Raw genomic sequence first — 82475 nt, 5'->3', positions numbered from 1 at the left:
CATCCCGAACTCAGAAGTGAAACGATGCATCGCCGATGGTAGTGTGGGGTTTCCCCATGTGAGAGTAGGTCATCGTCAAGATTAAATTCCGAAACCCCAATTGCGAAAGCAGTTGGGGTTTTGTTTTTGCGCCTCCATACACCTCAAACGCTGTTCCCTGTAGGAGCGAGCCTGCTCCGGGCGGCGTTCCGACGAAGAACTTCAGGGCGCCGCGTTACCCCAGACAACCCCCATCATCGTTGATGACCTTCGCGAGCGAGCTCGCTCCTACAAATGCTAAAGTCGTCCCTCGAATTTGTGTTTTCCAAGGAAGCCTTATGCCGGACGCAACGTCCCTCAGTGCTGGATTCATGGTGGTTCACGGCAACCGCCTGGACGAGTTGCGCAGCCTGGTGGTCAGCTGGATGCGGCGCTACCCGCTGGCTCCCCTGGAGAATGAAATCGCGCTGGTGCAAAGCAATGGCATTGCCCAATGGCTGAAGCTGGCACTGGCGGAAGATTCCGAAGAAGACGACATGGGCGGCTGCGGCATCGCCGCCGCCATCGACGTGCAGTTGCCCGGCAGTTTCATGTGGCAGCTCTATCGCATGGTCCTTGGGCGCGATGAAATTCCGGCCAAGTCCCTGCTCGATAAAGCCCCGCTGACCTGGCGACTGATGCGCCTGCTGCCGCAATTGATCAACCAGCCACACTTCGAGCCGCTGCAGCGCTTCCTGACCCATGACACCGATCTGCGCAAACGCTATCAATTGGCTGAGCGTCTGGCGGACCTGTTCGACCAGTACCAGGTCTATCGAGCTGACTGGCTTGAAGACTGGGCTGAAGGTCGACATCAGACAAGAAGCGCCAGGGGCGAGGCCAAGGCCCTGACGCCGGCCAATTGCTGGCAGGCAGAGTTATGGCGCGCACTCTTGCTGGATGTCGGAGAGCAAGGCATGGCGCAAAGCCGTGCCGGGGTCCATCAGCGATTCGTCGAGTGCATCAACAACCTCGAAACAGCTCCCAAGGGATTGCCCTCGCGAGTGATCGTTTTCGGGATTTCTTCGTTGCCTGCCCAAGCCCTGGAAGCACTGGCGGGGCTGGCACGATTCAGCCAGGTCCTGCTGTGCGTACACAACCCGTGTCGTCACCATTGGGCAGACATCGTCGCCGATAAAGATCTGTTGCGTCATCAATACAAGCGTCAGGCCCGCAAGAGCGGCATGCCGGTAGTGATCGACCCACAAACCCTGCACCAGCATGCTCACCCGCTGCTGGCTGCCTGGGGTAAACAGGGGCGGGACTACATCAACCTGCTCGACAGTTACGACGATCCCAACAGCTATCGCTCGGCATTCCGCGACGGGCGCATCGACCTGTTCAGTGACGGTCAGCCGCTGAATGTGCTCAACCAGTTGCAGGATGACATCCTCGAGTTGCGTCCCCTCAACGAGACTCGGGAGCGCTGGCCGGCCATCGATCTGCACACGGACGAATCGATCCGTTTTCACATTGCCCACAGCGCCCAGCGAGAAGTCGAGATTCTCCACGACCAACTGCTTGCGCGCTTCAGTGCCGATCCGGCATTGCGCCCCCGGGACATCATCGTCATGGTCCCGGACATCGACAGCTACGCCCCGCATATTCGTGCCGTGTTTGGCCAGCTCGACCGTCAGGACCCGCGCTTCATTCCGTTTACGCTGGCGGACCAGGGCCAGCGTGGTCGCGATCCACTGCTGATTGCGGTCGAGCACCTGCTCAAGCTGCCTGACAGCCGATTCCCCGTCAGTGAGATTCTCGACCTGCTGGACGTCCCGGCACTGCGCGCCCGCTTTGGTGTCGAGGAGCGTGACCTGCCGACCCTGCACCGCTGGATCGAAGGTGCCGGCATTCGCTGGGGCATGAATGCCGAGCAACGCGCCGGACTCGGGCTGCCCAATGAACTGGAGCAAAACAGCTGGCGTTTCGGCTTGCGACGGATGTTGCTCGGTTATGCCGTTGGGAGCGCCGATGCCTATGAGGGCATCGAGCCCTACGACGAGATCGGTGGTCTGGACGCTGCGCTCATTGGTCCGCTGGTTGCTCTGCTGGACGCGCTGGAAGTGGCTCACCATGAACTCTCTCAGCCTGCACCGCCGCGGCAATGGGGCTTGCGCTTGCAGGCGTTGGTGCAGTTGTTCTTCCTCGCCAGCAACGAACACGATGACTACTTGCTGGCCCAGCTCGAAGAACTGCGTGAGACCTGGCTCGAGACCTGCGAGTCCGTCGGCTTGCAGGACGAATTGCCGCTGACGGTCGTTCGTGAAGCCTGGCTTGCAGGCCTGGATCAGGGGCGTTTGTCCCAACGCTTCCTGGCCGGTGCGGTGAACTTCTGCACCTTGATGCCCATGCGCGCTATCCCGTTCAAACTGGTCTGCCTGCTGGGCATGAATGACGGCGATTATCCGCGTGCGCAACCGCCGCTGGATTTCGATCTGATGGGCAGTGATTACCGGCCAGGCGATCGCTCCCGACGCGAAGATGACCGCTACCTGCTACTGGAAGCCTTGCTGTCGGCGCGTGATCAGCTGTACATCAGTTGGGTGGGCCGCAGTATCCGCGACAACAGCGAGAGGCCGGCGTCGGTATTGATCGGCCAGTTGCGTGACCACTTGGCCAGCGGTTGGCGATTGGCACAAAGTGGCGAGGACCTGCTTGAAGCCATGACCCGGGAACACCCCTTGCAGCCTTTCAGCGCCCGCTACTTTCACGAAGGGGACGAGTCGTTCAGCTACGCCACCGAATGGCAGGTCCTTCATCAAGCGGCAGAGCAACAGGCGAGCGCCGAAGTGCTCGGGCCTCACGTTCAGGACGAACCCCTCAGCCTCGGTCAGCTGCAGGATTTCCTGCGCAATCCGGTACGGCACTTTTTCAGCCAGCGACTGAAAGTCTTCTTCGAGGCGGCTGAAGTGCCGTTGGCCGATGAAGAGCCTTTTGTCCTGGATGCGTTGCAGCGTTACAGCCTCAGCGATCGTTTGCTCGAAGCGGCGTTGGCAGATCCGGGAAATACCGCGCAGGCACTGGAAGATCAGGCCAAACGCCTGCAAAACAGCGGGCTGCTGCCCATGGCCGGTTTCGGTGAGTGCCTGCAACGTGAATTGATCGAACCACTGCCAGACTTGTTGCAACGCCACCAACAGCTCCTGGCTTTGTGGCCGACACCCCTCAGCAGTGCGTTGCCGGTCAATCTTGAACTGCAAGGCCTGCACATCGAGGGTTGGCTCAGCGGTCTGCATCAGCACGCTGATGGTGGTTTGCTGTCTGTCACCACGATCCCCAACAGTATCGGCTCGATCAAATCGCGCAAATGGCATCGACTGACGCGCCCGTGGCTCACACATCTGGTGGCCTGTGCCAGTGGCATGGCGTTGACCACCGCACTGGTGGCCAGCGACGACAGCCTGTTGCTCGCACCGATGGACCAGTCCACGGCACGGAAAATTCTCGGTGACCTGTTGATGGCCTGGCAGTCGGGTATGCGCCAGCCACTGCCGATCGCGGTCAAGACCGCCTTCGCGTGGCTGGGGCAAACCGACCCGGTCAAAGCCGCGGCTGCTGCGCGCAAGGCCTATGAAGGCGACGGGCAGACGACGGACGGAGAGCGACGCGAAAGTCCGGCACTCGCACGCCAATTCGCCGATTACGATGCCCTGAGCGCCGATGAAACCTTCCCCGACTGGTGTGATGCGCTCTATCGCCCGCTGCTTGAAGCACCCTGGCGTTCACTGTCCAGCGAGGAGTCGCGTTGATGAGTACAAAGACACCGCTGGCCCTGGCCTTCCCGCTGCGTGGCAGTCAACTGATCGAAGCCAGCGCCGGGACCGGCAAGACCTTCACCATTTCCGCGTTGTACCTGCGCCTGGTGCTGGGCAATGGCGGCGAGCATGGTGGTGGAGAGCGCAGCGGCTTCGGACGTGAGCTGTTGCCGCCGCAAATCCTCGTCGTGACTTTCACCGACGCTGCCACTAAAGAGTTGCGCGAACGCATTCGCACGCGACTCGCCGAGGCCGCACGCTTTTTCCGCGATGAAACGCCGGCCCCCGACAGCCTGATTGCCGAGCTGCGTGACCAGTACTTGCCCGAGCAATGGCCCGGGTGCGCAAACCGCCTGGATATCGCTGCCCAATGGATGGACGAGGCAGCGGTGTCGACTATCCACAGTTGGTGCCAGCGCATGTTGCGCGAACACGCCTTCGACAGCGGCAGCCTGTTTACCCAGACCCTGGAAACCGACCACAGCGACTTGCTGGGGGAAGTCCTGCGCGATTACTGGCGGCTGTTCTGCTACCCGATGCAAGGCGATGCGCTGAATTGGGTGCGCAGCAATTGGGGCGGTCCGGCGGCGCTGTTGCCGCGGATTCGTGCGCTGTTCGCCAGCGAGCGCGATACGCTGGAGGGGAAAGAGCCTGCCGAGGTGATTTCGCAATGCTTGCAAGAGCGACGGGCTGCCCTGATCGAACTCAAGAAGCCCTGGCCGCAGTGGGCGGACGAGTTGCTTGCCATTTGCCACGAAGGCGTTGCCAGCAAGGCTGTCGACGGTCGCAAGATGCAGGCACGCTATTTCGAGCCCTGGTTCGAAAAAATCAAAGCCTGGGCCGAGGACGAATCCCTCGAGCAACTGGATATCGGCACCGGCTTCACGCGCCTGACCCCTGATGGCATGGCCGAAGCCTGGAAGGGCGAAGCGCCTCGACATCCGGGGCTCGATGCGATGGCCGGCCTCAAGGCCTGTCTCGACGGGTTGCCAACGCCCGATGCCGCCGTGCTGCAACATGCCGCCCGCTGGGTCGGGGCGCGATTCGAGGAAGAGAAACGCCGTCGTGCGGAAATGGGTTTCGACGACATGTTGCTGCGCCTTGATGCGGCCTTGCAGTCCGATGGCGGCGAGCGCCTGGCCACCCTGATTCGTGAACAGTTTCCGGTCGCCCTGATCGATGAGTTCCAGGACACCGACCCGGTGCAATACCGGATCTTCGAGAGCATCTACCGGATTGAAGAGAACAGCCCCGAGTGCGGCCTGTTCCTGATCGGCGACCCGAAACAGGCGATCTATGCTTTTCGCGGTGCCGACATCCATACCTACCTGCGCGCCCGTCAGGCCACCACCGGCCGCCTGCACACCCTGGGCACCAACTTCCGCTCAAGCCATGGCATGGTCAACGCGGTGAACCATGTGTTCGAGCGTGCCGAAGCCCGGGCGTCGGGACGGGGCGCATTCCTCTTTCGGGAGCCGAATGGCAATAACCCGGTTCCGTTCATGCCGGTGGCCTCCCAGGGCCGCAAAGAAGTCCTGCATATCAATGATCAGCCTGTTCCGGCCTTGAACATCTGGCACTTGTCGGCCGAACAACCGTTGTCCGGCGCCGTGTACCGGCAACATCTGGCGGCGGCCTGCGCCAGTGAAATCACGGCATTGCTCAATGGCGGGCAGCAGGGGCAAGCGGGGTTCACCCAGGACGGTAAAGCCTTCAGGGGCCTGCTACCGGCGGACATCGCCATCCTGGTACGCGATGGCAAGGAAGCGCAGGCGGTGCGTGGCGAATTGGCTGCGCGAGGCGTGCGCAGTGTCTACCTGTCGGACAAGGACTCGGTGTTCGCCGCCCAGGAGGCGCACGACGTGCTGACCTGGCTCAAGGCCTGCGCCGAGCCGGATGTCGAGCGCCCGCTACGGGCCGCGTTGGCCAGTATCACCTTGAACCTTTCGTTGACCGAGTTGGAGCGGCTGAATCAGGACGAGTTGGCCTGGGAATCCCGTGTTATGCAGTTCCGTGGCTATCGCGAAGTCTGGCGCAAGCAGGGTGTGCTGCCGATGCTGCGCCGTTTGCTGCACGACTTCCGTCTGCCCCAGGCGCTGATCGCCCGCAGTGACGGCGAGCGGGTCTTGACGAACCTCCTGCACCTGTCCGAATTGCTGCAACAGGCCGCCGCCGAACTCGATGGCGAACAAGCGCTGATCCGGCATTTGTCCGAGCATCTGGCGTTGTCCGGGCAGGCGGGCGAGGAGCAGATCCTGCGTCTGGAAAGTGATGAGCAATTGGTCAAGGTCGTGACCATCCACAAGTCCAAAGGCCTCGAATACCCCTTGGTGTTCCTGCCGTTCATCTGCTCGGCGAAGCCGGTGGATGGCAGCCGCCTGCCGTTGCACTACCACGATGAATCAGGCCATGCCCAGGTCACGTTGAAGCCAACGGCAGAATTGATTGCCTTGGCCGACGATGAGCGTCTGGCCGAGGATCTGCGCTTGCTCTATGTCGCCCTGACCCGGGCGCAACACGCCTGCTGGCTGGGGGTGGCTGACCTCAAGCGCGGCAACAACAATGGTTCGGTGCTGCATCTGTCGGCGCTGGGTTATCTGCTGGGGGGCGGTGCGCCATTGGCCGACTCCCCGGCGTTGCAGCAGTGGTTGCGCGACCTGCAACAGGACTGCCCGGCGCTGGCGTATGCCCAGATGCCTGATGCGACAACAGAGCATTACCAGCCTCCGCAAAACGACGCGGCGCTGCTGGCTCCGCTGATCCCGAAACGCAAGGCCAGTGAAAACTGGTGGATCGCCTCTTACAGCGCATTGCGCATTGGCGACACCCTGAGTGTCGGTACGGACGAGGCGCCGGAGAGTCCGCAGGCGCAAAAACTGTTCGATGACGAACGTCTCGACCCGCAGGCTCCCAGGGAAGTGGCAGCCAGTGGCGGCGATATCCATCGCTTCCCGCGCGGCCCGAACCCCGGCACCTTCCTCCATGGTCTGCTCGAATGGGCGGGGGGCGAGGGGTTTGCCGCGGCACCCCAAGAGGTGATCGACGCCATTGCCCGTCGCTGCAATCGCCGAGGCTGGGAGGGCTGGATCACCACGCTGAGTGACTGGCTGCAGCATCTGCTCAAGTCGCCGTTGCAACTGGGGGCCGATCAGGCGCCGGTGATATTCGCGCAGTTGACGCAATACCAGGTCGAGATGGAATTCTGGTTCGCCAGCCACAAGGTCGATGTGCTCAAGCTCGATGCGCTGGTGTGCCAGTACACCCATGGCGGCGTGGCCCGGGTGGCCGCCGAGCCGGTGCTGCTCAACGGCATGTTCAAGGGCTTCATCGACCTGACGTTCGAGCACGACGGCCGCTATTACGTTGCCGACTACAAATCCAACTGGCTTGGCGCCGATGATGCGGCCTACACCGTGCAGGCCATGGAACAGTCGATTCTCGACAACCGCTATGACCTGCAATACGTGTTGTACCTGTTGGCCCTGCATCGCCAGCTCAAGGCGCGGCTCGCCGATTACGACTACGACCGGCATGTCGGCGGTGCGTTGTACCTGTTTCTGCGGGGTACGCGTGCGGCCAGCCAGGGTGTGTTTTTCACCCGTCCGCCAAGAGAACTGATCGAGCGTCTGGACAGGCTGTTCCAGGGCAAGCCAGAACCCAAGGCCGAGCCCGCCTGGGAACAGGGAGTACTGTTATGAATCGCTCATTCGCCGATTTGCTGCCGACATCGCTGGCAGCCGAAAGCCTGGCCGATCTGGCGCCGCTGAGTCGTGCCGACGATTTGCTGTTGCTGCTCACGCGCTGGGTCGAACGTGGCTGGCTGCGCGCGCTGGACAAAGCCTTTGTGGCGTTTCTGCATGAGCTGGCGCCGGAGGATGATCCGTTGGTCTTGCTGGCAGCCGCGTTGACCAGCCACCAGTTGGGCCACGGGCATGTCTGCCTCGACCTGTTCGAGACGCTGAAAGAACCGGACTTCGCCCTGTCATTACCGCCCGAAGGTGACGTACAAGGCGGCGCCATGCTGTTGCCGTCGCAATTGCTCGGATCGCTGGACGGTGCTCATTGGTGCAAGGTGCTGGCCGCCAGCAACCTGGTCGCCCTGGCCGCTGACAGCCGTGACAACGTGCGTGACCGACCTTTGGTGTTATCGGGCAAACGCTTGTACTTGCGCCGCTATTGGGCCTACGAGCGGCGGATCGACCTTTCGTTGCGCGAGCGCCTGACGGAACACGAGTCCACGCCGAACGACCTGCTCCAGCGTCTCACCGGTTTGTTTGGGCCTGCCCGGCCGGGTGAAGTGATCGACTGGCAGAAGCTGGCCTGCGCCCTGGCAACGCGCAGCGCCTTCAGCATCGTGACGGGGGGGCCGGGAACCGGCAAGACCACCACCGTCGTGCGCTTGCTGGCGTTGCTCCAGGCGCCGGCGGTCGAGGCCGGCATGCCTTTGCGCATTCGCCTCGCCGCACCGACCGGCAAAGCCGCGGCGCGCCTGACAGAGTCCATCAGCCAGCAAGTCCGGACCTTGAAGGTCAGCGAAGAAATTCGCGAGAAAATCCCGTCCGACGTCACCACCGTTCACCGTCTGCTGGGCAGCCGGCCTGGGACACGTCATTTCCGGCACCACGCGGGCAATCGCCTGCCGCTGGATGTGCTGGTGGTGGACGAAGCCTCGATGATCGACCTGGAAATGATGGCCAATCTGCTCGACGCCTTGCCGGCCCATGCACGCCTCGTGCTGTTGGGGGACAAGGACCAGCTGGCTTCGGTCGAAGCCGGTGCGGTACTGGGGGATCTGTGTCGCGACGCGGAGGCTGGCTGGTACAGCCCGCAGACACGCCAGTGGCTGGAAGCCGTCAGCGGCGAAAGCCTGCAGGCCAGTGGTTTGCAGGAGGACACGCAGGGCGCTCATCCACTGGCCCAACAGGTGGTGATGTTGCGTCATTCCCGGCGATTCGGTGAAGGCAGCGGTATTGGCCAACTGGCTCGTTGGGTCAACCAGCAGCAACCGGAAGAAGCACGCAAGTTGTTGTCTGCGCGAAGCCATGACGATGTGTATGGCTTGTCCCTCAAAGGGGAGCAGGACCGGACCCTGGAGCGTTTGCTGCTCGAAGGTCACGGTGAGGGCCCGCAGGGTTATCGGCATTACCTGGCCTTGCTGCGCAAACAGCGACCGCCACTCGACAGCCCGCTGGAAGATTCACGCTGGACCGACTGGGCCCGGGAGGTGTTGCAAGCCTTCGACGCGTTCCAGCTGTTATGTGCCGTGCGCAAGGGGCCGTGGGGTGTGGAGGGCTTGAACCAGCGAGTGACGGACGCCTTGCTCAGGGCACGCCTGATCGACAGCGACCAGCAGTGGTATGAAGGTCGCCCCGTGCTGATGACCCGCAACGATTACGGGCTGGGTTTGATGAATGGCGATATCGGCATCGCTCTCAAGCTCCCGGAGCAGGAGGGCCACGGAAAACAGGTTTTGCGTGTGGCGTTCCCACGCAATGACGGCCAGGGCGGCGTGCGATTTGTCCTGCCAAGCCGCCTGAATGATGTCGAAACCGTGTACGCCATGACCGTGCATAAATCCCAGGGCTCGGAGTTCGCGCACACCGCGTTGATTCTTCCCGATGCCTTGAATCCGGTCCTCACCAAGGAATTGATCTACACCGGGATTACCCGGGCCAAAGACTGGTTCACCCTGATCGAATCGCGCGCAGGCGTGTTCGAGGAGGCGGTGAAACGCAGGGTCAAGCGCTTGAGCGGGTTGATGCTGGAGCTAAAGGACGGCAGCGAGCCGACAGACTGAAAGGTCCGTGAGCGATTGTAGGAAACTGTCCGAGGCAGCGTAGTACGTGGCCTCGCTGGCATTTCCTCGCTGTGCTATCGTTGCGGCATCATTTCGCTCCGGTCCAAGAGTATTCCTGCATGAAGGTGGCTGTCAGGACGACAGAGCGCGTCGTAGGCTGTAAGAAAGCGCTGCTTGCCATCCTTCTTTGTCTGCTGGCCAGCGTCGCTTTCGCTCAATCGCAGCCCCCGGTGGGCATGGCGGACCAACGCGCCAAAGCAGTTACCCAAGTGGTCCTCGGAATCCTCAGCTACGCCCGCTGGCCCGTTGAGCCTTTGCTGCTGCGCCTGTGCCTGGTCGGCCCTACCGAATACACCGACGACCTGGTCAAAGGCACGACCCAGGCGACCGGTCGACCTGTCGCGGTGCAACGCTTGTTGGCCGACAACCCTTCGATTGTCAGTGACTGCGATGCGGTTTACATCGGCAAGCTCACTGGCGAAGAACGCAGTCGATTGTTTGCCGCGTTGATCGGGCATCCGGTGTTGAGCATTAGCGAGAGTGACGAGCAGTGCGCGGTCGGCAGCCTGTTTTGCTTGCGGGTCAGCGACGAGCAGGTGTCGTTCGAGGTCAATCTCGACTCCGTCGCTCGCAGCGGTGTACGCATCCATCCGAGCGTGCTGCAACTCTCGCGCCGCAAGCCGGCGGCGCCATGAAGCTACTGACACCGGGCAGTCGCCCGACTTTGCATTCGGTCATCGGTCGCGGCAACTTGCTCGTCGCGCTGGTGGGCGTCGCCATGGCCAGTGTTTCGCTGACGTTGCTCGGCGTGCTGGCTTTGCGTGTGTACGCCGATCACAACCTGCACCTGATCGCACGCTCGATCACCTACACCGTGGAAGCCGCGGTGGTGTTCAACGACAAACCCGCTGCCACCGAGGCGCTGGCGTTGATTGCGTCCATCGAAGAAGTGGCTGATGCCCAAGTGTTCGACCGGCAGGGACAGTTGCTGGCCCGTTGGCAACGACCGGAAACCGGATGGGTCTCCGATCTCGAATTGCACCTCGCCAAAGCGTTTCTCGAAGAACCGATGAGCATGCCGATCCTCCATCAAGGGCGGGAAGTCGGCAGCATCCGGCTCACCGGTCATGGCGCCAGCCTGATGCGCTATTTGCTCAGCGGTCTGGTGGGCATCCTCTTGTGCACGGCCGTCAGTGCCTGGGTGGCGCTCTTTCTGGCACGCCGACAACTTCGCGGGATCACCAAGCCCCTGCGCAACCTCGCCACCGTCGCCCACGCCGCGCGTAGTGAGCGGGCCTTCGACAAGCGCGTGCCGCCCGCCGACATTGCCGAGCTCGATGATTTCGGCAACGACTTCAATGCCCTGCTCGATGAACTGGAAGCCTGGCAATCGCACCTGCAAAGCGAAAACGAATCCCTGGCGCACCAGGCCAGTCACGACAGCCTCACAGGGTTACCCAACCGGGCGTTTTTCGAAGGTCGCCTGATGCGCGCGCTACGCAACGCCAACAAGCTCGGCGAGCGAGTGGCGGTGTTGTTTCTCGACAGCGATCGCTTCAAGGAGATCAACGACAGTTTCGGCCATGCGGCGGGGGATGCGGTGTTGGTGGCCGTGGCCAACCGGGTTCGCGCGCAACTGCGGGAAGAGGACCTGGTGGCGCGCTTGGGTGGCGATGAGTTTGCCGTGCTGCTGACACCGCTGCACAAGACCGCAGACGCCGAACGAATTGCCGACAAGATTCTGGCCAGCATGGACATGCCGATTCCATTGCCGGGCAGTACCCAGGTGTTGACCTCACTCAGTATCGGTGTCGCGGTGTACCCGGATCATGGCGCAACGCCGGGTGCCCTGCTCAACGCCGCCGATAGTGCGATGTACCAGGCCAAGCGCCTGTCCCGAGGCGCACAGTACACGGCAGGGTCGGAGCATCCTGCCGCCGATGTTCAAAACAGGAGCTGATTTTCGTGTTCACTTTCAACCCGCGTTCCCTGCGTTTTTTCACCATGACCTTGCTCGTGGCCCTGCTGAGCCTGACAGGTTGCCAGACCACCCCGCCAAAAGGCCTGACCCCGGCGCAAATCGCCGTGCTGAAACAGCAGGGTTTCGAGCTGACCGACGATGGCTGGGCCTTCGGTTTGTCCGGCAAGGTGTTATTCGGCAGCGACGATGACAGCCTGAACAAGCAGAGCACCGAGATCGTCGAGCGCATCGGCAAGGCACTGCTCGGTGTGGGGATCGAACGAGTGCGGGTCGATGGTCACACAGACGCATCGGGCAAAGAGGCCTACAACGAGCAACTGTCCGTGCGCCGGGCGAAAAGCGTTGCCAGGGTGCTCAACACGGTCGGCATGAAGCCGGAAAATATCCAGTTGCGCGGCCTGGGCAGCAGCGTACCGGTGGCCACCAACAGCACCTCCAGTGGCCGCACGGAGAATCGCCGGGTCGCCATCGTCGTCAGCTCCGACTAATCGGCAAACAACATCTCCCGGCTTTCCCCCATCAGCAGGCCCTGATTCTGCTCAGTGACCTGGCGGATATAATCCCACAACAGGGTGATCCGCTTGAGCTTCCTGAGGTCCTCCCGGCAGTACATCCAGAACTGTCGGGTGATGTTGATTTCCTGCGGCAACACCGGCAGCAGGCGCGGGTCCTGTGTTGCGAGGAAGCACGGCAGGATCGCCAGTGAGCGCCCCTGCTGCGCCGCCACGAACTGCGCGATCACGCTGGTGCTGCGCAGGTTGGCGCTGGCGCCGGGCAGTACATTGGCCAGGTACAACAGCTCCGAGCTGAACGCCAGGTCGTCGACGTAACTGATAAACGAATGTTTCGCCAGGTCTGCCGGGCGGCGGATGGCCGGGTGGTTGTCGAGATAATCCTGGGTCGCGTACAGCTGCAACCGGTAGTCGCACAGTTTGCAGCAGACGTACGGGCCATGTTCCGGACGCTCCAGGGCGATGACGATGTCGGCCTCGCGCTTGGACAGGCTGATGAAGTGCGGCAGCGGCAGGATGTCCACCGAGATCGCCGGGTAGGTGTCGACGAAGTGGCTCAGCTGCGGCGTGATGAAAAAGCTGCCGAAACCTTCGGTGCAGCCCATGCGCACATGACCGGACAGCGCCACGCCGGACCCGGAAACCTGCTCGCACGCCATGTGCAAGGTGCTTTCGATCGATTCGGCATACCCCATCAACCGCTGGCCTTCGGCAGTCAGGACGAAGCCGTTGGTCCGGGACTTCTCGAACAGCAAGGTGCCCAGCGCTGTTTCCAGCGAACTGATGCGGCGCGACACCGTGGTGTAGTCCACCGCCAGGCGCTTGGCCGCAGTGCTGGCCTTGCGGGTGCGGGCGACTTCAAGGAAAAACTTGAGGTCATCCCAGTTCAGCGAACCGAGGGAGGTGATGTTTTTTTGCATGTTGGACCGGTTTTTATGTGCGTTCTTATCAGAAGTTTGCACATCTATACTCCAAAAACAGTCCGAGAACCAATTCGCGACAAACAGCTCATCTCAGGGCGACCCTTTCGCCCTGGCTCCCAAGATAACAACAAGGATCCGGAGACCCACATGAACGTATCGCTCACTCCCAATGACACCACCGTGCAAAAGGTCAAACTGTTGATCGACGGCGAGTGGGTCGAGTCCAAGTCCACCGAATGGCACGACATCGTCAACCCGGCGACCCAGCAAGTGCTGGCCAAAGTGCCGTTTGCCACCGCCGAAGAAGTCGATGCCGCCATCAGCGCCGCTCATCGCGCGTTCCAGACCTGGAAGCTGACACCCATCGGCGCGCGTATGCGCATCATGCTCAAGCTCCAGGCGCTGATTCGCGAGCACTCCAAGCGCATCGCCGCGGTCCTGAGCGCCGAGCAGGGCAAGACCATTGCCGACGCCGAAGGCGATATTTTCCGTGGCCTGGAAGTGGTCGAGCACGCCTGTTCCATCGGCAGCCTGCAAATGGGCGAATTCGCTGAGAACGTCGCCGGTGGCGTCGACACCTACACCCTGCGCCAGCCAATCGGCGTGTGCGCGGGCATTACCCCGTTCAACTTCCCGGCGATGATTCCGCTGTGGATGTTCCCGATGGCCATCGCCTGCGGTAACACCTTCGTACTCAAACCGTCGGAACAGGACCCGATGTCGACCATGCTCCTGGTGGAGCTGGCGATCGAGGCGGGTATCCCGGCCGGCGTGCTCAACGTCGTGCATGGCGGCAAGGATGTGGTGGACGGGCTCTGCACCCACAAGGACATCAAGGCGGTTTCCTTCGTCGGTTCGACCGCCGTCGGTACTCATGTCTATGACCTGGCCGGTAAACACGGTAAGCGCGTGCAATCGATGATGGGCGCCAAGAACCACGCCGTGGTGCTGCCGGACGCCAATCGCGAACAAGCGCTGAATGCGCTGGTGGGTGCCGGCTTCGGTGCTGCCGGTCAACGTTGCATGGCCACTTCCGTGGTGGTGCTGGTGGGTGCGGCCAAGCAATGGCTGCCGGACCTCAAGGCGCTGGCGCAAAAACTCAAGGTCAATGCTGGCAGTGAGCCGGGCACCGATGTCGGTCCGGTGATTTCGAAAAAAGCCAAGGCGCGAATTCTCGACCTGATCGAAAGCGGCATCAAGGAAGGCGCCAAACTGGAGCTGGACGGTCGCGAGATCTCGGTTCCAGGTTACGAGAAGGGCAACTTTGTCGGCCCGACCCTGTTTTCCGGCGTGACCCCCGACATGCAGATCTACACCCAGGAAATCTTCGGCCCGGTGCTGGTGGTGCTGGAAGTCGCCACCCTCGACGAGGCCATCGCCCTGGTCAACGCCAACCCGTTCGGCAACGGCACGGGCCTGTTCACCCAGAGCGGTGCGGCGGCACGTAAATTCCAGAGCGAGATCGATGTCGGCCAGGTCGGCATCAACATCCCGATCCCGGTGCCGGTCCCGTTCTTCAGCTTCACCGGTTCGCGCGGCTCCAAGCTCGGCGACCTCGGTCCGTACGGCAAGCAAGTGGTGCAGTTCTACACTCAGACCAAGACCGTCACCAGTCGCTGGTTCGATGACAACAGCGTCAACGACGGTGTGAACACCACGATCAACTTGCGATAAGGAGCCGGACATGAAAATCGCTTTTATCGGTCTGGGCAACATGGGCGCGCCGATGGCGCGCAACCTGATCAAGGCCGGCCATGCGCTGCGCCTGGTGGACTTGAACAAGGCTGTGCTGGCGGAGCTGGAACAGCTGGGCGGCAGTATCAGCGCATCGGCCCGTGAAGCGGCGGAGGGCGCCGAACTGGTGATCACCATGCTGCCTGCCGCCGTGCATGTGCGCAGCGTGTGGCTGGGTGAAGACGGCGTGCTCGCCGGTATCGGTCAAGGCGTGCCGGCCGTCGATTGCAGCACCATCGATCCGCAGACTGCGCGAGACGTGGCCGCCGCCGCTGCCAAACAGGGCGTGACCATGGCCGATGCGCCGGTCTCTGGCGGTACCGGTGGTGCAGCCGCCGGGACCCTGACCTTCATGGTCGGCGCCACGCCTGAACTGTTCGCCACCCTGCAACCAGTACTGGCGCAGATGGGCCGCAACATCGTCCATTGTGGTGAGGTCGGCACCGGGCAAATCGCTAAAATCTGCAACAACCTGCTGCTGGGGATTTCCATGGTCGGCGTCAGCGAAGCCATGGCGCTGGGTGATGCGCTGGGCATCGACACCAAGGTACTGGCAGGCATCATCAACAGCTCCACCGGGCGTTGCTGGAGTTCGGAGATGTACAACCCGTGGCCGGGCATCGTCGAAACAGCACCGGCGTCGCGCGGCTACACCGGCGGCTTCGGGGCCGAACTGATGCTCAAGGATCTGGGGCTGGCCACTGAAGCGGCGCGTCAGGCGCACCAGCCGGTGGTGCTTGGCGCGGTGGCACAGCAGTTGTATCAGGCGATGAGTTTGCGTGGGGAGGGTGGCAACGACTTCTCGGCGATCATCAATAGCTATCGCAAGCCGCAATAGCAAAAACTGTGGGAGCGAGCTTGCTCGCGATGAGGTCGTTACAGTCGACATTGATGGTGACTGACCCACCGCTATCGCGAGCAAGCTCGCTCCCACAGGGTACGGCGCTTACCTAAAGACTTTTGACCGGGAGATCACGTCGGGTGATCCCCCGGTTTTTTTGCATCAGGCAAACACGAAATACTTGCGCACGGTCTCCACCACTTCCCAGGTGCCTTTCATCCCGGGCTCGATGACAAAAATGTCCCCAGCGCGCAGGTGGATCGGCGCCATGCCTTCGGGGGTGATGATGCAGTAGCCTTCCTGGAAATGGCAGTACTCCCACTTCACATATTCCACATACCACTTGCCCGGCGTGCAGATCCAGGTGCCCATGATCTTGCTGCCGTCTTCACTGGTGTAGGCGTTGAGGTTGACGGTGTGCGGGTCGCCTTCGAGCTTTTCCCATTTGCAGGCGTCGAGCACGGGCAGCGGGTGGGTGTCGCGAAGAACGGTAATCGGTGCGGTCATGATGACTCCGGGCAGTGGGCTCAAGAACTGAAGTCGCACCCTATAGCGCCTGTCCGTGGGTCAGTTGTCTGTGCTCGACACTGAGCTGTCCAGAAACGCACAGCCCTCAGAGACGGGTCAACGGGCAGTCGAGCCTGGATTGTTCGAGACTGTTTTCGAGCTCGACCAATTGCGCGTGCTGTTGCGACAGCGCCGCTATCCGTTCGGCGATTTCCTGTTTTTTGCTGGCGATGACCTGATGAGCCCGTTCCCATGGCAATTGAGGGCCCTGATGTCCGGCGAAGGCTGACTGCAATTCCTTGAGTCTGAAACCCAGCTGCTGCGCACATTTGATGAACATCAGCAGATCGACGCTGTGCTGGTCATAGATGCGGTACTTGCCCTGACGTCGGGCAGCAGGCAGCAGGCCAATCGACTCGTAGTGACGGATGCTTTTGACAGTGGTTCCGGAACGTTGCGCGGCTTGGCCGATGTACATGGGAGGGTCCTTTTCTCCGAGGATAAAGCTCGGCGCATTATCGACCGACTCAAGCGCTGGCGATAGCTTCGGCCTGGCGTAACCAGGCCGCATGCCGGTCGGCGCTGGCGCCGAGAATGGGCCCGAAGGTGAGGGTGCGGGTTGGCTTGATGCCACAGAATTCCAGCGTGGTTTTACGGACCTGATGCAATCCGGGCATGCGGTAGATCCAGCGGTAGTACCAGGGCGGCGTGTCCATCGTCACCAGCAGGTGGGCGGTTCGGCCGCGCAGGAGTTTGTCGGGGAAGGCTTTGCCCTGGCGATACCTGAAGGCAAAACCCGGCAAGAACACCCGGTCGAAAAAGCCCTTGAGCAAGGCCGGTACGCCACCCCACCAGATCGGATAAACCAGCGTCAGCTGTTCGGCCCACAGAATGTCGGCCTGGGCGTTATGCAAGTCGGCCTCCAGCGGCTGGACCTGCTGGTAGCCTTCGCGCAGCACCGGGTCAAAATCCAGGGTGCCGAGAAACAACTGCCGCACCTCATGCCCGGCGCGCACGGCCGACTGCGAGTAACGCTCGGCAAGGGCGGCGCAGAAGCTGTTGCTGGACGGATGCCCGAGGATCACCAGTATTCGTTTACCCATCATCGCTGTCCTTGAAGATCAAACCTCAAGGATAAAGTCTGCCCCTCAGGGGAGAGTCAAGGCGTGCAGCAGGGCCTTGGCATAACCGGGCAATGCGGCGAAGTCCCGTGCACAGAGCAACAGTTTGCGTTGGCCCCAGGCTTCCTGCAGGCCGAGGCTCTTGAAGGGCAGTCCGCCTGACCCGCGATCGACCGCGGCCAGCGGCACAATCGCCAGGCCCGCCCCACGGGCGACCATGCGCATCACGCCATCGAAGCCATCGGCGCGGATGCGAATCTGCATGCGCAGGCCGGCGTGCAGCGCCTGTTCTTCGAGATACACCGCCAGCGCGCTGTTGGCATTCAGGCCGACGTAGTCGTGATGCAGCGTGTCGGTGAAGCTCACCGAGGTTGCCTGTGCCAGGGAGTGATCGCGAGGCATGATCAGCACCAGCGGATCATCGCGGAACGCTCGGGTCTGCAAGTCATCGGTGTCCACCGCGTCGGAAACGATGCCCAGGTCCGCCGCGCCCTGGCGCAAGGCGTGGGTGATGCGGGCGCTGGGCAGTTCCTGCAGGTCGATGTCGAGGTTGGGATGGTTGTGCAGGAAGTCCGCGAGCAACTCCGGCAGGTACTCGGTGATCGCCGTGGTATTGCACAGCAGCCGCACCTGGCCTTTGACGCCCTTGGCGTATTCGGCCAGTTCCTGTTGCAGGCGTTCGGCCTGTTGCAGCAGAACCCGGGCGTGCCGGGCGAGGGCATCGCCGGCCGGTGTCGGGCTGACCCCGCGACGGTTGCGCTCCAGAAACTCGACGCCCAAAGATGCCTCCATGGCGCGAATCCGTGCGCTGGCCGCTGCGAGTGACAGATGACTGCGTGCGGCGCCGGCGGTGATGTTGCCGGTGTCGAGGATGTTCAGGTACAGGCGCAGGTCGGTCAGGTCGAAGTGCATCGTTTATCCTGGATTTTCTATTTTCTGGACCGACGCCTTCGCGAGCAGGCTCGCTCCCACATTGGGTATGTGATCGGCGCATAACCCCTGTGGGAGCGAGCCTGCTCGCGAAGAGGCCCGTTGCCGCAGCGAAACAATCAGCCTCTGTCAAAACAAGAGGCAACCTCAGTATATGGCAGATTTTCAATCAACCCCCGCGGGCCCACCATAGCCCCATGAACACACTCTCGGCGTTTTACCAGAATCTCGGATTGGCCTTGTCACTGCTGGTGATCGGCACCTTTGTACTGGCCGGCATGATCAAGGGCGTGATCGGCCTCGGCTTGCCCACGGTTGCCATGGGACTGCTGGGTCTGGCTATGGCACCGTCGCAGGCAGCCGCGCTATTGATCATTCCGGCAACGCTCACCAACGTCTGGCAACTGGCATTCGGCGGGCATTTGTCCGGGCTGGTCAAGCGACTGTGGCCGATGTTGCTGGCGATCTTTATCGGCACCGGGGCAGGCACAGTGTGGATCGGCATGAGCGGTGGCCATTGGGTGGTGCGAGGGTTGGGCGCTGCGTTGTTGCTGTATGCGCTGAGCGGATTGTGCATGCCGACCTTGCGCGTAGGACCCCAGCGTGAACGCTGGCTCGGTCCGCTGTGTGGCCTGCTGACCGGCGTCATCACTTCGGCCACCGGCGTGTTCGTGATTCCGGCGGTGCCCTACCTGCAAGCGCTGGGTTTGAGCCGGGACGAACTGGTGCAGGCGCTGGGCCTGTCGTTCACCGTCTCGACCCTGGCCCTGGCCGGTGGCTTATTATGGCGCGGCGCGCTCGGCGGGGGCGAGTTGAGCGCGTCGCTGCTGGCGCTGATCCCGGCCATGCTCGGCATGTGGCTGGGGCAATTGCTGCGCCAGCGGATCAGCGCCCTGTGGTTCAAGCGCGTGTTTTTCGTTGGCCTGGGGGTGCTTGGCGGCCATTTGCTGATCAGCGGCTAGCGGACGACGGGCTGATCATGTCGATGGCGCGGATTTCGAAGTCCTGTTCCAGGTATTCATCGCGCTGCTCGAGGAACTGCTTCATGTGCGGCAGGTTCGAGTGCACGTCCAGATGGGCCTGGGACTGCCAGATCTCGTAGAAGATGAACAGGGTCGGGTCCTGTTTATCGCGCAGCATGTGGTATTCGATGCAACCGGGTTCGGCGCGGCTTGCTTGCACGTAGCCGCTGAAAAACGCTTCGAAGGCGTCGGATTTTTCCGGACGGGTCTTGGCGTGCAGGATGAAGCCCTGGATTTCACTCATCTACATCTCTCCTCAGGTCAGAATGGGCGCCAGTCTAAGGCAACAATCACCTGTGGATTCGTGCTTGTGGGTCAAATGAATTTTGCCAAATCGACGCTTATTCCGCGCGAGGCCGATCGGTACTCTGCCGCCATCGAATTCCCGACCCTTCCCGAGACCTTCCATGAAAAAAGTCCTGTTGCTCAACGGCGGCAAACAATTTGCGCACTCCGACGGCCGCTACAACACCACCCTGCATGAAGCCGCTTTGAGCGTGCTGGATCGCGGTGGTGTGGATATCAAAACCACCTTCATCGACGAGGGCTACGACGTCGCCGAAGAAGTGGCCAAGTTTCTCTGGGCCGACGTGATCATTTACCAGATGCCCGGCTGGTGGATGGGCGCGCCGTGGACCGTGAAGAAGTACATCGATGAAGTCTTCACCGAAGGTCATGGCAGCCTCTACGCCAGCGACGGCCGCACCCGTTCCGACGCCTCGCAGAAATACGGCAGCGGCGGCCTGATCCACGGCAAGCAGTACATGTTGTCACTGACCTGGAACGCCCCGCAGCAAGCCTTCGACGACCCGACCGATTTCTTCGAAGCCAAAGGTGTGGACGCGGTGTACTTTCCGTTCCACAAGGCCAACGAGTTCCTTGGCATGACCGGTCTGCCGACGTTCCTCTGTGTGGACGTGATGAAGCGCCCGAACATCGAAGGCGATGTGGCGCGTTATGAGCAGCATTTGACTGAGGTGTTTGGCCTGTCGGCGTAACCGTTTGGGGCTACTATCGATTGTTTGAGTCAGGCACAGTTTCTGTGGCGAAGGAGCTTTTGTGGCGAGGGGGCTTGCCCCCGTTCGGCGGCGAAGCCGTCGTAAAGTCGCTTAACGCGCGACTTCCTGAACCACCGCGTTAGTGGGTTTTGGGTCCGCTTCGCGGACCAACGGGGGCAAGCCCCCTCGCCACAATGGTTTCTCTGTGCCCAGAAGAACGGCGCACTATCGATAAGGGACACACGTGAAAGCCAGATCCGATGAATTGCAGATATTCGTCTGCGTGATTGAATGCGGGTCGATTTCCGCGGCGGCCGAGCAGGTCGGGCAAACGCCTTCGGCGGTCAGCCGTACGCTGTCGCGGTTGGAGGCCAAGCTCGACACCACCTTGATCAATCGCACCACGCGACGCATGGACCTGACCGAGGAGGGCAAGTATTTCTTCGAGCACGCCAAGCGCATTCTCGATCAGATGGACGAGCTCGAAGAGCGCCTGTCCTCACGCCAGCAAACGCCGTCCGGGCGGCTGCGGATCAACGCGGCATCACCCTTCATGCTGCACGCCATCGTGCCCTACATCGATGAATTCCGCAGGCTCTACCCGGACATCCAGCTCGAACTCAACAGCAATGACTTGATCATCGACCTGCTGGAGCAGAGCACCGACATCGCCATTCGCATCGGCACCCTGACCGACTCGACACTGCATGCCCGCTCCCTGGGTTGCAGCCCGCTGCACATCGTCGCCAGCCCGGCCTACCTGGAAAAGCACGGCACACCGCAAGCCGTGGCTGACCTGGCCAACCATACGCTGCTGGGGTTCACCCAGAACGAAGGCCTCAACCAATGGCCGCTGCGTTACGTGCATGGTGATCGCTGGCCGATCCAGGCGTCGATCAGCGCCTCCAGCGGCGAGACCATCCGCCATCTGGCACTGGACGGCCAGGGCATCGCCAGCCTGTCGCACTTCATGACCATCGAGGACATTCGTGCCGGACGCTTGAAAGTGTTGCTGGCCGAATTCAACAGCGGCTACCGCCAGCCGATCAATGCGGTGTACTACCGTAACTCGCAGCTGGCCTTGCGGATTCAATGCTTCCTGGATTTTATCCAGGGCAAATTGGCGGATTACGCGAGCGCGGATTTCAAAGGCTGATTCGTGACCCCTGCGCAAAAGTGAATTGGGTCAGAGGGCATTTTTCGGCGGTGATCGCTACCGGATACTCCTTGCATCACTTATCCACGCAGGGAGTTTCTCCATGAACGTATTCGTTACCGGCGCTGCCGGATTTATCGGCGGTTCCATCGCCACGGGCCTGGTCCAGGCCGGCCACGTTGTCACCGGTCTGGTGCGCAGCGCCGAACAGGCCGATGAGCTGCGTGCACTGGGCATTTCTGCGGTGGTGGGCAGTCTGGACGACCGCGACCTGTTGACCGATCAGGCGCTCGCTGCCGATGCAGTGATCAACGCGGCCAGCAGCGATCATCGTGGCGCAGTGGAAGCCTTGCTCGATGCCTTGCGCGGTTCTGGCAAGGTGTTCCTGCACACCAGCGGCTCGAGCATTGTCGGTGATGCCTCGGGCGGCCAATCCAGTGATGTCATCTACTTCGAAGACGACCTGCCGGAACCGACCGTCGACAAGGCGGCGCGCGTGGCCATCGATAACCTGATCCTGGCGGCAGCCATGGAAGGTGTGAACTCGGCAGTGATCTGCAACACCTTGATCTACGGCCACAGCCTGGGCGTCCATCGCCACAGCGTGCAGCTGCCGCGCCTGCTCAAACAGGCGCGCAAAAGCGGCGTGGTGCGCCATGTCGGCACGGGCCGCAACATCTGGTCCAACGTGCACATCGAGGACGTGGTTGCGCTGTACCTGCTGGCGCTGACCAAAAATGTACCGGGCACCTTCTACTTCGTTGAAAGCGGTGAAGCGTCGTTCATCGACATGACCACGGCGATGGCCCGGGCGCTCAACCTGGGCGAGCCGCAGGATTGGCCGCTCAAGGATGCCGAAGCCGAGTGGGGCTACGAAATGGCCAACTATGGTCTGGGTTCCAACAGTCGGGTGCGTGGCAAGCATGCGCGGGAACTGTTGGGCTGGGTGCCGAAGCGCACTTCGGTGATTGAGTGGATTCGCGACGAGATGGTTTGAGTTCGCGTTAGACCGCGTCATCGTTCATCGCGGGCAAGCCACGCTCCCACAGGTTTTGTGTTGTTCGCCCATTTTGTGAACGACACAAAACCTGTGGGAGCGGGCTTGCCCGCGATGGCATTTTCGATGACACAGATGATGGTCGGGCCGTCCTCGATTCCGTAACATCCGCACACTCTTTTTCGTCTCTCCCTGTGTGCGGTCTCCCCCCATGAAAGCAAAACGTCTACGCGCCGATGTCCTGGCCGGGCTTACCACGTCCTTCGCCCTGTTGCCCGAGTGCATCGCTTTCGCGCTGGTGGCGCACCTCAATCCGCTGATGGGCCTCTATGGCGCATTCATCATCTGCACCCTGACCGCGCTGTTCGGCGGGCGACCGGGCATGGTGTCCGGCGCGGCCGGCTCGATGGCCGTGGTGATCGTCGCGCTGGTGGTACAACACGGTGTGCAGTACTTGCTGGCCACGGTGTTGCTGGGCGGGCTGATCATGATGGCGTTCGGGCTGCTCAAGCTCGGCAAGCTGGTGCGCATGGTGCCGCACCCGGTGATGCTCGGCTTCGTCAACGGCCTGGCGATCATCATTGCCCTGGCGCAACTGGAGCATTTCAAGGACGGTGAGGCCTGGCTCAGCGGCACGCCGCTGTACATGATGCTCGGCCTGGTCGCGGTGACCATGGCCGTTGTCTACGTGCTGCCGCGCCTGACCCGCACCGTGCCGCCGGCGCTGGTAGCGATTCTCGGTGTGGGCCTGGCGGTGTATCTGCTTGGCTTGCCAACCCGCACCCTGGGCGACATGGCGCACATTGCCGGTGGCCTGCCGACGCTGGCGCTGCCGGACATTGCGTGGAACCTGGACACCCTGCGCATCATCGCGCCCTACGCGATCCTGATGGCGCTGGTCGGTTTGCTGGAAACCCTGTTGACCCTCAACCTCACCGACGAAATCACCGAGAGCCGTGGCTATCCGGACCGCGAGTGTGTGGCGCTGGGGGCGGCGAATGTGGTGTCCGGTGCGTTCGGCGGCATGGGCGGTTGCGCCATGATCGGCCAGACCGTGATCAACCTCAGTTCCGGCGGTCGCGGGCGCTTGTCCGGGGTGGTGGCCGGGGTGTCGATCCTGCTGTTCATCCTGTTTCTGTCGCCGCTGATCGAGCGCATTCCATTGGCCGCGCTGGTCGGGGTGATGTTCGTGGTGTCGCAACAGACCTTCGCCTGGGCCTCGTTGCGGGTGCTGAACAAGGTGCCGCTCAACGACGTGCTGGTAATCATCGCGGTGACAGTGATTACCGTGTTCACCGACCTGGCCACCGCGGTGCTCTGCGGCATCATCATCGCGGCGCTGAACTTTGCCTGGCAACAGGCCCGCCAGCTGTATGCCGACAGTCATCTGGAGAACGACGGCAGCAAGCTGTACCGGGTGCATGGCACGCTGTTCTTCGCCTCGACCACACCCTTTCTCAATCAGTTCGATCCGGCCAACGACCCGGCGCAAGTGACCCTGGATTGCCAGCACCTGAGCTTCGTCGACTACTCGGCCATCGCCGCGCTGGGCACCTTGCGCGAGCGCTACGCCAAGGCCGGCAAGCACTTGCGAGTGCTGCACTTGTCCGAACGCTGCAAGAAATTGCTCAAGCGTGCCCGGATGCAGCACGACTGAGGTCAGTCATGCGATCTTTCCCACGCTGAGCGGGGAAAGATCGGTCTGTCGGCGATGAAAATTCGTACAGGCGACTTTCATAATTCGCGACACGCCATGCCTTTGCGCGACACCCCTTACCTCTGCACGAAAATTACTTTCACCTCGTTTGAAAATCACCTGCCGAAATGTTTTAAGAGTTTCACAAATATTTCGACGTGACCCTCTCGAGGAGTACCGCATGACCCTGTCCTTCGGCTATTGGCTGCTGGTGTATGCCGCCGTTGCCATCATCGCGCTGATCGTTCTGATCGCCCGTTACCGGCTCAATCCGTTCATTGTCATCACCCTGATTTCCCTTGGCCTGGCGCTGGTCGCCGGGATGCCTCCGTCCGGCGTGGTGGGGGCGTACGAGGCCGGTGTCGGCAAAACCCTGGGGCACATCGCACTGGTGGTGGCGCTGGGGACCATGCTCGGCAAGATGATGGCCGAGTCCGGCGGCGCCGAGCAGGTGGCGCGGACCTTGATCGACCGCTTTGGCGAGAAGAACGCGCATTGGGCGATGGTGACCATCGCGTTTCTGGTCGGGCTGCCGCTGTTCTTCGAAGTCGGTTTCGTCTTGCTGGTGCCGATTGCCTTTACCGTGGCGCGGCGCGTGGGCGTGTCGATCCTGATGGTCGGCTTGCCGATGGTCGCCGGGCTCTCGGTGGTGCATGCGCTGGTGCCGCCACACCCGGCGGCGATGCTGGCGGTGCAGGTGTATCAGGCGTCGGTGGGGCAGACGTTGATGTACGCGATCCTGATCGGCATTCCGACCGCGATCATTGCCGGTCCCCTGTACGCCAGGTTCATCGTGCCGCGCATTCAGCTGCCGGCGGAAAACCCGCTGGAGCGCCAGTTCCTCGAGCGTGAACCGCGCGACAGCCTGCCGGGCTTCGGCATCACCATGGCGACCATCCTGCTGCCGGTGGTGCTGATGCTGATCGGCGGCTGGGCCAATCTGATTTCCACGCCGGGTAGTGGTTTCAACCAGTTCCTGCTGTTCATCGGTAACTCGGTGATCGCGTTGTTGCTGGCCACCTTGCTGAGCTTCTGGACCCTCGGCCTGGCCCAGGGCTTCAACCGCGAATCGATCCTCAAGTTCACCAACGAATGCCTGGCGCCGACCGCGAGCATCACCCTGCTGGTGGGCGCCGGTGGTGGCCTGAACCGGATTCTGGTGGACGCCGGCGTCACCGATCAAATTGTCGGCCTGGCCCACGAGTTTCACCTGTCGCCGCTGTTGATGGGCTGGCTGTTTGCTGCGCTGATGCGCATCGCCACCGGTTCTGCCACTGTGGCCATGACCACCGCTTCAGGCGTGGTCGCACCGGTGGCCATTGGTCTGGGTTATCCCCATCCGGAGCTGCTGGTGCTGGCGACGGGCGCCGGGTCGGTTATCTTTTCCCACGTTAACGACGGCGGTTTCTGGTTGATCAAGGAATACTTCAACATGACCGTTGCCCAAACCTTCAAGACCTGGACCGTGCTCGAGACGTTGATCTCGGTCATTGCCTTCGGACTGACCGTTGGCCTTTCCTACCTGATTTAGCCGGAGCCACTTGCATGGACATCCTCTACCAGATCCGCGCCCGCCAGGATTCCTTCAGCGCCGGTGAAGGACGCATCGCCCGCCTGATGCTCGACGACGTAGGCTTCGCCGCCTCCGCCAGCCTCGATGAGCTGGCGCTGCGGGCAGAGGTCAGCAGCGCCACGCTGTCGCGTTTCGCCCGTACGGTCGGTTGCAAGGATCTGCGTGATTTGCGCTTGCAACTGGCCCAGGCCAGCGGTGTCGGCAGCCGGTTTCTCGACCCGGCGGGCACCCCCGAGCAGTCGGCGTTCTACGGGCAGATTGTCGGTGACATCGAATCGACCTTGCGCCAGCACCTGGCGGCATTCGATGAGTCGCGTTTCGCCGATGCGGTCAAACTGCTGGGCAAGGCGCGGATGATCCACGCCTTCGGCATGGGCGGCTGCTCGACCCTGTGCAGCGATGAACTGCAAGTGCGCCTGGTGCGCCTGGGCTATCCGATCACGGCGTGCCACGATGCGGTGATGATGCGCGTCACCGCCGCCAGCCTCAGCGCCGAACAGGTGGTGATTGTCTGCTCGCTGACCGGGATCACCCCGGAACTGATTGAAACGGTGGAGCTGGCGCGCAACTACGGCGCGCGCATCCTGGCCATCACTCGCGGCGATTCGCCGCTGGCGCAACTGGCCGACATCGTCCTGCCGCTGCAAAGCGCCGAAACCTCGTTCATCTACAAACCCACGGCGGCGCGCTACGGCATGCTGCTGGCCATCGATGTGCTCGCCACCGAGCTGGCCCTGGCCAACCCTGAAGACAATCAAGAACGTCTGCGGCGGATCAAACTCGCCCTCGACGAATACCGCGGCGGCGACGATCACTTGCCGCTGGGAGACTGACATGCAGTACGACACGCTGATTCGCAACGCCCTGATCATCGACGGCAGCAACAGCCCCGGTTACCCCGCCGACGTGGCCATTCTCAACGGGCGCATCGAGCGTATCGGCGACTTGCGCGATGCCCGTGCCAACGAAGAAATCGACGCACAGGGCCATGTACTGGCGCCGGGTTTCATCGACGTGCACACCCATGACGACACTGTGGTCATTCGCCAACCGCAGATGCTGCCCAAGCTCAGCCAGGGCGTGACCACGGTGATCGTCGGCAACTGCGGGATCAGTGCTTCACCGGTGAGTTTGCGCGGTGATCCGCCGGATCCGATGAACCTGCTCGGCACGGCCGCTGCATTCGTTTATCCGACCTTCCGCGACTATCGGGCGGCGGTCGAAGCGGCGAACACCACGCTGAACGTCGCCGCTTTGGTGGGTCATACCGCGTTGCGCAGCAACCACCTCGACGATCTGTTGCGCACTGCCACAAGCGAAGAAATCGCCGCGATGCGTGAGCAGCTGCACGAGAGCCTTGAGGCTGGCGCCTTGGGCCTGTCCACCGGCCTTGCCTATGCCAGCGCTTTCTCGGCATCGACCGATGAAGTGATGCAACTGACCGAAGAGTTGACCGCGTTCGGCGCGGTCTACACCACCCATTTGCGCAGTGAATTCGAGCCGGTGCTGGAGGCCATGGACGAGGCGTTCCGGATCGGTCGCCATGCGCAAAGCCCGGTGATCATTTCCCACCTCAAATGCGCCGGAGCCGGTAACTGGGGGCGCAGTCCGCAGTTGCTGGCGTCCCTGGAAGAAGCAGCGAAATCGCACCCCGTGGGCTGCGATTGCTATCCCTATGCCGCGAGCTCATCGACCCTGGACCTCAAGCAGGTGACCGATGCCCACCGCATCACCATCACCTGGTCGACGCCGCACCCGGAGATGGGCGGCCGCGACCTGATGGACATCGCCGCCGAATGGAACCTGTCGTTGCTCGATGCCGCCCGCCAACTGCAACCGGCCGGTGCGGTGTACTACGGCATGGATGAGGCGGATGTGCGCCGGATCCTCGCGCATCCGCTGTCGATGGTCGGCTCCGACGGCTTGCCGGAAGACCCGTTCCCACACCCACGCCTGTGGGGCGCATTCCCTCGGGTACTCGGACATTTCAGCCGTGACGTAGGACTGTTCCCGCTGCACACCGCCGTGCACAAAATGACCGGGCTGTCGGCGGCGCGTTTCGGTTTGAAGGAACGCGGTGAAATCCGCGAAGGCCATTGGGCCGACCTGGTGTTGTTCGATCCGGCGACCATCCGGGATGTTGCCGACTTCAACGATCCGCAGCGGGCGGCACAAGGTATCGAGGGCGTATGGGTCAATGGCGTGTTGAGTTACCGCGATGGCCAGGCCAACGGGCGCAGGGAAGGGCGGTTTTTGGCGCGGCAAGGGGATTTGCGTGACGGGTTTTCAGTGAGTTTCGCGGATTGCGTCACAATGATGGCACTTTGAGATTAAAGATTGGCATTTCCGCGCCGAAGGACTGACATCAAACCCGACTACCATTGCGGGTCGGTACGTCTGTGTAGGCGCGAGCTTGCTCGCGATGGACAAAAGAGCGCCGCGTTTATCCAGTAGAGACGCGTCATCGTTAACGACCATCGCGAGCAAGCTCGCTCCTACAGGTCTTTCATTGTCTGGGAGCAATCCGATGAGCTTCGGCAAAACCACTCCGGTCCTGCGTATTTTCGACGAAGCCAAGGCAGTGGAGTTCTACGTCGACTTCCTCGGTTTCAAGATCGACTGGCAACATCGACTTGAAGCGGATTTCCCGCTGTACCTGCAAATCTCCCGTGGCGATTGTGTGCTGCATTTGTCCGAACACCATGGCGACAGCACGCCGGGTTCTGCGCTGCGGATCGAGACGGATGAGCTGGAGCAGTTTCAACAGCAACTGTTGGCCAGGGAATACAGGTTTTCCCATCCACAGATTCAGGCCATGCCCTGGGGCAGCCAGGACATGACCATCGCCGACCCGTTCGGCAATCGGCTGGTGTTCACCAACGCGATCAGTCTCTGAGCCTACAACCCCTGAGCCTTCAGCCTTCGTTCGGCACCCGGTGGGTTTGGCGGAACTCGCCGGGCGGCATCCCGCGCCGGCTTTTGAAGGTGCGGTGAAACGAGCGGGGTTCGGTGAAGCCCAGGTACTGGGCGATGTCCTGAATCGGCAGGGTGCTGTTGAGCAGGTAATGCTCGGCCAGTTCCTGGCGCAGGTCATCGAGGATCTGCTGGTACGACGTACCGGCCTGATGCAGCTGGCGTTGCAGCGTGCGCACGGACACGGCGAGATGCTCGGCCACCTGCTCCTTGCGTGGCAGGCCCTCCTTGAGCAGCTGGCGCAGGATGCTTTTGACCCGCTGTTCCAGCGAGGCGTCCTCCAGTGTGGCCATCAACCCTTGGGCATGTTCCTCCAGCGTGCGCAGCAATTGCGCATCGGCCTGGCGCAAGGGCAACTGCAAATATGGCAACGGCACAATCAGCGCCGAATAAGGCTGGTCGAACAGTACCGGACAGTCGAAGAACTGCTCGTACTCTGCCAGCGTCGTGTCGGCCGGGCAGGCATGTTCCAGCCAGACGGCGGCCGGCGACATTTGCGTGTCGGCGATCCAGCGCGCGTATTGCAGCCAGGAGCCGAGCACGTTTTCCACCAGGTGCCGGCGAATTCGCGGGCGTTGATGGCGGCAGGTCCAGATCAGGTGCACGTCGCTGCCTTGCACCTCGGCGCGGCTGACGCCCATGTCTCCCACCAGTTTCTCGAACGGCATGATGCGGCTCATCGCATCGCCCAGTGTCGCGCAGTTCATGGTGATGTAACCCAGCACGCTCCAGGAGTTGGGCAACACAAAACGCGCGGCGTTGAGACCGAACAACGGATCGCCCGAATGTTCGCAGAAATAATCGAGCAGCCGTTCATGGGCTTCACCGGGCAACCGCAGGCTGTTGTCGCTCAACTGCTGTGCCTGCAACCCGGCAGCCGCCAACGCAGGCTCGATGGCCATGCCCAGTTGTTCGGCATGACGCAGGTACTTGAGCAGCGGCGGAACGGAGGTGAAGCCCAGGGATTGCATGATCGTATTCCTTTGATCAAGGCCCGCGTGCGCGGATGAATGCCCTGAAAGGTAATTTGAAACCACGGCTAAAGTAAATGGCTGACGCCTGCGCGACGTTTGACTCAATTGGCTACTCGAACTGGCCCGATGCGACCGTGACACTTTTCGGCGGCTGACTAGTATGGGGGCCTGAAATATCACTGATAAGAACCGCAAAAGGACACACGCATGCGACGCTGGAACGGCTGGGGAGATGCAACCACGGTGGTCGAACTGCCGGCCCAGGGCGCGAGCTTTCTCGCCCGGCGGGTAGGTGACGGTCGAGCGCTGCCCGACGCGACGCTTGAGACGGCATTGGCCCGCGTGCCCCCGTCGCGGTTGCAGCAGCACTTCCTGTACAGCGTGGATGCCCATGATCGTTTGCTGCATGCTCGCGGCCAGAGCCTGCCGGACTGGCTGGCGTTGCGTGAGGGCGAGCTGGGCAATTATCCCGACGCCGTGGCCTATCCCACGAGCGCTGAACAGATTCGCCGTTTACTGCTGCTCGCCCATGAACAGGACCTGTGCCTGATTCCCTATGGCGGCGGCACCTCGGTGGCCGGTCACATCAACCCGCCGAGTTCCGTGCGGCCGGTGGTGACGGTTTCCCTGGCCCGCATGAGTCGCCTGCTGGACCTCGACGAACAGAGCCTGCTGGCCACCTTCGGCCCCGGCACCAGTGGACCGCAGGTGGAAAGTCAGTTGCGCGCCCGTGGTTACACCCTGGGGCACTTCCCTCAGTCGTGGGAGCTGTCGACCCTGGGCGGTTGGGTCGCCAGCCGCTCCAGTGGCCAGCAGTCATTGCGTTATGGGCGGATCGAGCAACTGTTCGCCGGCGGAACCCTGGAAACCTTTGCCGGACCTTTGGAAATACCCTCCTTTCCGGCGTCGGCGGCCGGCCCCGATCTGCGCGAAGTGGTGTTGGGCTGTGAGGGCCGTTTCGGGATCATTTCCGAGGTCAAGGTACGGGTCAGCGCACTGCCCGCCGATGAACGTTTCTACGGTGTGTTCCTGCCCGATTGGCCCAAAGCGCTGCAAGCCATCCGCCAGCTGGCCCAGGCGCGCGTGCCGCTGTCGATGCTGCGCCTGTCCAACGCGGTGGAAACCGAAACCCAGCTGGCGCTGGCCGGTCACCCGCAGCAGATCGCCTGGCTGGAAAAGTACCTGGCCCTGCGCGGCGCCGGTGAGGGCAAATGCCTGCTGACGTTCGGCGTGACCGGCAACCGTCGGCAAAATGCGCTGTCCCTGCGTCAGGCCCGGCAGCACCTCAAGGCGTTCGGCGGGGTGTTTACCGGCACCTTGCTCGGCAAGAAGTGGGCGCAGAACCGCTTCCGCTTTCCCTACCTGCGCGAGAACCTGTGGAACGCCGGTTACGTGGTCGACACCCTGGAAACGGCCACCGACTGGAGCAACGTCGATAACCTGCTCACGCTGATCGAAAGCAGCCTGCGTGACGCCTTGGCGGCGGAAGGCGAACGGGTCCACGTGTTCACCCACCTGTCCCACGTCTACGGCGAAGGGTCGAGCATCTACACCACCTACGTGTTTCGCCCGGCGGCGGATTACCCTGCCACCCTGGCGCGCTGGCAGGCACTCAAGCAGGCGGCCAGCCAGACCATCGTCGACAACCATGGCACCATCAGTCACCAGCATGGCGTGGGCAAGGACCATGCGCCGTACCTGCTGCGTGAGAAGGGCGCGCTGGCGATGGACACCCTGCAGGCACTGAGTCGGCACTTCGATCCGGCCGGGCGACTGAACCCTGGCACGCTGTTGCAGGAGTGACGGCCATGAGCCTGGACTGGAACGCGGCGTGGCGTCAGCAGGTGCTGCCGACGCTGGCGGCTGAAACCTGGGACCTGATCGTCATCGGCGGCGGCATCAGCGGCGCCGGCATCCTGCGCGAAGCCGCGCGCCGAGGGTGGCGTTGCCTGCTGCTGGAGCAGCGCGATTTCGCCTGGGGCACCTCCAGCCGCTCTTCGAAAATGGTCCATGGCGGCTTGCGTTACATCGCCAAGGGCCAGTGGCGCCTGACCCGCGATTCGGTGCGCGAACGCCAGCGCCTGCTCGACGAAGCGCCGGGGCTGGTCGAACCGATGAGTTTCATGATGCCGCATTACCGTGGCGGTTTTCCCGGACCGCGGGTGTTGGGTGGATTGCTGTCCATCTATGACGCGTTGGCCGGGAGGCGCAGCCATCGCTTTCATGACGCGCAACAACTGCGTTATCTGGCCCCCGGGGTGAAGGAAGGTGACCTGCTGGGCGGCACCTGTTTTGTCGATGCGCTGACCGATGATGCCCGCCTGGTGATGCGCGTCTTGGGCGAGGCCCGGGCCGACGGCGCCGTGGTGCTCAACGGCGTGCGCGTGCAGCAATTGCTGCGTGAGGAGGGGCGCGTTTGCGGGGTTCAGGTCGAAGACTGCGAGGGGGGCGGATCACTGACAGTACGTTGTGGGGTGTTGGCTGTGGCCACCGGCGCGTGGGCCGAGCGTTTGCGCCTGCCCGATGCGCCTCGTCAGTTGCGCCCGTTGCGTGGCAGTCATCTGTTGTTGCCGGGCTGGCGCCTGCCCGTGGCGCAAGCCTTCACCTTCCTGCATGAGCGTGACCGTCGACCGGTGTTCGTTTTCCCTTGGGAGGGTGCCACGGTGGTCGGCACCACGGACCTCGATCATCGCGAGGATCTGGATCAAAGCGCGAGTATCAGCGCTGAGGAACTCGACTATCTGCTGGCAGCTTGCACTCAACAATTTCCCGGCGCTGAAGTGGACGCAGCCGATGTGCTGTCGACCTGGTCGGGCGTGCGCCCGGTGGTGGGCAGCGTGGCAGGTGAACTCAAGCCGTCGAATGAAACCCGTGAGCATGTGCTGTGGCAGGAGCCGGGTTGCGTGACCCTGGCCGGCGGCAAGCTGACCACCTTTCGCCCGCAAGCGATCGAAGTGCTCAGGGCCTGCGCGAGCATGCTCGAGCGGCCCTTCAATGATGACGCCGCGCCGGTGTTCGCCGTCGTGCCGCCGCTGGCGATACCGGGGCTCAGCGCCAGCCAGTGGCGGCGCCTGGCCGGGCGCCATGGTCGTGACCTGCCGAGGCTGGCGCAACTGATCGCCCGATTGGGCCATGAAACGGTAGGCGGCACGGACACCTTGTGGGCGGAACTGGCCGTTGCCTGCGAGGCGGAAATGGTTCTGCATCTCGATGACCTGCTGCTGCGCCGCACCCGCCTGGGCCTGCTGCTGCCGCGTGGCGGCGAGGATTGTTTCGCGGCCATTCGCCCACTCTGCCAGCCACGACTGGGCTGGGACGATGAGCGTTGGCAGCAGGAGATACAGCGTTATCGGGCGTTGTGGCAACGCCATCACGGATTGCCGGATGCCACGCATTGATGCCCATTGAAGAGAGCTCCATGGATAACCACCCGAACAAGCGTTACCTGTTGGCCATCGACAATGGCACCCAGAGCGTGCGCGCACTGCTCTTCGACCTGCAGGGCAATCTGCTGGGCAAAGGCAAGGTCGAGTTGCAGGCCTATTACTCGACGCAACCGGGGTGGGCCGAGCAAGACCCGGAGTATTACTGGGAAAAACTGGGTGAAGCCTGCCAGCAGGTGTGGCAGCAAACCGGGATCGATCGCTCGCAGATTGCCGGTGTGTCCCTGACCACCCAACGCGGCACGGTGATCAACGTCGATGCCCAGGGCAGGCCTTTGCGCCCGGCCATTCTGTGGCTCGATCAGCGTCAGAGCGAAGTCGAAGGCGGTATCAAGGGACCGTGGGGCTGGTTGTTCAAACTGGTCGGCGCGCAAGCCACGGTGGACTACTTCCGCGCCCAGGCCGAGGCCAACTGGATCGCCCGCCACCAGCCTGAGGTGTGGGCAGCGACGGACAAGTTCCTGCTGCTCTCGGGGTTTCTCACCCATCGTCTTTGTGGACGCTTTGTCGATTCCGTGGGCTGTTGCGTCGGTTACTTGCCCTTCGACTTCAAACGCCTGAAATGGGCCGCACCCACCGACTGGAAATGGCAGGCGCTGGCGGTGCGTCCCGAGCAACTGCCGAGCCTGCACAAGCCCGGTGAAACCCTCGGCTACATCAGCGCCGAGGCCAGCCGCCACACCGGCATTCCCGAGGGGCTGCCGCTGATTGCGGCAGGTGCCGACAAGGCCTGCGAAGTCGTGGGTTCCGGCGTCGTCGACGCCGGCACCGTGTGCCTGTCCTACGGCACCACGGCGACGATCACCAGCACCCGCTCGCGCTACCTGGAAATCGTCCCGTTGATTCCGCCTTACCCCTCGGCGGTGCCGGATCAGTTCAACTGCGAGGTGATGATCTATCGCGGCTACTGGATGGTCAGCTGGTTCAAGAATGAGTTCGGCCTGCGGGAAATGCAGCAGGCCAAAGCCCAGGGCGTGGAGCCCGAGCAACTCTTCGATGCGCTGGTCGAGGCCGTGCCGCCGGGCTCCATGGGGTTGATGCTGCAACCCTACTGGTCGCCCGGCATCCGCGAGCCGGGTGTGGAAGCCAAGGGCGCGATGATCGGCTTTGGCGACGTGCATACCCGCGCGCACATTTACCGGGCGATCCTCGAAGGCCTGGCATATGCCTTGCGCCAGGGCATGGAGAAGATCGAGAAGCGTTCGAGGGTCTCCGTCACGCGCTTGCGCGTCGCCGGTGGAGGCTCCCAGAGTGATGCCGCGATGCAACTCACGGCGAACATTTTCGGCCTGCCGGCCGAGCGTCCGCATGTCTACGAGGCGTCCGGCCTGGGCGCGGCCATTTGCTGCGCGGTGGGGCTGGGACTGCACGCGGATTTCCCCACGGCGATGGCCGCCATGACGCGGGTCGGAGCGGTCTTCCTGCCGCAACCCGAGGCGCAGCAGGTCTATGAGCGACTGTACAAAGAGGTCTACCTGCGCATGTATCGACAGCTCAAGCCGTTGTACCAGAGCATCCGCAAAATCACCGGTTACCCCGCTTAGGAAAACACCCGGGAACCCTGTGGGAGCGAGCTTGCTCGCGATGACGGCAGTACATTCGATATCAATGGTGACTGACCCACCGCCATCGCGAGCAAGCTCGCTCCCACATTGTCCGTGGTGTTTTTTGCGTCGTGCATGTGGCGCTATCGGAGAACTTTTCTGGTGAGATTGGACAGTGTCAGGGGCAGGGTCGGTTGTTAGGCTCAACCCTCACTGCACATCCAATAAGAACCAGGCAATGAAGCTGACATTCCTCCTGTTGCTGCTTTGTGGAACGGCGCCGACGGCGTGGGGCTGGTCCAACCATACGGTGGGCAGCTACCTGGCGTTGCAGGACCTGCCGGCCTTGCGCGACGCACCGCAGGTCGAGGTCGAGCCGCTGGAACAGTTTCTCTCGCAACAATACGAGGCCGTGAGCGCGTTGCTCGACGAGCAGGAGCGCTTCGCCCGCGGGCACTTCGCCCAGTACCCGCCGCGCCCCGACAACCTGCGATTGCCAGCCGTGCCTGGGGACAATCTGCGCCACGACTTCCTCACCGCACTGCGCATCAATCCCGGGATTCATCTGGCGATGGTCATCCAGCCGATGCCGGGCAAGGATCAACCCGAGCGTGAACACCTCAAGGCCGAGCAGGTCATGGTCGAGCAGACCCTGTCACCGTGGAATCGCCAGCGCTTCATCGTCGTAGCTGACCACGAACAAGTCGCGCCCCTGGCCGTATTGGCCAGCGCCGCCGATGAGCCTGACTACGGCCACGACATCAACCTGTTCAGCGATAACCCCGGCGACGTCGGCGCGCTGTACGGCTTCGGCCCGCAGCCGTTCGGTGATGCGCGGTTTCAGTACAGCTCCCAGGCACCGTTCCACATGGGGTTCTTCCATGAAAGCCCGGTGGTGTACGCCGCTGCCGGATTTCTCGAACGCAGTTGGCCCGACTGGCGCGCCTATCAATACATGGGATTGGCGCGACTGGCCTTTGCCACCGGCCATCCATATTGGGGTTATCGCTTTCTCGGTTGGGGCCTGCACCACATTCAGGACCTGACCCAGCCTTATCACGCCAAGCCATTGCCCGGTGTCGACCTCGCCAGCCTTCTTCTGCTGGAAGGCAAGGCACTGGCCGGTTTCGCGGCCGACAAGCAGGCGTCCATCGAACGCGTTGCGACCCGGCACATGGAAGTGGAGAAGTATCAGTCGAGCTGGTTGCGTCGTTTGCTGCGCACGGGCCAGCCCCATCCGATGCTCGACGCCTATGCCGATTCTGCCCAGGACGCCCGTTACCCGCCGTACTCGGTGGACTACCTGCGCGAAGTGGTGAGCGCCGAGTCCGTCGACGCGTCCGCAGCGTTCGATGAAGCCATCGGCCAATGGCTGGACACAGCACCGAGCACCGGCGATTTCAGCCGCGGTAATCAGCTGCAGCGCGAAGATTTCGACCATCCGGCACTTAACCGACAGCTGTTCAAACTGCTGGGACATTTCGGCGCGCACAGCCGGATTTATGCCGGTGCGGGATTGGCGCCCCAAGCCTCGCAGTAACGCACACAACAACAATAAATCCAGGGAAAGAGGAAAAGATCATGAGCACTCGATTTCGCCTGTCTGGCGCGGCGCTTCCCGGCGTGGGCCTGGCAGGGCTGCTGCAACTGTGCGCGGTCGACGGCGTGCAGGCCGAGGAGTTCAGCGTGCTGGACAACCAGGTCACCGGTTCATTCGACAGTACCTTGTCCTATGGCCGCTTGTGGCGGGTCCAGGGCCGGGACAAGAACAACGACGACGTCAACACCAACGACGGCAATCGCAACTTCGACACCGGGCTGGTTTCCGAGGTGTACAAGATCACCTCGGAGCTCGAAGCCAACTATCAGAACTACGGGATGTTCGTGCGCGGTACCGCGTTCTACGACACCCAACTGATGGACAAGCGCAACGATTACTATGACAACAACAACCCGTCGCAACCCAGTCAGAGTTACCCACAGGACGACCATTTCACCAGCCAGACCCGCGATATCGCCGGCAGCCGGGTGGAGTTGCTCGACGCCTACCTCTATGGCAATTGGGACGTCGCGCAGATGCCAGTCACCGCACGTATCGGGCGCCAGGTGTTCAACTGGGGCGAGGGGATTTTCTACCGTGGCGGGATCAACACCACCAACCCGGTGGATGCGGCCAAGTACCGTTTGCCCGGGGCCGAAGTCAAGGAAGTGCTGGTCCCGGTGGAGGCGCTCAGCTTCAACATCGGCCTGACCGACAGCCTGACCATGGAAAGCTTTTACCAGACCAACTGGAAGGAAACCCGCATCGACCCGGTCGGCACGTTCTACTCGCAGACGGACCTGTTCGCCGACGGCGGCAACACCGCCTACAACAACTTCAGCGGTACCGCGCTGGACACTCCGGTGCCAGGCTTCGGCAACGTGATCGATCTGTACAGCGCACTGGGCAACAACCCGCTGCTCAACCAGGCCCTGAGCACCACCGGCCTGTACGCCAACGGGGTCACCCCGACCTTTGGCAACACCGTCAAGGTGGCCACGATCGGCAAGGATTTCAACGCGCGCAACGACGGCCAGTTCGGTTTCGCTTTTCGCTACATCGCAGAAGCGCTCAACAGCACCGAGTTCGGGTTGTACATGGTCAACTACCACGCCAAGGAACCGACCATTTCCGCCGATCTGGGCGGGTATCAGGGCATCGACATGAATGCCCTGACCAACCTGTTGACCGGTGTTGCCGGCAGCCAGGCGGGGCAGTTGGCCAACGGCCTGGCGACCGTGGATGTGCTGGGCAATATTCAGGCGCACCGGCGCTACGCCGAAGACATCCGCATGTACGGCTTCAGTTTCAACACCACCCTGGGCCAGGCGTCGGTGTTCGGTGAAGTGGCGTATCGGCCGAACCTGCCCATCGGGGTCGCCGCCACCAACGACCTGATCGGCGACCTGGCCAACGGTGCCGCCGCAGCGGCCGGCGGCCAGACCATCAACATCGGCGGGCAGCAGGTCACGCTCGACAGCCAGATCAATAACGCCGAACGCGTGGAAGCGTTCAACACGTCCCTGGGCACCATATACAACTTTGGTCCGAGCCTGTCATTCGACTCGATGTTCGGCGTATTCGAGCTGGCGTCCGAGCACCTGCGCGGCAGCAGCCTGCAATACACCGCTTATGACGGCAGCAACCGTTACTACGCGGGCACCGGCAACTTTTCCTATGTGTCCGGCGGCGAGCGCGACGACCAGGTCAACCGCAACTCCTACAGCTACACCGCGATGCTCAACGGCACCTGGAACGACGTGTATGCCGGGGTCAACGTCTCGCCTTATGTCGTCTACAAGGATGACTTCGAGGGCAACAGCTATCAGGCGGGCAACGTCATCGAGGGCCGCAAGGCCTACACCCTGGGGATCAAGGCCAACTACCAGAACAGGCTGGAGGCCGAGCTGCAATACACCGAGTTCTATGGCGGCGGGCAGGACAACGGCCTGCGTGACCGCGACAACATCGGCTTCAACCTCAAGTATTTCTTGTGAAAGCTCATCTCATCCCCCTGTGGGAGCGGGCTTGCCCGCGATGACGGCAGCACATTCGACATCAATGTTGGCTGACCCACCGCTATCGCTGGCAAGCCAGCTCCCACAGGTTTTTGTATTCGGAGAACGATCATGTTTCACACTTCACGACTGACCAAGACCACGCTGGCGCTGTTCCTGAGCCTGGCCGCCGGCAGCGCGCTGGCCGCGGTCACGCCCCAACTGGCTGAGCAACTGAAAACCACCCTGACCCCAATGGGCGCCGAGCGTGCCGGCAACGCCGCCGGGACAATTCCGGCCTGGACCGGCGGCATCACCCAGGCGCCGGCGGGCTACAAGCCTGGCCAGCATCACCCGGACCCGTATGCGGCGGACAAGCCGCTATTCACCATCACCAAGGCCAACCTTGAACAGTACAAGGCCCACCTCAGCCCGGGTCAGATCGCCCTGTTCAACAGCTACCCCGACACCTTCCAGATGCCGATCTATCCCTCTCGCCGCTCTGGCTCGGCGCCGCAGTGGCTGTATGACAACACCTTGAAGAATGCGACCGCGACCAAGCTGCTCGACGGCGGCACCGGTTTTGCCGATGCCTATGGCGGTGTGCCGTTCCCGCTGCCCAAGGACGGGGTCGAGGTGCTGTGGAACCACATCACCCGCTATCGCGGCATCTATGTGGTCCGTCGCGCCTCCGAAGCGCCGGTGCAACGCAACGGCAGCTTCGCACTTGTGACCTCGCAGCAGGAGGGGCTCTTCAACTATTACCGCCCGGGCGGGCAATTCGCCGACCTGAAAAACATCCTGTTTTACTACCTGGCGTTCGTGAAGAGCCCGGCCCGCCTGGCGGGTGGTGCGGCCTTGGTTCACGAGACCCTGGACCAGCTGAAGGACCCGCGTCAGGCGTGGGTCTACGATGCGGGCCAACGCCGTGTGCGCCGGGCACCGAACCTCGCGTATGACACCCCGATCGCCTCATCCGACGGCCTGCGCACGGCGGACGATACCGACCTGTTCAACGGCTCGCCGGACCGCTACGACTGGAAGCTCAAGGGCAAGCAAGAGGTCTACATTCCCTATAACAACTACAAAGTCGGCAGCCCTGAGGTGAAGTACGCGCAGTTGCTCACACCGGGTCACCTCAACCCGCAATACACCCGTTATGAGCTGCATCGGGTCTGGGTGGTCGAAGGCACGCTCAAGCCGGGCGCGCGGCATATCTATTCCAAGCGCGTACTGTTTCTGGACGAGGACAGTTGGGGTGCCGCATTGGTCGATCAGTATGACGGGCGAGGGGAGTTGTGGCGGGTGTCGATGGCCTACCTGAAAAACTTCTACGACCTGCCCACCACCTGGAGCGCGCTGGACGTATTCCATGACCTGCAGGCGCGTCGTTACTACGTGCAGAACCTGGATAACGAAGAGCAGGGCACTGTGGACTTCACCCAACCGGTGCCGGAAGACGCGTACTTCATGCCGTCGGCATTGCGCCAGCGCGGGACGCGGTGATATTGGCCATTCGGAAGATTGCCGGGTTTTGGTTTGCCAGAATGTGCTAGCCTGCAATCAATGATTTCATTGATTGCAGGAGGCATCATGGCCAGCATCACAATTAGAAACCTTGATGAGAAGCTCAAGGAGCAACTGCGCATCACAGCGGCTCATAACGGACATTCCATGGAAGAAGAGGCTCGCCTGATTCTGGGCAGGGCCTTGGCGACGGTTGATCGCGCCGGTGGACTTGGAAGCAGGATCCGCAATCGTTTCAGCACTCTGGGCGGAGTCGAGCTTGATCTGCCTGAGCGTTCAGAGAAAGCAACGGCGGTGGATTTTTCTGAATGATAGTGCTCGATACCAACGTTCTTTCAGAGTTTATGCGAGTCGAGCCTGAAACCCGGGTGCTTGCCTGGGTTGATGCGCAGCCGGCGATGGATCTGGCAGTGAGTGCGGTAACGGTGGCGGAAGTACTCCACGGCATCGCGCGCCTGCCTTCGGGCAAGCGCAAACAAAAACTTGAAGCCCATGCCATGGCAATGTTCGAAGAGGACTTTGCCGGGCGCATTTTGCCGTTCGATGCTCATGCCGCGGTTGAATACGCAACGCTGATGGCAGGTGCTGAGGCAAATGGGCGTGCGGTTTCAATGGCTGATGCGCAAATTGCCGCCATTTGCCGAAGCCATGGGGCGGCAATAGCCACCCGCAATGTTCGAGATTTCGGATTTTCCGGGATTGAAGTCATCAATCCTTGGGAGGCCTGAACATCTTCGCTGACAGGTAGATTGCCATCGCGGGCAAGCCACGCTCCCACAGGGTTTTGAGTCGTTCACAGATTCTGTGTTCGACACCTTACCTGTGGGAGCGGGCTTGCCCGCGAATGGGTCTTTCAATCACCGCAGGTATACGGTCAAACGCGGAAGTGGCTCACCATCTGCTGCAATTGACCACCCAACCGTGCCAGTTCAACGCTGGACTTGGCGGTCTCATCGCTCGCCGCAGCCGTCTGTTCCGACACATCGCGCACGTTGATGATGCTGCGGCTGATCTCCTCGGCCACGGCGCTTTGCTGTTCGGCAGCCGCGGCGATCTGCTGGTTCATCGACTGGATGTTGGACACCGTGCGGGTGATGCTCTCCAGTGACTCGCCGGCCTTGCGGGTGAGGGCCACGCTGCTGTCGGTGAGGACGCGGCTGTTGTTCATCACGGCGGACACTTGTTGCGTGCCGTTCTGCAGGCCGGCCACCAGGCCTTCGATTTCCTCGGTGGATTTCTGCGTGCGCTGGGCCAGGCCGCGGACCTCGTCGGCCACCACGGCAAAACCACGACCGGCTTCACCGGCGCGGGCCGCTTCGATGGCGGCGTTGAGCGCCAGCAGGTTGGTCTGTTCGGCCACGGCCTTGATCACGTCCATGACGCTGCCGATCTTGTCGCTTTCCTGTTGCAGCACGCTCATGGCTTCGGTGGAACGCACCACTTCGCTGGCCAGGCGCTCGATCTGGGCGATGGCTTCGTTGACCACTTTGTCGCCTTCACGGGCTTCGCCGTCCGCCGCCGCAGCGGCTTGCGAAGCTTCTTCGGCGTTGCGCGCGACTTCCTGCACGGTGGCGGTCATCTCGTGCATGGCGGTCGCGACCTGATCGGTCTCGACTTTCTGGCTGTTGACCCCGGCGCTGGTCTGTTCGGTCACGGCCGACAGTTCCTCGGCGGCGCTGGCGATCTGGGTCACGCCGTCGCGGATGCCGCTGATCAAGTCGCGCAGGGTCACGCCCATGCGTGCGATGCCTTGTTGCAACACGCCGAGTTCGTCACGACGGGTGACCAGCACGTTCTGGGACAGATCGCCGCTGGCGATGCGGTCGACCACCGCCAGGGTTTCGCGCAATGGACGGGTGATCTGGCGCGTGATGACTACGGCGGCAATGATGCCCACCAACAATGCCAGCAGCGTGCTGATCAGCTGCAGCGTGCGCGCCCGGGCGCTTTCGGCGTCACGGCGGTCGAGCTGGATCTGATACAGCTGATCGCTCTGGGACACGATGGCGGCGCCCTGGTCGGTCATTTCCTTGCGCGCCTGCACCGCGTCGTTGCTGGCGGCCTTGTAGGCCTGCAAGGCACTGCGGTAGTTGCCCAGCGCGGTTTCCAGCTGACGCAGGGCGTCTTGCTGGGCGTCTGCGAAATGCGCGTTCAGCGGTTTCAGGCTGGCGATGGCGGCGTCCAGTTGGCTGACCGCTTTTTGCTCGGTTTCGGTATTGGTGGTGGCGGTGTAACCACGTACTTCGTAACGCGCCAGCAGGAAGGCTTCCTTGGCCGTTGTAATGGCCTGGAACTGTTCGAAACGCTGGTCGCTCAGGGGCATTTGCTGCACGCGGGTGTTGATGTCATTGATCAGCGCGTTGGCGGTTTCGGCATTGGCGCTCATGGCGTCGCGGGCGCTGTTGCCGGCGCGATAAGCGTTGCGCATCTTGCCCAGGGATGTCCTGTAGGCCTCAATCACGGTGCCCTGTTCCCGGAGCAGCTTGAGGTTTTCCGGGCTCTTGAACTTCGCCAGCAGGGCCTGTTGTTGGGCCGAGAAGGCGTCGAGGGTGGTCTGCACGCCCTGCGCGGCGGTTTCGTCGCCGTTGGTCAGCATGTATTGCAGGCGGACCACACGCAGCTTGGTCAGGCCGGCGTTGAGCTGGGTGATGTCGCTCATCCAGTTACTGCGGTCGATCAACCCGCCCAGGCTGGTCCAGCCGGTCAGGGCGAGGACGCAGGTCAGTGCCAGCACGAGGCCAAACCCAAGGCCCAGTTTCAGGTTCACGCTGATGTTGCCGAACCAGCTATTCATCAAATTCCTCCAGGAACGTAGTGCTACTTTTTCGTCGGTTGGCTGGAAGATTGTTTTTTTTGGGGGCCGCCAAGCTGTGTAAGCAGGATGTATCGGCAGCAATGGCGGGAGCTGAAAGGATTTTTCCGAATGGATTCTGTAACAATTTTTTTACAGCGCTTTTAAGCTTTTTTTCACATGGGTTTCACCTGCCACCGACGCACGCTTCTTTAACCTCCCGGGATCTAATGAGGTGGTGCGTGCCGGCGAGGCGGCTTGATGTGGAATTGAGACTGAGTCTTTTCGGGATAAAACGCTCGATCGACCTGAAGCGCTTCGCCCGCTATCGCAACGCTGCGGTGGTATTGGCCTCGGTGCTGCTGGTGATCCCGTTGACCGTTTTTTTGCTGCGTCCCGCCACTGCACAGGACCTGGCCCACGGCAATGTGGCCGGTGCACAGGCTTTGATGACGGGATGGGCCAAGGGCGACGTGATCGTGCTGGTGCGCCACGTCGAACGCTGCGATCACTCTTCGGCTGCCTGCCTGATCGGCAACGATGGCATTACCGAGCGTTCGCGCAGTGTTGCCACAAATGTCGGGGCGCATTTCCGCAACCTGGGCCTGGACAAAGCCGATATCTACCACAGCCCGATCCTGCGTACGGCGCAGACCGCCGGCTTCATGTTCAACAAGGCCGGTACGGGCGAAGACTGGTTGATCAGTTGCAAGGGCACCATGCTGCGCGACGCGTTGGCGCACAAGGTGGCCGGACGTAACCTGATTCTGGTGACCCACAGCGAATGCATGGCACAACTGGAAAAAGAGCTCGATTTGACGACGTCGACCCTGGGTTACGGAGCGTCTCTGTTTATCTCCGCTGAAACGCCGAACAGTCCGCGCATGCTTGGTTTTATCGAAGCATCGGATTGGCCCACGGTGACACCTCGTTGAACTTCACCCTCCCTTTGAATCAGGATTGAGCATGCAGACCGCCTCCCGCTACCGCTTTTATTGGGCGAACTTTGGTATTCCGCTGGCCTGCGCGGTCGTGGTGTTCCTGATGTTCGACATGACCAGCATCGACATCGCCTTCAACAATTACTTTTTTGATCCGGTGACGCAGACATACCCGTTGGACCAGGTCCACCTGTTCGAGAAAATCACCCACAAATGGGCGCGGATCATCCCGAACTGGACCGGCGAAATTGCGATTATCGGTGCCTTGCTGTCGTTTCTCTGGCCGCGCCTGAAGGCTGAAAAGCATTCGAAAATCATCGCCTTCCTGGAAAAAATCAAAGTCGCACCGGTGCTGCGCTTTGCCACCCGCCACCGTCGCGACTTTCTCTACGTCGTGTTCGCGTTCTCCATCAGCACCGGGGTCATTCACTACCTCAAGGGCCACACCAGCGTGTATTGCCCGATCGAGACCACCCTGTACGGCGGCAAAATGGAGCACGTCGAGTGGTACGAGAATTTCGACCTGCTGAAAGTTGCCGGTCCGGGGCGCTGTTGGCCGGGCGGACATGCCTCGGGCGGTTTCACCATGCTGGCGTTGTACTTCGTGGCTCGCCGTTATCGCTGGCGCTATTCGAAAGCGATCATGTATGGCTCGCTGACCCTCGGTTTCATCTACGGCACAACGCGGGTGCTGCAAGGTTGGCACTACATGTCCCACACCTTCTGGGCCGGGATCTTCGTGTGGCTGGCGTGTTTGCTGACGGCGCTGGCGTTTTACGGGCGAGCGAGGCTGGAACAGCCGGTGCTCTCCAAAGCGCAACAACCGGTGCCGGTGGCTCAGACTCAGCCAGTGAATTGAGTGGGCGTAACCCGGGGGAATTGTAGGAGCCAGCCTGCTGGCGATGGACTCAAGTGCGTCGCGTTTATCCGGTTCACACGCGTTATCGTTAACGCCCATCGCTGGCAGGCCAGCTCCCACAAGGGACTGCGCCCACGCTGAAAACTGTAGGAGCCAGCCTGCTGGCGATGGACTCAAGAGCGCCGTGTTCATCCAGCTCACACGCGTAATCGTTAACGACCATCGCTGGCAAGCCAGCTCCCACAAGGGGCCATGCCCACGCTGAAACTGTAGGAGCCAGCCTGCTGGCGATGGACTCAAGTGCGCCGCGTTTATCCGGTTCACACGCGTTATCGTTAACGACCATCGCCTGCAAGAGTCGAAAAACCAGTGAAAGCCCAAAAAAAAGCCCGCGGGAGGGCGGGCAAACCGTAGTTTCTTGAATGAGCGAGCGAAATGTACAGGCTGGCGCGAGAGGGTGGGGTGAAGAAAAATTCATCTCGATCAAAGCCCCGCACCAGAGCCTGCGACACCGCTACGGCAAATGATCGGCGGCAAAGTCGGCTTCCGACCGGGCACGTAAACGGCCCTTGCGGCAGGCTTGCTGGAAGCGCTCGAAATCGCGCTCGTTCTGCTCGGTATAGCCCTGGGCGTATTTATAAAGCGCATCGGCCAATGCCTCGCTCTTGCCGATGTAGCCGCTGATCACCGCCGCCTGCCCGGAAGACTTGGCATGGGCGCGAGCCAGGGCTCGGCCGCAAAGCCGGCCATAGGCCGCGAAGGCATCGCCATCGAACGTCTCGAGTTCGGCGGAGATTTTCATATCGCGCAATTGCCGCACATAGAAATGCCGCTCGCTGGGACCGGTGGTCCAGCCGAGGAACAGGTCGCTGGCCGATTGCATCAAGCGTTGCCCCTCAACCACCCGCTGCCCTTCATGCCGCACCCGCGACCTGGCCTTCACGAAGCCGGCGAGCACCGAGCGTCGCGCTTCCTTGAATTGCAGGAACAGCGGGAACTGCTGATCGTCGGTCAGGAGCGCCACCAGGCAACGGGTGCCGACACTGCCGACGCCCACCACCTTGAACGCCATGTCCTGCACGTGAAAACGCGACAGCAGATCACGGCGGTCCGCTTGCAGGGTGCCGCGATAGTCACGCATGAAGGTGTCGTAGAGCGGGCGCCAGTCCGAGAGGCGCAACCAGTCATCATCGGCGTCCAGCAGCGTGGTGTTCTTGTGCAGGTGGAAAATTTCCGGCAGGTCATCGCGAATGATCAGACGCCCATGGGCGTCGCGTTCGCTGATTTTTGGCAGCAGTTCGGCATGAGTGCGACGCTCGGCTTTTTCGATGGCGCGTTCCACGTGTTCCAGGGTGCTTTTGTTGGCCTGCGCCAGCAGGTCGTCATAGCGGATGGATTCGTACCAGGTTTCCAGCGAACTTTGTTCGGCGCATTCGAGCATGGTTTTCTGATAGGCACTCACCACCTCATGGCAGATGCTTTCTTCAACCGACTCGCCATGACGCAAGTCGCGGGCGGCCACCAGAAAACTCGCCACCAGGCGTTTCAAGTCCCACTCCCACGGCCCGGGATGGGCTTCATCGAAGTCGTTGACGCTGAACAGCAGGTTGCGTTCAGGCGTTGCGAAACCGCCGAAGTTCATCAAGTGGCTATCACCACAAATCGGCGAAACCAGCCCCATGTTCGAGGTGCCCGCCAGGTCATGGGCCTGCAGCAGCGCATTGCCGCGATAGAAGGTGAACGGCGACACCAGCATGCGCCCGTAGCGCAGCTCCACCAGCGATTTGATGCGTCCCTCACTCGACGCCTTGATCAGCGGTATCGGGTCGCGGTCGACCTTGCCCAAGGCTGCTTGCGAACGGCGCGAGCACTTCTTGCGTGCATCCTTGCCTTGCTTCAAACGGTCGGTGAGGGTGGTCATGGGGGCCTATTCGACGGGTGTTTTAGGGCGTTTGCCGATTGAGTGTAGAAGGGCTTTGGGGGGGCATCCGAAACCATGTTCAATGATCAGCGGTGGTATTCGCTCCCGGGCGGTCCCATTGGTTCGGGCTAATTCGCAATAATGTTCTGTATACGATACATTTAAATATAAATGTCACGGTAAATGAACATGGAATACGCCCTGCTGATATCTCGACTCGGTCGCCAAATACGTGAAACGCGTATCAGGCGCGGTCTGACACAAGCGCGACTGGCTGAACTCGCCGGATTGACGCGGCAGAAAGTCATTGCTGTCGAGAAGGGTGCCGATACTGTTGCCATGAACGCTTATGCAAGAGTCTTGAGCGCTTTGGACTGCGAGCTCACCGTTATCCCGGCGGCCATGCCGACCCTCGAAGAGCTAGGGGAGTTGTTCGAATGAAAATGACCTCCCTCAAAGTCACTACTCCTGAGGGCCATAGCGGCCGAATCCTCACCAGCGGCGATGATTATATTTTCCGCTATCAAGAAGACGCATTGCCCAATACGGCCATCAGCCTGTCGATGCCAGTGCGGGCTGACGAGTTTCGTAGACGGGATCTGCATCCTGTCTTTCAGATGAATCTTCCCGAAGGCTACATGTTGGAGCAGTTGCGTAATCGCCTGGCGAAAACCGTAAACGTCGATCCAATGTTGTTGCTTGCTCTTTCTGGCAGCAGTTCGCCTATTGGCAGGATTCAGGTGCATTCCGAAACCGTTGATGCCTTGTTGGGTGAGCAGCAGTTTCCGGGAGAAAAACTCGAAGAAATTCTTACATGGGATGGAGCGGAAGATATCTTCGCCGATCTTCTTGATCGCTATATTTTAAGGGCAGGTATATCGGGTGTTCAGCCAAAGGTCTTGGTGCCGGAGCAACAGGATTTCGAGATGCGACGAGCCACCTCGAAAACCTCGGATTTGATCATTAAAAGTGGCCGGGATGAGTTTCCAGGACTGGCCATCAATGAGTTTCTTTGCATGTCCATTGCCAGGGAGGCGGGCATTTCGGTCCCGGAGTTTTACCTGTCTGACAATGCAAAGCTGTTTGTCATGCGCCGCTTTGATCGGGACGATCAGCTTAATCCTATCGGCTTCGAAGACATGGCAGCATTGATGGGGCTCTCGGCCGATCAGAAATACAGCAAAAGTTATGCAGCCATCGTCAAAGCCATTCGGCTGTTCTGCCCGGCAATCAATCAACAAACTTCGCTTGATCAACTTTTCGATTGTGTAGCGCTGAGCTGCATCGTCGGGAACGGCGATGCTCATCTGAAAAATTTCGGCTTGCTCTATTCCGAGCCAACCCAACGTGACGCTCGCCTCGCGCCGGCATACGACATCGTTAACACGACAGCCTACATCCCTGAGGATGTGTTGGCGCTGGATCTGGTGGGTAACAAGTCTTTGTTCGCGTCCCGTCAGGGGTTGATGGAGTTTGCCCAGACATGTGAGGTTGAGCATCCCAAGTCGCGTATTCAGCGATTTCTTGCGGCGGTTGAGTTGGTGCTCAAACGCAACCCTGAGCTTCGGGAGCAGGCGCCTCATGTGGTGAAGGCAATACAACACGCTGCAGCACCTTTCACTCTGACATTTGGCTAGTTTCAACAGCAACGAAAATGGGCAACTTCAGGGAGTTCGCCCATTTGCCCTCAAGCCTCTGCTTCGTCGAGTGGCGCGATGTTGTCCAGTGCCCGGTTCACCAGCAATTGCGCCAGCACGGCCAGTTGCTGGATCGCCAGAGCGATATTGCGACGCGAGCTCTCAAGCTCGCAGGCAAGGTCGGTGCTCATGACGTTGAGCGAGGCGAGGGTTTCGCTGGCGTGGATGAGCAGGGACGGCGTGTCGATGTCGGGGCGGATCGTGAAGACGTGGCTGACGGGGTCGAGATGATTGGGGTTGCGCAGGCGGGCGCTGATGGCGGGTTCGGTGGTGTTGGAGAGGTTGGATAAGTCGGGTGTTTCGGTTGTTGAGTCTGGTGAAGTGTCTGGCGGGTTGGGGCTATGTTTTTTCAAGATTGTGCTCCGTCTTTGGTTGAAGGAGCTGCCAACATCTGCTGTCAATCAGATGTGGGTGGCAGCTGTACGCGGGTTGACAGACCGGAGAGCACAAAACCGGTGCATCCGAAGATGCCCCACGCACAGCCACCATAAAGACAGAACGCGCGGAAGCATGCCGTTTTATCAGGAGGAGTGGAAGGTTGCTCTTCAGCCTGTCAAAGCCGATCGCTGATGTGCAGCGACCCCTGAAGGCTATCGTCGAGAAGCGGCCCCCGCCAGTTCATGAAAGGCGATGCGTTTTGCGGGAAATGTCCTAGGACGCGGTGAAGTCACAGGTCGCTCGATCTCACCGTGTGCTTGAAATGATGCTCCCAAAGCCTCACCCCCAGCCCTCCCGTCCGGTCCAGCGACGACCCCACCGTCAAATCCGTAATCAAGGTTGGCTGCAAGCCCGCATCAAACAGCGCAAACCCCGCCGCCAGGCAGCAGGTTTCGGTCTGCAGGCCGCACACCAGCACGCGCTCGACGTTCAGGCTTTTCAGGTAGTCGATGGTTTGCGGCGTGGGCGCGTAGCCGTGCTTGATGAAAATGCGGTCGGCGGGGATCAGGCTTTCATCGTCCGGTGCGGGGTGCCAGCCAAGCTGTTTTTCGAAGGGGGTTATGGACTCGTCGTGACGCTCGACCGTGGCGACACTGGGCAGGGTGCCGAGGAGTGCCTGGATACCTTCGACCAGCCACTGTGGTGGGGCGAAGCCGGGTTGTACGTCGATGATCAGGAGGGCTTGGCGCATGGGTTTCTCCGAGGGAATGGCAGTGATAGGGGGGGATAGTGGATGCAAAATATTGTGGATGGTCTCGCTGGCCGCCTCCTGCACTTAGCGGCCTTGCGTGAACGTCTTTGTAACCCTCTCGTCAGATTTCACCTGCCACAAAGTGCTTTTGTGAGTTGGGAGCGTACGATGCAATACAGGTTCTCGCTGAATTCCCGCTTGAGTGAACGAAGCGACTGAGCGGAATGGAGTTGGAGAAACATCATGATTCCCAAGCACTATTTGAAAGCCCTGGCGACGCTACTCATCGCCGCTGGCGTGCAGTGGGTGATGCTACCTGTCTACGCGACCGAGCAGGGTGAACAACGGCGTGAAGCTCGCGATACCAGGCAGGAAGGGCGCTCCACTGCTCGGCAAACCAAGGAAGCCTGCAGAAAGGGCAGTGACAAGAGTAACGTGGAATGTCGTCAGGACAAGCGCAGCACCAAGCAGGATACCCGTCGCACAGCCCGGGACATCAAGTACTGATCGTTGGCGTGGGTCCTGTTTCAGACTGTTGTAGGACCTGCGATACAGCCAGAAACAACAAAGCCCACACAGGGTGGGCTTTGTTGGTGTCTCAATTGGTGGAGCCGGGGGAAGTTGAAACAAGTCGGTATCTATCTGTTTTTTCTGGTTAATAGTTTATTGGTCAACTTGCTTGGAATACCAGTTGGAACGCTGCTTGGTCTGGATTCCGATGGACGGTGCTTTTTGAGCTCCGCCGCCAAAAAGGAATTGGGATCGAATCTATCAAGCAAATGGTCACGCTGTTGATTGTTGCCCCTGCTCTCACGATGTCCCCACTCGCAGGCACATTAACTGTTGCGATATGTACGTCCACCTCTGCGATCAGCCCCCACGCTCAACCAGCAGGCACCTTTATCGGGTCAGCTTTCGGTCAGCGGCAATACAGACGGAGGGCCACTTATTCCCAAGTGCCTTCAGCTGTGTGGTGTCGGTGACGTCTCAGGAGAGATCGTCAAAACGAAGATCGGCACCGAAAATGATCTGTTGAGACCGTCTCATCTGGATAAACTCGCCCAGGTTTGCGACGTGCACAAACGTGAGGCTGCGTACGAAATCTCCAGCTACCCTCCGCTCACCCTCAGAGGGCAGATCCTTACGCTGGCAGGGGAAAGAGCAAGAGAAGCGGTATCGGCATTCTTCCACACGGCAGGCGGTTTCTCTTTGTCATCAAGCCGCAAAAGTCAACGTGTTTTTGTGAGTATGTTATTGATTGTAGGGTGCAAAGAAAGCCCACGGCAGTATATCTAATTGAAGGGAGCACATAGAATGAGCATCCTTGTGCCAACGTCGACTCGACACGCACATAACACGATTCAGGTCAGGTCCGAATGCTATGGAATGGCCGTGTAAACCGCATTGAAACAGGATAAGCAGTATGACCAGTGCCCAACAACGTTCCGCCCTGCAACGTCAGATCTGGGCCATCGCCAATGACGTGCGTGGCGCCGTCGATGGCTGGGACTTCAAGCAGTATGTGCTTGGTACCCTGTTCTACCGCTTCATCAGCGAGAACTTCGTCGACTACATCACCGGCGGCGACAGCGCGGTTGATTACGCGGCGATGGAGGATGATGACCCGCTGATCGCCGCCGCCAAAGATGACGCCATCAGGACCAAGGGCTATTTCATTGCTCCCAGCCAACTGTTCAGCAACGTAGCCGCCAAGGCCAGCAGCAACGACAGCCTGAATACCGATCTGGCGCGCATCTTTGCCGCCATTGAGAGCTCGGCCAATGGCTACGCCTCCGAGCAGGACATCAAGGGCCTGTTCGCCGATTTCGATACCACCAGCAACCGGCTGGGCAATACCGTCGCCGACAAGAATAAGCGCTTGGCGGACGTGCTTAAGGGAGTGAGCAAGCTGGAGTTCGGCAGCTTCGATGCCAGTCACATCGACCTGTTCGGCGACGCCTATGAGTTCCTCATCTCCAACTATGCGGCCAATGCCGGCAAATCCGGCGGCGAATTCTTTACCCCGCAGCATGTGTCCAAGCTGATCGCCCAGTTGGCGATGCACAAGCAGACCAGCGTCAACAAAATCTACGACCCAGCGTGTGGCTCCGGCTCGCTGCTGCTGCAGGCGAAAAAGCATTTCGACGCCCATGTCATCGAGGATGGGTTCTTCGGCCAAGAGGTGAACCATACCACCTACAACCTGGCGCGGATGAACATGTTTTTGCACAACATCAACTATGACAAGTTCAACATCCAGCTCGGCGACACGCTGCGCGCCCCGCACTTCGGGGACGACAAACCCTTCGATGCCATCGTCTCCAATCCGCCGTATTCGGTGAAGTGGATCGGCAGCGACGACCCCACGCTGATCAACGACGACCGCTTTGCCCCGGCCGGCGTGCTGGCGCCCAAGTCCAAGGCGGACTTCGCCTTCGTGCTGCATGCGCTGAGCTACCTTTCAGGCAAGGGCCGCGCGGCTATCGTCTGCTTCCCCGGTATCTTTTACCGCAGTGGCGCCGAACAGAAAATCCGCCAATACTTGGTGGACAACAATTATGTTGAGACGGTGATCTCGCTAGCGCCCAACCTGTTCTTCGGTACCACCATTGCCGTGAATATTCTGGTGCTTTCCAAGCACAAGCTGGACACCACCACCCAGTTTATCGACGCTAGCGCGCTGTTCAAGAAAGGTACCAACAATAATCTGCTGGAGGACGCGCATATCGAGCAGATCATGCAAGTGTTCGACAGCAAGGCGAATGTCGAGCATTTTGCCAAGTCGGTACCCTTAGAAAGGATAGCGGCCAACGACTACAACCTCTCGGTCAGTAGCTATGTGAAAGCGAAAGACAACCGCGAAGTGGTGGATATTGCCCTGCTCAATGTCGATCTGAAAACCACCGTCGCCCGCATCGACCAGATGCGCAAAGACATTGATGCCATCGTCGCGGAGATTGAGGGCGAGGAGCTGGAGGCATGAGCGGTTCGAACTTCGTGAGCAAGCTGCTGGATGGCGTTGCTGTAGAGTGGACGGTATTGGGTGATGAGCGCTTTTTAGAAGTAGCGAACGCTGCAAGGAGGCCAGTAAAGGCTTCGCTACGGGTATCTGGGGAAGTTCCATACTACGGCGCGAATAATATCCAAGACTATGTGGATGGATATACCCATGACGGCGAGTACGTACTGATTGCAGAGGACGGCTCAGCAAGCCTCGAAAATTACTCTGTGCAATATGCGAATGGGAAGTTCTGGGCAAATAATCACGTGCATGTTGTGTGTGGCAAGCAAGGGCTGAACAATAAGTTTCTCTACCACTATCTGCGTGTTGTAGATTTCATTCCCTACTTGCCAAACAAAGATAGGTCGAAATTGACAAAAGGGGAGATGGTCAAGATCCCTCTTCCCATTCCTTGCCCTGGCAATCCCAAAAAATCGCTGGAAATACAGGCCGAAATAGTTCGCATATTGGACGCTTCCACTGCGCTTACCGCCGAGCTTATCGCCGAGCTTATCGCCGAGCTCAGCACCCGTAAAAAACAATACAACTATTATCGCGACCAGTTGTTGGGTTTTGAAGGCAGAGAAGTGGCGTGGAAGACGTTGGGGGACGTCACAAAAAAATGGTATTCGGGCGGCACGCCAACAGCCGGCAACCAAGAGTATTACAAGGGCGGTGATATCCCTTGGCTCAGAACCCAAGAGGTAAAGTTTTCCGATATTGAGGCCACAGAAGTAAAAATCACTCAGGCTGCTGTTAATAACTCGGCGGCGAAGTGGATTCCTGCTAATTGCGTAATTATTGCAATATCGGGGGCAACTGCAGGTAGGTCAGCGATTAACAAGATACCGTTAACAACCAATCAGCACTGCGGTTGTTTGGAGATAGATGAAACTAAGGCCTCGTACCGTTACGTTTTTCACTGGGTGAGTTTTAAATATGAAAATATTAAGGCGCTAGGCCAAGGCGCTAGAGGCGACCTAAATTCAACCATCATCAAGAGTTTCAAACTCCCTCTGCCCTACCCTGGCGATCCTGAAAGGTCGCTGGCAGAACAGGCCCGCATTGTCTCTATTCTCGATAAATTCGACGCCCTCACCAACTCCATTAGCGAAGGCTTGTCTCGCGAGAGCGACCTGCGCCAGAAGCAATACGAGTATTACCGCGATCTGCTGCTGAGCTTCCCCAAGCCGGAAGAGGCGGTGGCCTGAAATGAGCAAGACGCTGACCGAGATCGCCAAGCAGTTGAAGAATGCCAACAAGAAGGTGCAACTGATCTATGCCTTCAACGGCACGGGCAAGACGCGCCTCTCGCGCGAGTTCAAGCGGTTGGTCGCAAACGGCGACGGTGAAGAGGCGTTTGATCGACCCGCGTCGTCGCGCCACAAAATCATCTACTTCAATGCTTTTACCGAAGACTTGTTCTATTGGGATAACGACTTGGCGCTGGATGCCGAGCCCAAACTGCGGATTCAGCCCAACTCATTCACGGACTGGCTGCTCGCGATACTTCGTGACCTAGGGCAGGACGGCAACATTGCTAGGCACTTCCAGCATTACACCAGCGACAAACTGACCCCGCATTTCAGTGCAGACTTTTCGGAAGTCACTTTTTCGCTTGAGCGCGGTGATGACGAAGGCTCGGGGAATCTCAAGATTTCCAAGGGTGAAGAAAGCAATTTTATCTGGAGTATTTTTTATACGTTGCTAGATCAAGCCATTAGCGCACGCAATGTGCCTGAGCCGGAGGATCGTGAAACGCGAGAGTTCGATCAACTAGAATATGTGTTCATCGATGACCCGGTGAGTTCCCTGGACGAAAACCATCTCATCGAACTGGCGGTCAATCTTGCAGGGCTAATCAGTGCCAGCCCCGCCGAGCTGAAATTCGTCATCACCACCCACAGCCCGCTTTTCTACAACGTGCTGCACAATGAGCTTGGCCTCAACAAGGGAGGCAAGAAAGAGGGATGCTATTTACTGGGCCGTCTGGATGACGGCAGCTTTGATCTGTGCGTCAAGTACGGCGACTCCAACAAGAGTTTTTCTTACCATCTCCACTTGCGGCAGACCCTTGAGCAGGCGATTGCCTCCGGCCAGGTACAGCGCTATCACTTCACCTTGCTGCGCAACCTCTACGAAAAAACCGCCAGTTTTCTGGGTTATCCGCAATGGTCTGCGCTTCTGCCTGACGACAAGCAGGCTTACCTGAACCGCATTATGCAGTTTACCAGCCACAGCACGCTGTCCAATGAAAGCGTCACTGAGCCAACCCAGCAGGAGAAGCAGACGGTGAGGTTGCTGCTGGACCATCTGGTAGCCAACTACGGCTATTGGCAACATGAAGAGGCGCCAGGCGCCTGATCGCATGAGCGTCAGCTCATTCACCACCAAGGGCATTCCACTGGCCGTGCAGTCGCAATTGTCCACGGTGGAGGAAATTGAAAGCGAACTCGCACAGGGATAAGGGGAGCCCCCAAGCTATGACTGATTACAAGACCATCGCCGAGTCCAGCACCTTCATCGTGCTCGACGCGTACGCCAGAGAATGGAAAGCTGCTGAGAGTTACCAGAGTGAAGGCGATCTGGAGCGCGAGTTCATCCAGGATCTGGTCAATCAGGGCTATGAGCATCCCGCCGGGCTGAAGACGATGCCGGCACTGCTGGCCAATGTGCGGACCCAGTTGCAGGCGCTGAATAGCATCGATTTTTCCGACAGTGAGTGGGCGCGCTTCGTGGAAAGCTGGCTGGATAAAACTAGCGACAGCATCGTCGACAAGACCCGCAAGGTTCACGACGATCATGTGCACGACTTCGTGTTCGATGACGGGCGCATTCAGAATATCTATTTGCTGGACAAGAAGAACCTGGCCCGTAACAAGGTGCAGGTCATCAAGCAGTTCGAGCAGGCGGGAAGCCACGCCAACCGCTATGACGTTACGATTCTGGTTAACGGCCTGCCACTGGTGCAGGTGGAGTTGAAGAAGCGTGGCGTGGCGATCCGCGAAGCCTTCAATCAGGTGCACCGCTACAGCAAGGAGAGCTTCAATACCGAGCATTCGCTGTTTAGATATCTGCAGATGTTCGTGATCTCCAATGGCACCGATACGCGTTACTTCGCCAACACCACCCAGCGCAACAAGCACAGTTTCGACTTCACCATGAACTGGGCGCAAGCCGACAACAGCCCAATCAAGGATCTGAAGGATTTCACCGCGACCTTCTTCCAGAAGCGCACTCTGCTCGATGTACTGCTCACCTATTCGGTGTTTGACGTCAGCAACACCCTGCTGGTGATGCGCCCGTACCAGATTGCCGCTACCGAGCGCATCCTGTGGAAGATCCGCAGTGCCTGGCAAGCCAAGCGTTGGAACAGCACCGAGGGCGGCGGTTATATCTGGCACACTACCGGCTCGGGTAAGACGCTGACCAGCTTCAAGGCTGCGCGCCTGACCACCGAGCTGGAGTTCATCGACAAAGTATTCTTCGTGGTGGATCGCAAGGATCTGGATTACCAGACCATAAAGGAGTACCAGCGTTTCTCACCCGACAGCGTCAATGGTTCGGAGAGCACGGCGGGCCTCAAGCGCAACCTGGATAAGGACGACAACAAGATCATCGTCACCACCATCCAGAAGCTCAACAACCTGATGAAGAGCGAAGGTGACCTGCCGGTGTTCCACCAGCAGGTGGTGTTCATCTTTGACGAGTGCCACCGCAGCCAGTTTGGCGAGGCGCAGAAGAACTTGAAGAAGAAGTTCAAGCGCTTCTATCAATTCGGCTTCACCGGCACGCCGATCTTCCCAAAAAATGCGCTGGGCGCCGATACAACCGCCAGCGTGTTTGGCCGCGAGCTGCATTCCTATGTAATCACCGATGCCATCCGTGACGAGAAGGTGCTCAAGTTCAAGGTGGACTACAACGATGTCCGTCCACAGTTCAAGGCTCTGGAAACCGAGCAGGACGAGAAGAAGCTAAGCGCCGCGGAGAACCGACAGGCGTTGCTCCACCCCACGCGCATCCGAGAAATCTCGCAGTATCTGCTCACGCATTTTCGCCAAAAGACCCATCGTTTAAAGGGAGCAAACAAGGGCTTCAATGCCATGTTCGCGGTGAGCAGCGTCGATGCCGCCAAGTCTTACTACGAGGCGCTGCAGAAGCTGCAGGAAGGCAGCGACAAGCCGCTGCGCATCGCCACCATCTTCTCCTTCACTCCCAATGAAGAACAGGACGCCGTTGGCGACATCCTCGATGAAAGCTTTGAAGTGTCGGCGATGGATAGCACCGCTAAAGAATTCCTGAGCACGGTGATTGCTGATTACAACGCGTTGTTCAAAAGCAATTTCGGCGTGGACAGCAAGGGCTTCCAGAACTACTACCGCGACCTGGCCAAGCGTGTGAAGGATCAGGACATCGACCTGTTGATCGTGGTCGGCATGTTCTTAACCGGCTTCGATGCGCCAACGCTGAACACGCTGTTCGTCGACAAAAGCCTGCGCTATCACGGTCTGATCCAGGCCTATTCACGCACCAACCGTATCTTCGATGCCACCAAGACTTTCGGCAATATCGTCACCTTCCGCGATCTGGAGCAGGCTACGGTCGACGCCATCACGCTGTTCGGCGACAAGAACACGCGCAACGTGGTTCTGGAAAAAAGTTACAAGGAGTACATGGAGGGTTTCACCGACACGCTGACCGGCGAGGCACGGCGTGGGTTCATGGCTGTGGTGACGGAGCTGGAGCAACGTTTTCCCGACCCGGCCAACATCATCAAGGAATCGGAGAAGAAAGCCTTCGCCAAGTTGTTCGGCGAGTACCTACGCGTGGAAAACGTGCTGCAGAACTACGACGAGTTTGCGGCGCTGAAGGCGCTGCAAACGGTCGATATCGGCGACCCGCAGGCTGTGGAAGCATTTAAGCTCGAACACCACCTGGATGACGAGAAGCTAGCCGAGCTGCAGACCATCCGCCTGCCTGCCGAGCGCAAGGTGCAGGACTATCGCTCCACCTACAATGACATCCGCGATTGGCTGAGGCGCGAGAAAGCGGGTAACGAAGCAAGCGAGTCCACTATCGACTGGGACGATGTGGTGTTCGAAGTGGACCTGCTCAAGTCCCAGGAAATCAACCTGGATTACATCCTTGAGCTGATCTTCGAGAAGAATAAGAAGGTCAAGGACAAGGCGGCACTGGTTGAGGAGATGCGCCGGGTGATTCGCGCTAGCCTGGGCAATCGCGCCAAAGAAAGCCTGGTGGTGGATTTCATCAACCAGACCGATCTGGATCGGATTGATGACAAGGCTAGCGTGATCGATGCTTTTTTCACTTTCGCCCAATCAGAACAGCGGCGCGAGGCCCAAGAGCTAATCAGCGATGAGGATCTGAATGAAGTGGCGGCTAAACGCTACATTGCCACTTCACTAAAAAGGGAGTTTGCCAGCGATAATGGAACTGAGCTCAATTCCGTTTTGCCTAAAATGAGCCCGCTCAATCCGGCTTATTTGGCAAAAAAACAAAGTGTCTTTCACAAGGTTGCTATTTTTGTTGATAAGTTCAAGGGTGTTGGAGGGCAAATTTAATGAGCGACCTATTAGCGTTCCCATGCCTAACATTTGGAGTGCTGGAATGACTGTTAGCAAGGCCTACTATAGACTCGTAGGCCGCCGCAATTCCACTATTCGTCTCGACATGCGCCAGTGCGACCTCAATAAGCTCCGGGTCCCAGCCATGCTCATTCAAGATGGTGCTGGCCATCGAGCGCATGCCGTGGCTGACCAGTCGATCTTGGAAGCCCATACGTTTCAACGCCATGTTGGCGGTCTGGCTATTGGCGTGTGTGCGCGGATTTCTGTCTGCCGGAAAGACGTATTCGCGATGTCCGCTGTGAGACTTGAGTGACTCCAACAAGGCGACAGCGTGATCACTCAACGGGATGCTATGTGGGCGGCGCTTCTTCATCCGCTCCGCGGGGATAGTCCAAACACTCCTTTCAAAGTCGATGTCTGCCCAGCGAGTGGTCGCCGCCTCGGCGGGGCGAGTCATCGTGTGCAACTGCCATTCGATCAGGCAACGGGTGGTGCGTTTGATGCTGGCGTTCGCGATCTCCAGCATGAGCTCGGGGAGCTCTTCGGGCGGGAGCGCGGCCATATTTTCTTTCTTGGGCTTCTTGAAAACCGCTCGGATGCCGCTGAGTGGGTTGGCAAAGATCAGGCCTGAGTTCACTCCGTAGGTCATGATCTCGTTTAGCCGCTGGCTAAGACGCTTCACCGTTTCCAGGCTCCCTTTCGCTTCGATCGGACGAAGCAGTTCGATCACCATCGGCGCGGTGATTTTCGCGAGTGGCGTCGTCTTCAAGTCGGGAAGCACATGTAGCGTGAGCGACCGCCAAATGTCTTCAGCGTAGGCCGGCGTGACCGAGTCTTTCTTAAGCTCGAACTAGGCGGCCACGTTCTCGAAGGTGTGTTCCGTTTCTGTGCGCTTGGCTTCATTCAGCGTATTGCGCTGCACCTTCGGATCGATGCCCTGGGCGAGCAGCTCGCGCGCTTCGACTGCCTTCTTTCGTGCGTTCGCCAGTGACAGTTCGGGGTGGGTCCCGAAGCCGATGTTGATGCGCTTTTTGGTGAGCGGTTCGCGGTAGTTGAAATTCCACAGCAAGGAACCGTTGCTGCGGACTCGGAGCTGCAAACCGTCACCATCCGTGAGGACATAATCCTTGGACGCGGGTTTGACTCCCTTGAGCTGTCGATCGGAGAGGCGGAGGTTTTGAGCAGGCATGAGATTGTCCTCAAGCACTGATTCGGTATTCCAAAGATTAGCACCGGATGAGCTGGAATACCGTCTGGAATACCCGAACGGCTAGAACTCAAAAAATCTCAAAAGACCGAAAAAGCGCTGGAAGCCGCGTATTTACTGGGTCGCAGGCACAAAAAAAGACGTCCGTGGACGTCTTTAGATGTGTATTTGGTGGGCCGGGGTCGTTTGAACTTGACTGAAAAATCCCCGTAATCATTGGGTTTGTCCGACTTAAATTTTTAAAGGGATACAGCAGGGGATACAGCGCGGTGAAGCTTGGCTCTTCTCAAGAGAATATTAATTGCCCACCTGCAAGTTTTTCTCGATGGCGTGCCCCTGTCGAACCAATGACAAATTAATGGATCGTCCCTTCCTTTCAGAGGCCATGCGGGTGAAACCCTCTTGATTGGAAACTCTTTCCCCATCTATCGCTATGATCATGTCGCCGGGTAGGACATCCGCTTTGTAAGCCGGACTGTCATCGACGATATTAGTGACTACTACGCCTTGATTCGTTTGTAATTGCTGACGCTCGGCGTCGTTCAGGTTGCGAACGAATGCGCCAATTCGGAACCGACCTTTCACAAAGTAAATTGCGCCGTAATCAGATCGGTTGACTGTGACGGGGATATACGTCGTGTTGCTCCCGTAGGTCGTGGTGGTGGCGTTACCGTAGGCCGAAACTGGTCCACCTGGACCGTACGCGGTGGCATTAGCGGTGGTGTACGAAGTGTTTGTCGTTGGCGTCGTGAATGGCACGCTTGAGGTAACCGATCCCGTGTATTGCGGTACAAAAACTAGAACCAAATCTGCCCCGACGGCCTGCCCCTGCTCGATTGCGTCATCATCTGAGACGCTTTCACCGCTGTTGAAACTCGATTCACCAATAATCAAATAACCGCGCTTTGCATACCCTGCCAGGAGCTGATCTGTGTTTCCAAATGCTGATCGTTCAACTGCGGGTGTCTGCGGCGCGGCTGATGCGCGAGTGGACGCGATAGCTTCCGGGGTTGCGCCAGGAGTGGGGGTATAGAATTGTTTGTAGCCACTGGCACACCCCGCGATGCTGAGCGATGCACTTATCGCCACCAGCAAATGCATGAACTTTTTTTTCATACGTCCTTCCCTTGGCCTGAAAACGTTGCGCTATTTGCAAGGGAGTATGGCGTAACGCCGCTATAAGACCTAGTTCTACAGACGAGCTTTCTACTCGTGAGAGTTGGGGGAGGGTTCGATGCGTGACGAGCACCAGTTCGAATTGCTGACGGGGCAGGAAATCGGCGGGGACCCTGAGGTTTTCTTAGTAACACGGGGTCGGAAACCCGCGGGATTCTGTTAGCGACAGGTAGCCCACCTTATTGAAATTTCAACGTTGAAATTGAAGGAATCTTTCCAAGAAAGGGGCATTGTTATCGTTTTGGTAAAGATGCCCAGCAGTGTTGCTGATAACGCACAGGGGGGGCGGCAACCGTGTCAACCAACCTCAAAATCCAGCAGCTAACACCGTCACGCGGGTTTCCGACCTGCGTACTTACCGAACATCCCCAAGGTCCCAGGCGATGCCGGTCCTCCCGTTGTTGGCAGACGTCACCATCTAAGCTTCCTAGCATACTGCGAGAGCGTTCGAATTCTGCATTAGTCGAAACCAAGCCAGTATCTCCTTCGCTGGCGGTGCAATCACCTATGGGGAGTGGGGACTCGAAAAGACGTGTTACTGGTGTTGCAAGTGTTGCGATGAGCTTAACATATTGAATTTATTGAATTTTTTCATGTTTCACATCGTTCGTCTTTCACTTGCATTGGGTGATACAAGCCAAATTGGTGTTGCAGCAGCGTTTAAAAATTTGGGTAAGCCGTGGGGCGTAATCGGACAAAAAACGGACGCGCAGGCGAAGTCCGTTGATGACCCAAAGCGGCCCGTCAAACGCGCCTACCAAATCGGCAGCGATTCAGTGTTCTATGAGATAAAACATTGTTTGAACAAAACCTATGCAAGTAATACCCTGCGAGCAAAGCCTGGAAAATGTACTTACATTTGAAAGAGCAACTAACTTGTCCAAAAGGAGAGAGGGATGGACGGTAGCAGGGTGCATTATGATGCAGTGCGGCGGGCGTTGGAAAACGGAAATGCTGCGATAATGGTTGGAGCTGGATTCAGTAGGAATGCTGAGAATGGCGACCAGTTGGCTACATGGTACGAAGTGGCCCAAGAATTATGGCGAGAGCTTAATCCCGACAAAGGTGAGCTTAAAGAGTTTTCCACCAGTATGGTGGCTCAATTGGGCGAGCAATATGCAAGAGTGTTTTCTAAACCGGCTCTTGAGGAATTGTTAAAGCGTCTTATCCCGGATGATAGAGTTAGTCCGGGAGTTTTACATAAAAAGCTTCTAACGCTTCAGTGGTGTGAAGTATTTACAACTAATTATGATACCTTGCTTGAACGTGCTGCTGAAAATATTGTAGATCACGCCCATTATGTAGTCACCTGTAGAGAAGATATCCCTCAGTCAAAAATGTTGAACCGTCGACGAATCGTCAAGCTTCATGGTTCGTTTCCATCACAACGCCCTTTTATATTTACCGAAGAGGATTATCGGCGTTATCCCGACCAATCTGCTCCATTTGTTAATCTAGTACGTCAATCAATATTGGAAAATATTTTTTGCTTGATTGGGTTCTCAGGTGATGATCCGAATTTTTTACATTGGGTTGGTTGGGTAAGAGACGTACTCGATCAGCACGCTTTACCTATTTATCTTTTTGTGGGAAGCGCTCCAACTCTAGGACAACAGAGGTTGCTAGAAGCGCGCCGGGTTACTCCTGTGGTACTTCCTATGTTGGACGGGGTAGAAGAATCAGACTACGCAGCCCGATACGGTGAACTTCTACGGATATTGAAGGAACCGCTTAATGCGGACCAAAAATCTTGGGGTGAATTCACAAGCTATGTGACTCCCCCTACCGGTTCCTCAGTAACAAATGACGAAAAGCTGGACTACGTATTGCGCAGCTATTTTGGTCTGCGGAAGGCACGAAGTAGTTATCCAGCGTGGTTCGTTGCGCCAAGAGATGTCAGGCGGAAATTTTCTTCAACTGTCTCTCGCATTGATAGGTATCTTTATTCTAAGGAGCTCCAAGATCATATAGTTAAAATTATTCCGCATGTTGGTGTGGCCATAATGGCGGATTATGCGTGGCATAATGAAGTGCTGTTGCAATGCTTTGATGATGGGTTGGCTGAATTTTCTATCAGGCTTTTATTGGTAACTGAAGGCACGAGCTATCAAGAGTCAATCGCAGAACATAATAATCTAAGCGAGTTTTCCGTAAAGTCGCAATCTACCTTTGATGAGAAGTGGAAAGAAGTCGCTGTGAGCTTGGTGCGCTGGGCCAGGCAGGAACTGAGGATGGGTGAGTATGAAAGTTTGTGTAAGCAACTTTTATCTAAGTTCCCTAGTGATTTGCATCTGAAAGATGAAATAATCTATGAAGACGTGCTGTTAGCTCTTTATAAGGGGGATCGCGATGTAGCTAAGGGTATCCTTATGGGTTGGGAGATTAGATCTCCTGATGGCTATATGTATGTTCGTAAAGGGATGTTGCTTGGCGAGGTTGGGGATGTATCAGTCGGACTATCAACTAGCCTGGCCGGTCTAAAGAAAATAAGAAAAAATCAGCGGTCCAGAACGAGTTCAGTGCACTATCTTTCTCAGGAAGCATGGGCTTGCTTAGCTATCAGCTATTTGCAGAAAACTTTAACGTGGTCTATGAGTTTTCGGGGGGGAGAGCGCGAGCTTGAGTTTGAAATTACCCCTGACGAGTTAAATCAGCGATTGGCAGATTTAGCAGCAATTGATCATGATGTTGTCCAAGAGCTTCAGTTGCTAATTGCTGATCTGAATGCGGAGACCCCTTCGCCATCGCAGCCTATTAGTCGCACTCCTTTATTTGAGCTGGGTAATTACTCAACGACTAGACGTATTGGAATGGCTAGTACGTTTGATAAGAAAATTGATGCGGCGTTTGCGTGGCTTTCGTTAAGTGATCGTGTTTCCATAGTTCCTCGTGTAGGGGATACCACTTTCGATATAAGTTCGTTTAGCCAAGCTGCTTGGTGGGTGCAGTATGTTGACTCGATGGAGCGAGTATTAAGTGTGATGATTCGTACCTTGAACAAGAAAATGCTTGAGCCAAGATCGGATGGTCAGCTTTTACACTCAGCGGGATGGCTATCTCGATACCAAGTTGCGAGGGTTAAAGAAAGTCTTGCGAACTCGATTTGTGAGCAATCTTTGAGTTTGGTTGAACGGTTTTTTGAAAATGCAGTTGATGATGCGGATGAGTTAACTAGGGTTGCAGTTTTTCATCTTGAACTGGTCGGGCGGCTTGTTATTCGGTTGGTTGATTCAGAGGCAGTTTATTTGTTTGGCGAACGCATCGTAGCGCTACATCATAGCAAGGTTATCGGCCGGCATAGTGACGTTTGGGAGAGTCTGGCAGTATGTATGGCTAGATGTTTTGAGAATTTGAATTCGGTTGATAGACGAAAGCTAGCAAGGTCTATTGCGACGATTCCTTCCGTGAGTCGTGATCAATCGATAAGGAGTCTCTATCGCAATAGTTGGGTCATGTTTCATAATATTAAAAAGCGCGCTGATGATCTGGAAGTAGATTGTGTTTCAACCGAAATTAGAAAAGATATCGATGAGCTGATTTTAGTTTTGAAGGAAGTTAATGTAGACGGGGCTGGTCCATTTTCAGTTTTGGCTGGTGTATGGCGGAGGCTGTTTTGGTTGAGAAATTGGGGGTTTGTAAGTGAGCTGCAAAATCAAGAGGTTTATGCGATTTTAAGCAGTAAAGAAGATTGGCCAGTTATACCAGGACACCATTTTTGGGCACCTTTGGTGTGGATGCCTAACTTGAAAAAAGCTGGAGATATTTTCTTCAGGAAGTGGTTGTTGAAACAGAAAATTAAAACATTCAGAGTTATTCCAAAGGACGACAAAATTAAGTCGGATGGTCGTTATTCTTGGCAAATAGGTGCGGATGATGATTTTTTTGTAAACGTTTCTGCTTCAATGGAAAGGTCGAGTTGGCCCAAAAGAGACTTTGTAAAGTGTCTTCTCGTCGTAAAGGCATGGTGGGATGATGAATGGTTTTTAATTGTTAAGAATATTGAGAAAATTGACGAACTTGTAGAGATGGCGGCTGGGCGTCTTGTTAGTTTGGATGTAATTGTTTCTAGGTTTATTGATGCTCATGGCTACGATTGTTTTTATAACTCCGAGGTTTTTACTTGGGTGTCTACTGTGCGGGCGGAGTCTTCAGTAGTTGGCGTTGAATTTTTACGCACTAGAATTGCTACGAGTTTTAGTCAGTCAAAAAATGACGATTTGTATGAGGTGGAGAAGGAGTTAATAGCTAGTCTGCTTTGTGCTAATGTATCTCGTGCCAATAAAGCATTGACGGTAATTTGGTATTGGATTAAACATTCCAAATCCTCAAGGCTTCCTCCGCCTGTGGCACTGGTCTCAACGATTATTGCTATTATTTCAACTCGTCGTATGCCTGTTCTTTTTAGGGCGATGGATTTAATGGCGTATTTGCTGACGCGTCACCAAAGTTGGCTTTGCGATAGCTCATACACCATGCTCGCTAATGGTTTAAATATGATGCTTGGGGAGCTCAGATATGAGAGTCGACCAGATGGTACAGGAATACCTGACGAGGTTGTTCCTGAGTTGCGACTTGGATGCATAAGACTAGCTAAAGCTTTAGAGGCTACTAATCATCATGAAATAAGTGACGTTGTTGGTTTGTGGGTAGGTCAAGCTTGTTCTGATCCTCTTCCTGAGCTTAGATATTTTAATGGATAAATAAGCCGGTGAAATTTGAATCTATAGCGGTCTCAATTTTTCAATGAGTTTGATACCTATAATTTATCGGGTTTGTCAGGGGTTGTATTTGTTGGCGTTGTGGAGTGAAGTGATGTTCAAAATACTACTGTCAACGCGTCGGAGGCTTTATTTTTCAGGTGTCTACTTGACGGAGGAGCCTACTCGATGAACATGCCAAAGCTAAACGATCGACTTAAGAAGGCTTACGCAGCAAATGTGTTGCGTTTGCATCAGGTCAACGTCCGATTCGACCACTGGCGGCTGCGGCATGGATTGAAACTCACAACACTTGTTCTGCTGACCGCAGTGCTTTTTAGTGTGTTCTCGATGCCGTTCCTACAGCACGTGGCCGGAGATTATTTCAGTCGTCAAGAGAGTTTGGCCGCACTTAGGGCCCTCCTTGGCGGCACAGGGGCGGCGCTAATCGGAGCCGCAGCTATCGCGTTCTCGCTCGTCGTTTTTGCTATGCAGATCAATGTCGAGCGCATGCCGCATGGCTTGTTCAGGCAGCTAAGCTCTGACAAAAGGTTGCTTAGCTCGTTTCTCGGATCGCTATTGACGGCAATAGTTGTCGCTGGGACATCGCTGATTCCAGACGGAAGCTGGGGCATCCCTGCAATCGTTACGGCGATTTGGGGAATCGCCACGATCATGCTGCTGTTTCTTTATGCATACCGGCGAGCACTCCAGCTCATCAATCCGATCGAGCAACTCGCCATCCTGTCAAAGGTGGTTCGACGGGACTTGCAGCGATGGAACCGGTTAGCAGACAAAGCCGCCATTCTTTTAAGGGAGGCGCCGCAGCCAGGCACAGTTGACGATGACACAGAACTTCATTTCAACGCCCCCAAAAACAAGTTCTACCAAGTCAACGCACACTGGAGCACATCTGCTGGGCAAGCGATCCACTACGCCATTTCTTATGCAAAGCGATTCGCGGAACAGGGCGATTACGAGGTCACGGATTATGCCTTCATGCGCATTACGTTGATCAATGCCGCCTATTGTGAGGCGAAGCGCGGTACCTTCGTCGGAACCAACCCCTTCTTCGATATGCCAGGTACCACAGATGGCCTCATTAACACCTCGCTAGAACAGCTTCGGCAAACGATGCAAGCTGCGTTGGCGAAGGGTGACGAACGATTGGCTGCGAGCACGCTGCGTGCTATCGGGGGACTCTATGGGGTGTATCTGGAGATAGAGTATCCGGGGCGCGACCGAAACAAGCATCACGCGCTACTTGCATCCGGATACATGGGATCGGCTGTTGAGTCCGTCATTTCGCACAACATGCCTGACCTCATGATGGAGGGTATTCGGCTGATGGGACACGCGTCGAGAGTTGCACTAGACCATACCTCCCCGACCGAAATTGTCAGCGTGGTACAGAAGATCGCCACCCTTTCCTATGTCGGCGTACTCAAGACAAGCCATCAGCCCGTCACGTTGACCGCATTCGAGCAGCTTGCAGACGTCACCTACGACCTTCTGGTAAAGGGGAAGCACGATCTCGGTTTCGTCGTCCAACAACTGCGTTCGGCTGTAACCGATGCAGCCAAAGGGTTTCTGGAGACGCACGACACGCCGCTAGGTTCTATACACCGCACTACGCTCGGTCCGTACTTTTCTAGCACCAGCGTTTCTTCACTTAAGGGAAGGCTCACATCGCTAGTCAACCAGCTGTTGGAGGCGTCTGCGGACAACCCGCGTGCCAGCGCGATTATCGAAAATATTGAGACTTGGGCAGACCAGCTCTATATTTCGGGGAAGGAACTTCTCCTGCTTGCCGTGCAGAAACGATCCTCCTTTACCTTCGATGCCATCAGTTGGGTTGTTGGAATTTCTGAATTACTGAATGCACTATCGAACGCGCCTGCCTGTACGGAACATCTGAGGGACGACCTAAGGAGGCACGCCGTCTGGCTTGTTTCGACGTTGTCATGGCTCCCGGACGACAGGGAGTCCGTGACTTTTGCCGAGAACTATTCCCTTACTGAGAGCATTTTTGCAGCAGCTTCGGACGGATATCGGCGGGACTGCTTGGAATTCTATGAGAGCTGCAAAGGGCTCCTGATAGCATGGGCGAAAAAGGGTGGAAGAAACGAAACCGGTTGGGGGATTCTGGACACGTCGGTCAAATCGCTGGTCGCCCTAGCGATTGACGAAGGGACCCAGGAAGCCGTGGCTGCGCTCAAGACACAACTTCGGGAGATGCTCGCCAGCGAAGGAGCGCCTTCCGCGGAAGTGCGTGCCCGCGCCGCAGCTAACCTGGCGAGAAGCGCCAACGAATTAAGGCATATTGACGCTTTTGATTCAGTCGATCGCACTCTGGCGCAGCAAGACCATTTTACAGTGCGTGCGTTGCTGCTTGAGGTGGCAGGCATTCTTGCTGCCGAACCGCAGTTACATTAACGTCCGGACGACAGCACCCCTAACTAGCAAAGTTCGGGTCAACGTGCACCTTCGAACTGTCGCTTCTGGCTTGAAGCTGCCTGCCGAATTTGAATGCAACGGAAGCTTTCGCGAGCTTCCGATTATCCTCATCACCGTTGTTTCAGCTTATGCTCGATTAGCCCCATTTCTGCCTTGATCGCAGTGATGGTGAGCCGCTGCATCACTGTGTTTTTTCCGACGTTGGTATCTACGATCTGGAGCAGAGCGGTCAGGTGCGCTTTTCTCGCTTTAAGCGTTTCGGATATGGATGAGCTGTTTTGTGTCGCTGTGTTCATGGCTTCGATCCTTGGAGTGATTTAAACAGCCCGCGAAAGCAGGCTGTTTCAGGGTAAATCAACAGTTACATCGAGAGCAGGTCCTGCAGGCGATGTTGGCTCCCACGGTCTGCTAGGTCACCCCATTTCCAACTTCCAAAGTTTTCACCTTGTTGAGGAATGTCGAGCTTAAACAGCGAAATCGGATCCCGGTTGATCATGCGGGAGGCCGCATAGAGCTTGCCGCCTACGTCGAGTAGCGCCTGGGCCGCTTCATTCCACTGTTGTTCCAAAACGTCATGTGCGAGGTGTAAGGCGTTTTTCTCTATCCTCTGGTGCTCTTCCTGAGCCTCGGTGATGTGTCTGTCAACGGAGACCAGCTCCTGCTCCAGGGCGGTAATGATCAGTTGCTGACGACGATATTGTTCGGTCGCAATAGTGAGGTTTTTTGCCGCTTTCTGAGCGTCGCTACTAGCCGTTTTTTCGCCTTCTACGTCGCCCCATGCCACAGCCTGTGCGTATGCGGTGGCCGCGAGGGTCTCCGCTTGTCGCGCGCTAGCTATTTCCTCCTGCGCTTGCTGACGAACTTCCTCCAGACGAGTGCTGAGGCTTTGTCGTTTTGTATTGAGTTCGATCTCATCCGCAGCCCAGTTCGCCATGTCGGAGATGAAGTCCGCCATGAGAGTGTCGCGATTAGCAAAGTTTTCACGGCGGTGAATTTTCGGGTTCAGCCGGTAGAGTTCCATATCCAGTGAATCAATCTTTCTTTTTCGCTCGTTGTACTGGTCGCGCACTTCGCGTTCCCGGCCCTGCTCGATCGTTTCGGGGCTCTCCAGTGCCGCTTCATAGGGGAGCAGTGCGGCTTGGAGACTTTCCATTTCACTGGTCAGTTGGTCGCGGCGATCTTTCATTGCTTGGATTTCGTTCATTTGTCTTGTCTCTCTGTGATTCGATAGTGGGATGGTTGAGCGGCTGGCGAGACCGGAGATGAGCCGGCGCTACCTCGAACATTTGGGCGGTGCTAGGCCGCCTGAGCCTCGCTCTCATCTGTTCCCGGAATCGTCTTCACCACATAGCAACGCTGGGTGCCCATCCCTGGTAATCGGACGGAGCAGGAGGCTTTGCCGTTGGGACCTGGTTCCAGAACGCCACGACGAATCAGTTCCTTGTTCACGGCATTGATGTTCATGCCTTTGAACACCTCGGAGCGCCATGACTCGGGCAGCACGTAGTAGGTGTTGGTGGTGTGCAAGGCGTCACCCAAGCCGTGCTCCAATGTCTTGCGAAAGCCCAATCGGTCGATGGTGCGGGGGCCGTGCTCATCGATCTTCGCGGCCGCCGACTCCCAGCGAGTGAAGCGGCTTTCACCGAAGCGCTCGATGACTTGGCGTAGCCGTGCCAGGATCGCATCACCTTCAAGATTTCCGGCACCGCCGCGCTCATTCATCCAGGCACTGAGGCACACCCGAGCAGCAGTGGTGGCCGTGCCATCGGGCCAGCCCGTTATGCCCATTGCGGTGGCCAGCTCGCCGGCTGCGGCAGCCAAGCCAAAGCGAGCGGCCGCGCGATGCGCCTGACCGCTGGCCGAGGCCGGTAGAGCGTTAGCGATAAAGCCCTCCAAGGTGTGGCGCAGGATCACCGACCAGCCATGCCGCTTGTCGGGCTCACAGAGCGCCGACAGGAAGGCAGTGAGCGGTGTACCGTAGTACTTGGCTACCCGTGCCTTGAGCGCATCGGAGAGGGCGGCGGCATCATCAAAACCATTCAGCGCGTCGAACATACCTAGGCCTTTGCTGGCGTCCGCTGGTACGGCGAGCATCCGCACTTCCATTCCGGCCTTCAGCTCCTTGTTTGCTTCGGCCATGTGCTGCGCCAAGGTCTTCTCACCGGTCGAAAGAAACAGCAAGCGCCACTCCTGGACCTGTCGGCCTGCTTGTCCTCGATCATTGGCGCGAGCCTTTCCGGTGCCATTGCCGAGCATGTATACCGTTTCGCCAATGATGCGCGGGTCGCACATGCCGATTTCATCCAGCACCAGAAGCCCGTCGGAGTGCGCAGCGGCGATGGATTCCAGTGCGTTATCCGTCGAGCGCCAGGAACGCACCAGACGCGGCCCGCCGTAGATTGAAGCGGCAACTTGCAGGTGGGTGGTCTTGCCGCCCGAGCTGTCGCCGTACAAGTGAAAGCCGCCTGACTCATGGCCGAGCAGGTGCAACAGCGGACCGGCAAACGCCACGCTGGCCACAAACGCCAAGCGGTGATTACCGATGCACAAGGCGCCGATTTGCTCTTGCCACTGCTCTAGGGTGCCGGCTTCGCTGATGGGGGGAAGCTGCGTGCCGGCCTCATAGAAGTGCAGGTGTTCGGCGTGCGAACCGACCTGCTGTTCGGGCAGCAGGAAGGCGCTGTCGTGCCAGCCCAAGCGAGTGACCAGTCGTGCACGCTGGGCGCTGTCGAAGCCGCCGAGATAACTCTGCAGATCGTTGCGGGCATTGCGGCCTGAGCGACTGCCGGCCAGACGCAGGCCCATGTCCACCAGTGGGCCGAGCACGTCCTTGCCGAAGTCGCCGGTCATGGTTCGTGCCGGGATGTTCCAGCGCTTTTTCGCACCGTCGGGATCGTCGAACTCGACCAGCAAACCCCAGTTGTGCCCCTGTGCATCACGGGTGCGAGCCAGGATCTCCAGTGGCGAACACACCGGGCGGGCCTCGCCATCGTCACCGGAATAAAACACGCCTTCAGGTGTGAGGCGGAAGCCGCCGGGCAGCAGATCGTTTTTGGGTTTCGCGGCACGCTTGGTCGTCGGTTTGGCCTGAGGTTCGGGTGGTTCGGTCGGTGCTTGCTCCGGCTCAACACCAAACAATTCACCGCTGTGTTCCAGCTCGGCAAAATGCGCAACCGTCCAACCTTTGGTCTGAGCATCGGCCGCGTCGTCGCCGTCATTCCATTGACCACCCTTGGTAAAGGTCGGTTGCCCGTTCTTGAGGGTGGGCCTGCGTTTGAAGACGTCCAGGGCGATCACGCGCACCGACGCGGCGCCGATCTGGTGCAGTTGTTTAGCGACGGCGTCCATGCAGCTTTTGCCACTGGCGTCGTTGTCTGGCCACAACACCACGGACCGACCTTTGAGCGGTGTGAGGTCAGCTTTGTGCCAGGAATTCGAGCCGTTCGGCCAGCACGTGGCCACGTAGTTGGGTAGTAGCTCCCCCGCGGCGTCGGCGGACTTTTCACCTTCGCACAGAATGATCGGAGCTTCTGCGCGTTGCGCCAGTTCATCCAGGCGGAGCAGAAGACGCGGCTCAGGTAGACCCTGCCAGCGCCATTGCTGCGTTTGACCCTCGGTACGCTGGCACCAGGTCAAGGGGGCAAACACCTTGCGTGGTTTGCCGTCTTCATCCGGGCCCAAATCGAAGCGATAGAGCGCCATGACCGGTTGGCCCTGAGCGTTGCGATACATCCAGACTTTGGTCGGTGCGCCGTGTTGCCGATGTGTGGCCGGGCACTTGTTCATGGCCTCAGCCGGGATCGGCTGAATGGCAATCCATTCCGGAGTTTTGCTTTTGCTAGGGCTCGATTTCGATTGAACCGCGCCAGCGGTAACGTGCAGCAGATCCGCCAGCTTGTTGCAGGCTTCGACGTCGGTGCTGCCATCCAGATAGCGCACCAGATCGATCAGGTCGCCGCCTTTGTCGCTGGTCGCAAAATCCGCCCAGGTGCCTTTGCTCAAGTTGACCTTGAGCGAACCGGCGCGCTTGTCGGCGCGGGTTGGATTCGGAGCGGTGTATTCCTTGCCGCCATCCACGCGCTTGCCGTTCGGTAGGCAGTGAGCAAGCACACGATCAATGTTCTGCAACGCAACAGCTTTGACTTGAGCGAACGTGGGACGACGGGTGTTAGAAGTAGATGCAGTCATACGCCACCGCCCTGGGCCAATTGCAACCCGCTGGTGACGTCATCGATGATCGCCTTCGCCATCTCGCTCAAATAATGCGAAGCCCACACCATCGCATTATTGTCATTCTCCATACCGCTCAGGAAGGTGAGTTTGTTCACACAGTCCATGAGCAGAGAAGCTTGTTCGAGCGCTTCTTCGCAAGAGATACCGGCGTTGATACGAAACAGTGGCTGGTTCTGAGCATTGCTTTTGGCAAAGGTGGCGCCGCCAACGGTATTGATCAACATGGAAGGGGTCATTGGGCACCTCCGCTCATGACCTGCCGAGTGGAGTTGTCGGCGTGCAAGGCGAGGGTGCGGATCAGTCCCAGGGTCCCGCGAACGTCCCACAGGGCAGCCGCGATGACATGGTTGGCTAGACGGGGGCCGTCGCAGTCGAACTGATCTTCAAGAAGCAAAAGCACAGAGTTGGCTCGCTCCACAGCACAGGTAAGGGCATCAATCGGAATCCCCGCTTCGGCGCCGCTGTGCACGCAAAGCAGATCCTCAGGTAGGGCGAAACTCAGGGCGGAATTCATTGGGCACCGCCTGCGGCTTCGATAGCGCGGGCTTTGGCCATATGGGAATTGAAACGGGCGAGACGGGTAGCGAGACTGGAATTGGCGTGTAAAGCGGCGAGAGCCATTGCACGGTGTGCAGCGGCGCGAATTTTGGACGGATTGAGGGCGTGCATGGGGTGAAACTCCTATTGTTGAGGAGCTACCACCGTCCGCCGTCAAACGAATTAGGGTGGTAGCTGTGCGCAGGTTGACGGACCGGGACAATAGGAACCCGGCAGACCCGAAGGTCTCCCACGCACAGCCACCATAAAACAGGAGTGCGGGCACAAAAAAAGCGCCTGCAATCGTAATGGGGGCGCCTGTGCGCCTATTGTTGATCGGGCCGTCAAACCCGGTCGCTGAATTTGCAGCGACGGTCAGAGAGTAACGTCCGGGTTTCAAAAGTGCAACTGTGCCGAGATCTTGCGCATTTTTTCGATGCGGCATAAATTGTGCGGGCATGTAGATTTACCTCAACGCCTCCGGATCGCTCCCGGGGGCGTTTTCGTTAGTGCTGGGAAGTGACGGGGCGGACGAGGGTGAGCCATTGCAAGTGGCTGCCTTGGCCGGCGCGTTGCCGCATCTGCTGGAGCGCTTCGGGATTGCGCAGCAGGTTGGGAATCAGTTCGCGAGCGTCGCTGATCACCACGTCTGCGGGTGGCTGAACCGCTAGCAACGTCCACTCCAGGTTTTGCCACAGCACGATCAGCACATGTGCGCCGGCTGCAATCGCTTGATCACGGAGCGCAAGCAAGCGCTGGCGACCCTTGATCACTGCTGATGAAGGCATAGGCGTTTCAAGTACGCCGACGAGATCCAAGGCTTGATGGGGAAGAAAGGTCGGAGTCATGCCGCCTCCTGCGTGCTGGTGAACAGCGGTTGCGGCGTTTCACCTTTGAGCCAAGCAAGGATTTTGCTGTCCTCGACGCACCGTCGGCGGTGTTTTACCGCGAGCACATCGCGGCGCTGTGCTAGGCATTCGTCCACGTAGGCGGACAGGTCCGAGGTCAACTTCATTTCACGGTGAAGGCGTTCGCTTGCGGTTTTTTCCTCGGCAAGATCCTGCTCAGTGATGCGTTGCCATACCGTCGGATCGTTCGCGTAGCCGGCCGACTGGTCGACTAGCCAGTAAGTGACCCAGTCGTTCAAATCCAACGATTTCAGCGCGGCGCGACGACCTTGTTTCATCGCGAAATGACCCGAGCCGTGGATGCTGGAAAACTCCCTGCGTACCGCGTTTTTGCCGATCAGTCGAGGTAATTCCCATGGATTGGGTTTGAGCGGAAGGACCAAGCCATCCGGGTTGAAAAAGAAGGCTTCTTGTTCTTCCCCGTTCCAGCTCACACCCGCAATGGTGCGGTGCCGCCAATTGATTGCATCAGGTTGATAGAGACGAAATCCGACGCTATAGGAGTCGAGAAAGGGGCCTTTGAATGGGCAGTAGTTGCGCGTCATGCGGCCACCTGATCACGTGCTTCAATACGGCTTTTGACCCAGCTCTGAACTTCAGAAAAAACCCAGGCAACTGGCGCGCCACGTGCGGTGCTGTTGCTCAGTTTGACCGGCTGTGGGAAACCACTGTCGGGGCATTGCATAAGCTTGTAGATCGTCGAGCGCTTGAGCCCCGTAGCAATCTCAAGACGCGGCATGCGTATGAGGGTGGTGGCGGGATCAAAAGGAGTGATGAGGCTTGGGAAGGTGGGATCAAAAGGGGTGACGAGGTTTGGGAAGTTTGGATCGGGCTTGTGTGCGAAGTCACTTTTCATTGGTATTGCTCTCGATTGGTATGGACTGACGAGAGCAATGATCTAGGCGTTGAAATGCGGTGAGCAGTTCACTTCCACTTTGAAATTTTCGGTTTACAGCAAGTCATGCTTACTGAGGATGGCATCTACCTGTCTGCGGGTGAGAGCCCTATCAATTTCCGAAGGTAGCCAAGTGGGTCTCTGTTTTGGGGGGAGGGCTATTTGATCTTCTAGCCAGCGATGGACGTGTGTAGCCAAGTTTCGACGTGGAAGTCCCTCGCCTCGAAGGTTGTTCGCTTGCTTCACAATGGCGGTGTCGCGGGCTGACATTTCTTCATTGCGATCCTTTCCGCTCAAGATGCCACCTTTGCGACGGATCGCGGTTTTGATGGCTGCGGAAGCAAGCTCAGTAATGTCGTTGTCGTAAAGGGAAATCAGTGAGGTGACCACTTCCAAGTGAGCGACATAGCTTTCTAACGCTACGACGCGGCCATCAGGATTGATTTCAGTCGAGACAGCTTGGCAAAACTCCTCCCAAGGTAGCTCCAATATTCGCCAGTTCTTCGAAACGACGTCCTGTTCGCTCGCCTGCATCCAATCGCTGAGAGATTCAATCGCCTTTACTGCGCAAGCCATCGCGTAGGCGGCATAAGCCTCTTCATCGGACGCTGATTCACAGCATGTGAAGTGGCGAATCCAGTCAGCTAGGCGCGATGATCGAGGAGTATCCGCATACTGGAAGATTGACTCTTCCTGCCTGACGGCCTCAAGACAGAGCGAATTAAGATAACTGCTTTCGTTGGCTTGAATGCGAAACGCGCATTGGTCGAGTAAACGGCACGCATCCAGTATTTGCTCGCCGCAATGCACATAGAGTGACTGGTTCGACAGGTGCTCGATAAGTCTGGCCGTCGGCTTTACGCCCAAGGCGAGATCAATGCCTTCTATGAGTTCCAAGCGCCCATTCCTTTACCGAAACGTAGCCAACCATCCCCGCGCCCTATGTTATTGAGGCACAGCCAGCGCGCCGAGCTTGTTCGCACGCGTCGAAAATGGCCAGCCAGCAGTGGCAATGATGGGCTCTCGGTGTAACACCCAGGCGTAGCGTTACACGACGTGTACGCCACCGTTCGCAAGCGTGTTACAGGCGTGAAGTTCAATATATTCAGGGGTTTGGTGATGCCCGTTACACCCGTAACACGCGTAACACCGCTTTTGGAGGGGGGATGGATAAGCGAACTCATATCTACTTCCCAAACTGCCCATGAATGACATTTCCATACTCAAGGCGATCGAGGTAGTCGGCATACCATTGCATCATCGTTGTTCTTTGCTTGAGATAGATCGCCTTGTTGTAAACACCAGCAACTCCGTCTTTGACGTGTGAAAGCTGAGCTTCTACATGGTTTTCCTCGAAGCCGTTTTCGTTCAGTGTAGTGCTGGCGATGTGGCGGAAACCGTGACCTGTTTGCCGACCCTCGTAACCTAGACGTCGCAGAGCCATCAGAAATACTGTGTTGCTGCGTGGTTTTGTACGGTCATTACGTCCTGGGAAAAGTAGTGGGTAGGCACCGCTCAACGTGTGTAATTCCTTGAGCGCCTCGATAGCTTGTCGGGAAAGTGGGACTAGATGTTCCCTGCGTTTCTTCATGCGTTCTGCAGGGATCGTCCATAACTTTTTATCGAGGTCGAATTCAATCCATTTTGCTTCGCGTAGCTCTGAGGGGCGAGCCGCCACAAGAGCAAGAAGACGTAAACCCAAACGAACGTCCTTTGCATGCGGATATGAGGTGATTGCACGAAGCAGTGAGGGTAATTCTTCGTTCGTTACGTGCGCGTAGTTTTCAGCTGCTCGGGTCTGTAAGAACTTATGCAGTCCTTCGAGTGGGTTATGCACCGCCCGCCCAGTGACGCGGGCCAAATCGTAGATTTCTTTGCAAAACCCACGTACCCGGCTCATTTGTTCCAAGATGCCTTTCTGTTCCATTCCTCGCAGAAAATCCATCCATTCGAGAGGAAGGATCTCGGTGTAGATGCGCTTGCCGAAAACTGGAAACACATGGAGCTCTAGAGCTCCGATGACTCTAACAGCTGTGCCTTCCTCCCAGTTCTTGCGGCGAGCTGTAAACCACTCTCGTGCCAGGGCTTCGAAGGTGTTGTTAGCTGCTTCGATTTCGGCGGTTTTTCGAACTTTCTTGGTCACAATAGGGTTTTTGCCCTCAGCAGCATCACTGCGGAGTTCAGTCGCCTTTTTTCTTGCTAGAGAGCCCCCCACTTCAGGGTATCCCCCGAGCCCCAGCCAGCTCCATTTACCTGCAGGAGTTTTGTAGCGCAACTGCCAGGATTTTTGGCCATCAGGCTTCACGCGGAAATACAGGCCGTTGCCATCATGCTCTCGATACTCTTTGGCGTCAGGCTCCAAGCCGAGCAGCGTGGTATCAGAGAGGGGGCGACGCTTGATATCGGCACGCTTCATTCGATGTGTATCCCTTCAGTTCAAATCTAGTACGAGGATACACAAGGGGATACATGGCGTGAAGATATAGGGGTGGACAGGAGTGGATAGCCAGAAACAAGAAAGCCCGCACGGGGCGGGCTTCTTGGGGTGTTTCGTAGACTGTCTAAGACAGGTCTAGACTGCTATTTGGTGGAGCCGGGGGGATTTGAACCCCCGTCCGCCAGTACTCCGCTGTCGGTACTACATGCGTAGCCGTGTCTATTAAGTTAACCCTCAGCGACCCGACGGGCAGGGTGCTTTGGGCGAGTTGTGTAAGTTTTAGCCGCTTCGTCCACAACGTACTGCACGGCGATTCTGTTCTATATGACAATCACTTTGGGTTTACAGACATCCCCTGATGATTGCTGGACCCGAAGGTACCAGGAGGGAAGGGCTAAGGCTGCTTACGCAGCGAGAGCGTATTCCCCGTAGGTTTCGTCATTGGCAACTATAGGAAGTTGCAACAGTGGATTTACGAGTTCTGTTACCAACTCGGCATGCACCTAAAGTTTCGCAACCGGCGTCGAATCCTAAACGGCCCCGAGCCTGGTGCTCTGTGAATCAAGTGAGCAACAAGCCTGCACAGTGTACGTCAACGCGACTCAGAAGGCCAACCCGAAGGTAGGCCACCACACATCATGGGTTTGGCTGGTTGCTCTGTTTGTCAGCGAGTGCCAATGCCTGGGTGGCTTCGGTGACGCATTTTGTGTCGTCTCCGGAGGCTTGTGAGGCTTCGGCGCTGGACATCAGTCTCTTGATCTCCATGGCGGTGCTTCCGGAGGTCGCCGGCAGCGCGTTCACTTTGCCTTTGAGCTCTTGCAGTTTGCTCGTACACAGGTTGTTGTCCGCAGCAAATGCAGGAGAGGCCAACATTGCAGCGGAAATGACCAGACCAGCGAGTGTGGTGCGCTTCATGGGTATCACCTTGAACGGATGGGGCCTACCTCAAAGACTACGATTCAACGCAAGAATTCGGTTTTTTCAGACCGCGTGCCAAGCTTTTCCCTCGATGCGGGCGGTTACACATTCCCAGACCCCGGATGCAAAAAAACCCGCCGTTGGCGGGTTTTGTTTTGCTTCGTATCGGATTACTTCCCGCCTTTTTTCGCGTCGGTGAGGGCCTTGATGACGTCGTTGGTCTCGGCGATGCAATCATCAGTGCCCTGCTTGGTGCCTTTTGCATGGTCGGCTTTGGCTTGCTCGACGGAGGCTTTTACCTGGTCAACCATTTCCGGAGGAATCTGTGCCTTTGCGTTTTCGATGGTTTGCAGATTGACCGCGCACTGATCTTTTTCTGCGGCAAACGAGGGGGAGGCGAGCATAGAGGCAGTAATAAACAAACCTAACAGCACAGAACGATTCATGTGTATCTCCTTGAGCTGAAGGGCCAGGCATTGCTGGCCATCAAATCGAGCTACCGAGTGTTGGGAGAGTCCCGCATTGGCGGGACTTGATCAGTGGACTGCGGTGGCACCTCAGGGTTCTGTTTTTTACTGTGGAGCTATCGATTCCGGCAAGTAGGTACATCTATGCACCTTCCTTGGGTCCTTCTATCAGGGCACCCTAGCCTGGGTAACGCGGTCCACCAGATAGACTAGACCGTGGTAATCAATGCCGCCATGTTGCGTCAAACCGATCTCACAGGTGCGGCTGGTGGAGATGCCTTCGCTGCATTGTTGCACCGCGTCCTTGAGGGTGCGCAGCGAATGGGCATTCAACTGCGGCGTGGTGAAGCCCTTGTCGCCGGCGAAGCCGCAGCAGTGAATGCCTTCAGGAATGACCACGTTTTTGCTGCATTTGCGCGCCAGATCGATCAGCGCCTGACTTTCGCCAAGGTGCTGGGTGCTGCAGGTGACGTGCACCGCAATCGGTGCTTCCTGTGGTGTGAAGTCGAGGCGATCCATCAGGTGCGTGCGGATGAAACGCACCGGGTCGTAGAGGTCCAGTCGAACGTCGCCAAGGTCTTGAGTGAGCCGTAACGTACAGGGGCTGGTGTCGCAATAAATCGGGTCGAGCCCGCCGCGACTGGCGTGCAGCAAGGCGCCGATCAGTTCCTGGCGTTTGTGTTCGGCTTGTTCGGCGTAGCCTTTGGAGGCGAATGGCTGGCCGCAGCAGAGGTTGTCCAGATTGTCCGGGAAGACTACCTGGTAACCGGCCTTTTCCAGCAGCCCTCGGGTTTTGTCGTACAACGACACCTGCTCTTTATCCCCCGCCGCCGGCCCCATGACCCGCGACACACACGCCGCCAGGTACACCACCCGAGGGCGTTCGTCCGACACGGCGGGACTGAAGCGGATGGCTTTTTCCGGCTGCGGCATGGCGTTGGTCCATTGCGGGACCTGACCTTTGGACAGCTTCGTCAATGTAGCCGAGAGTTTTGCCAGGCGTGGCGCGCCCAACAACATCCGTGCGCCATTGGCGACGTGCAGGGTGAACCGCGCCCCTTGTAGCGCCGTGGCGAAATTTCCTTCAAGCCAGTTGGCGGTTTTCGTATGGGTTGCCGTGCGGCTACGGAGTTTTTTCACCAGTTCGCCGGTGTTGATGCCGACCGGGCAACGTTGTGCGCACAGGCCGGTGGCGGCGCAGGTGTCGATGCCTTGGTATTCGTACGCGGCTTCGAGTTCGGTGGTATCGATGCCGGCGCGTTTTCGCGCCTGAATGTCGCGCCAGATCACGATGCGTTGGCGTGGGCTCAGGGTCAGGCCCTTCGACGGGCAGACCGGTTCGCAGAAACCACATTCGATGCACTTGTCCACAATCTCGTCGGCGGCCGGCAAGGGCTTGAGGTGCTTGAGGTGGATCTGCGGATCTTCGCTGAGCACCACGTCCGGGTTGAGAATCCCGTTGGGGTCGAGCAGACGCTTGAGTTGCCACATCAGCTGGTAGGCATCGCTGCCCCATTCCAGCTCGACGAAGGGCGCCATGTTGCGCCCGGTGCCGTGTTCGGCTTTCAGCGAACCGCCGAACTCCACTGCCACCAGTTGCGCCACGTCGTCCATGAACGCCTGATAGCGTGCGACTTCTTCCGTGTTGTTGAAGCCTTGGGTGAAGACGAAGTGCAGATTGCCTTCCAGGGCGTGTCCGAAAAGGATCGCTTCATCGTAGTGATGTTTGTCGAACAGTTCGATCAGACGATTGACGCCGATGGCCAGTTGTTCGACCGGGAAGGTGACATCTTCGATGATCACCGTGGTGCCGGTCTTGCGCACCGCGCCGACGGCGGGGAAGGTGTCTTTGCGGATGGCCCAGAGACGGGCGTTTTCCCGTGGGTCCTCCGTGAAGTCGACCTGCTTTTCCACCGGGAACGTCTGCAGCGACGCCATGATCTGCGCCAGCTGTTCATGCAGCAGGGCGGACGACGCGGCGCGGGATTCGATCAGCAGGGCGCAGGCATTGTTCGACAGATGCTGTACGAAAGGCGGCATGCCGGGTTTGTCCTGGACTGAGCGCAGGCTGCGTCGGTCCAGCAGCTCCACGGCCGACACCGGTTGGCTTTTCAGTACGGTGACCGCGTTGCAACAGGTCTCGACATCCGGGAAGACAATCAGGGCCGAGGCCTTGTTCGGATGGTCGATCACCGTGTCGTAGGTCACCGCACTGATGAACCCGAGCGTGCCCTCGGAGCCCACCAACAAGTGGCTCAAGATATCCACAGGCTCGTCGAAATCCACCAGGGCATTGAGCGACAGGCCGGTGGTATTTTTCAGACGGTATTTGTGGCGGATTCTCGCAGCCAGATCAGCGTTGGCGCGGGTCTCGCGCCCCAGGGTCGCCAGGCGCTCCAATAGTGCGGAATGGCTTTGGCGAAACGCCGCGACGCTGGCGGCATCTTCGGTATCGAGACGACTGCCGTCGGCCAGCACCAGACGAATGCCCGCCAGGGTGTGATAGGTGTTTTGCGCCGTGCCGCAGCACATGCCGCTGGCGTTGTTGGCGACGATCCCGCCGATCTTGCAGGCGTTGATCGAGGCCGGGTCCGGGCCGATCTTGCGTCCGAACGGCGCCAGCCAGGCGTTGGCCTGGGCGCCGATCACACCCGGCTGCAGGCGGATTTGCGTGCCCTGGTCGCGGATCTCGCGTGCGTTCCAGTTGTCTCCCAGCACGATCAGCACCGAGTCGCTGATCGCCTGACCGGACAAACTGGTACCGGCGGCACGGAAGGTCACCGGCACCTGATCGCGTTGCGCCAGTTGCAGCAGCGCCACCACTTCGTCTTCGGACTCGACGCGGATCACCAGTTGCGGAATCAAACGATAGAAACTGGCATCGGTGCCGAAGGCCAGGGTCGACAGCGGGTCGTCGAAACGTCGCTCTTGTGGAATCAGTTGTTGTGCATCTCGCAGGAAAGCGGCCGGTAGACTCATTGGTCCTCCAGGATCAGTACCACCAGGTCTTTCGGGCCGTGGGCGCCGTACGCCAGCACTTGCTCGATGTCGGCGGTCTTCGACGGGCCGGATACCAGCAACGCGTTGGTCGGCATGCCCTGGGCCCATTCGAACTCCTGCTGCACCTGATAGAAGTTGTCGCGGATTTCGCTGGCCTTGAGCAGGGCGAAATGCACCGGTGGCGCCAGGCTCATCAAGCGCGGTTCTTCCCGGGTCGGCCAGATGATCAGGCTGCCGGTTGCCGCGATGGCGCCGAGGCTGCCGGTCAGGCTCGCCGGGGTGTCGTTGAACAGTTCGGCTTTCCATTCTTCGACCGGACGGTCGTAGGCCTTGAGCGCCGGCAGATCGGGATTATTCGCCCAATGCTGTGTGATGCGTTGACCGTGGGGTGTTGTCGGTGCGATCAGCAGGCTTGGCAACTGGCGATCCCGCAGCAATTGCGCTAACAGCACCGGCCACTCTTCACCGGAGGTCAGGTGGATTTCCGTGTGCACCGCTTCCATCAGTTTGCGCAGCTGTGGAATGCGTTGCTCAGGTGCGTAGGTGTAAGGCTGGGTCACCAGATCGACATCAAAGTTGTCGGCCACCGGCGTGGTGCCTGTCAGACTTTTGCGCAGTTTGGCGAGGATATTTTGCTTGGCGCTCATCAGCGGTCTCCCTGTTTGGCCAAGTGTTCGCGGGCCATGTCATGCAGTGAGCGGGCGGCGGGTTTCGGTGCACTGTGGTTTTGCGTCCACGGGCCGACATTACTCGGCGTGAGGGCGCGCAAACGGGTGGCGAAGAAGCCGAACAGGCGATACAGCGTCGGCGAACTGTTGAGCTTCGCCCAGGCGTTCCAGAGGAACCGCTCCTTGCGCGAATACTTGCTGCCCTGGCCGCGCATCACTTGATGGGGGCTGTCCGGGGCCTTGACGTTTTCTTCGCGCAGGCGCCGCAGCAATGCAGGGATCGGGATTTTTACCGGGCACACTTCGCCGCAGGCACCGCACAACGAAGAGGCGCTCGGGTGATCCGGGACTTTCGCCAGGCCGACCATGTGCGGGGTGACGATTTTTCCGATAGGACCGGGGTAAACCTCCCCATAGGCATGGCCGCCGATTCGGGTATACACCGGGCAATGATTCATACAGGCACCGCAGCGGATGCAGTTCAGGGTCTGGCGCAATTCGCTGTCGGCAAAGGCCTGGCTGCGACCATTGTCGAGCAGTACCAGGTGCACTTCCTGCGGACCGTCGAGTTCATGTGCCTTGCGCGGGCCGGAGATCATGTTGACGTAGGTCGTGATCGGGATGCCCAGGGCCGAGCGGGTCAGCAGCGACAGCAGCGGTACCACGTCGCGCAGGTTTTCCACGACTTTTTCGATACCGGTGACGGCGATGTGCACGGGCGGTACGGTGGTGGTCATGCGCCCGTTGCCTTCGTTTTCCACCAGCAGCAGGGTTCCGGTTTCGGCCACGGCGAAGTTGACACCGGAAACGCCGATGTCCGCTTCGAAGAATTTCTGCCGCAAGACCTTGCGACCGATCTGAATGAGTTGGTCAACGTCCTTGGTGTATTCCACCCCAAGTTTGTCGTGGAACAAGGACGCGACCTGACCGGCATTCTTGTGGATCGCCGGCATGATTATGTGTGAAGGCTTCTCGTGGTCGAGCTGGACGATGTACTCGCCCATGTCCGATTCCAGGCATTCAATGCCTCGGTCAGCCAGGAAATGGTTCATCTCCATCTCTTCACTGACCATCGATTTGCCCTTGATCACTTGCCGCCCCTCGTGAGCGCGGATGATCGAGAGGACGATGCCATTGGCTTCGTCCACCGTTTCCGCCCAGTGCACTGTCACACCGTTGCGGGTCAGGTTCTGTTCCAGTTGCTCGAGCAGGTCGGGCAACTTGGAGAGTGCGCGGGCACGGATCGCATTGCCCAGTGCGCGCAAGTGTTCTCTTTCGTGGGCATCGCTGAACGCCGCTGCCCGTTTGGTCATCAGTGAATCCATCGCCTTGCGAAAGTTGCCTCGCAATTGCGCATCACCCAGCGCGTTGTGGGCGCGGGTGCGGAAA

64 protein-coding genes, 1 other RNA gene and 2 pseudogenes (1 of these 67 cut by a window edge) are annotated in these 82475 nt (G+C 58.6%); 37 read left to right on the top strand and 30 right to left on the bottom strand.

Features of this window, described 5'->3' with window-relative positions:
- Positions 1-317 precede the first annotated feature (317 nt).
- The 6 genes from recC (at position 318) to KW841_RS25090 (ending at position 12039) form a co-directional block, all read left to right on the top strand.
- Positions 318-3767, top strand: coding sequence for an exodeoxyribonuclease V subunit gamma (gene recC / locus KW841_RS25115; protein ID WP_218480189.1), 3450 nt, complete (start codon positions 318-320; stop codon positions 3765-3767).
- Positions 3767-7471, top strand: a complete 3705-nt coding sequence (gene recB, locus KW841_RS25110; protein WP_218480188.1) for an exodeoxyribonuclease V subunit beta — start codon at positions 3767-3769, stop codon at positions 7469-7471. The genes recC and recB overlap by 1 nt, the downstream gene beginning before the upstream one ends.
- Positions 7468-9570 carry an exodeoxyribonuclease V subunit alpha gene (gene recD, locus KW841_RS25105; protein ID WP_218480187.1) on the top strand — a complete coding sequence of 701 codons (2103 nt, stop codon included), beginning with the start codon at positions 7468-7470 and terminating at the stop codon, positions 9568-9570. Before recB ends, recD begins: the two co-directional genes overlap by 4 nt.
- A 119-nt stretch (positions 9571-9689) precedes the next feature.
- Complete coding sequence (locus KW841_RS25100) at positions 9690-10265, top strand: YfiR family protein (protein ID WP_218480186.1); 576 nt, start codon at positions 9690-9692, stop codon at positions 10263-10265.
- The gene (locus KW841_RS25095; protein ID WP_218480185.1) at positions 10262-11530 is read left to right on the top strand and encodes a diguanylate cyclase domain-containing protein; all 1269 of its coding nucleotides are present in this window, start codon (positions 10262-10264) and stop codon (positions 11528-11530) included. The genes KW841_RS25100 and KW841_RS25095 overlap by 4 nt, the downstream gene beginning before the upstream one ends.
- 44 nt (positions 11531-11574) lie before the next feature.
- Positions 11575-12039, top strand: coding sequence for an OmpA family protein (locus tag KW841_RS25090; protein WP_256356695.1), 465 nt, complete (start codon positions 11575-11577; stop codon positions 12037-12039).
- On the opposite strand, the gene KW841_RS25085 is transcribed toward KW841_RS25090, so the two are convergent.
- On the bottom strand, positions 12036-12983 hold the full coding sequence (locus KW841_RS25085; protein WP_104450826.1) for a LysR family transcriptional regulator: 948 nt from the start codon (positions 12981-12983) through the stop codon (positions 12036-12038). The genes KW841_RS25090 and KW841_RS25085 overlap by 4 nt on opposite strands.
- A 150-nt stretch (positions 12984-13133) precedes the next feature.
- On the opposite strand from KW841_RS25085, the gene KW841_RS25080 reads away from it, so the two are divergent.
- Complete coding sequence (locus KW841_RS25080) at positions 13134-14660, top strand: CoA-acylating methylmalonate-semialdehyde dehydrogenase (RefSeq protein ID WP_218480184.1); 1527 nt, start codon at positions 13134-13136, stop codon at positions 14658-14660.
- 10 nt (positions 14661-14670) lie between these two features.
- Positions 14671-15558 (top strand): 3-hydroxyisobutyrate dehydrogenase, encoded by an 888-nt coding sequence (mmsB, locus tag KW841_RS25075; protein ID WP_218480183.1) that lies wholly within the window; start codon positions 14671-14673, stop codon positions 15556-15558.
- 165 nt (positions 15559-15723) lie between these two features.
- Here the strand turns inward: mmsB and KW841_RS25070 are convergent, their stop codons facing one another.
- The 4 genes from KW841_RS25070 to KW841_RS25055 form a co-directional block, all read right to left on the bottom strand.
- A complete protein-coding gene (locus tag KW841_RS25070; protein ID WP_007900627.1) occupies positions 15724-16068 on the bottom strand; it encodes a cupin domain-containing protein in 345 nt (114 codons plus the stop codon).
- 106 nt (positions 16069-16174) lie between these two features.
- Complete coding sequence (locus KW841_RS25065) at positions 16175-16546, bottom strand: MerR family transcriptional regulator (RefSeq protein WP_218480182.1); 372 nt, start codon at positions 16544-16546, stop codon at positions 16175-16177.
- Between the two features lie 49 nt (positions 16547-16595).
- Positions 16596-17174, bottom strand: a complete 579-nt coding sequence (locus KW841_RS25060) for an NAD(P)H-dependent oxidoreductase (RefSeq protein ID WP_218480181.1) — start codon at positions 17172-17174, stop codon at positions 16596-16598.
- A gap of 42 nt (positions 17175-17216) precedes the next feature.
- Positions 17217-18101, bottom strand: coding sequence for a LysR substrate-binding domain-containing protein (locus KW841_RS25055; protein WP_218480180.1), 885 nt, complete (start codon positions 18099-18101; stop codon positions 17217-17219).
- 215 nt (positions 18102-18316) lie between these two features.
- On the opposite strand from KW841_RS25055, the gene KW841_RS25050 reads away from it, so the two are divergent.
- Entirely contained in the window at positions 18317-19081 is a 765-nt protein-coding gene (locus tag KW841_RS25050) for a sulfite exporter TauE/SafE family protein (protein ID WP_218480179.1), read from the top strand.
- Here KW841_RS25050 and KW841_RS25045 read toward each other — a convergent pair.
- On the bottom strand, positions 19071-19385 hold the full coding sequence (locus KW841_RS25045) for a putative quinol monooxygenase (RefSeq protein WP_218480178.1): 315 nt from the start codon (positions 19383-19385) through the stop codon (positions 19071-19073). The genes KW841_RS25050 and KW841_RS25045 overlap by 11 nt on opposite strands.
- Before the next feature lie 163 nt (positions 19386-19548).
- Between KW841_RS25045 and KW841_RS25040 the strand changes: the two genes are divergently transcribed.
- The 8 genes from KW841_RS25040 (at position 19549) to KW841_RS25005 (ending at position 28457) form a co-directional block, all read left to right on the top strand.
- On the top strand, positions 19549-20139 hold the full coding sequence (locus KW841_RS25040; RefSeq protein WP_218480177.1) for an NAD(P)H-dependent oxidoreductase: 591 nt from the start codon (positions 19549-19551) through the stop codon (positions 20137-20139).
- 244 nt (positions 20140-20383) lie between these two features.
- Positions 20384-21295 (top strand): LysR family transcriptional regulator, encoded by a 912-nt coding sequence (locus KW841_RS25035; protein WP_104450845.1) that lies wholly within the window; start codon positions 20384-20386, stop codon positions 21293-21295.
- Between the two features lie 103 nt (positions 21296-21398).
- On the top strand, positions 21399-22292 hold the full coding sequence (locus KW841_RS25030) for an NAD-dependent epimerase/dehydratase family protein (protein ID WP_218480176.1): 894 nt from the start codon (positions 21399-21401) through the stop codon (positions 22290-22292).
- A 211-nt stretch (positions 22293-22503) separates the two neighbouring features.
- Complete coding sequence (locus KW841_RS25025; protein ID WP_095965975.1) at positions 22504-23949, top strand: SulP family inorganic anion transporter; 1446 nt, start codon at positions 22504-22506, stop codon at positions 23947-23949.
- 220 nt (positions 23950-24169) lie between these two features.
- On the top strand, positions 24170-25519 hold the full coding sequence (locus KW841_RS25020; RefSeq protein ID WP_218480175.1) for a gluconate:H+ symporter: 1350 nt from the start codon (positions 24170-24172) through the stop codon (positions 25517-25519).
- A 14-nt stretch (positions 25520-25533) separates the two neighbouring features.
- Entirely contained in the window at positions 25534-26394 is an 861-nt protein-coding gene (locus KW841_RS25015; protein ID WP_007973204.1) for a MurR/RpiR family transcriptional regulator, read from the top strand.
- A 1-nt stretch (position 26395) separates the two neighbouring features.
- Entirely contained in the window at positions 26396-27889 is a 1494-nt protein-coding gene (locus KW841_RS25010) for an amidohydrolase family protein (protein ID WP_218480174.1), read from the top strand.
- 199 nt (positions 27890-28088) lie between these two features.
- Complete coding sequence (locus tag KW841_RS25005) at positions 28089-28457, top strand: glyoxalase superfamily protein (RefSeq protein WP_104450850.1); 369 nt, start codon at positions 28089-28091, stop codon at positions 28455-28457.
- A 19-nt stretch (positions 28458-28476) separates the two neighbouring features.
- Here KW841_RS25005 and KW841_RS25000 read toward each other — a convergent pair whose 3' ends face one another.
- A complete protein-coding gene (locus tag KW841_RS25000; RefSeq protein WP_218480173.1) occupies positions 28477-29505 on the bottom strand; it encodes an AraC family transcriptional regulator in 1029 nt (342 codons plus the stop codon).
- 210 nt (positions 29506-29715) lie between these two features.
- Between KW841_RS25000 and KW841_RS24995 the strand changes: the two genes are divergently transcribed.
- From KW841_RS24995 to KW841_RS24960, 8 genes are all read left to right on the top strand, one after another.
- Positions 29716-31311, top strand: coding sequence for an FAD-binding oxidoreductase (locus KW841_RS24995; protein WP_218480172.1), 1596 nt, complete (start codon positions 29716-29718; stop codon positions 31309-31311).
- A 5-nt stretch (positions 31312-31316) separates the two neighbouring features.
- On the top strand, positions 31317-32906 hold the full coding sequence (locus KW841_RS24990; RefSeq protein WP_218480171.1) for a glycerol-3-phosphate dehydrogenase/oxidase: 1590 nt from the start codon (positions 31317-31319) through the stop codon (positions 32904-32906).
- A 20-nt stretch (positions 32907-32926) separates the two neighbouring features.
- On the top strand, positions 32927-34495 hold the full coding sequence (locus KW841_RS24985) for an FGGY-family carbohydrate kinase (protein ID WP_218480170.1): 1569 nt from the start codon (positions 32927-32929) through the stop codon (positions 34493-34495).
- A 238-nt stretch (positions 34496-34733) separates the two neighbouring features.
- On the top strand, positions 34734-36035 hold the full coding sequence (locus KW841_RS24980; protein ID WP_218480169.1) for a phospholipase: 1302 nt from the start codon (positions 34734-34736) through the stop codon (positions 36033-36035).
- A 41-nt stretch (positions 36036-36076) separates the two neighbouring features.
- Entirely contained in the window at positions 36077-38032 is a 1956-nt protein-coding gene (locus KW841_RS24975) for a DUF1302 domain-containing protein (RefSeq protein ID WP_178082420.1), read from the top strand.
- Positions 38033-38164: 132 nt separating this feature from the next.
- Positions 38165-39538: a DUF1329 domain-containing protein gene (locus KW841_RS24970; protein WP_218480168.1), complete on the top strand. Its 1374-nt coding sequence runs from the start codon at positions 38165-38167 to the stop codon at positions 39536-39538.
- Between the two features lie 87 nt (positions 39539-39625).
- The gene (locus tag KW841_RS24965; protein ID WP_007973186.1) at positions 39626-39871 is read left to right on the top strand and encodes a plasmid stabilization protein; all 246 of its coding nucleotides are present in this window, start codon (positions 39626-39628) and stop codon (positions 39869-39871) included.
- Entirely contained in the window at positions 39868-40287 is a 420-nt protein-coding gene (locus tag KW841_RS24960; RefSeq protein WP_218480167.1) for a type II toxin-antitoxin system VapC family toxin, read from the top strand. The genes KW841_RS24965 and KW841_RS24960 overlap by 4 nt, the downstream gene beginning before the upstream one ends.
- A gap of 146 nt (positions 40288-40433) precedes the next feature.
- Here the strand turns inward: KW841_RS24960 and KW841_RS30180 are convergent, their stop codons facing one another.
- Together KW841_RS30180 and KW841_RS30175 are read right to left on the bottom strand one after the other, a co-directional pair.
- The gene (locus KW841_RS30180; protein WP_371319542.1) at positions 40434-41138 is read right to left on the bottom strand and encodes a methyl-accepting chemotaxis protein; all 705 of its coding nucleotides are present in this window, start codon (positions 41136-41138) and stop codon (positions 40434-40436) included.
- A gap of 201 nt (positions 41139-41339) precedes the next feature.
- Positions 41340-42218: pseudogene (locus KW841_RS30175) on the bottom strand (methyl-accepting chemotaxis protein); the annotation flags it as partial.
- A gap of 395 nt (positions 42219-42613) precedes the next feature.
- Between KW841_RS30175 and KW841_RS24950 the strand changes: the two are divergent.
- Both KW841_RS24950 and KW841_RS24945 read left to right on the top strand, forming a co-directional pair.
- The gene (locus tag KW841_RS24950) at positions 42614-43285 is read left to right on the top strand and encodes a histidine phosphatase family protein (RefSeq protein ID WP_218480165.1); all 672 of its coding nucleotides are present in this window, start codon (positions 42614-42616) and stop codon (positions 43283-43285) included.
- A gap of 31 nt (positions 43286-43316) precedes the next feature.
- Positions 43317-44150 carry a phosphatase PAP2 family protein gene (locus tag KW841_RS24945; protein ID WP_218480164.1) on the top strand — a complete coding sequence of 278 codons (834 nt, stop codon included), beginning with the start codon at positions 43317-43319 and terminating at the stop codon, positions 44148-44150.
- A 514-nt stretch (positions 44151-44664) separates the two neighbouring features.
- On the opposite strand, the gene KW841_RS24940 is transcribed toward KW841_RS24945, so the two are convergent.
- Entirely contained in the window at positions 44665-46071 is a 1407-nt protein-coding gene (locus KW841_RS24940) for a DUF2252 domain-containing protein (protein ID WP_218480163.1), read from the bottom strand.
- A gap of 189 nt (positions 46072-46260) precedes the next feature.
- Between KW841_RS24940 and KW841_RS24935 the strand changes: the two genes are divergently transcribed.
- Together KW841_RS24935 and KW841_RS24930 are read left to right on the top strand one after the other, a co-directional pair.
- Entirely contained in the window at positions 46261-46512 is a 252-nt protein-coding gene (locus tag KW841_RS24935) for a helix-turn-helix domain-containing protein (RefSeq protein ID WP_218480162.1), read from the top strand.
- The gene (locus KW841_RS24930) at positions 46509-47708 is read left to right on the top strand and encodes a type II toxin-antitoxin system HipA family toxin (protein ID WP_218480161.1); all 1200 of its coding nucleotides are present in this window, start codon (positions 46509-46511) and stop codon (positions 47706-47708) included. Before KW841_RS24935 ends, KW841_RS24930 begins: the two co-directional genes overlap by 4 nt.
- Positions 47709-47758: 50 nt before the next feature.
- Here KW841_RS24930 and KW841_RS24925 read toward each other — a convergent pair whose 3' ends face one another.
- Positions 47759-48121, bottom strand: coding sequence for a DUF6124 family protein (locus tag KW841_RS24925; protein WP_218480160.1), 363 nt, complete (start codon positions 48119-48121; stop codon positions 47759-47761).
- Positions 48122-48435: 314 nt separating this feature from the next.
- A complete protein-coding gene (locus KW841_RS24920) occupies positions 48436-48897 on the bottom strand; it encodes an isochorismatase family protein (protein WP_218480159.1) in 462 nt (153 codons plus the stop codon).
- Between the two features lie 243 nt (positions 48898-49140).
- Here KW841_RS24920 and KW841_RS24915 point away from each other — a divergent pair, with 243 nt between their 5' ends.
- The 5 genes from KW841_RS24915 (at position 49141) to KW841_RS24895 (ending at position 57480) form a co-directional block, all read left to right on the top strand.
- Positions 49141-49404 carry a hypothetical protein gene (locus tag KW841_RS24915; protein WP_218480158.1) on the top strand — a complete coding sequence of 88 codons (264 nt, stop codon included), beginning with the start codon at positions 49141-49143 and terminating at the stop codon, positions 49402-49404.
- Positions 49405-50320: 916 nt separating this feature from the next.
- Positions 50321-51880 (top strand): type I restriction-modification system subunit M, encoded by a 1560-nt coding sequence (locus KW841_RS24910; protein ID WP_218480157.1) that lies wholly within the window; start codon positions 50321-50323, stop codon positions 51878-51880.
- Positions 51877-53109, top strand: coding sequence for a restriction endonuclease subunit S (locus KW841_RS24905; RefSeq protein ID WP_218480156.1), 1233 nt, complete (start codon positions 51877-51879; stop codon positions 53107-53109). Before KW841_RS24910 ends, KW841_RS24905 begins: the two co-directional genes overlap by 4 nt.
- Before the next feature lies 1 nt (position 53110).
- A complete protein-coding gene (locus KW841_RS24900) occupies positions 53111-54262 on the top strand; it encodes an anticodon nuclease (protein WP_218480155.1) in 1152 nt (383 codons plus the stop codon).
- Between the two features lie 119 nt (positions 54263-54381).
- Positions 54382-57480, top strand: a complete 3099-nt coding sequence (locus tag KW841_RS24895) for a type I restriction endonuclease subunit R (RefSeq protein ID WP_218480154.1) — start codon at positions 54382-54384, stop codon at positions 57478-57480.
- Positions 57481-57556: 76 nt separating this feature from the next.
- Here KW841_RS24895 and KW841_RS24890 read toward each other — a convergent pair.
- Together KW841_RS24890 and KW841_RS24885 are read right to left on the bottom strand one after the other, a co-directional pair.
- Positions 57557-58675, bottom strand: a pseudogene (locus KW841_RS24890) (tyrosine-type recombinase/integrase); the annotation flags it as partial.
- Between the two features lie 315 nt (positions 58676-58990).
- Positions 58991-59809: a PDZ domain-containing protein gene (locus KW841_RS24885; RefSeq protein ID WP_218480153.1), complete on the bottom strand. Its 819-nt coding sequence runs from the start codon at positions 59807-59809 to the stop codon at positions 58991-58993.
- A gap of 653 nt (positions 59810-60462) precedes the next feature.
- Between KW841_RS24885 and KW841_RS24880 the strand changes: the two genes are divergently transcribed.
- From KW841_RS24880 to KW841_RS24870, 3 genes are all read left to right on the top strand, one after another.
- Complete coding sequence (locus KW841_RS24880; protein ID WP_218480152.1) at positions 60463-60732, top strand: hypothetical protein; 270 nt, start codon at positions 60463-60465, stop codon at positions 60730-60732.
- Between the two features lie 33 nt (positions 60733-60765).
- The gene (locus KW841_RS24875) at positions 60766-64569 is read left to right on the top strand and encodes an SIR2 family protein (protein ID WP_218480151.1); all 3804 of its coding nucleotides are present in this window, start codon (positions 60766-60768) and stop codon (positions 64567-64569) included.
- 186 nt (positions 64570-64755) lie between these two features.
- Entirely contained in the window at positions 64756-67002 is a 2247-nt protein-coding gene (locus tag KW841_RS24870) for a hypothetical protein (protein WP_218480150.1), read from the top strand.
- A 131-nt stretch (positions 67003-67133) separates the two neighbouring features.
- On the opposite strand, the gene KW841_RS24865 is transcribed toward KW841_RS24870, so the two are convergent.
- The 16 genes from KW841_RS24865 to KW841_RS24790 form a co-directional block, all read right to left on the bottom strand.
- Entirely contained in the window at positions 67134-67319 is a 186-nt protein-coding gene (locus tag KW841_RS24865; protein ID WP_218480149.1) for a hypothetical protein, read from the bottom strand.
- A gap of 65 nt (positions 67320-67384) precedes the next feature.
- Positions 67385-68227 (bottom strand): chromosome segregation protein SMC, encoded by an 843-nt coding sequence (locus KW841_RS24860; protein ID WP_218480148.1) that lies wholly within the window; start codon positions 68225-68227, stop codon positions 67385-67387.
- 92 nt (positions 68228-68319) lie between these two features.
- A complete protein-coding gene (locus tag KW841_RS24855) occupies positions 68320-71211 on the bottom strand; it encodes a DUF927 domain-containing protein (RefSeq protein ID WP_218480147.1) in 2892 nt (963 codons plus the stop codon).
- A complete protein-coding gene (locus tag KW841_RS24850; protein ID WP_218480146.1) occupies positions 71208-71492 on the bottom strand; it encodes a DUF3077 domain-containing protein in 285 nt (94 codons plus the stop codon). Before KW841_RS24850 ends, KW841_RS24855 begins: the two co-directional genes overlap by 4 nt.
- On the bottom strand, positions 71489-71770 hold the full coding sequence (locus tag KW841_RS24845) for a hypothetical protein (RefSeq protein WP_218480145.1): 282 nt from the start codon (positions 71768-71770) through the stop codon (positions 71489-71491). Before KW841_RS24845 ends, KW841_RS24850 begins: the two co-directional genes overlap by 4 nt.
- Before the next feature lie 529 nt (positions 71771-72299).
- A complete protein-coding gene (locus KW841_RS24840) occupies positions 72300-72641 on the bottom strand; it encodes a hypothetical protein (RefSeq protein ID WP_218480144.1) in 342 nt (113 codons plus the stop codon).
- Complete coding sequence (locus tag KW841_RS24835) at positions 72638-73246, bottom strand: hypothetical protein (protein ID WP_218480143.1); 609 nt, start codon at positions 73244-73246, stop codon at positions 72638-72640. The genes KW841_RS24840 and KW841_RS24835 overlap by 4 nt, the downstream gene beginning before the upstream one ends.
- Positions 73243-73557: an AlpA family transcriptional regulator gene (locus KW841_RS24830; protein WP_218480142.1), complete on the bottom strand. Its 315-nt coding sequence runs from the start codon at positions 73555-73557 to the stop codon at positions 73243-73245. Before KW841_RS24830 ends, KW841_RS24835 begins: the two co-directional genes overlap by 4 nt.
- 93 nt (positions 73558-73650) lie before the next feature.
- Positions 73651-74493, bottom strand: a complete 843-nt coding sequence (locus tag KW841_RS24825; protein WP_218480141.1) for a hypothetical protein — start codon at positions 74491-74493, stop codon at positions 73651-73653.
- A gap of 289 nt (positions 74494-74782) precedes the next feature.
- Complete coding sequence (locus tag KW841_RS24820) at positions 74783-76012, bottom strand: tyrosine-type recombinase/integrase (RefSeq protein WP_218480140.1); 1230 nt, start codon at positions 76010-76012, stop codon at positions 74783-74785.
- A gap of 169 nt (positions 76013-76181) precedes the next feature.
- Positions 76182-76575, bottom strand: a transfer-messenger RNA (tmRNA) gene (gene ssrA, locus KW841_RS24815).
- 94 nt (positions 76576-76669) lie between these two features.
- Positions 76670-76948: a hypothetical protein gene (locus tag KW841_RS24810; protein WP_218480139.1), complete on the bottom strand. Its 279-nt coding sequence runs from the start codon at positions 76946-76948 to the stop codon at positions 76670-76672.
- 173 nt (positions 76949-77121) lie between these two features.
- Entirely contained in the window at positions 77122-77397 is a 276-nt protein-coding gene (locus KW841_RS24805) for a hypothetical protein (RefSeq protein WP_218480138.1), read from the bottom strand.
- A gap of 189 nt (positions 77398-77586) precedes the next feature.
- Positions 77587-80397 (bottom strand): FAD-binding and (Fe-S)-binding domain-containing protein, encoded by a 2811-nt coding sequence (locus KW841_RS24800; protein ID WP_218480137.1) that lies wholly within the window; start codon positions 80395-80397, stop codon positions 77587-77589.
- Positions 80394-81065, bottom strand: coding sequence for a lactate utilization protein (locus KW841_RS24795; RefSeq protein ID WP_218480136.1), 672 nt, complete (start codon positions 81063-81065; stop codon positions 80394-80396). The genes KW841_RS24800 and KW841_RS24795 overlap by 4 nt, the downstream gene beginning before the upstream one ends.
- Positions 81065-82475: the 3' portion of a LutB/LldF family L-lactate oxidation iron-sulfur protein gene (locus KW841_RS24790; RefSeq protein ID WP_218480135.1), read on the bottom strand. The gene runs 44 nt beyond the window's last position; only the last 1411 of its 1455 coding nucleotides appear in the window; the start codon falls outside the window, past its right edge; it ends in the stop codon at positions 81065-81067. Before KW841_RS24790 ends, KW841_RS24795 begins: the two co-directional genes overlap by 1 nt.

Source organism: Pseudomonas sp. PDM28, assembly GCF_019219115.1.
GTDB lineage: Bacteria > Pseudomonadota > Gammaproteobacteria > Pseudomonadales > Pseudomonadaceae > Aquipseudomonas > Aquipseudomonas laurylsulfatiphila.
Note: the sequence above shows the minus strand (reverse complement) of the source record. Positions and strands in the feature narration are given on the sequence as shown.

What these genes read in the sequence shown, in the direction of transcription:
- recC (WP_218480189.1), top strand. Translation starts at nt 318, where the DNA reads ATGCCGGACGCAACGTCCCTCAGTGCTGGATTCATGGTGGTTCACGGC.
- recB (WP_218480188.1), top strand. Translation starts at nt 3,767, where the DNA reads ATGAGTACAAAGACACCGCTGGCCCTGGCCTTCCCGCTGCGTGGCAGT.
- recD (WP_218480187.1), top strand. Translation starts at nt 7,468, where the DNA reads ATGAATCGCTCATTCGCCGATTTGCTGCCGACATCGCTGGCAGCCGAA.
- KW841_RS25100 (WP_218480186.1), top strand. Translation starts at nt 9,690, where the DNA reads ATGAAGGTGGCTGTCAGGACGACAGAGCGCGTCGTAGGCTGTAAGAAA.
- KW841_RS25095 (WP_218480185.1), top strand. Translation starts at nt 10,262, where the DNA reads ATGAAGCTACTGACACCGGGCAGTCGCCCGACTTTGCATTCGGTCATC.
- KW841_RS25090 (WP_256356695.1), top strand. Translation starts at nt 11,575, where the DNA reads ATGACCTTGCTCGTGGCCCTGCTGAGCCTGACAGGTTGCCAGACCACC.
- KW841_RS25085 (WP_104450826.1), bottom strand. Translation starts at nt 12,983, where the DNA reads ATGCAAAAAAACATCACCTCCCTCGGTTCGCTGAACTGGGATGACCTC.
- KW841_RS25080 (WP_218480184.1), top strand. Translation starts at nt 13,134, where the DNA reads ATGAACGTATCGCTCACTCCCAATGACACCACCGTGCAAAAGGTCAAA.
- mmsB (WP_218480183.1), top strand. Translation starts at nt 14,671, where the DNA reads ATGAAAATCGCTTTTATCGGTCTGGGCAACATGGGCGCGCCGATGGCG.
- KW841_RS25070 (WP_007900627.1), bottom strand. Translation starts at nt 16,068, where the DNA reads ATGACCGCACCGATTACCGTTCTTCGCGACACCCACCCGCTGCCCGTG.
- KW841_RS25065 (WP_218480182.1), bottom strand. Translation starts at nt 16,546, where the DNA reads ATGTACATCGGCCAAGCCGCGCAACGTTCCGGAACCACTGTCAAAAGC.
- KW841_RS25060 (WP_218480181.1), bottom strand. Translation starts at nt 17,174, where the DNA reads ATGATGGGTAAACGAATACTGGTGATCCTCGGGCATCCGTCCAGCAAC.
- KW841_RS25055 (WP_218480180.1), bottom strand. Translation starts at nt 18,101, where the DNA reads ATGCACTTCGACCTGACCGACCTGCGCCTGTACCTGAACATCCTCGAC.
- KW841_RS25050 (WP_218480179.1), top strand. Translation starts at nt 18,317, where the DNA reads ATGAACACACTCTCGGCGTTTTACCAGAATCTCGGATTGGCCTTGTCA.
- KW841_RS25045 (WP_218480178.1), bottom strand. Translation starts at nt 19,385, where the DNA reads ATGAGTGAAATCCAGGGCTTCATCCTGCACGCCAAGACCCGTCCGGAA.
- KW841_RS25040 (WP_218480177.1), top strand. Translation starts at nt 19,549, where the DNA reads ATGAAAAAAGTCCTGTTGCTCAACGGCGGCAAACAATTTGCGCACTCC.
- KW841_RS25030 (WP_218480176.1), top strand. Translation starts at nt 21,399, where the DNA reads ATGAACGTATTCGTTACCGGCGCTGCCGGATTTATCGGCGGTTCCATC.
- KW841_RS25025 (WP_095965975.1), top strand. Translation starts at nt 22,504, where the DNA reads ATGAAAGCAAAACGTCTACGCGCCGATGTCCTGGCCGGGCTTACCACG.
- KW841_RS25020 (WP_218480175.1), top strand. Translation starts at nt 24,170, where the DNA reads ATGACCCTGTCCTTCGGCTATTGGCTGCTGGTGTATGCCGCCGTTGCC.
- KW841_RS25015 (WP_007973204.1), top strand. Translation starts at nt 25,534, where the DNA reads ATGGACATCCTCTACCAGATCCGCGCCCGCCAGGATTCCTTCAGCGCC.
- KW841_RS25010 (WP_218480174.1), top strand. Translation starts at nt 26,396, where the DNA reads ATGCAGTACGACACGCTGATTCGCAACGCCCTGATCATCGACGGCAGC.
- KW841_RS25005 (WP_104450850.1), top strand. Translation starts at nt 28,089, where the DNA reads ATGAGCTTCGGCAAAACCACTCCGGTCCTGCGTATTTTCGACGAAGCC.
- KW841_RS25000 (WP_218480173.1), bottom strand. Translation starts at nt 29,505, where the DNA reads ATGCAATCCCTGGGCTTCACCTCCGTTCCGCCGCTGCTCAAGTACCTG.
- KW841_RS24995 (WP_218480172.1), top strand. Translation starts at nt 29,716, where the DNA reads ATGCGACGCTGGAACGGCTGGGGAGATGCAACCACGGTGGTCGAACTG.
- KW841_RS24990 (WP_218480171.1), top strand. Translation starts at nt 31,317, where the DNA reads ATGAGCCTGGACTGGAACGCGGCGTGGCGTCAGCAGGTGCTGCCGACG.
- KW841_RS24985 (WP_218480170.1), top strand. Translation starts at nt 32,927, where the DNA reads ATGGATAACCACCCGAACAAGCGTTACCTGTTGGCCATCGACAATGGC.
- KW841_RS24980 (WP_218480169.1), top strand. Translation starts at nt 34,734, where the DNA reads ATGAAGCTGACATTCCTCCTGTTGCTGCTTTGTGGAACGGCGCCGACG.
- KW841_RS24975 (WP_178082420.1), top strand. Translation starts at nt 36,077, where the DNA reads ATGAGCACTCGATTTCGCCTGTCTGGCGCGGCGCTTCCCGGCGTGGGC.
- KW841_RS24970 (WP_218480168.1), top strand. Translation starts at nt 38,165, where the DNA reads ATGTTTCACACTTCACGACTGACCAAGACCACGCTGGCGCTGTTCCTG.
- KW841_RS24965 (WP_007973186.1), top strand. Translation starts at nt 39,626, where the DNA reads ATGGCCAGCATCACAATTAGAAACCTTGATGAGAAGCTCAAGGAGCAA.
- KW841_RS24960 (WP_218480167.1), top strand. Translation starts at nt 39,868, where the DNA reads ATGATAGTGCTCGATACCAACGTTCTTTCAGAGTTTATGCGAGTCGAG.
- KW841_RS30180 (WP_371319542.1), bottom strand. Translation starts at nt 41,138, where the DNA reads ATGACCGCCACCGTGCAGGAAGTCGCGCGCAACGCCGAAGAAGCTTCG.
- KW841_RS24945 (WP_218480164.1), top strand. Translation starts at nt 43,317, where the DNA reads ATGCAGACCGCCTCCCGCTACCGCTTTTATTGGGCGAACTTTGGTATT.
- KW841_RS24940 (WP_218480163.1), bottom strand. Translation starts at nt 46,071, where the DNA reads ATGACCACCCTCACCGACCGTTTGAAGCAAGGCAAGGATGCACGCAAG.
- KW841_RS24935 (WP_218480162.1), top strand. Translation starts at nt 46,261, where the DNA reads ATGGAATACGCCCTGCTGATATCTCGACTCGGTCGCCAAATACGTGAA.
- KW841_RS24930 (WP_218480161.1), top strand. Translation starts at nt 46,509, where the DNA reads ATGAAAATGACCTCCCTCAAAGTCACTACTCCTGAGGGCCATAGCGGC.
- KW841_RS24920 (WP_218480159.1), bottom strand. Translation starts at nt 48,897, where the DNA reads ATGCGCCAAGCCCTCCTGATCATCGACGTACAACCCGGCTTCGCCCCA.
- KW841_RS24915 (WP_218480158.1), top strand. Translation starts at nt 49,141, where the DNA reads ATGATTCCCAAGCACTATTTGAAAGCCCTGGCGACGCTACTCATCGCC.
- KW841_RS24910 (WP_218480157.1), top strand. Translation starts at nt 50,321, where the DNA reads ATGACCAGTGCCCAACAACGTTCCGCCCTGCAACGTCAGATCTGGGCC.
- KW841_RS24905 (WP_218480156.1), top strand. Translation starts at nt 51,877, where the DNA reads ATGAGCGGTTCGAACTTCGTGAGCAAGCTGCTGGATGGCGTTGCTGTA.
- KW841_RS24900 (WP_218480155.1), top strand. Translation starts at nt 53,111, where the DNA reads ATGAGCAAGACGCTGACCGAGATCGCCAAGCAGTTGAAGAATGCCAAC.
- KW841_RS24895 (WP_218480154.1), top strand. Translation starts at nt 54,382, where the DNA reads ATGACTGATTACAAGACCATCGCCGAGTCCAGCACCTTCATCGTGCTC.
- KW841_RS24885 (WP_218480153.1), bottom strand. Translation starts at nt 59,809, where the DNA reads ATGAAAAAAAAGTTCATGCATTTGCTGGTGGCGATAAGTGCATCGCTC.
- KW841_RS24880 (WP_218480152.1), top strand. Translation starts at nt 60,463, where the DNA reads ATGTTTCACATCGTTCGTCTTTCACTTGCATTGGGTGATACAAGCCAA.
- KW841_RS24875 (WP_218480151.1), top strand. Translation starts at nt 60,766, where the DNA reads ATGGACGGTAGCAGGGTGCATTATGATGCAGTGCGGCGGGCGTTGGAA.
- KW841_RS24870 (WP_218480150.1), top strand. Translation starts at nt 64,756, where the DNA reads ATGAACATGCCAAAGCTAAACGATCGACTTAAGAAGGCTTACGCAGCA.
- KW841_RS24865 (WP_218480149.1), bottom strand. Translation starts at nt 67,319, where the DNA reads ATGAACACAGCGACACAAAACAGCTCATCCATATCCGAAACGCTTAAA.
- KW841_RS24860 (WP_218480148.1), bottom strand. Translation starts at nt 68,227, where the DNA reads ATGAACGAAATCCAAGCAATGAAAGATCGCCGCGACCAACTGACCAGT.
- KW841_RS24855 (WP_218480147.1), bottom strand. Translation starts at nt 71,211, where the DNA reads ATGACTGCATCTACTTCTAACACCCGTCGTCCCACGTTCGCTCAAGTC.
- KW841_RS24850 (WP_218480146.1), bottom strand. Translation starts at nt 71,492, where the DNA reads ATGACCCCTTCCATGTTGATCAATACCGTTGGCGGCGCCACCTTTGCC.
- KW841_RS24845 (WP_218480145.1), bottom strand. Translation starts at nt 71,770, where the DNA reads ATGAATTCCGCCCTGAGTTTCGCCCTACCTGAGGATCTGCTTTGCGTG.
- KW841_RS24840 (WP_218480144.1), bottom strand. Translation starts at nt 72,641, where the DNA reads ATGACTCCGACCTTTCTTCCCCATCAAGCCTTGGATCTCGTCGGCGTA.
- KW841_RS24835 (WP_218480143.1), bottom strand. Translation starts at nt 73,246, where the DNA reads ATGACGCGCAACTACTGCCCATTCAAAGGCCCCTTTCTCGACTCCTAT.
- KW841_RS24830 (WP_218480142.1), bottom strand. Translation starts at nt 73,557, where the DNA reads ATGAAAAGTGACTTCGCACACAAGCCCGATCCAAACTTCCCAAACCTC.
- KW841_RS24820 (WP_218480140.1), bottom strand. Translation starts at nt 76,012, where the DNA reads ATGAAGCGTGCCGATATCAAGCGTCGCCCCCTCTCTGATACCACGCTG.
- KW841_RS24810 (WP_218480139.1), bottom strand. Translation starts at nt 76,948, where the DNA reads ATGAAGCGCACCACACTCGCTGGTCTGGTCATTTCCGCTGCAATGTTG.
- KW841_RS24805 (WP_218480138.1), bottom strand. Translation starts at nt 77,397, where the DNA reads ATGAATCGTTCTGTGCTGTTAGGTTTGTTTATTACTGCCTCTATGCTC.
- KW841_RS24800 (WP_218480137.1), bottom strand. Translation starts at nt 80,397, where the DNA reads ATGAGTCTACCGGCCGCTTTCCTGCGAGATGCACAACAACTGATTCCA.
- KW841_RS24795 (WP_218480136.1), bottom strand. Translation starts at nt 81,065, where the DNA reads ATGAGCGCCAAGCAAAATATCCTCGCCAAACTGCGCAAAAGTCTGACA.